Here is a 115,343-nt window from a genome sequence, read left to right on the forward strand (position 1 = left end):
ATGCTAAACTCACTCGCTTCGCTGGTTTCGACGGTGCTCAACCACCGGCTACTGCGGCAGAAAGACACAGCAGTCAAGTACATACGCTATTCTCTCCCCTCCTCCGCCAGCACTATCGTCAGTTTATTCGCTTCCGGTCGTACTTCTATCACCTGCCCGGGCTTGAAGCCGCATTCGGCGAGCCATTTGCCGGTGAGGCGGATGTGCGGGAGATCTACCCGGCGGGAAGGAATGCTCCGGGTGAAGAGGATGTTTTCCTGAACTTTGAGTTTACGGGAGGGATACATGGCATCGGGGGTTGAAGTACGCAGCAAAGGTAGCCTGCTCCGCCTGGAGCCAATTCGTAAACGGTTGCGTATTTCAGTAAAATAGGGGCCTTAGTTTACCCGTAATTTACTATACTTACCGCTCCAACCTGTATCCATTTTTCCCCTTAAGATTGCCTCTTTTATGACCGATATGCGAATCCACGAAGGCCGGAACGTCAAGCGTTTCCGTGAAATGCTGGGTATCAAGCAGGAAGCCCTCGCCGCAGAGCTGGGCACCGACTGGAACCAGAAGAAAATCTCCCTCCTCGAACAGCGCGAGCGCATCGACGCGCCCATTCTCGACCAGGTATCGAAGGCGCTGAAGATACCGGTGGAGGCAATACAGAAGTTTGATGAGGAGAAGGTGGTGAATATTATTTCGAATACCGCCTCCTTTGATAACTGTGAGCAGCCAGCATTCTTTAATTTCTACCCGACATTTAATCCGTTAGATAAGCTAGTGGAAGCGTATGAGGAGATAAGGAGGTTGAATGAGGCGTTGTTGAGGGAGAAGGATGAGAGAATAAAGATTCTTGAAACGAAAAGATAGTACAAATTTCAAACCACATCTTTCAAAATGGCTATATTAAACTACACCAATAGGCTAGAAAACTTAAGAAACAGAAAGTTCGATCCAAATCTTAATGAACTTTATACTTCCAAGTATTTCAATAGGTTGGGACTGCCGGATAACGTAAAGTATCTGTTAGAGATTACTCAACCGATTGACAAATTATCAAATGACAAATATTTGCTTGCTGCCGAACGAGTTCAAAATCACTTGGAAAGACGTCTAAATCTTCACTTTGAACGAGACTATCGCCATCAAGGGTCAATAACGACCAATACAAATATTAGAGTACACAGTGATATAGACCTACTTACTATTATAAGTAGATATCATTTTGTGCCAAATGGAGAACCTATCCTTTCTCCCTATACAGCTACAAATGCAAATGAAGATATCAAACTGCTACGAAAGCAAGCTACTCAAATATTGAAGTCGATTTATCAAGATGTGGATGACAGTGGGAAAAAAAGTATTTCTATTTTCAATAAGGATCTCCATAGAAAGGTTGATATCGTATTTTGTTTCTGGTACCACAGCAGTACCGCAACAGACAATGAAAAAGGAATCATGCTTTTCGACTTTGAAAATGAAACCAGAATTAAAGATTTTCCATTTGCTCATATTTCTGCTGTCAACACGAAAGGCAATTCGACATCAGATGGCTCAAAAAAGGGAATTAGAATGTTAAAGAATCTTAAAGCCGATGCAGATATTGAATTAAACAGTTTTCAGCTCACGTCAATAGTTCATGACATTTCAAATAATAACTTACCACATTCAGTGGGCACGGAGCTATATTTGGCTCAAAATATTTCATATCATCTAGAAAAAATCATTTCGGACTCACAATATAGAAAGGATATCCAGAGCCCGAACGGAAGAGAATATCCGTTGAAAAATGATGATTGCGTTGAACAACTCAAGAAATTGAGGAGTGAGTTAGATACGCTTATAATGGATAGCCAGCGAGAATTAAGTAAGGTTGAAGTACGAAATTTAATCCACTCAATATAAAATGAAAAAGCGTCTCTTTATTGGCTCTTCATCGGAAGAATTAGAGCTTGCTCATGCGGCAAAATTGCTTCTTGAACAGGATTTTGATGTTACAATTTGGAATGATACTGTCTGGGATAGCGCTGTTTTTCGAATCAATCAAAATTTTTTATCTGATTTGCTAAAAGCATCTTTGAAATTTGATTTCGGGATACTAATTGGGTCAAAAGACGACAAAGTTGAGTACAGGGGAACTTCTGCCCTTCAACCTAGAGATAATATACTATTTGAACTAGGTTTATTTTTAGGAAGGCTTGGTCCCAACAAATGTGCATTCCTAATAGAAAAGGATATAAAAGTATTATCAGATGTTCAAGGCATTACTTTGGCGAGGTTTGATAAGTCGAAGCCGGCCGAATTTAACCAAGCAGTAATTCGAATACGAGATGCTTTTAATTCGAGTTCAAATAATGATATCAATTTCTTTCCTTCTGCTACATTGGCAGCAGTATATTTCGAAAACTTAGTTGCGCCGACTTGTAAGTTTCTGATAAAGAACAAAGGATATAAACTTAATGGGATACAGTACGAAAAATTTAAGTTAAAAATAATTATACCTGATAAAATTGTAGTCGATCCCAACATTGCGTTTGAAAAAATAAAATCTAAGCTTTCTACAACAAAGATTGACATCGACTACTCAGGAAGGCCTCGAAGTATTCATCATGAGACAATAATTAAAGACAACATCATCGAGTTCATTGATTTTCCAACGATTATCACAGGGATAAATTTCGCAATATCAAACTTACTTCCTAGTGAATTCAATGATCTAACTTCTGATTATAACTTAATAGTAGAACGTGAATTAGAGAAATTCATTCTCACATTAAAGCAGCTTCTTTTACGAAATAATTTCGATGAAGATGTAGAGATAATAAGAGAAGGCACCTTTAACAAAAACGGTGCGAACGTTTAACACGGAAAAAGCCTGTAGCTATTTACTACAGGCTTTTTCCGTTACTTTTCATTCCCCTAAATCATCCACTTCCTCTCCGTCGTAAAACTAATCGTCAACCACATCGAATATTCCCCCTTAATCCTTTCATACAACTCCTGCCGGACGGCGTCGAGCTCAATCAAAGAGGTTTCCCCGGCCGACTGCGGCAGGAGAAAGTCGATCTCGACCGTGTAGCTGCGGCCGGTTTTGATGACGCGGACGATGTGGTCTTCGTAACCTTTTTCGGCGGCGAGGGCTTCGGCTGCGTCGTGGATGGCGTTTTCGATGTCGTCGTCGGGGGCAAACTGGAGTAGCTCGCGGATGTTTTTCCGGAAGGTCATCAGCGGTATCCGGATGAAAAACAGCGAGATCACCACGACCGTACCGGGATCGAGGTACGGAATGAGCCAGGCATACGCCGTACCCGCCAGTACGTAGCTCAACGAGAGCGCCGCCAATACGCCGAGGCTCAGCAGGGCGTCGAGCTGCCACTCCGTCGCTTCCACACGGAGGTACTCCGACCGGATTTCCCGGGCTTTGCGCCGAAACAATACCCAAATCCCGAGACAGACCACGATGGATGTAATGAGATACGGCAGGGCGACGTCCAACTCGACGGACTTTCCGCCGTTGAGAATATCAATCACCGACGTCGCCATCGAATACACGCATAAAAAAATCACGATAAACGACTCCACCGTTATCGTAAAGGGCTCAAACTGAGCGCGTCCGAAGGGCAGGCGGTCGTCGTCGGGCTTACGGACAAACTGCGTGATAAACAGCGATACCCCCGACAAACTAATGCCGACGAGGGAGAAGAGCGCATCGAAGATGATGGATTTGGAGTCGCCCACGATCCCGACCACAATTGCCCAGATCGTCAGCGCCGAGCCGACTCCGAGCGATAGCCGAAGCCATTTCTGTTCCTGTCGACGGTGTACCCGCAGGGTCATGACTTACACGTTTGCCCCTAAAATAGAACGCAGCCGCTTACGCCCTTCCCTTCCTCCAAAAAAAAGAGCAGGCCGCCCAAAACGGACGGCCTGCTCTACTGCAACCAAACCAAACTATTCTGCTACAAGCACCTTCACCGCACCGAGCGAAACCGCCGTTCCGTTCTCGGCCTTGAGCAGGAAGTAGCCCTTCCGGCCGCGCACGAGGTCGTCGACAGATACTTCCGTGCGGTCTTGTGAAATCGATACTTCTTTCTGTCCGATTTTTCCGCCTGTGAGGGAGTACAGCGTCAACGTAGCCGGGCCGCGGTAGTCGGGCGTATGGAGCGTCGCGGTAACATGGGCCGACGAGCGCGCCGGATTCGGGAAGACGTTCAGGGAACGGGCCTTGAAGCCATCACAGGATACCGTCACACCGACGGTCTTGCTGTAGTCAAACGTCCCGTCTTTGTCCACCATTTTCAGACGGTAGTAGTATGTTCCTTCCGGAATGTCCTTTTGGTAGAACGTGTAGGAATTGCCGGTACCGGCTGCGGGTAGTTTTCCTGCTACACCGAATTGACGGGCGTCTGCACTTTTTTCGATGAGGAAGTAGTCAAATTTCTCTTCTTTCGACGTCAGCCAGTTGAGCGTTACGCCGCAGTTTTCGACCGTAGCCTTGAAATAGGCCAGCGTGACAGGCAGCGGACTGCCGCAGTTTTTGCTGTTGAGGTTGACCGTAACTTTCCGCGTCACGCAGCCACCCGCCAGTACCACTGTGCACACATAGGCGCCATCGTTCGAGGCCTGGTAGCTCGGGAAATTGATCTCGCGGGAGGTACCGATGACCGCGCCGTTTTTCTCCCAGGTATAGGTGGCGTCGACCACATCTTCCACACTCAGCAGATACGGCTGGCCGACGCAGGGCTCGGCATTCGAGGATAGTTTCAGCGGAAGCAGCTGACCGATAGACACTTGCGTAACGGCCGTATTCCCACACTGATCCGTAATCCGGACGTCGTAATCAGTACCGGCCTCGAGGCCGTCGGCAGTATACGAAGACGGCACGTTTTCGCCTTTCACGACATAGGCCGATTCGGGTTCGGTCGTCTTCTTCATTTCGACCTTAAACGGCCCGAAACCGGAGAACTGGAAGATGGCCTTTCCGGCGCCGGTCGGCGAGCCGTCAGGATTTTCGCAGATTACGCCGAGTTTTTTGGTGACTACCGGCGCCGTTCCGGCAGGCTGGATGGTGACGGGCTTCGTCGCTACCAGGTTCGCGATGCCGCAATCCGTATAGTCAGCTACGCCGCGGACGGTGTAGTTGCCGGCCGGCAGGTTGATAAACGTACCGGTCAGGTTCGTGCTGATCACATTGTTGCCGGCGTCAAGAAGCTCAAAACGCACGGCGTTATATCCGTTGTAGTCCAGCGACGCCGAGATACTTCCGGTACCGCCGCAAAGCTGGGTCGTACTGGCCGACAGGGTGAATTTCAGCGGAGGCTGATCGGTTTCGTTAAGGGTAAACTGAGCCTGAGTCGGCGCGCAGCCCGCATTGGCCGGGGTCATCCGGAGGGTATAGGTACCGGGCGCGAGGGCAGGCAACTGGATGAAGCCATCCTGAATGCTGTTGGTGGTATAAACAACGTTGTTGCCGGCGTCGAGAATCTGAACCGTCGAGCCGTCGATACCGGCGTTATAACCGCGGACGTAAAGGTCCACCTTCGTCGTTCCTACGGTATTGACACACCACAAATAGCCGGCAGAGGGATAGACCTGCAGCCCATCCGACGGAACGGGCGTATAAATCGTTGCGCTATAGGTCAGTCCGCAGGCATCCGTAACCGTATAGGCATACTGTGACGCGTACGGCACATTGGAAAATATGCTGTTGAGCGTGCCGTTGTCGTTGACCGTATGCGTAATCGGGGATCCGCCCTGCGGCGTTACGACGGCCGTCAGCGGCCAGGTAAAGTTGCCATCTGCCCAGAGCAGCAGGTTGAGCTTCGTGATACCGGAGGGCGAGCAAGGCAGAATTACACCGTTGCTCACATACAGATTCCGGGTTGGAAGGTCAAAACACTCGGTAATTTCTTCTCCGCAGGGAGAAATCGTCCGGATGGCTACGCGTTGCAACGTCGCGGGAACGGTAAACTGCAGGTCAGAGTCCTGGGTAATGGTCTTCGAAAAGAGCGGCGTAGCTCCTGACGGGACAGCACATGCAGCGCCGGGCGCGATCGAGTAGATTTCGTACTTGTAGCCGGGATTAGCTTTGTAGTCAATCGGAAAACCATTGTCCGCGCGGGAAAGGTTGGCCTGGAAGGAGTTGGTCGTACAGGTTGTCCCTGTCTGGGAGAAGCTCAGGTGCCCCATCGGATAAAGGGGTGCCAGCTCCACGGTACGCGTCACGAAATTATTACAGGCGTCTTTCACCCGAACCTGATATGTTCCGAACTGGGTGGCGTTGAAGGTATTGGAAGACGAATAGCTGAACAGCGCGTCGTCGGCATTTGCTTCGTCCGAGAGCAGGAACGCGTATTTCAGGCCGCCGCTGCCGGGGTTTCCGCCGGTCGCAGAAGCTGTAATCGTACCGCCCTGAGCGCCGTTCTGGCACAGGTTGGAAACAGACGCATTGAGGGAAAGCGGCGTGTACTGATTCGGAATGGTGACGGAAACGTCAGCAGTTGCCGATCCGCACGTCACCCGAAACGTATAATCTCCCGGAGGAAGGCTCGTAAAGGTCGCCGAGCTCTGCGCCGTTGTCTGATAACCGCCTGAAGAGGGGCCTGTTACAATCTGATAGGTAGCGCCGGCGTTTCCGGTGACGTTGGAACTGATAGTAGCCGTTCCGTTAGACGGGCAGGTGGCCGGCGTAGCAGATGCCGACAGGTTTTGAATACTCGAGGGGCACTGGGCGAAGGAATTTACCGCCAGGAAAAGCAGGGCTAATACAACGAGATAATGTGGTTTGTGTCCCACAAACCGGTAGAAGACAGGCATAATTTTCATCGTTTGCAGGTTTCCCCGCCGTGAAAGGATAAATTCTCGAATTCCAGACTAATCAAAAGTCAATTCAAAGGTAAAAATCAAGTAGTCGCTAGTAATTATTTTTCGATAAGTGGAATAGAACGTCCGATTATCGTCCATTTTCCCCCGCCGAAGACGCAGAAACCGGCATAAATGCGCAGGTAGTATGCGTGCATACGGGTTTGAGGATACGTTGGGTTTTCAGTTTTCGGTTTGACTGTTTTCGGTTGTCCCTCGATGCCCATGCCCCATGCGCAATAGCCGGTGGTTGAGCCCCGTCGAAACCAGCGTGGCGAGAGCGGGAAGGATGAAAGAAATACGGCTGCCGGTGGTTTCGACGGGGCTCAATCACCGGGGGCGTCGTCGTCGTTGCGGTGTGTAACCCCATGCCCTCTGCTCCTGGCCCTTTGCGCAATAGCCGGTGGTTGAGCTACGTCGAAACCAGCGTGGCGAGAGCCGGAAGGATAAAAGAAATACGGCTGCCGGTGGTTTCGGCGGGGCTCAACCACCGGGGGCGGCGTCGTCGTTGCGGTGTGTAACCCCATGCCCTCTGCTCCTGGCCCTTTGCGCAATAGCCGGTGGTTGAGCTACGTCGAAACCAGCGTGGCGAGAGCGGGAAGGATGAAAGAAATACGGCTGCCGCTGGTTTCGACGTAGCTCAACCACCGGGGTGCGGTGCTCGTCTTCGCTGCTTCGCAAAAAGCCGGCGGCCCGGCGTTTCGAAATAAGGTCGAAACACCGGGCCGTCAACAGAACTCAAAACATTAAACTCAAAACTCCAAACTCCCAAAACCCTACTCCACCACCAGCTTTACCGCTCCAAAACCTTCCGCCTTCAGCAGGAAGTAGCCCTTCTGACCGCGGAGGAGGTCTTCGACGCTGACTTCCGTATTGTCCTGCTGAATAGAGATATTCTTCTGTCCGACTTTTCCGCCTGTAGCGGTATAAAGCGTCAGCGAGAGAGGTCCGCGGTAATCAGGGGTATGGAGCGTCGCAGTGATCCGGTCGGTACGCCGGGCGGGGTTCGGGAATACGTTGAGCGCTCCCGGTGCGAATCCGTCACACACGACGTTCAACCCTACCGTTTTGCTATATTCGAAGGTAGCGTCCTTGTCTACCATCTTCAGGCGGTAGTAATAGGTTCCGACCGGGAGATCCTTCTGGTAGAACACATAAGTCTGGCCGGAGCCAGTTGCCGGCAGTTTGCCGACGGTTCCGAATTGCCGTGCATCTGCACTTTTTTCGATGAGGAAGTAGTCAAATCCATCCTCCTTTGCCGTACGCCATTCCAGTGTCGCGCCGCAATTTTCGACCCGCGCCTTGAAGTACACCAGCGTAACCGGCAGAACCGCGCCGCATTGGGTACTGCTGAGGTTGACGGTAATCTTTCGGGTCACGCAGCCACCTGCCAGGACCACCGTGCAGATGTAGCTTCCATCGTTCGAGGCATTGTAGCTCGGGAATGTCACCTCGCGGGATGTAGCGATGACCGTTCCGTTCTTTTCCCAGGTGTAGGTGGCATCGACGACGTCCTCGACACCCAGCACATAGGGCTGACCCTGGCAGGGCTGATACTGGTTGGTCAGGTTGAGCGGCAGCAACGCACCGATCGATACCTGGGTAACAGCCGTGTTGCCGCATTGGTCGGTAATCCGGACGTCGTAGTCGGTTCCGGCATCGAGCCCATCAGCGGTGAAATCCGCCGGTACGTTCGTTCCTTTCACGACATAGGCCGTTTCCGGTTCCGTTGTCTTCTTCATCTCAACTTTAAACGGTCCGAAACCGGAGAACTGGAAGATGGCCTTGCCGGTCGACATCGGTGTACCATCTGCATTTTCGCAGATGACGCCAAGCTTTTTCGTCACTACCGGCGCCGTTCCGGCGGGTTGGATGGTCTGCTGTACTTGCCCGGTAAGGTTCGGAATACCGCAGGAAGCGTAGTTAGCCGTTGCCTGAACGGTGTAGGTACCCGCCGGCAGGTTAATAAACGTACCGGAAGTATTCGTGCTCACGGTAGCGCCGCTGCCGTCGAGCAGGGCATAGGTGATGGTTTGGGATCCGTTGTATATCAGCGTGGACGTAATCGATCCTGTTCCTCCGCACAGCTGCGTAGCAGTGGCAGAAAGAGTGAAATTCAACGGGGGACTATCTGTATCGCTGATCACAAAAGATGCGTCGAGCGGCGCGCAGGAACCGCTGCTTGGCACAATATGAATCGAGTAGGTACCGGGAGCCAGGGGAGGCAGGGCTATATAGCCGTCGTAGCTACCCGTTCCGGTATATACCACATTGCCGCCGGCGTCGCGTACTTCAATCGCGGCTCCACTTACGCCAGGGTTGTAACCCCGCAGGTAAAGCTCTACCTGCTTCAAACCGACTGTATTCACACAGCTGAGTGAACCGCTGGTTACATTAACAGCAAAACCGTCGCCGGCTGTGGGGGCTGTGACGGTGTCCGTGAATACCTGCCCGCAGGCGTCGGTCAGCGTATAGGTATACGACGCCGCCAGTGGCATATCCGGAAAGGCGTACAGCAATTCGTTGTTGTTTGCGACGACATGCGTCACCGGCGTTCCGCCCTGGGGCGTTACGGTAGCTGTGATCGGAAAAACATAATCCTGTTGTGCCCACATCAGAAAATTGGCAGTAACGTTACCGGAACCGTCGCAATTCATCGTGATTCCGAAGGTGGAATAAAAATTCCGCGGTGCAATGTCAAAACACTCAATGGTCTCTTCTCCGCAGGGTGATACCGTCCGGATCAAAATGCGCGGCGCTGTGGAAGAAAGGGTAAACTGAAGGTCAGATGCCTGGGTAATGGTTTTGGCAATGACTGGGGTACCTCCTGACGGAACGGCGCACGTAGCACCCGCGGCAAGTTCATATACCTCGTAGTAATAACCCGGCGAAGCAGTATAATCAATGGACACATTGTCATCGGCTCGGGTGAGGTAGGCACTGTACGTGGTAGTCGAGCAGGTATAACCGGTCTTGTTGAAACCGACATGCCCGGCAGGACTCAACGGCGCCAGCTCTACGGTCCTGGTTACGAAGTTGTTACAGGCGTCCTTTACACGAACCTGATACGTGCCGTAGGCAGTCGCCTGAAAAGTCGCGGAGGAGGAATAGGTAAACTGTGCGTCATCGGCATTGGGTTGATCAGATAACAAAAAAGCATACTGCAGACCGGTCGAACCCGGGTTGCCGCCGGTAGCCGACGCCGTGATGGTCCCGCCGGCCTGACCGTTCTGGCAGAGATTGGAAACGGCGGTCGACAACTGTAGCGGCGTATACTGATTGTCGATCGTAGCCGACACGTCCGTAGTAGCTGTTCCACAGGTAATCCGGAAGGTATACGCACCCGGAGGCAGGCTTGTAAACGTGGTTCCGCTTTGGGCGGTCGTCTGATACCCGCCGGACGCCGGCCCGGAGACGATCTGATACGTCGCACCCGCATTTCCCGATACATTCGAACTGATCGAAACCGTACCGTTTGACGGGCATGTTGCCGGTGTGGCAGACGTCGAAGCATTCTGAATCGATGCCGGGCACTGCGAAAGTGCAGAAAAAGCGGTTAACAGAAGGGGAAGAATCAGGGCATAATGCACCCTGGGTTTGCCGGAGACAAACCTTAGCAATAAACGTATCATACAGGTGGTTTTGTGAGGGTCACCCCTCGGCATAGAAAGGAATGTTAGTAACCAAACATCAATCAAACATACCTTTCTACTCTGCCTTCGCAACCCCGTATTTCGACGTTAGGCCTCCATCAGTCGACAAATAGACATAAACACACGATAATTGGTATTATAATTTCAGTAACAATACAGTATTTATAGTATATTAGTACTAGTTTATTATTCGATGAATACCTTATTTTTTAGTTCCAGAGACTTCATTTCCTCTACCAGCTGGCGAATAATCGCTGCCGCCGGCTCCATCGGCGCACGGAAAGGGTTCTGCCCTGCCCAGAGATTTGTAAACCGGCCGTCGTCGCGCCGTTGTGCTTCCTGTCGCAATGCCGTACTGAGGCTGTTTTGAAAGGGGTAGTCCGGAATCGGAATGCCCGACGCTTCGATCGTTTCCTGCATTTCATTGCGCAATCCGCGTGCCCAGCGACCGGAAAACGCCCGCGTCAGCACCGTATCCGTATCTACTGCTCGCTGCAATTGTTCCTTCCAGGCGGCAATTGCCCTGCTTTCGTGACTGCCTACAAACAGCGTACCTACCTGAACACCGGCCGCGCCCAGCAGCATCGCCGCACAGGCCGACTTCCCGGAAGATATCGCTCCTGCAGCCAGAACAGGCCGCTGAATCCGATCGGCTACGGTTGGCAGCAGCGCCATCAGCCCTACTTGCGGCAGCGGTTCTTCCTCCAGAAAACTACCGCGGTGCCCTCCTGCTTCAATTCCCTGAACAGTAATGACTTGGACGTCTTTTTCGTCCAGATACAATGCCTCTTTCAAACTGGTAGCAGTACCATTAAGAACCGCACCGTTTTCACGGAGACGGTTCAGCGCTTCGTCGTCCGGTACGCCGAACGTAAAACTGACAAACCGTATCTGCTCCCGAACCAGTACCTCGATCTGATCCGAGTAGGTATAATGCCGCGCCGGCAGCTCCGCCGATACTGCCAGGCCCAGGTCCCCGGCCAGGTCATCCAGAAACTCCCGCATGGCCTGTAGCTCCGGCATTTCCGGAATACGATGCGCAAAGAGATTCACGGCGAAGGGTTTGGATGTCAGCTTACGGGTCTGCCGGATGAGTTCTTCGGTTTTTTCGGGAGAAAGTCCCCCGACAGGCAGCGAACCCAACCCGCCGGCTTCGGCAACTGCCGCAACCATTTCCGGCGTGGTGACACCCAGCATCGGCGCCTGAACAATCGGATAGCGAACGCCGGCAAGGCGGAGAAATTCATGTGTCATGGCAGCGTATTATCGGTTTGGACGAATATAACGCTCTCCTCCTGTCCGGGGTTTGCTCTTTTTTAAACTAAAATTTTAGGTAAAATGATTTTCCCTTGTTTTATTTGTTTTACATTTATGAAAGAAATAAATCCTTTAAACCATGAAAGGTCTATATCTCGGTGAATTGGAGGAACTTATCCTCCTCGCCGTCTGCTGCCTGGGCACAGAGGCATATGGCGTGGCCATTGCGGACGTCCTGGCCGCGCAAACCGGTCGCGATGTACACATCAGCGCCGTCCATACCGTCCTCTACCGCCTGGAAGAAAAAGGATTTCTCCGGTCTGAGCTGGGCGGTGCGACTGCGCTCCGCGGCGGACGCCGCAAGCGTCTCTTCGACATTACAACCGCCGGCAAAAAGGCCCTCCGCGAAACCCGCGACATCCGAAATGCTTTCTGGAACCGCATACCTGCGCTTGTATGGGAAATCGCCTGACACCGCCCCGCTGGGCCAATGCCCTCCTCACTCTGTTTTTCAATCCCCGGGAAAGAGAAGAAATCGAAGGAGATTTGCTCGAACTCTTTGAGCGCAGGGCTGAAGAGCGAAACGTTACGTATGCACGTATCCGTTATGCGAGGGATGTTTTCTCGTTTTTGTCACCTTTCCGGCGGAAACGAACGATCGGGCCGTTGTATGAGCCCGAAAAAAAAGCGAAAACATCGCTGCTGCAAGCCCATTACTGGCATCTGGCGGTACGTTCGCTGCTCCGGCGAAAAGTGACGGCGTTCGTTCAGGTAAGCGGACTGGCCGTCGGCCTGGCTGCCGGACTGGTCCTGTTTCTGCTGGTGGATTACCTCTTCAGCTTCGACCGGTATCACCCAAATGCAGCCCGTATCGCCTGGGTTGTGACCGACGTAAAGCGCGAAAATACCGTCGAAACGGATGCGACGCCGCGGCCGTTGGGGGAGGCGCTCCGGCAGGATTATTCCCTGGTCGAAGATGCGGTTCGTCTCGAAACGTTGTTCGGAAAGGTACTTTCCGTCGGTGCCAACCGCTTCGAGGAATCCCGGAATATTTGCCTGACGGAGCCGTCGTACCTCCGGGTTTTTGACGTCCGGTGGCAGGCGGGAGATCGCATGCGCGCACTTTCCCGCCCGGCAGAGGTAGTCCTCAGCGAACGGTATGCAGCCAAGTATTTCGGGAAAACGAATCCGCTTGGTAAGACGATCCGTCTGGATGGTAAAACGGACCTGACCGTTACCGGCATTATCGGCAACCCACCCTCCAATACCCAGCTGCGTTTCGACGCACTGATATCGCTGGCTACGGTACCGGAACTTTCTCCCGACTGGAGCCGCCTCCGTTCGATGTGTTTTGTGCTGCTACGGGAAGGAGCCCGGATACAGGATCTTCAAGCAGCGTTTCCCCTGCTCGAAAAAAAATACCAGGCCGGGGACGGCACCTTCCGCTTCCGCGCACTGCCTCTTTCCGATCTGTGTCATGAGCGAAGCGGACCGGCGCCGAGGCCTTTGCTGTACGCTATCATGGCGATGGGCGTACTGCTGGTTGTGTCTGCCTGCCTCAATTTTGTAAACATTGCTACCGCACAGTCGCTCCGTCGCGGCCGGGAGATCGGTATCCGGAAGGCTTCCGGAAGTTCCAGGCGGCAACTGATTCTTCAGTTTATGACAGAAACGGTCTTACTGACTGCTATTGTAGCCGTTCTGGCTCTGTTTCTGGCCGAGGCCGTGCTACCGTTCCTGAACCGGGCGCTGCACATGCTGGGCGCTGACCTGTCGGTGAGCCATTTACTCCGCGCGCGCCCTTTTTCCTGGTTTATACTTCTCCTCGTCGGAATAACGTTGCTGGCGGGAGGATATCCGGCCTGGATTCAATCCGGCTTCAACGTATCCGACTCGCTGAAAAACAGGCTCACCTACCGGCAGGCAGGTCGGCTATCGGTCCGGAAAGCATTGGTTGTCACGCAGTTTTTTATCACGCTGTTTTTCCTGATCGGTATTCTGGCCGTGTGGCGGCAATTGAGTTTCATGCAGCAGTCGGATCTGGGCTTTCGGACGCAGTCCATCGCGCTGATTCCGGCTCCGTCCCGGCCGGAAACCCTCCAGCGTGAGCTGGCAGGCCTGCCCGGCGTAACGGGCGTCAGTTTATGTGATCAGGCGCCGGCATCCTTTCAACTGGAGCAGACACCGTTCACGTTCGGATCACGGACCAGCCCCGAAAAAGCGGGAACGCAATTGCGGGTGGGCGACCACAACTACCTCCCCGTCTTTGGCCTCCGGTTACGTGCCGGCAGGAATTTGACGTCGGGCGATAGCACGGAAGTACTGGTCAACGAGAGCTTCGTCCGCGCGCTGGGAATGACGGCCGACGGCGTTCTCCGCCAGCGAATGCGCGTAATGGGCTGGGAAAAACGCATTGTGGGCGTGGTCGCCGACTTCCGTTCGGCGCCCTTCCGCGAGCCGGTCCGTCCGCTGACGATTCTGAATGATACCCGCTTCGCCAAACAGGCGGCTGTGGCGTCCGGCAGAAATAGTATGCCTGAAATCGAGGCACATTGGCGCCACCTGTATCCGGAGGGTATTTTTCGCTCCACACCTGTTGAAGACCTCATCGCCGGATTCTATACCACCGAAAATGTACTCTTCGCCATAACACGCATACTCGGCCTGATTGCTTTGTTTACTTCCTGCCTGGGGTTATATGGGCTGGTGCGGTTTGTTGCGGAAGCGCGGAAGAAGGAAATAGGTGTCCGGAAAATTCTCGGTGCATCCACCGGGCAGGTATTGTGGCTTTTCGGAAAGGAATTTGGCCGGCTCACCCTCATCGGATTCGCCCTGGCGGCACCGCTGGCCGGCTGGCTGATGAATAAATGGCTGGAAGGCTACGCATACCGGATTCCCTTACAGGCTGGCCTCTTTGCTACTGCGCTGGGTATCGTCTGCGTGCTGGCGTTCCTGACCGTCGGTGGCGTCGCGTGGCGCACCGCGAAGAGGAATCCGGCTGAGGCGTTGAAGACGGAGTGAGGGGGTTGAGAGAGTTTAGAGTTTAGGGTTGGTGACGGGGGATGGCTATAGTTTAGCCCCTTATGCTTTATTATCAGCGCAGCAGTAGGCTCAGCCTACCAACTAAAAAATGCGTAGCGGATGCTACGCACGGCGGCAGGCGGATTCGGTAGTAGCTACCACGCAACAATACCTGACTCCAAACCCTCCACTATACGGACAGATTTAGTGGGAAAGAGCGGAAGCACGTCGCGGTAGGCTCAGCCTACCAACTAAAAAGTGCGTAGCGGATGCTACGCACGGCGGCAGGCGGATTCGGCAGTAGCTATCACGCAACAATGCCTGACTCCAAACCCTAAACTCTAAACCCTCAACTCCAAACCCTAAACTCCCTAAAACTCCCCTTCCGCCGACTCCTTCACCTTCTTTTTCGCCTGGCGGAGGCGGTAGTTAAACGTCAGGTTGATCTGGCGGAGACGGCCCTGGGAATTATTCTCTGTGTAGAAGTTGTCTCCCTGGGTGATGGTCCGGAAGCGGCGCGAGTTGAAGACGTCGAGGACGTTGAGCGTGATCGTTCCGTTGTTTTTGAGGACGTCTTTGCTGACGGCGATATCGAGCGTCGCAATCGCCTTCCGCTTTCCCTGCGGCGTCTGCTGAGGGGCTTCGTAGTTTCCTCTCAACTGGAAATCCGTCCCCTGCAAAATCGTAAAGCGGGACGTCGCACGCGCAAACCAGCTATAGGTATCGGCCTTGTAACCCGTATCGAGGTTGGCGCCGTCGGTAATGGCCCGGAAGAAGTTCAAACTTCCGTCCAGCTTCCACCATTTGAAAAAAGCATAGGAACTGGTGAATTCGGCACCGAATGAATTTTCGGTCGCGAGGTTTTCCGGTCGTGTACGGGCATTGCCGTTCTCATCCACCTGCCGGATCCGGACGATTTTCCCGTCGGTATGCCGGTAGTACACCGACGATGTAAACGATCCCTTCTCGAAATACTTGATATGCCCGAACTCAAACGCGTTCGTAAACTCAGGATTCAGATCGGGGTTCCCGCTCCAATAATTCCGGCTGTCGCTATAGGTCATGAACGGGCTGAGGTCGTTGTACTGCGGGCGGCGGACGCGGCGACTGTAGCTCAACTGCAACGCGTTTTGCCGGGGCAGGTCGTAAGTCACGTGTACGCTCGGGAACAGGTTGGCGTAATGCCGGGGATTCACATCGTTGGTCTGCTTGAGCGTAGTTGTTACGTTCGTCCATTCCGCCCGGAGACCTGCCTGAAAGGAAAAGCGGCTGACTTTGTTGCCAAGTATTCCATAGAGCGCGTGAATCTGCTCATCGTAAACGAAATTATTGGTCAGACCGGCAATCGGATCCCAGCCACCGGATTCGTTTTGCTGGGTAACAGCATAGTCGTTCGTCATCTTCCGGAAGCTGGTACGCCCGCCTAATTCAAGCTTTCCGTCTTTGGCAAACGGCCGGACGTAGTCTACCTGGCCGAGCCATTGCTTCTCCGTCTCATCGTTGAGCGAATGCTGGAGTATACCGGCAGCGGCCGGCGTACCGTCCGGCTTCGTGGTTTTCTGGGTGAAATATTGGTCGGAACTTTCCCAGTTATCCAGAAAACGAACATCAGCGGAAAGCTCATGCCCCTGTCGAGCAAAGGTCTTTTTATAGGTCAGCGCGTATTCGGAGTTAGGCTCCGTTTCGGTTTCGTCCTGGGTACGGTAGGTCGTGCCGGTGGGCTTCGACAGGTTAAACAGGTAATCCTGGTACCGGATATCCGAAAACCGCTTTCCCTTGCTGATCCGGTAGGTATAGGACGCCGTCAGGATGTTCTTTTCGTCGAAATAATAGTCCAGACCTGCCCGGGCATTGTTGTACATACCCTTGAGGTGGTTGGTGGAATGCTGCTGGGTAACAAACGTACTGTCGTTCCGGTACACTTCCTGGTACTGGTCGCTCCGTCCGGGAGTATTCCGGTACGACATGGAGTAGTTGACGAAGAAATTCAGGTTTTTCCGGCGGTAATTGACGTTGGCCGCCGCCCCGTAATTCGTCGGATACCCGGTGATGATGTCGAATGAACCGTTGAATCCTTCTTTTTTTTCCTTTTTGAGGACGATGTTGATGATACCGCCCATCCCCTCCGCTTCATACCGGGCCGAAGGGTTCGTGATGACTTCGATACGCTCCACGGCGCTTCCCTGCAATTGCTGCAAACCGCTGCCGCCTTTGATACTCACCAGCCCGGACGGCTTCCCGTCGATCAGGATACGTACCGCGCTGCTGCCACGGAGACTCACATTTCCCTCCACATCCACGGCTACAGACGGCACGTTGCTGAGAATGTCCGACGCCGTACCTCCGGCGTTCGCCAGGTCTTTTCCGACATGGAAGACTTTCTTGTCGAGCGTCATTTCCATCGAACTCTTTTCCGCCTGAACAACTACTTCATCCAGGTTATTGGCAGAAGGCTTCAGCGAAATCACACCCAGATCCACCGCCTGCTTCTGAACCTGTATTACGTTGGTTTTCAATGGCTGATAGCCCACAAACTCCAGCAATGCATAATACGATCCGGTAGCCGCCTTCAGCGTAAAGTTCCCCTTCTCGTCGGTTACGGCGCCGGTCACCAGCGATTGATCCGCCTGTCGGAACAGGCGCACGCTGGCAAAGGGCAGCACCGCGCCCGATTGGGCGTCGGTGACGTTACCGGTAATCCTAGATTGCGCGAGAGACACGCCGGCGGTCAGCAATACCGCACAGCAACTGGCAAGTAAAAAACGAATCATTTCAGACGATTTTGCAGGAATGGCCAACCAAACCCGCGGTTCAGAGGTAATACCTGCAAAATAACATGGAAAAACCCGGAAACCCGCTAGGGTAACCGGGTTTTGACAGGACGGGGCGGGACGGTCGTTCTTATATACCTATTCGTCAGTTATCCAGGAAAAAGTCGGCGTAAAAGTCCGGAATAGGGCTTTTGCGGATGGCGTTGACCAACGTTCCGACGTCATAGCTCAGTTTGATTATTTCCGGGCGAATACCGGCTTCAGTGATCTCCAGGATTGCATAACAGGCCTTCCGATCCGGCTCTTTGCTGCGGCCCACTGAACCGCAATTGACGAGTACAGTCTCCTGAAACGACTGGATATAAGACACATGCGTATGTCCCATTACCAGCATAGCGGCCTCCCGTTGCCGTAAAAATGCAAGAATATCCGCTTTCGGATCGCGTTCGTATACATAAGTATCGTTGCTCCAGGGACTGGCGTGTACGAGTAGTATACGCTTCGCCTTCTCCCCGATCCGGAATACAATTTCCAGCTGAAACGGCAACTGCGCCAGCCAGGCTTTGTTTTCGGTAGTGACGGTATGCTTACTCTGTGCGATAGCTTCGAACCGGCTACCGGTCTCGACGGCGTCATGATGTGACAGCGGAAAAACGGGGAGATCAAACGCGATCCGCTCGTCGTGATTTCCCAGCAAACACGGAATTTTCCGGTTCCGGAACAGCGATATTACTTCGTTTCCATACGGCGCGAAATCCACAAGGTCGCCGAGGCAGTATACCTGCTCAATCTTCCTGGCTTCGATATCGGCCAGCACCGCTTCCAGCGCCGGCAAATTGGCATGGACATCACTGATAATGGCAATCTGTATCACACAACCTGTTTTTATTCAATACGGACAATGGAATACGGCGTTTGGTTCAGCTGGCGTACTTTTCCGTTGACAGGAATCTGCGCCCTGTCCTCGTCGTGAATCACCATCAGATGCCGGGCGTCGGTGAAGGTCAGGTCTTCACCTTTATGGCGAAACCGCAGCGGCTGACCTGCGTCGTCCCGGACGGGCGTCAGCTTACCTGCCCTGAATTCTTCCAGCGTCGCCGTCCACAAAAACGACGCCAGGTCGCTGCCTTTTTCATAGGATGTCAGTATCCAGAACCGGTTACGGTGCGGATCAAATTCAATACTCGAAATCGCAAGCGGTTCAGGTAATCCGGGTTCTGAGACGTGTATGTCTGCTACGACCGACCAATCGTTCGCCAGCGCCAGGCTATCCCCGTAAAACCGGTATCCGACGCTTACTACCTTGATTTTGTGGGTAAAGTCGTCGTATTTCTTCCCTTCTTCGCGGATACCCCAGTAGAGCCTGTCCTTCGTAGCGGTAAGTCCTTCGGTTTTGAAATAGGGCACACCATCCGGAAACGCGGGGCCGGCCAGTACTTTCGAGAAAGCACTGCGAAGGCCGACCGATGTCTCGCCTCCATACATTTTCGCCTTCGCAGCTTCGCCCATTGGCCAGTATATCAGGCAGTTGTAATTATCCCAGGAAGTACTTCCAGGCCTGACGCGGTCGAAGCCCGTCGTCAGCAGCACGTGTTTGTTATCCGGCGTGCGGGCAAACTCTTCAAACTTGGTTGCCTTTTTCAGGACGGGATTGATCAGCGCCCCGCCCCGCCGGAGGGTATCGGGCCTTCCGTTTTCGAGCCGCCAGACGAATATGGACGACCGCTCTCCGGGAATATCCTTGTCGCTCGCCACCAGCACCGACTGCCCGTCAAACAAAATTGCGGAGCCTTCACATGTAACCGGACTTCCGTCGGCATTGGCGAGCCCGTTTTCAAAACAATCGAGTAGTCCTTCCTGAACAATCTGCGCACGGATCGTCCCCGAAGTCCGGGGCGAAGTCACCTTGCAGGCAGAAAAAATCAACAGAGGGAGAAAGGGCAGTAACTTTTTCATATTGGCACGATTTACCCCGCAAACATCGCCCATCTGGCTCCGAAAAGCTATGTTTTCGGGGTCAAGTGGTCCAAAAACGGGGTTTTTCCCCTGATTTGAACGGATGTCCGATCAGTGTATTCCTGCCCAACCGTTGCATAAGAATTCGCCGCTTCCGCTCGTTACAGATTGACAGCCTCCTCGTTTTGAGGTAGTTTCGAATCATTCACTTCCCGTTCACCGGCGCCGCCGCGCCGCATTCTGAATCATATATGGTACATCGCCCGTTGTTGCTCTTTTTAACGTTTGTTACTTCCCTTGTTTACGGACAATCGCCGCTTCAGGAAAAAATCGATCCGATCATCCGGCCGCTGATGGAGGAGTACGGCATTCCCGGTATGATCGTCGGCATTACGGTCGACGGAAAGCACCAGTTCTACACCTATGGCGTCGCTTCCAAAGAAACCGGGCAGCCGGTCTCTCCCAAAACGCTCTTCGAAGTAGGTTCGATCAGCAAAACCTTCACTGCTACACTCGCCGCGTTTGCGGAGACGACGAATCACCTGCGCCTGACCGATCCCGTCAGCAAATACCTCCCTGCGCTGAAAGGCACCGCTTTCGACCAGATATCGCTCATTCAGGCGGGTACGCATACCACCGGCGGACTGCCCCTCCAGGTTCCGGATGAGGTTCGCGATGAAACGCAGCTAACAGAATATCTCCGGAACTGGAAACCTGCCCATACGCCGGGAACCTTCCGGTCGTATTCCAACCCCGGAACAGGGGTATTCGGTCGCGCCGCCGCCGCTGCGCTCAAGCTGCCTTTTGACGACGCTATGGAGAAAAAACTACTTCCCCAGCTCGGCATGCGCCATACCTATGTACGCGTTCCGGAAACCGAAATGGAAAAGTATGCACAAGGGTATAACTCGAAAAACGAGCCGGTACGGGTGAATCCAGGCCCGTTCGCATCGGAAGCATATGGCATCAAAACAGACGCGGAAGATTTACTCCGCTACGTGGATATTCAGCTTTTTGTGACGCCTGTCAATGCCAAACTGACCCGCGCGATTACGAATACGCATGTCGGCTATGTATCGCTGGGAGGCATGACGCAGGACTTGATGTGGGAACAATACGCCTGGCGGGCCGATCTGCCGACATTGCTCGCAGGCAATTCCCCCACCGTCGCGCTCGAACAACACCCTGTAACGCAACAGAATCCGCCAATAGCCCCCGGGCCCAATGTCTGGATCAACAAAACCGGCTCCACCAACGGCTTTGGCGGGTATGTAGTCTTTATTCCGGCGTTGAAAACGGGCGTCGTCATCCTCGCCAACAAGAGCTATCCCAACCAGGCCCGCGTCGCAGCGGCGCATGCCATCTTCGCGCAGCTGAGTCCCTGAAAAGGAACAGGCCCGGATTCTCCCGAAAGAGAACCGGGCCCGTTACCCGAACAAAACCAGATACACTATTCTACAGAAAAGGCGTGGACATTGCCGGAAAAGTCAGAGACATAGACCTGCTTGCCTACGACAGCCGGTGTCGAAAATACCGGCGCGCCAAGATTGATTTTTTGAATAATATGTCCATCGGCCAGCGATACGGCGTAGAAATACCCGTCTGACGCGCCAAACAGTACTGTTTTGCCTGTCACAACCGGAGACGCCTCGACACTGGCTTCCTTCTTTTTGTTGTATGGGACGGTGTAAAAAAGCGGTGCGCCGGTGGCTGCCTGCCAGGTGATTTTACCCGTCGAAGCTTCAATCGCCACCAAACCGCCGTCGCTCGAACCCGTCAGCAGCAGGTTGTCAACCACGATCGGCGCGGACGCCGCATGGAAATGAACGGGTAGTTTGAACTGCCGGACAATTTCTCCTGTCTTCGGTGACAGCGCGTAATACGTTTCCGTCGAAAACAGGTGAAACAGCCCTCCCTGATACGTCGCCGATCCATCCCGGAAACGCAGGCTGTTGTCTTCGTGCTTCCAGAGGAGCTTGCCCGTTGCCGCGTCGTTTCCGTACAAACCACGCCAGTGCGCAGACGAAACGAGGACGCCGTCGCCCACCGTGAGCGTCGATGAAGTACCCTCGCCACCGTGCCAGCCGCCGCCTTTCCAGATTTCGGCGCCGTCGCTTGTTTTCAATGCCTTCAGGCCATTGCCCATGCCGGTGAATACCACGCCATTTTCCGAGCAGATACCGCTGACAAACGCCGGCAGGAATCCCATTGACGAGGCGCTTTTCCAGAGGAGTTTCCCGTCCGCGATATTCAAAGCATAGGTAATGCCATATGAATCCGTAGCGATGACGGCGTTTCCATCAACCGTCAGGCTGTTTTTCACAGAATTTTCCGTCTTGAACCGCCAGGCTTCACGGCCGGTTTGAAGATCAAACCCGACAATACCCTGTTTTTCCAGGTTCGAATCGTCGATTGTGGCTGTCACCAGGTATCCGTTCCGGACTACCGGCGATGTCATGAAGGTTTCGCCGCCTGCATGGGCAGTCCAGAGATGGCGCCATGCACCGGTCGGCTGGTTTGGCAGCGCATCGTGCGCGGCATTGCCCCGCAGTCCTTTCCATTCACCGGAAGATACCTGCTCGTTGTCGCTCTGAATAGAAAAGGTACTCCCGCGATTGACCTTCGCACCGTTTTTCAACGTGCCGCTGAGGCGGACGGAATAGTCTCCCGGCGCGAGCGCTGACGGCAAGGTTGCCTGCCAATTCCAAGAAGATTGTTGTTTCAGAACCACCTTCCCGGCTGGCTTACCGTTGCGTACAATTTCCGCCCGGAGCGAAGCATAAGGTGAATTCGTCTGGTAGGCGTTGACTGATAACAGATTCGCCGACCGGTTGGTCATACCCGGCATCGGAGAAACAAGCGTCAGTTGATCGGCGGCATAGCTATATCGGTTTTCCATCCTGATATTCCCCTGGGTATCAACGTCAAACACCTGAAAAACCGACGGCGAGTGATCAATGCCGCCTTTGTCAGGTGTGGAGGCGCAGATTGTCAGAACGTTCGTTCCCGGAATCGGGTACACGTGGTTGATATGCCAGTGCCCGTAAATAAAGGCTTTGGTATTGTAATCCAGGAAGTTGACGGAAGAGCCGTCCTTCGCTTTCAGTTCAAGTTTCTTTCCGTCTGACCAGAGGTCGTGGCTGAAAATAATCACCGGCTTTCCTTTCGGAATCACCGCCAGATCGGCCTTGATCCAGCGCACTACGTCTTCCGGAGTATACGACGGCCGGTGGTCTCCCGACAGCATCGGCGCAACTACAAAATGCACATTTCCCTTTTCAAATGAGTACATCACGGGTCCGAATAGCTCCTCATACAACCATTCGCCGCCGTAAGACCCTTTCAATAGGTCATGGTTACCGATGCCGTAGTAAACAGGCAGGCCCATGGTGGCAGTAGTGACGTTCTTCGCATGAAACCGCAACCCCGGCTCGTAGCAGATATCCCCCGTATGCATCAGAAAATCAGGGCGGTTATCCCGGTTATAGGCCTTGAGGTTGTCGATCCAGTCGCCATACTCCGCCGTTTCGGTATCGGCGATGTGCAAAAAGGAGATATTCTTTTTTCGGGGAATGGCTTTCAGACCGAATGAATAGTTCGTCACCCCCGGACGTACGGCCCGGAAAAACGAGTCGGCTGCGAAACCGTCCGGCACCGTAACCGTCAGAAAACGGGGCGTTTTTTCACTCGTCAACGAGTACCCGCCGTCCTGCGAGGTGAGGACTACCGAGCGGCCATCGGTGACGGCTACGCCTTTGAGCGGGCGGCCGTCGGCCAGTACTTTTCCGGAATAGACCGTCTGCCCTGAGGCCGAAAGCGCCATTCCCCAACACAACAGTAATCTGTAAATCAGCGACATAAGAAGTAAAGAGTAAATGGGAGAAGGAGCGGCCTTCTCCCATTCGGAGTTATTCCCAGCCCGACGGCTGGATCAGGTTCGGATTCAGCACCAGTTGCTGCAGCGGAATCGGTCTTGCGTAGTATTTCGGCTCGACAAACTGCCGCGGCTGGGACTTATCCTTCGTGAAAAGGATTTTCCCGGAAGTGCCGTTCGATAGATAAAAGGAGCCTTCGGTCAGATAATACTTTACCAGCTTCGCACGAATGGCTTCCGGAACCGACGCCAGGGGCTCTTCCTTGCCCTGCGCTTCGAGGATGGCGATGTCTTCCACACCGTCTCCGGTAACATCCAGCGCCCCGAGCGCCGGCACGTAAATACCCTGGCTGTTTTTCTCCAGCAGCTTGCCGGCTTTCCAGCGGAACAGGTCGTCATACCGGAAGCCCTCGCAGGCCAGCTCTACCCGCCGCTCCCGGCGGATTTCGAGGATCACGCCCTTGTTAGCGCCAGTGACACCGGGGTAAGCAACCGCCAGATAGGCATCCGGCGCGGCGTTGGCCGCGGCGAGATCCAGCTTCGGCATGCCTACACGGGTCCGGAGCAGGCCGACTGTCTTATCCAGATCGCTTTGCGTCAGGGTACCCAGCTCCGCTTTCGCCTCGGCATGAATGAGCAGTACTTCGCCGAAGCGGTAAATCGGGAGATCGGTGTAGTTGAGGTTCCAGCCTCCGCGAAGCGACGGATCGCGGGGATAGAATTTCACCTGCAGCAATCCACCGAAGCCGGGCTTGATGAGGTACGGTGCGTTGGTAGACGGCGTCGTCGAAAATCCCGGAGACATGATCGTTTCCGTCAGCCGCGGGTCCCGGTTTTTGAACATGTCGACGAAGGTCTTCGTCGCGTAGTTGGCCTGCGACGTGTATGGCGTTCCGTCAGCCATCAGAAACTCGTCAGCCAGTTGCCCGCTCAGCGCCCATTGCCAGTCGAGGACGGTATGGGTATTATTCGCGATACCGTTGCTCTGGCTGTTTTTCTGGAGGAAGATGACTTCCTTGTTCGCGTCGAGGTTGTTGCTGGTGAAAAGGCCGCGGTAGTCGGCCGAAAGCGCGAACCCGCCATCCGTCATGATAGTCAGAGAAGCCGATGCCGCCCGTTCGAGAAACGCCTGTGCAGTACCCTGCAGATTCAGTTCGGTGTGGTATTTCCGGTAGGTACCTTCGTGCAGGGCAGTACGGGCGAGGATCGTCAGCGCGGCCCAGCGGGTCACGCGGGTATTCGTTCCCGACGCCTGGATATTCGCAACGGCATATTCCAGGTCTTTCATCACCGAGTCTACGACTACCGTACGCGGATCTTTTGCCTTATACAGCAGCTTTTCATCACCGGTGCCGAGGACGGTCGAGTACCAGGGTACATCGCCGTACCGCTTCACCATGTCGTAGTAAAACAAGGCGCGGAAAAAACGGGCAATACCGGTGAAATGGCGAATCTGGGTGGGATCGCCTGTCGCCTGACCGACATTTTTCAGCATCAGGTTGATGCGGCGCAGGTCGCCCCAGTTGTTCCATCCGCCGACAGTCGCCGCCGTGATACCGCCACGGATCAGGTTATCCGTTTCGCTGGAGCCGGTATTGAGGGCGATGTTGTCGGAAAAAATATCCGAGTAATTCGCTCCGACAAAATTATAGAAGCCGTTGCTGTAGGTTTCCAGATCGCTCACCGACTTGAAGAACGTTTCTTCCGTGAGGGACGTCTTGGGGTCGCGCTGGAGGAAATCCTTGTCACAGGAAAACAATCCCGCGCCTGCCAGCATCAATAGGTAAAGTCTCCGTTTCATGTCAGAAATTGATGTTTAAACCCCAGGAATAGGTACGCTGGAAGGGATAAATGCTGCCGTCGAGCCCTTCGGGATCGAGGCGGGCTTTGAGATGTGAGACTTCAAACAGGTTTTCGCCGGAGAAATACACCCGGACGCGGTCCAAACCCACTTTCCGCGTCAGCGACGACGGCAGGGAATAGCCCAGCATCACGTTTTTCACGCGGAGGTATGCGGCGTTCTGCATGTACCGCGGGTTGGGAATCCCGAGTTCTTCCATGTTATCCTCGGCAGAATAGGCCTTGACGCGGGGGAAGTAGCCGTTCGGATTTTGAGGCGACCAATGGTCGAGGTTCAGCGTCGTCACGTTCGTCCACGGCTGCGAATAAATACCCCAGAAGTAGATCTGTGAAGCGCCGGGGTACCAGTCGCGCCGGCCGATGCCCTGCAGGAATACCCGGACGTCGAAGCCTTTCCAACCCGCAGAAAGATCGAAACTGTACGGCAGGCGGAGGCGGTTGTTCCCGATTTTGTGAAGATCTCCCGGATCGTCTACGGTCGACTTGCCGAAATTCACCGCGCCGTCGCCGTTCCGGTCTTTGAACTTGATATCGCCGACGTAGAACTGATAGCCCTGATCGTCGGTACCGACGGCTTTCTGATTGGCGTGATTTTTCAGCTCCTCTTCGTTCTGGAAGAAGCCCTCTACGTCGAGGCCCCAGATTTCGCCGATTTCCTGACCCACGTAATAGTTGCTCAGGGAGCGGGTGGGATTGTCGAACCGGGTGATCCAGGAACGGCTGTCGCCCAGGGCAAACGTCACGTTGTAGTAGAAGGGCGAATTTCCAAGGGTTCCGTTATCCCGCCAGCCGAGCTTCAGCTCCCAGCCTTTGGTTTTCAGGTCGCCGGCGTTGGTTTTAGGCGACGCTACGCCGAATACAGCAGGCAGCGTTTTTCCCGGAATGAGCATGTCTTTCGTAAACCGGGTGTATGCATCGAAGTTGATATTGAGGCGATTACGGAAAAAGGCCAGGTCAATACCACCGTTCACGGTCGATACTTTCTCCCAGGTAAGGCTGGAGGCAACAGCCGGCGGCTGATTAACCGTCAGCGGCGTTATGCCACCCAGCAGCTTCGACAGCGTCGTACTCGACATGATGGGAATGTAATCGTACTCGCCTACCGATGCCTGGTTCCCCAGCGCGCCATACGACGCCCGCAACTTCAGGAAATCCAGCTTCGCGCTTTGCTTGATACCTGCCAGAAAAGGCTCTTCGGAAACGACCCAGCCGGCGGAGGCCGATGGGAAGAAACCCCAGCGGTCATTTTTCGGGAAGCGGGATGAGCCGTCATATCGCCCGTTCAGCTCCACGAGGTACCGGTCTTTGAAGTTGTAGTTCAGCCGGTAAAAAAGTCCGCGGACAGCCCACTCGGTAATCGCTTCACTTTCCGTCATTGTCCCGGTACTGAGGTTGATACTCGGCAGGGTATTGGAAATCAGGGCATTCTTCCTAGCGGTGAAGGAATTGTAGTAGTTCGATTCCTGGTTGAACCCGGCGAGTACCTGCAGGTTATGCGCCCCGAATTTCTTGTAGACGTCGGTATAGACGTTCAGGACGTTGTACCGCGTTGCAATGTTGTTGTTCTGGGCATAGCTCGTCGTCGAACCGGTATACTGCACCGGGTTGACAGGTCCGGTACGGTAAGGCACCGGGATGTCAAAGGCGCGGGTGAGCGTCGATCCCCGGCGGAAGGTCATGTCCGCCCGCACGTCCCAGATACCCTTGATGACAGCGGCTTTTGCCGAAAACGTCGTCAGGAAGTCATTGAGCTGCATGTCTTTACGACCGCCCTGTTGCAGGCGCCCGAGCAGACTGCCCCCGGCCGAAGTCCAGCTGCCGTCCGGGTTTTTCGGGACATCGAGGGAAGCCGTACGGTTGACGTTCCAGAAAAAATCTCCGTCGAGAAATACCGGTGCATCGTAGTTACTGCTGGTCAGCAGCGTATTGTTGGAAAAGGTCAGCCAGGGCGTTACCTGCACATCCATTTTGCCGCGGACGTTGTAACGGTTGTAGACGTCGTTTCCATAGCGAAGCATCCCGTCCTGCCGGTAGTAATCACCGGAAAAGTAATAATTCAGTTTATCGGTTTTGCGCGACAGGCTGACGTTCGCATTGTACATCGGCGCCGAGTTGAAATAGGCTTCCTTCAGCCAATCCGTCGAACCGGTGTAAATCCAGGCGCTGTTCGGATTCGTAGGATCGGTCGTGACCGCAGGCAGGGAGGGATTTTTAGACCGCTCCCGTGCATATGCCTTCACGGCGTCGGGATAGAGGTTATAGAGGGGATAGGCCGCGTCGTGCTTGTACTCCATCACCATGAGCGGATCGGTGACGAGTTCCGGCAACTTGCCCACCGTACGAAAAGCCGTGTTGGCGTTGACCGATACGCTCAGCTTGTCGGATTTGGCAGATTTTGTGGTAATCAGCACCACTCCGAATGCCGCCCGCGCACCGTACACCGCCGCGGAAGAGGCATCTTTCAGCACCGTGACGCTCTCCACGTCGTTCGGGTTGAGGCGGGCCAGTTCATCGGCGCTGAACGGTACGTTGTCGACCAGCAACAGCGGCGAACCGCCGTTGATCGACGTAAACCCGCGGATGTTAAAGCTCGGCGCCGTACCTGCGCGCCCGCTGGGATTGGTGACGTTGAGGTTGGGAATAAGTCCCTGCAAACCGGCGCCGAGGTTGGTAATGGGCCGGCTTTCCAGCTGCTGGGCTGTTACCTGATCAACCGCGCCGGTCAGGTTCACTTTCTTTTGGGTACCGAATCCGACGACGACCACTTCGTTGAGACTACCATCTACCTGTTTCAGCCTGATTTTCAATTCAGAACGCGAATGGATCGTCACCTGCTGACTCGCAAAACCGACATACGAAATCTGCAGCACCGCGCCGACGCCCGGTACCTGAAGGGTAAAGCGCCCCTGGGCGTCGGTTGTGGTACCCTGCGTGGTTCCTTTGAGGGAAACGGTCGCTCCGTGAAGCGGCTCGCCGTTTTCGTCGGTCACCCGGCCCTGTGCGGGCCAGTCTTCCGCGAGTGTCGTCTGATACCCGAACTGATGCGCCCGGAGGGTCAGTACATCGGTTTCGGGCCGACTGACCGGGAGGGCGGACGTTTCCGCCTCCCGTATCTGGCTGACCGCCCGGTTCTTTTTCTGGGCAGCGGGCACGATGATGTAGTAATCGGTCCGCAGCTTCTCGAAGGTAAGGCCGTGGGGAGCCAGCAGGCCTTTCAGTGTTTCTTCGAGCGACTTGTCTTTCTGACCTTCGTTTCCTTCCGCCACTTCCTTTTCGACGAGGTCGTTCCGGTAGAGGAAAGTCACCCGGAATTTCTTTTCGATCCCTTTCAGCGCGTCCAGGAGCGTGTGTTTACGTCCCGGTATCGCCTTTATCCTGACCTGCTCCACCTTATGCGAGGAGGCCAGTAGCTGACCGTACATCTGAGGGGCAGGGCATAGCGCTGCCAGCACCAGGAAGCCCAGCGTCCGAATGTTGAACATGAGAATGGAAATGGTTTAGCAGTGTATACGTCAACTAGGGGTTGGCTTCGATGTGCAAGCGGTTTCCTTCTTGTGTGACAGAAAGCCCGAATACTTTTGAAAGGGCTTCCAACATGAGTTTTTTGTCGTTGGACGGGACCATACCGGAAAACCGTTCATCCAGGGGAACCCCTTTCCCCAAAGTAACGGTATATCCATACGTCGTCTCCAGAAGCGTGATCACGTCTTTCAGCGGGGCGCGGTCGAACGTGAGGAGATGATCCCTCCAGGAATCAAATACGGCGGTGTCTACCCGGCGCTGAAGGCGCGGCGCGGCCCCTGCACGGGTTTCCACCAGATCTCCCGGCTGAAGCGCCAGCGGCAGCGCCTCCGGGCGGGTCCGGAACCGGATCTTTCCGCTGTTGAGCACCACCCGGGTGAGCTCTTTCCGCGAGAAGACGTCAAATTCGGTCCCGACTACTTCTACACTCGACTGATCCGGCAAATGAACTGTAAACCGCTGGTGATCAACCGTATGCCGGACACTGAAAAAAGCTTCGCCCTCGACGGCCACTTCCCGTGGTTCGCCCTCCGGCCAGCGGCGGGCATAGGTCAGCGTGGTGTTTCCGTTGAGGCGCACAACCGAGCCGTCCGGCAGGGTTACGCGCTCCACCATGCCATAATCGCTGTGCACCGTGATGGTATCGTAATACCGGGCCTTCAGCCAGAAACCGGCGCCGGCAAGTAACAGAACGCCTGCACAGGCGGCAGCCAGCCGCCTCCAGCCGATCCGAACCGTCCGCCGGGAGAGCGTCCTTTCCCGGATGCCGGTCCAGATTCCGGGAGAAGACGCGGGGCTTTCGTCTTCCCAGGATCCGGCAAGGTCACGTTCCAGCTCCGCCTGGAGGGCATCGCGGCCTTCAGCAGTATCCAGCCATTGCAGCACGCGCGACGCTTCTTCCGGCGTGCACCCATCGGCGAGATATTTCTGAAGGAGCTGAATCATGCGGCTTACTTGCTTTTACTACCATTACACCGCCGGCATAGTGGAAGTATGATCGGAAAGCGAAAAAAAGTTGAGAAAATTTCTAATACCCTGAAAGACAGCCTACAACTGCCCGGCAAGCACGGCGAAAAACAGCGCGGACGGCACGGCAGCTTCCCGGTGCAGGTAGTGCCGGAGGAACTTGGAAGCGTGGTAGAACTGAAATTTGACAGTATTAACGGACAGATTCAGCCGGTCGGCTACTTCCTCATTCGTCAGCCCCTCCTCCACCCGCAGGCGGAATACTTCCCGGCGCTGCGGCGTCAGGTAACTGATACCCTGAGTCAGGATATCGAGGTACTCGCGCCATACCTGCTGGTTTTCGGTGGAATGATCCTCTTCGCTCCAGTTTTCGAGAGAAGCCAGGTGGTGCAGAATCCGGCGCTTCTGGCTCCGGAGGTCGTTAAGTACCTGATTTTTGAGGGCAACGGACAGAAAGGCTTTGATGGAATGTGACTCGTCCAGACGGTCCCGGAAAAGCCAGAGTTTAACAAAGACTTCCTGCAAAGCATCTTCTGCCAAATCTTCGTCCTTGAGGTACCGGACGGCAATCCGTAACAAATACCGGTGATACAGGCGGAAAGCGGTCTCGTAGGCATCGGTGTCCCCTTCCCGCAGACGACGCGTCAGCGCCCGGTCGGCAATCGCCTCTTCCGGCAAAGATCCGTTCGTTGAATTCGGGTACATGGTCGACATCGCTGGAAAAGCCGCAAAGTACGGGGAAAAAGAAAACCGGGCAGAACCTGCTTCTTTATCAAATTATTATCATCGAAGATACTAAAAATGGCACATTCCGGGGGGGTTATTCGCCGGGCGATACGGGCTGGAAACGCGGAACGGGCTGCGCAAACGTTTTCCTGATTCGTTCAAACGTTTGTGCAGATTTTTGTCTGTTCACGGCGCCGCTTATTTCCGGAGATCGCGCAATGTTTTTCCCGGTAACATTTCCCCTGATTTTGACAGGCTCACCCGCTGGGAAAGATAAATGCCGGTGTTCCCGCTGAAGCAATAAGCCGTAAAACAGGCCACCGCATAATACAACAGGTACTCTCCTCCGAAAAGCTCCGCCCCCATCAGCGTACAGGCGATCGGGGTATTCGTCGCCCCGGCAAATACTGCAATAAAGCCCAGCCCAGCAAAGAGGTCGACCGGCATACCGGTGAGTACCGCCAGGGTATGGCCGAGCGTCGCGCCGATAAAAAACAGAGGCGTTACTTCTCCCCCTTTGAAACCAGTACCCAGGGTAACCGCCGTAAACAGCAATTTCCAGAGCCAGCTCCAGGTATGGGCGCCGCCCTCGTGAAACGCCGAAACCAGCGTCACCGCCGCCGGGTCCGGGTTATGCACGCCTAAACCGAGGTAATCGGTCATGCCGGGCAGGGCCGCCATACCGATCACCACCAGACCGCCGGCTACCGGTACCCATTCCGGACGGGGTACCACCTTTGCCGCTATCCGTTTGATGCCGTGCGATAATTCCGAAAACAGCCGGCTCGCTATGCCGAAACAGACGCCGGCTCCGATGGACGTGGCGAGCAGGGTATAGAACGGCAGGTTTTGGTGGGAAGCAATATGATAGTGCGTATGATGAATTCCCCAGGCAGAACACGTAAAATCGGCAAAAACCGCCCCCATAAAGCAGGGCATCAGCGCCTTATGCCGGATCCGGCCGATGGTCAGTACTTCCAGGGCAAAGACCGCGCCCGTCACCGGCGTACCGAATACCGCGCCGAAACCGGCGGCGATACCCACCATCAGCAATACGCTCCGGTCTTCCTTGTCCAGACGAAGCCACCGGGCAAACCCCTCCGCGAAGCTTCCTCCGATTTGTACGGCGGTACCTTCCCGACCCGCCGAGCCTCCGAAAAGGTGCGTGATGAGCGTGGTACCCAGCACGAGCGGCGCCATGCGCAGCGGCACGCCTGCTCCGGGTTCATGGATTTCGTCGATGATGAGGTTGTTACCGGCGTCTGCCTGCTTTCCTCCCCAGCGGTAAAGGAAAAAAATACCGGCGCCCGCCAGCGGCAGCAGATACAACAGCCAGGGATGGGCAAAACGAACATCGGTCACCGCGTCGAGCGACCAGAGAAACAGCGCCACCGCCGAACCGGCGGCGACAGAGAGCGGGAGGACCAGCAACGTCCAGCGAAGGAGGTACCGGAATACGGGAAGCCAATTTTTCATCACCTACAGAAAGAAACGTTCGTAGGCGTCATCAGCCCGTTGCGGGCGGTTCAATAGGTGGAACACCATCACCTTTTCACAAAAATAGGTGATCATCCTGTACTCCGGCGTACTCTGCCGGGAAAACTCCGCCGCGGGCCCCTGGGCAATATCCCCGGGCGCTTTGGCTTTTTGCTTTGTACTAGTCCATCCGGCCCGCCGGAGGTACCTGCGCATACTGATGCCAGAAGCCAAAGATGGCGTTCCAGAGGTCAATATACTCCCGGCGACTACCCGGTTTGCTCATGAATGCATTGACGCCGGCGTCATATGCCAGGTCGATTACTTCTTTCTGACTGTAAAAAGAAAGCATCAAAACGGGCAATGCTTTCCACACTGTAGAATTCCGGAGGGTTTTCAATACCTCTACGCCGTTCATGTCGGGGAGGTGATAGTCCAGCAGAACCATCGATGGAGGTACAGGAAGGGTATCGAGCAGTTCAAGTGCCTGTTTTCCGTCTTTTGCAAAGAGAATATGGCAACTCTGGTTGCTTTTCTGATAACTCCAGTCAAGAAGAAAGCGATGATCAGGATCGTCCTCTACTACCAGAAAAAGGGGCTTTTTAGCGTTCGTATTCATTGCTCTACCAAGTTGGGGTAGTGCATGAAAAAACCGTTCCGTCAGAATTCCCAGGGCAGATGCGACACATTTAGCCAGAATTCTACCACAGAATGCCACATGCGGGTACGTTCTTCCGGGTCGGGCGGCGCGAGCAGAAAAGCATTGACATCCTCGGCATAGGTACGGACGGGGTAATCGGGGGACGACCCATACATCACCAGCGGAATTTTCCGGTACCGGGAAAGCCGGTAAGCGCTCAGGAAAGACTGCAATTCCGGCGTTTTCAATCCGTCGGCATCCAACAGAATCAGGTTGACGCCTTCGCGGCTGCCTTTCAGCCATTCGAGCGCCGAGGAAAGATCAGGGTAAAAATGGAGGTACGCCTGACGCAGCGCCCGGACAGACGCCTGCCGGAACCATTCCTGGTCGGCAGCATTGGCGGCAATCATGAATACATTCGACCGCATACAAGTCTCGAAAGTTGATGAAGTAGAGCGTCGTCATAGCGATTGGGTTCTGTCATATAAACGGGGTTAAAGCCTGCTCCGGATTCGACAGGGTTCAAAGTCTACCAACAAAAACGCCTTCCGGATAGTGATTCCGGAAGGCGTTGCAGGGTGTTTTTTCGGTCGACTCAGACGGGAGGTTCCCAGCCTTTTTCGTACGTACGACCCCAGAGCTTCATCGCTTCTTTGTCTTGGATATGGCCGTTTTTCGTATCCACGCCGAATGACTTGTTCGTTCGGTAAGAAATATTCGCCAGATGGCACAGGAGGGTGCTCTTGGCGCCTTCGTCGATCGGCGAATTTTGCTTGGCTTTTCCGCGAATAGCATCGAAGAAATTGACGACGTGGGTCGTTGTCATGTCTCCGCCACCCCCGAGCGCGGTACCCGCTTCGGATCCGGATCCCTTGCTGGTTTTGACTACTTTCCCTTCACGATTGAAGAGCTTGTAGCCGTCGCGGTCGACGTAGACGCTACCGGTGCTGCCGTAAATGAACGTACCGCGGGAACTGCCATAGGTTTCGACACCGCTGCGACTTTTCCCATCCCACTGAATAATTTTATTACCGGGGAAACGAAACGTTGCTTCCATGGTATCGTACATCGTCCACCCGTCGTTCGGAAAATGGCGCTTCGCTGCTTCCGTCGCGACATGCTCCGGATACTCTACCTGGAGCGCCCAGCGGGCCACATCGAGCTCATGGGTCGCGTTGTTACCGGATTCAGCCGTGCCATAGGTCCAGCCATACCAGTGCCAGTTGTAATCCCAGGTATCGTGCGTGTATTCCGTCCGGGGAGCCGGGCCCTGGAACAGGTCCCAGTCGAGGCCGTCGGGTACGGGCGCCTTTTTCGGCAGGGGTACCTCCCCGCGGGCAGTAGAATAAAACGCCAGCGCCTTGTACGGAGTACCGATTGCACCGTTGTGGATCTGGTGGATAATGTCGATCGTTTCGGGGGACGAACGCTGCTGGTTCCCCATCTGGATCACTTTTCCGTACTTTTTCTGAATCGCGATCAGGATTTCACCCTCCCGCGGGTTGTGGCTGCAGGGCTTTTCGACATAAACGTGCTTTCCAGCCTGCACGGCCATCCACGCACCGGGCGCGTGCCAGTGATCGGGCGTGGCGTTAAAAAGAGCATCTACCTCTTTGTCTTCCAGCACCTTACGAATGTCGTTTTCCAGCTTAGGCTTGTAGTCGATGTGCTTCGAGAACTTCTGAAGCGCCGATTCCCGCTGCTTCTTCATCACGTCACAGAGGTATACCAGCTGGACGTTGCTCTCTTTGCGGGCAATGGGTTCGTAATAGGCTGACAGGCGCCGGCCAAGCCCGGCAATCGCTACCTGGAGCCGGTCGTTCGAGCCCATAATCCTGGCATAGCTGGCCGTACTCATGCCGGCTCCCGCCAGGGAAAGCGTTCCCAGGGCCGCTTTACGGATAAAATCTCTGCGGTTGTTTTTCATAAAAACGCGGGTTTCCCACCCGGTAAATAAATCAGGACTTTTTTGAAGAGGACTGTGACGCGGTACAGATTCCCTTAAAGTATCCGACCGATTCAGCCAGACCGGCCAGGGGATCTTTCATGTCTTTTTCGTATTCCAGGCTGCAGCAACCGGCATATTTCACCTTCCGGAGCGCACGCACAAACGCCGTAATGTCGATGACGCCGCGGCTGAGCTCGCACGTTGTACCGTCCTTGGTCCCCGCCGTCACATTCTTCAGGTGAATATCGAAAATCCGGGAAGCGTACTTTTCCAGGTCGGCGACCGGATCATCGCCGTAGCGCTTATCGTGACCCATATCGAAACAGAGACCAATACGCGCATCCAGGTTTTTTACCAGGTTGTAGACTGTTATTGCATTCGGGTATAGCTTATCGCCGGGACCGTGGTTATGAATCGCATAACGGATGTCGTATTCCCTGACTTTTTTGTCGACATACGGCAGGTGTTCCGGGTTCGGAATACCGATCATGAGCTTTACGCCCACACGCTTCGCGTAAGCAAAGGCATTGTCGATCTCTTCCGTCGTTTTCATGTAGATCGGACCTACTGCGTATCCGGTCACGCCCGACTGCGCCAGCTTCGCATGAAAAGCGGCAATCTCGGCATCTGTAGAGGCGTAAGGAAGATGGAAGTCTTTGATACACAAGTAGTGTACATCGAGCTTCTTCATCATCGCGAGCGACTCGTCCAGCTTGAAATGAACGAAAGAATAGCCGGCAATGCCCAGCTTGAAAAGATCTTCGCCCTGCGGCGCGGCGGCGGCCGGAAGCCCTCCCGCCAGGGCCAGTCCGGCCAGCGATGTGTTTTTGAGAAATATCCGACGAGTAGTCATAGGTTCAGAGCGGAGGAACTGCCTCCTCCTGCTAAATAACCGAAGTCAGGGCGGATACCCGTTCTTTCCAGGAAAAAAGCAAAAAATCGGGCAGGGACCGGCTGCTTCTCGCCTCCAACTGCCTTTCCGGTCTCTTGCCGGGAAATCCGCCGGAATATCTATTTTTACCGCTGACCCACTGTCTTCTTCCAACTTACCTATTCCCAGTGATGACACGATTCTTTTCCGGTTTTCTCGGTCTCTGCCTCCTGCTGGCGGGTACTGTCGCCTCCGCCCAGCACACCGGTATCTCTTTTCAGGACGATTCCTTTGACGCCGCACTGGCGAAAGCCCGGCAGCAAAACAAGTCTGTCTTCGTTGAAATATACCTCAACGGATGCCCGCACTGCCAGGCAATTGAACCGCTGCTGAAGGATCCGAAGGTCGGCGAATTCTATAACGCCAATTTCGTTTCACTGCAGCTCGAGGCAAACTCTGACGCGTCCAAAAGGCTCCAGCAGCAGAAACAGCTGACGTACCCCGAATTTCCTCTTTTCCTGTTTTTTGAACGGGACGGCCGGCTGAAGCACCTCGCCACGCCACAGGAAAAGAAAACCCACGACGAGTTTGCGGAAGAACTTATCTCGACCGGAAGGGCGGCGCTCGACCCGCAGCAGGCCACTTCCCGGTATCCGGAACGGTTTGCGGCGGGCGACCGGCAGCTTGCCTTTCTCGTCCAATACGGCAAATACGCGAAGGCCGTACGCGACACCGCCGCGCAAAACCGGCTGGACCAGGCGTTCGGTCAGCAGCTCCAAACGCCGGAGCAGCGAACGGACGCGGTTGGTTTTTACATTCTCCGCCGCTTTGTCACCCGGTTTGACAATCCGCTTTCCACGTATTTTTTCTCCCATTTTACTGACTATCAGTCCCGTTTCCCGAAAGAAGAAGTAAAGGAAGCCGTCGAATCCATCGCGTTTCAATCACTGTTCGGCAGTGGCGCCAGGGCATGGCCCTCTGCCGCGATCGCGACCATGCGGGAAGGAATGGTGAAGGCGGGTATTCCGGCGCATGACGCTGCTTCCCGTACCCTGCTGAAGGAACTGGAAGCACTTTTTCGGGAAAAAAATACGCCGGAAGCGGTCGCCCGTTTCAACGCGTTCCGGGCGGGCGGAAAAACAGAAACGGAGGACTATGCCTACCTCATCCGCTACTTCAACGACCAGGCGCCGGATGGTCGTTACCTTTCTGCGGTACCGGCCTGGTCTGCTGCCGCGCTCGCCGGCGTCACGCCCCAGGCCGGACCGGCTGCGGCCGATCTGTACCACGCGCTGGGCGTTGCCTACAAGCGAAAAGGAGATGTGGAATCGGCAAAAAAAATGGCGGCTAAAGGAAAGGAGACAGCCGGCCGCCTGCATCAGGACACCCGGCGTTTTGACGCGCTGATGAAATAGCAACCTCCACAACTATCTGCTCTTCAGCGCCTTACATCACCGTTCAATAACATGCCGCACACGCGAAAACCGGCTTTCAGGAGGGTTGACCGGGAAGCCGTATTCCGGACATTGCACCGTGCAGACGGAACATATCCCTGCCGGTAAATTTCCTTCTTCAGCTCCTGAACAAAGTAGGAACCGTATCCCTGCCGCCGGAAAGGTTCCGGAACGTCCAAGTACAAATCAGCATAGGGGAAATTGTAATTGGTGAGAAAACCGCCGGTGGCGCGCTCTTCATTGCCCACCTGGAGGCAGTATCCGCCGTGGTCTGCGTCGTCGGACTGGCGCTGGCGGCCAAATTGTACCTCCGGCATAATCAACTTGCTTTCCCTGTCGTCGGCAAAGAGAATCGCCTCTGCCTCAATTCCCTTTCCGAATTCCAGCACCATAGCAGACAGCAACGTATCGTTTGTCTGGCATTCGAGGTACGGCACGCCGGTTACAGACAGCAATTCGCTAAATACACGGGAGGCCTGGTTCCGAAAGGGTGTTTTGAGGTAAAATTCGAAGACAGTATCCCGTGCGCCTCGCTCATCCCGCCCCCATACGGAACCGTAGCCGGCCGTTTCCCCGTCTATTTCCACCAGCCAGGTATCGGCCCAACCGTAGCGGTGGCATTTGTCGTGCACAAACTGAAAACAGCCTTGCTGGAGAAACAGCGCCCGCATAGGGACTACCGTCGACAGGCTTGTCCGGGTAATTTGAATTTTCATACCGTTCAGGATCAGGGGGAAAGTAAAAATTACGCCAAATGGGCAATCTGAGGCCGATTTTCTCCCGTAGATATGGCAGAAACGCAGAAACTCCTTCGCGAAATGATACAAGGTGGTCTTCGGACCATCCTTCCTTCAACCTTTATGAAAAAGAGCCCGGATGACGGGCTCTTTTTCGTTATGCCATTTTCTGGTATTTGTTGCGGTATTCGACCGGTGAAAGGCCGGTTGTCTTCTTGAAAATCGCGCGGAATGCTTTGATATCGGTATATCCGACGTCGTACATCACTTCATGAATATTCTTGCGGGAAATTTCAAAGCCCTTTTTGGCGGCCTCGACTTTCACCCGCTGGATGTATTCCGAAACCGTGTTGTTTGTCGCTTTTTTGAAACGGCGCTCGAAGCTACGCCGGCCGAGGGAAAACTGGTCTGCCAGTTGATCAACAGTCAGTCTGTCCTGAAAATGTGCTTCGATAAAGTCCTGTGCCTTGCGGATGGCGTCGTCCTCGTGCTCTTTCTGGCCCTGAAAAATGATAAAGGGCGACTGGCTCTCCCGTTCGATCTCAATCGCGAAAACCTTGGAACATAAAATAGCCATGTCCCGGCCGGCGTATTTCTCGATCAGGTACAGGATCAGGTTGAGGTAGGAATAGGCGCCGCCGCTGGAGTAGAGGCGACTTTCGTCTGTAATGACCTTATCGGCAATGAGTTGCACTTCCGGAAACATCCTGCGGAAGTCGCGCGCGGCCATCCAGTGAGTGGCGCATTTCCGGCCATTGAGCAGTCCGGTAGAAGCGAGCAGAAAAGCGCCCAGGCACAGACTTGCTACTTCGGCGCCGGCTTCGTACTGCTGTGCGATCCAGGGGATAAAGGGCCGGTTGACCTCCAGGGCACGGTTCATGTCGCCGTCTACCGCCGGAATGACCACCAGGTCCGTGGAATCGACATCTTCCAGCACCTGATCGGTATGAATGGTATACAGACCTCCGCTGATACGGGTGTCTTTCGTCATCCCGACCAGCTTCACCTGGAAAAGCGGCTTCTGCCCGTTGGCCAGGCAAAATTGGTTGACCTGGGTGAACAATTGCCTCGGCCCCTCGATGCTTCCCAGAATCGCTCCCTCGGGAACGAGAATGGTGATTCTTTTCATAGGTAATAGAGTTATCCCTAAAAATAACCAGAAACCCGGATACGCCCAAAAGGATTGACTATCCGGGCATTTCGTCGTGATTAACCAGGAGGAGGTTCAATAACATATCTGTCTGACGTTGTTTCCGGGTGCGATGATCAGATACAACTGCTGTCGGAAATCGGACAGGGCGTTTTGCAAACGCCTCTCTTTCAAACTCTTCCCATTTTTGGATGACCTGATCCAGTTCGGGGAGAGATTCCTCATCCCAGGATTCGATTTGTTTCCGCAGGAAGTCAAAGACAGCTCGGACGGCCTCGTCCGAGCGGCGGTAAAACGCCCCGTAATGAGGCTGCAGACGCTCCAGATCATTTTTTACTTCGACCAGCCTGAGCCGCAACGGCGCAAAGCGCCGGAAGTCACGAAAATGCCGGGCGATTCGCTCCGCTATTGTCTCTTCGAGATACCGGCGGTAAGAAGCCCTCAACAGCGTCGTCTTCTCTTCTTCAAACAAGGGCCATGTAACCCTGAAAAAAGGAATCTGCTTGATTTCCGGCCAGAAATGGTCCTCCCTGTAACGCAACAAGTCCGCGAAATACCCCATTTCCCATTCAGATTCGCGCTCATCCGAACCGGCGATGAAGACTTTCGTCTGCTGCTGACGTTCTTTCCAGCCCGTTTCGAAAAGCTCAAACTGACTGTCTGACAAAATCTGCCGGTAGATTTCATACTCGTAATCCAACAATTCCCACGTAGAAAAAGGGACTACCCTGAATCGAATATTCGCGTCGTTTTCAAACAAAAACTTCGCCTGCGTGAAGGTGAGAGCCAGTTCGGGCTGCCTTTCCTGGTAGCCTTTGATCTGGCTGATGCGTTCTTCTTCTGTCATCATTCAAATGGGATTAGGTTGACTAGCCGGTACAGTCGTTTCGGTTTTTTGTTTAAAGAACTCTTTGACGTCAGCAAGGAAAACGGTAAGGCACCAATCCGTCCGTTTTTCTGTCGGCGTGCGCCGGTCTTCCATTTCCACATGCCAACCCGAGATAGACGTATGGCTTTTTTCACGAAGAAAAGCCTCGTATCTACAGGCTATTTCGATCAATTCCGCCATCGCATTGCTGTGCAGAGAATCATACCTGCGGCGCATAAAGTCGTAAGCCGCCTTTGTCACTTCGTCCGCCTGGGCGTAAAAAAGACTATGCGGAGGCAGAAGCTTTTCTACATCCAATCTCAATTCCTCTGCTTCAAAAAGAAGAGGTGAAAAGCGGGAATTGTACCGAAAATGTTCTGTAACGAGATCTGCCCGCCGCCGCTGCTCCCACTTTCGGTATTCCGCCCGCAGATATGTGCCTTTCGCCTGATCTCGTGGCAAACAAAGCAGTAATTGTTCGTGAAATGCTACTCCTTTTAATTCCGGCCAGAAATGATCCAGCAGGTATCGGCGCATGGGTCCGTAATGGTTAGCCAAATTCGCCGCCTGTTCGCCGTCTGATTCCCGGATTCGATCGATCGCCAGGCTGCGTTTGGCCTTCCATCCGGCTTCAAACAATTCAAACTGCCCTGGCGTCAAAATCCGGCTATAGATTTCGTATTCATAATCGAAATGTTCCCAAACGGAAAACCGTGCTTCTTCAAACCGGTTTTCCGAATCGTTTTCGACTAAAAAAGCGGCTTGTTCGAACGTAAGAGCCAATTCCGGCAGTCGTTCCTGATAGCCCCTGATCTCTCTTTTCAACTCGTCATCAGACATGGGTTCGGTGGTGGATGTGACGTAAGATACGCCTTTGTCGCAATTTCCTCCTCTTATTGCCGGATTTGCCCCTTACCGTGTATCCTGATTCCCAGTAGTTTTGTTTCAACAAAAGACCTCAGCCATGTACGATTTTTTACTGGACGACGACATTCTCCTGCTGGGCCGGACGGTGCCCGATTTCCCGACCGGTATTGAAGCCGCGTTTAACGCCCTGATGGATGCGCTGCCGAATCCGCTGCAACGCTCGTACTACGGGGTTTCAACGATGGACGCTACCGGCAAGGTGCTCTATTTCGCCGCTGCCGAAGCGTTCGGCACCGACGAAGCGGAAGGGTATGACACACGAGTCATCCCCGCCGGAACCTACCTCGCCCGGAATATCAGCGGCTGGCGTACCCAAACCGGCTGCATCAAGGACTACTTCGGCGAAATGATGCAGGAACCCGCATACGATAGGCAATCTCCCGCCATCGAATGGTATCAGAACGACGAGGAGCTGGTTTTACTCCTCCGGAAAAAATAACGCTTTCAAAACAACCTATCTCTTTTATGAAACGGATTAATCTCTATTACTGGCTCGTAACCGGCCTGTTCGCGCTCCTGATGGCCTTCGGTTCTATTCCGGATATTCTGGTGATGCCGGAAGCCAAAGAAGTCTTCCGCCATCTTGGCTATCCCGAATACCTCATCGCTTTCCTTGGCGTAGCTAAAATGCTGGGCATCATCGCGATCCTGGTTCCCGGTTTTCCGCGGCTCAAGGAATGGGCCTACGCAGGATTGTTCTTTGATCTCACCGGCGCAATCTACTCGGCCATTGCCGTCGGCGACCCCGTCAGCGGTTGGGGCATCATCGTGGTACTGGGTTACGGACTCCTGTTTGCTTCCTATGCCCTCTACCGCAAACGGAGGCAGGTATGATTGAAGTCTTCAAAACCGACGTGCGGGAACGGTGTCAGGCGGAGCAGGTCATCCGCCTGCTCATCCGCCACTTTCCCGGGCATAAGGTCAATTTTGACCTGGAAGACTGTGACCGCGTCCTGCGCATGGAAGGGAGTACCTTTTCGGTTTCCCGGGTGAAAAACCTGGTGCGTCGCCAGGGCTTCCTCTGTCAGGTATTAACCTGGTAATCAATCGTTTTTATGGAAAAAGTAGTGCTTCAGAAAACGATCCTGATCGGAGCGTCACCGGAGCGGATCTGGGAAATTCTGGTCCTCGACGCCTATACCCGCGTCTGGCTGGCGGAATTCCGGGAAGGCTCCTTTGCTGAATCGAACTGGGAGCCGGGAAGCCACATCCGGTTTGAAGACGGCAACGGGAACGGAATGATCGGCTTTATCCGTGAAATGATACCGGGCCGCGTGCTTACTTTTGAATACACAGGTCTGTTAAACGCCGGTCTGGAGGACCTTACCAGCGCTGAAGCGCTCGCGGTCCGGAATACCCGTGAATCCTACCGGCTGACAGCAGAAGGAGACGCGACGCGCCTGACGATTGCGATGGACCTGCCGGACCAATATTTCTCCCTTTTCAATTCCCTCTGGGACAACGCTCTGACCAAAATCAAGGCACTGGCAGAGGACTAACCTTCGAACCTCATATTCCGATGCGAAAACTAAGCGTGTTTATGATGACGACCCTCGACGGCTACTTCCAGGGTCCGCACGGGGAACTGCCCTTCCACGGCGGCGACGCCGAATCCGACGAGTTTGCCGTTCAGCAGCAGGACGATGCCAATACCCTCCTGTTTGGCCGCAGGACGTATGAGATGATGGCCGCTTACTGGCCCACTTCTATGGCAGCCGCGAACAGCCCCGAACTGGCGGCGACGATGAACCGGTCTGCCAAAATTGTCTTTTCGGATACCTTGCCCGAAGCCTCCTGGGAAAATACCCTCCTGATACGCGGCAGCGCCGCCGAAGCGATCCGCGCGCTGAAGCAGCAGCCAGGCGGTAACCTGGTCATTCTCGGGAGTTCGGCACTGACGGCCTCTTTGCTGAACGAAGGCCTCGTGGATACGCTCGATATGATGGTTCACCCGATTCTGCTCGGATCGGGAAATCCCGTTTTTGAGAAAGTGACCGGTCTGCCGCTCCGGCTGATTCATTCGCGGCCGTTCCGCTCGGGCAAGATTTTGCTCACCTATGAGCCGAAATAACTCCGGACCACCGCCATCCGGTGGTTCTTTTTGTATCTTACCGGCGCACTTATCGGTTCAAAAACATGACCTATCAGACGCCGGAAGGAGACCAGATCTCCGGCAATTCCCCCCTTCAGATTCTGGAAGCGCTTCGCGACCTGGCTCCTCAAACCGAAGGTATCGAACTTGAGGATTTCCTCACTATCCTGCTGAAATCCGTACGCGAACGGTACGCGACTGAAATCGCCGACCTCGAACCCTCGCAGGTATTGTACGACCTGATTTCCATTGGATACCTGACGCCGATTGAGGATTAGCGGAGCCATAGGCCGTAGGCGATAAGCTGCAGGCAGCGGGAAGTTAGTTCGCCAACTGCCTTTTGCTTAAAGCCTACAGCTTATTGCTTACAGCCTTTTCCGTAAAATTCCCCCGCCAAAACGGGAAATATCCCCTGTTGCCCTTCGGTGCACGGAGTTAGCTTTGTTACAGGAAGTCCGCCGCTTCTTTTCACTCCGGATATCTGCCGGTTTATTCCAACCCGCCGACCGATTCCCTTTTTTCCGCCGGGCGCTCTGCCCGGTCCTCTTTTGCCATGACAAATGATCTATCCCTGGCGGCGGTTCTGGTTGCGCTTGTATTGGTCGGAACCGCGGTCTGCGTTCGTTTTCGGAAGAACAGCTATCAACAGGAACTTCGTCAGATCAGCCATGAAATTCACCGGGAAGAACGGCAGGCCATCGCCCGGGAGCTTCAGGACAACATCGGCCAGCTACTCTCGGCCGCCCGTATCAGCATTCTGCACCGGACGGCTACGCCGGTACCCGGGCAGCCTGATCCGGGCGAGCTTGTCGGCCAGGCTATTCACGAAATCCGGGCCATTACCCGGGGTTTGATTTCTCCGGAAGACCGGACGCTGGAAGAGATGCTGTACCGCGAGCTGGTGCGGGCAGGCCGCCATTTGCCGCCGCTGCAGGAACTCGCGGTAGAAGGCTCTCCGTTTCCGCTTGATCCGGAACGCTCGCTGGTACTGTTCCGCGTGGCACAGCAGCTGCTTTTTCAGGCCTGTGCAGCGGGCGTATCTCCTGCGATCCGGTTGACGTATCAGGAGGAGCGTATATCCCTGACGTTCGGAGGGTTTCCCCAACATACAACCGGCGCAGAATGGGAAGTCATTCTGCGCCGGATCAGGCTATTGGAGGGGGAGATTATTTCCCGGCCAATGCCGGACGGGACCGATACGATAACCGTCGTATGCACCCGATAGCTACTATGCTTTCTTTGTATTGGGGAGAAAGACTGTCAAAAGCCCCAGCAAAGGCAGGAAGGAACAGACCTGGTAGACATATTCCAGGCTGGTTGCATCGGCCAAGCGGCCGAGTACCGCCGATCCGATGCCGCCCATTCCGAACGAAAAGCCGAAAAATAACCCGGCGATCATACCTACCTTACCAGGGACCAGTTCCTGGGCATATACCAGAATCGCTGAAAAAGCGGAGGACAATGTAAGGCCGATAATAACCGTCAGCACAGCCGTCCAGAACAGGTTGACGTGCGGCAGCAGCAACGTAAACGGCGCCGCGCCGAGAATGGATACCCAGATGACATACCGGCGGCCGATCCGGTCTCCAACCGGGCCGCCGATGAACGTACCCACCGCTACCGAAAACAGGAAAAGGAACAGGTACAGCTGCGAATCCTGAACAGAGACGTGGAATTTATCCATCAGGTAAAACGTGTAGTAGCTGCTCATGCTGGCCATGTAGAAGTACTTCGAAAACACGAGTACCAGCAGAATACCGATCGAAAAAATAACCCGGCTTTTTGTAAAACCTGACGTCTGCTCCTGACCGCCGTCCTTCCGGGTAGCGATGACACGGTTCTGCTTATACCAGTTGCCCAGTACCCACAATACACCGATAGCCAGCAAGGCTACCACCGAAAACCAGCTGACGCTGGATTGCCCGTGTTTGACGATGATCATCGCCGCCAGCAACGGGCCTAGCGCACTGCCGGCATTACCGCCAACCTGAAAGAGCGACTGCGCCATACCCCGCTTGCCGCCGGAAGCCAGAAATGCCACACGCGAAGCCTCAGGGTGAAAAATCGCCGAACCGATCCCCACCAGCGCCACACTGAGCAGCAGTGTCGAAAACTGGCTGGCGACCGACAGGCTGAGCAGGCCGATCAGCGTAAAGCCCATACCGGTAGCGAGGGAATACGGCATCGGTCGCTTATCGGTAAACAAGCCGACGAACGGTTGAAGCAGCGACGCCGTAATCTGAAACGTCAGCGTAATCAGCCCCACCTGCCCGAAACTCAAGTGAAAAGAATCTTTGATAATGGGATAAATCGACGGAATGAGCGATTGAATCGTGTCATTCAGCAAATGGGAAAAACTGATGGCAAACAGGATAGGGAAAGCGGTCTGCCCGGCAACGGAGACGGCTGCGGCCTTTTTCATACGATCATCTGATGTTTATGGCAAAAAAAAATAGAATTGGTTGATTGACAGGTGGTTTTTAATGATCAACGATCTGGCGCGCCCAGTACCAGGCCTGTTCTGCATCCTGCTCTTCGATGGCGGCGAGGAGGTTCTCATGCAAGGTCTGGGTCGCTACGAACGAATCGGTGTTTTCGAACTGAGCAAGGAACGATTCCTTCAATTGCTCGGCAAAAGCCTTGTATAAATCAGCCAGGATATCGTTTCCGGATGCCTGGGCAATGTGGGTATGAAAACGGATGTCGGCATCGATACATGCCAGCCATTCACCCGCGTGGGCGAGGCGCTTCCGCTCAGCCAGATCGGCCCGCATCTTGACCAGGTCCGATGCGCTCCGGTTTTGTGCCGCTTTCTCGGCGACCTTATGCTCGAGCATCAGGCGGACCTCCAGCAGGTGCTGGGGCTCTACCCGCCGTAACCGTTGCGTCAACGGCTCCGAATCCGGCATTTTGGGCGATACAAACGTTCCAAGCCCCTGCCGTACCTGTATCCAACCCGCGTTCGAAAGTATCCGGACGGCCTCCCGGACGGTCGACCGGCTCACGCCAAACTGCTGCATCAACTCCGGCTCTGTCGGAAGTTTCTCGCCTGCCCGTATGTTTCCCAGTGAAATCTGCTGCTGCAACCGGCGCGATAATTCCTCCGGCAAACTTACCCGCTTAATCATCCTATCATCTGATGTTTCGACAAAAGTAGCAGAAACATCCAATCCGGCAACGAGGGTTGTCTTATAATCGTATTAAAAAAGCCGGCTCTATCAGGCCGGCTTTTCACAAGCAACAACGTATTGAGGAAAAATTGGCGGAGAGGTTCCCTATTTCGAAACCGGGCGCCCCGCCAGAGCACCCGGTCCGTCTTTCATCAGGTTGAAGTACCGGCAGGTCGGACACCCGCCTTTAGTCAGGTATGCGAAAGCGCGGCGGAGGTTAACAGGTTTCTCCCGTCCATTTTTGAAAAAAGCCGGCTTCAGAGACGCCGGCTTTTGAAACAAACAAACAACTTCAGGTTTTCAGAAACGACCGGAGCAGGTCGGCGGACTTCAGCAGTCCCTCCCGGCTTCCGTATTTCATACGCCTGACACCCATTTCCCCCAGCCATTTCTGCCATACGCCGGTCAGCATATCCATCTCACCGAGGTACTCCCTTTTCGCACGCATCTCGGCAACATAGACAGAAAGAGGAGGAAGGGGCTTTTTAATCTGCAAAAGGCCTTCGTCTCTCGCAGCAAGGGCTTTCCGCCAGTCCGGCATCTTTCTCAGGCGGTCCAGCACGCTGGAATCCGTACACCGGTGTCCTTCGCACAGCACATTTGAGTTCTTTTCGAAATCAAAATAACCATCGGTGAGGATGATCCAGGTATTGGTATAGCCTGTTTCCAGATCGCTCGGCAGGTTATTGTTGGCGTACAACCACAGATCACTTCCTGTAAAATCGGCGGGCTTGCGCCGACCGGCCAGGGCTGCCGCATACAGACGAGCTACTTTCGCGGGCAGGTCTCTTTTCAGTGCTTCCAGCCGGCTGCGCTTTTGGGCAAAGGGCACCTTGCCCATGTCCAGGTACAGTTCGTCGAGGCCGGGAAGCACGCTCATGGATTTTTGCGGGGCGACCGCTATCCGAAACCGGTCCTTTGAATTGATAATCAGGTTATTTCGCACTTTCTGCTCGAACGTTTCGAAGACGATCCGGATTAGCTCCTGATCCCGTTTAGCCTGTTCCGGTTGCAGAATCCGGTCCGACAAATCCAGCAAAACCACGTAGTTGGCAGGCAGATTTCCCGCCAGGGCGCCGCCTTTTCCGATCAGGAAAAGGCAGGCAAGGAGGATCAGCTTTTTCATCAAGCGGCGACGGCGTTGGGTTCGGGCGTGTTCGTTTCGAGGTGATTCCGGTAGAAGGTGCGGATCACCGTGTCACATTCAGCCTGCAGCTCCGCGTTGTGCAGGCGGTTGTTGACATACCCCAGCCAGCCGTCGTAGAAGTCTGTGATGTATTTTTCAAGCTCGGCCCGGCTGAAGAAGAGCGTCTGCCGGTCGTCCTTGAGCCGGACGATGTCGAGTTCCAGGGTCTTGAGCGTTCCTTCCAGCGTGATGACCTTCTTGCGGATATCTGCCAGCACCAGGCGGATATCTCCCTTCCGGTTTTGCCGGTGGCGTATTTCCAAGCCGGTGATACGGCGGACGTCTTTCTTGCCATATTCCTGCATAAAGGCATGCAGTAATCCGCTCCAGACCATACTGGCCGCGAAGCCCATCGCAAGCACGAGGTAAAAGACCGGCGAAGTCCACCACGCTTCCTCGCCCGCATTCGCCAGGCCCATCAGTACTTTTAATTCAAACGACTTATGCTCGATGAAATAGGCCAGCAAACCGTCGGTACCCAGGATCAGCGCCAGCAACAGGCCTACTCCGGCGGCTTTCTGCCTGCCCTCAAACTCCCAGGCAATGTGCAGCATGGCGCCAAACGCGAACAGCAGAATAGGTCCGGCCCAGTGAAAATCGAGCACTGTAAACGCCTCCCGGGCAAATACCGCCGAGAGAATACCGGCGGTATTTCCGCCGCTTTCGTTTGCCTTTTGCAATTCAGCCGCCAGATCGCGGAAAAATGCCGAGTAAAAACTCGAAACGTAGAAGAGATAAATGAAGACTCCCAGCAGAATCGTCATGGCAGCGTACAGATTCCGCTTAAACCGATCGAGGTGGTAATACCGGTTATTGCCTTCCGATTCATCCCGGCGGATCTGGAGAATTTCCTCGTCCAGTTGCAGGAGTTCCTGTTCCAGACGCGGTACGTCGGTGTCGGTCAGCTGCCGCATTTCGGTCCGGACCTCTTCGGCATTTTTCTGCCGTTCGATGATCCGTCCTTCCAGCTCGGCCTTTTGCTTCTGGCGCTGTTCTTCGTTGGCGTCCACGTCGATGATGTAGCCGCGACGAATCTGGTTCAGTAAATTTTCGAGTGCCAGCGCGTTGCCGCGGTGATGCTCGGCTTTTTCATATCCGTAAGACTGAAGGTTGACACGGCGGACAAGCGTATCGTTTTTGGGTTCTTCCGGAGTAACCGGCTCCGGAGTGGTGCGGGGAATAACAAAGAGTGACATAAGCTGATAGTTGTTTGTGTTTCAGTCAGATATGTCTGTGTATCGCCCGCGGTTATCGGAAAGTCAGGTGTCTGTTGTCGATTTTTTTCAAAATAAATTTTATATTCTGACAGTCAGCTACTTAACCACCTTTACTTCTTTCGGCGCCTTGATTTCGCTGCGGATTTTTCCGTCGGCGCCGCGGGTATGTCTCACCCGGATAAGTCCGTACGGCGTCGGAAATGTCCCTTCTGCGAACGTCAGGTCGCCCAGGTGCGGCTCGATTTTGACCTTCCGGCAGCCTGGTTCCAGTACCTGAATTCCGAGCACGTGCTCGGTCAGCCAGGGTGTCGGTCCGGCGGCCCACCCGTGCGACAGACTATGCCGGAACCCGACGTAGCAGTACGCGCCGTAGTCGCCGTGTATATCCTTTTGCCCCGCTGCCGGCAACTCATCAATCCGCGACGCGCCCGGCAGCCAATCGAGGTTAAAGTCTTCCCAGAACGTAGTAGCACCGAGGTTCAGCATCGCTCCCCAGAAAGTACGGATATCCCGCAGCGCGCCGTCGTAGTCGCCGGCTTTGGCCTTCGCCTGCAGCATGTAATACCCATAAAACGTCGAATATCCCTTTGCACCCCCTTCTGAAAGCAGGGTATTGGCTTTTTCGGGGGACAGTAATCCGGTCAGTCCCATCAAGGCGGCGGCCTGCTTGGAGCCGTTCGGATCCGGGACATAGGTCGACAGATCGGCAACAGCCTCAAGCGATTGCTTCATGGCTTCCGTTTCCCCGAGAATACGGCAGAGATCCGCTCCTGCCCGCAACGACCAGATCAGCATGGCCTGTAAACCAGCGTCTACGCCCTTCTGATTTTCGCTGGATGGCCAGTCGAGAAACCGGTGGCCATCCAGTTTCTCCTTGTGATCCGAACCGATTTTGGTACGCAAATGCGCCAGCAGCTTGACCAGGTAGTCCTTTTGCTGACGCAGGTAGGCCAGGTCCCCATTATGGTAGTACCAGTCGCGGTGAATGATGATCCACCACATCGAGTACGTACTGATCCCGTTCATCCATTGCGGCAAAGGCGTAATATCCCGGACGAGGTCGAGGCTCTTAGGCACTACTTCGTTGTGGCCGAATACCGCGCTGATAGCCGAGGTTTCGGGATGCATGTCTCCCACCCAGACCAGCCGGTCGCGCTTGATACCGTCCCACAGGTAATCCTGCATATTCAGGTGAACAGTATATGCCCCGGTCATCCAGATACGGTTCAGCAATTCGTCGCTGCACCGAAAGGAGCCCTGGTATGCCAGATCCCGGAAGATAAACGCGGCCCGGATTTCCTTGACCTGCCACTCGGCATCGGGCTCCACGAGGTCTACCCTCACAAAACGGAAGCCGGTATTGCCGATTTCGAGCTTGCCAAGCCAGGGAACGAGTACCTCTTCGTCGCGAATAGCATGGTCGTTGGTAGCGGTCTGTTTCGGGCCAATTGAGCTCATCGCCTCCGCCGCCGATTCGCCGAAGCGTATCCGGACGCGGACCGGCTTGCCCGAGGGCGACATGCCTGAAACGATCTGTAACCCGCCATGCAATTCTTTCCCGAAATCCAGCAAAACAGAAGCCTGTTCACCTTTTTCGTTTTTCCAGACAGACATATTCCGGTTGGCCAGGTCGGCCTGCCCGTTGCCTTCTCCCAGCAAACGGGACGCATTTTTCACCGAACCGGATTGCCAGACAATCCGCACCGGAGACAGGTAACGTGTAATGGTCGGTACCGGTTGAGAAACCCGGTTTTCAAAAACAGGCGGTAGCTGGGCGGCCGCTTCACCGGCCAGCAGGCTCAGGGCCAGGAGGTATTTTTTTGTCACTTCGAAGAAGAAAAGGTAGATGCAGGATAGTACAGTACCCGGACAGGACCGAGTAATCCGGAAGGCTCATACGTACTTTCCGGTTTGTAAGGATTGACGTTGGACCAGGTCCGCCGCTGCGCTTCCGGCAGGCGGCTGTCGCCGATGAGGCGGTTGACCCAGGTATTGGCGACCTCGATTTCCGCTTCGTTTACGCCTTTTTTAACGGCCCGGCTGATATCCAGCTCCCAGGGAGCCGTCCATACCGTTCCGAGCGTGACGCCGTTGATTTTCACACTCGCCAGCGCCCGGACTTCCCCAAGATGGAGAAAGGCTTTTCCTTTGGAAGGATCGGCCGTGAATCGAATCCGGTAGACCGCCTTTCCGGAATAATCCCGGATACGGGGATCGGTATGTTTACTCCAGTCGGTGAGTGTCGGGAAAGACACGGGCCTCTCCGGCCCGCGCGCCGCGGGATCAAACGTGACGGACCAGGGGCCGGAAAGTTCATTTGCAGCCGTCGGTTCCGGAAAATTCCGCTGGCCGGCTTTCGGCGATCCCTTTTTCCGGAATACCAGAAAACCGCTTTGGTAGGCGTCCAGCCGGAGCGGAATCGTCGTCGTTTCATCGGAAGAAGTGTACTCCGGCAGTGGGCGCGTCGTGCCGGTGACGGCGTCCCACCATTCCGGCTGCCGCCCGCTGACGCGCACCGTCACCGGCGCTGAAACCGGCTGATCGGACTGATTGGTAATGAAATAAATATCTTCCGTTGCTGAATGGCGGTGCGTATACAGCAGCGCCTTGTCTCCGAGCCCCGCGTCGGGAAGTACCTTCAGTGTCTTCAGAATATCAGCCAGGTCTCCGGAACGGAATACGCGGCCTGCACCGTACCGCTCGCCTGACCAGACCTTCGCGGCAAGATCTTTGACTTTTTTGTCAGCCTGCGGGTATCCCTCCAGACTCGGCGACCGCTCCGGCGCAGGCCCGAGCAACGTACCTCCGGCCTGTACGAGGGTGGCAAGCCGTTCGAGTACTTCCGGGCGCATGGTTTTCAGGGGCGGCAGGACCAGTACATGGTAGGAAGTGCCGTCCGGTAAGGTCCATTTGCCGTTTTCGACCGTCAGACGGGTCAGGATAACTTCTGCGTTGATATAGTCGTAGGAGTATCCTGCGGGTATTTCGGGTTGACGGGTACCGGTCATTTTCGGGGCGTCTTCCCCGATGAAATAGGCGACGTCGTTGACGGACTTACCCTGCTGCAAGAGGAAATTGCATCGCCGCAGGTAGTCGACAAAAGCCTTGCTCTGATAAAACCAGGTATTATGCCGGTTGAACTCCGTTCCGAAGCCGGCATTGACACCGGGTAAGGCAGCCGTCGGCTGCGTAATCATAACGTGAAGAAGGGTATGGTTGACGCCTTCGGTAAACGACCAGTCGCCCCGCTTCTTCAACAGCGCCGGATACCGGACAAAGGCCTTTCCACCCGCCGTAAACGACTCTGCCGCAACCTTGCTTTTGCCGTAAATATGAGCTGCTGACGCGGCAGCACGGTTTTCGATACTGCCGAGGTCTCCTTCGTTCCAGAATTCACCTCCGACTTCGTCCGACTGCCCGCCGTATTGCAGAAACTCTCCGGGAAAGCCCCAATGACCGTAATTTTCAAGCCATAGCTTCATGCCTTTGGTGTGGCTGAGGTTTCTCAGGCCACCCACATATTCATAGGCGACGCGGTCGGCAACCAGGCGGCGAACATCCCATAGAAAGCGATCCGACCGGTCGGCGGATCCCACAATTCTTCCCGAAAAAACAGGCAGCCACGGAAGCGGATCATACCCATACCGCTGTTGGAAAGCCTCCGCCATTCCGTCCGTCCAGTTTTGGGAGCCGGTTTCGTAGCTGTCGGCAACGACATACCGGAGCGCTTTCCGGTCAGCCGGAGCCAGGCTGTCGTAAACCGCCCCGATGAAAGAATCAAAATGGTGCCGCAGGTTTTTCCGGTTCATTTTGTCTACCTCCAGGCCTTTGCCTTCCGGCGACGCGGGGCTGTTCGTCCGGCCCGTAGACCGTGTTCCAAACCAGACGATGGTCCATTTTCCTGCCGGAGCGGCCCAGCGCAGGGAGCCGTCGGCCTCCAGCGGGAGGTTGATCATCCTGGCCGGGTCGAGTACCTGGCCCTCTCCTTTCGGTTCGGGCTGGGTAACCCATTGGTATTCATTCCAGAGCGGGAGCGGCGTCTGGAACATCTTGGCCAGTTGTTTTTCTTCGAAGCGTTCGAGCCGGGCTTCGGGTGAAATCCGGCATTCGGCGAGTCCGCCTTTCCCCCGGATATGCCGGATAAGGAGGCGAAACGCGCTCCCGCTGACATCGGGGATTGCCAGTACAACCGGCGCATACGGCCGGAAGCCGACGCCGTCGTCAGGGTTACTGCGGTCGAAGTCAAACTCGCGCAACGTCCGGAACGAACCGTCTGCTTCCTTTACCTGTAAAATGCCGGTAAAACGCACCGGAACAGGGGCAGGTACCAATGTCAGACTTCTCGCTGTAAATGCCTGTTTATAAGCCAGATCGAGCACAAGATCCTCCTTCTGACCGGCCGGAAAGAAGGAAGCCGTTTCAGGATTTCCATCCGTCAGCGCCGGAAGATCTTCCCATCCCGAAGAGGCTGTAAGGGTAGCCTCCGGGAGTACCTGCCCATGGGCAGTCGGAAAGGCTACGGCGGCTACCGGGCGTATTGCGCCTGCCGGGCGGGGGAATACTACTTCCCGGGGACCGGCCACTTCCTGCTCATCACAAGCCAGGTACTGCATGCTTTCTGTCGGCAGTACCCACGGACCACCGCTCTGGCTCCAGCCGGGGCTATTGAATAAGCCGATGGTAATACCCTTTCGGTTAGCCGTTTGGATAGCGGTTTTAGTAATCTTCCACCATTCCGGCGAGAAAAGTTTGACTTTTCCGTAGGGTACTTCGCGCGGGTCGTAACCGATGTTACCGATAAATGCACGGCCTATGCCGACGGCGGCCATTGCTTCCACGTCCTTCCGAACGCCGTCTTCCGAAATATTATCACTCATCCAGTACCAGTACACGCTGGGTTTCGTGGAATCGGGAGGCGTACGGAATCCCTTTTCGAGCAATTGGGCAGAAGCCGACAGGGAGCAAATCGTCAGCAGAAAAGAAATCAGTTTCATAGAGGTGTCAGGAGGTCTTGCTGTGCGTTTATGTCGCCCGCCGGCTGGCAGTCCGTGATTACGCGGCAATTTTCGTACTTTTCCGGGTATACGTCCGTTGATTCCTTCTTTTGAAGACAGAGTCGTCCTCCTCTGAACCAATGAAAAAGTATTTATTCTGCCTGCTGGCCGGGCTGTCGACCGGCGTAATGGCGCAGGAGCGCACTTCCAACTGGAAAGGCTTCGAACGCATCGATTTTCCGTTCCAAAATACGCAGGCGTTTCTGGTGAAACCGTACCGGGCTGTCCCGGGCAACCCCTGGGTATGGCGCGCGCACTTCCCGGCGTGGCATACGGAGATGGACAGCATACTCCTCAGCCGCGGTTTTCATGTTGCTTACGTCAATACCAACGACCAGTTCGGCCATCCCAAAGCCATGCAGGTATGGGATGATTTTTATGCATATCTCGTCGGGGACAAGCACCTCGCACCGAAAGTAGCCCTCGAAGGCGTCAGCCGCGGCGGGTTGTATGTCTATGGCTGGGCCAAGCGCAATCCGGACAAGGTGAGTTGCATCTACGCCGAAGCCCCGGTATGCGACCCCAAAAGCTGGCCGGGCGGCAAGGGCAAAAGCCCCGGCTCGGCGCAGGACTGGGCATTATGGAAGAAATTGTATGGCTTGACTGACGAAGAAGCGGCTACTTTCCCGGATATTCCGCTGAACGACCTGAACGGGTTGGCGGCGTTTAAAGTGCCGGTAATACACGTCGTCAGTTTGCAGGATAAACTCGTTCCGAACGACGAAAATACCTTTCCCTTTCTGAACAATTACATGAAAGCCGGCGGCCCTGCCTCGGCTTATCCGATGAGTCGGGGGGCGCAGACCCTGGAAGGGCATCATTTTCCGATTGAACATCCCGAACAGTTCGCCGACTTCCTTTACGATCATTCCGTGCCGGTCGCGCAACCGCTCAAACGGCAAGCCTACATCGAGCCGAACGCCGGTCTCGGCCGTAGTCTGGAAAAATTCGCGGCGACGAAGAAAGGTACCGTCGCCTTCCTCGGCGGCTCGATTACGCATAATCCCGGCTGGCGGACGAAGGTCATCCAATACCTCAAAGAGCGGTTTCCGGAGACGCAGTTTACCATTATCTCCGCCGGTATCCCTTCCCTTGGAAGTACGCCGCACGCCTTCCGGTTTCAAACCGATGTATTGAAAAAAGGAACGCCGGATCTTCTTTTTCTGGAATCAGCGGTGAATGACCGCGTCAACGGGTTCAGTACCGATGCCCAGAAAAAAGCACTGGAAGGTATTCTCCGGCAACTCTATTCCGCTAATCCGCAGGCAGATGCGGTACTGATGGCATTCGCCGATCCGGAAAAAAACGAAGATTTTGCCAAAGGGCAGACCCCGCCGGAAGTACTGATCCACCAGGAGCTTGCCCGGTATTACGGCATTCCATTCCTGAACCTGGCCCGGGAAGTGTACGACCGGATTCACGCCGGGGAGTTTTCGTGGCAGTATGACTTCAAAGACCTCCACCCGTCGCCGTTCGGGCAGGAAATCTATTTTCAGACGATGAAAGAGCTGCTTCGCCTGCCGGCAAAGGCTGCGCTGCGTACGCTACCGGCGCTGCGGAGCCCGTATGCCTACAGCGCCGGGCGGTATCGTTCGTTAACCGAAGCCATAAAAACGAAAGGTTTCGAGCGGATCGAGTCCTGGAAACCGACCGATAAAACCGGCACGCGGGAAGGGTTCGTCGATGTGCCGATGCTCGTGGCAACACAGGCGGGCGCGTCCTTTGAATTTCCGTTTACCGGCCGGGCAGTCGGAATCGCGGTCATTTCCGGCCCCGATGCCGGTATTCTTTCTTATCGCATCGACGGCGGAAAACCCCGGCGACTGGACCTCTTCACACAATGGAGTACCCAGCTTCACCTGCCGTGGTATCTGATGCTTGGCGACGACCTGAAGCCCGGCAAACATACCCTGCACGTGGAACTGCTCCCGCAGGAAGACGCCGGCCGCAAAGGAAATGCCTGCCGCATTGTCCACTTTCTGGTTAACGAGTAAGGCGGACGAGCAGCGTTTCGTCGAGGGTTTCGTGCCGGGTTTCCTTGTTGATAAACGACACACCCAGTTCGCTGATGTGGTAATGGGGGAAGCGTTCGAGCACACGGACATCGTACCCCTCCGCTGTCAGCGCGGTGGCTTTTTCAGGCCGGAGGAAGACATATGCCGTGTCTGCCACCGGAAACGTAAGGTAGCGCACCGGTTTTTCGGCATAAAATTCCAGGGCATAGTTGGCCGCGTCGCCGGGAATGACAGATATCTCCGGAATATCACCCTGCTGGTTGACGTAGTCGGCAACCCGGTTACCGGATTGGTACCCCACAATCGCCGGGTAGAGCAGCAGGCTGTATACCCCGTTCATCACCAGCGACGCCAGCAGGCTTACCCGTACCGCGTTGGTAATGCTGACGGGCGGAAACAGCCCTATCGCCCCGACCGCCAGTATCCCGACCAGCAGGAACGCCACCCACCCGAACGAAATGGAAATCAGGTAGATACCAAGTAATCCTGCCAAAAACAAGAGCCCTGAAATACCATACTGAACGGCGATCATCCAGCGCTTATGCTCCGCCGCCGCGACGACCTGCGCCGTGAGAATACACATCATCGGGTACAGCACATTCAGGTAATGCGGCAATTGAAATTTCGATGCTGAAAACAGGAGGAGAGAGAAGAGCACGCCGCCGGTCAGTACCCAGTCGTCGGCTTTTTTTCTATTCTTAAACCTTTCATACAACGCGTAGTAGAACAGGACCGACCACGGCAGAAATGCCCACAGCAACGTATGGAGATAGAAAAACGGATCGCCGGCGCCTTTGATCGGGCCTGAATTGGTAAACCGTCCGAACTGGCTGTCCCAGAAAAAAAACCGCAGACCGGAAACGCCCGTCTGCCCGAAAACAACTTTTTCCGGATGAAGATCAAACTGTACGTACAGGCAGTACAATTCCGGTAGAAAAAACACGCAGGTGAGCGCGACAGCCAGCCACCAGCGCGGGTGAAAGAGACCCTTCCAGTCTCCCCGGACGAGGGCGTCGATGACAATACCGCTACCGATGATGATCAGGATGAATATACCCTTCGTCATGACCGCCATTCCCGCAAAAAAAGCTCCCCAAACCGCGTGAGCCAGGCTTTTCTCCCGGTACAACCGGTAAAAATGGTACAGGGAGGCGATACAGAAACCGGTGAGATAGGGCTCCGCCCGTACGTCGACGTTCGAAATCAGCAAATGCTCGACCGCCAGGTACATCAGCAGGGCCAGCTGCGCCACATACACCGAATACCGGAACCGGGCCAGCCGGTAGGTATACCAGCCGCCAAGTACCCAGCAAAGCAGCGCCGGCAGCTTGTAAGCGAACGATGCATAGCCGAAGAGCTTGTAGCTCAGCGCAGTAAGCCAGAAAGGCAGGTGGGGTTTATCGAGCCAGTCACGGCCTTCAAGTGTCAGGTTGATCCAATCTCCGCTGTGCGCCATATTTTTGGCGATGGTCGCATAAAGCGTGCCGTCTGTTTCGAGCACAGGGGAAAGCAACCCGGAAAAATTGATCAGCACGCCCAGTAGGACGAGGCCGCTGAAGACGGAATCTTGGGCTTTCCGGAGACCGGACGCCGGGAGAGCTATATTCATTCAAGACAGGTCCGGCGTCTCCCCGGAATCGGGGGTTAACGCCGGTTACAAAGTTCCTCAACCAGAACTCTTCCCGCTGTCAAGAAATTGTTAAGTTTTAAACAAAAGACTTCTTCGCGCGGCTGTATTTCTTGTTGAAAACGCCGTCTTTCAGGTATCCGGTTATCGCCGTTTTGACGGTATTGATACGGGTCTGGTAGTTGACAGCGCCTATTGTGCACAGATTGGCGAAGGCTTTGTCCCAGTTTCCGTTGGTATTGAGGGCGTTGGCAATGCGGTCGTTGGTCCCCCGGCCCTGATGCCGGATGTCACAGATCAGCTGGCAAACGCTGGCAGGCGCTTTGTCGAGGTCGAAGCGCGTGTCGTATTCCACCAGATTATCGCGGAAATGGTCGATAGCCGTCTCCACCTGCAACCGCCGATGCGCCGGGTCATTGGCCGCCCAGTGCACGAGCCGCGCCGAGCAGATCAGTTCCTGGTTTTCGACTTCGTTGAGGCTCGGATTAAGGTAATCCATCAACGCCTGGGTAGAGTCGTCGTTTTCGAGCTGCTTCAGCGTGCCGTTGCTATTCCGGTAATAGATCCTGTCATTTTTGAGGACGAGCTTCGGAAAGTACGTCGCGCCGTTGGGCAGGGCAAGCAACTTTTTGAAAAACCGGACGAAGTCTCCGTTCGGTACATGCGCCGCATACTGCATGAAGCTGAAGGTGAATTTGGCCCTGTCGTACGTATTCAGGCACTGAAACGAGCCCTGGCTTTCGGCTTTCGCTGTCGGATGAATGAAATAGGCCCAGAAACCAAATTCCTTCACATAGGGAGACGGCTCATAGGCCTGCCCGGCGGGGATAATGGTATTGTAAATACCGATGTTCTCCTTGTAAAGTGTTTGATAGCCAACTATAAACCGGCTTTCTTTCGAGTTATTCAGTTTGGCGTAGTAGGCGGTGCGACCGTTCGCCAGTACGGAACTGGAGAGTGTAAAATCGTAAGGCATAGGTATCTGCGGTGTAAACAAGGCAAAGTTATAGGAAATCGCTTTTTCCGTCCGGGAAATGAGTATACGGCGCGACGGTGCCCAAAACCGGCAGATCAGGTGTATTTTTGCAACATGACTACGTTCGAAGACCTGAATCTGAACAAGCAGCTGCTCAACGCGCTCAACGATCTCGGCTATACCCAACCAACGCCTATCCAGGAAAAAGTATTTTCCGTCGTGATGTCGGGCCGGGACGTCTGCGGGATCGCCCAGACGGGCACCGGTAAAACGCTGGCCTACCTCCTGCCCTGCCTGCGTCAGTACCAGTATTCGAAGGAGAAACTGCCGCAGATTTTGGTGCTGGTGCCCACGCGCGAGCTTGTGATGCAGGTCGTTGATACGGTGAAAGAACTGTCCGCCTATCTCAACCTCATTGTTCAGGGCGTTTACGGTGGCGCCAACATGCGCACGCAGGTGGCGGAACTGCAACAGGGCGTCGACGTCCTCGTCGCTACGCCCGGCCGCCTGATCGATATCCTGATGGCCGGCGCGCTGAAGATGAAAAACGTGAAGAAGCTGGTCATCGACGAAGTAGACGAAATGCTCAACCTGGGCTTCCGGCCGCAGCTGGAGCGCCTGCTCGAACTTCTTCCCCAGAAACGGCAGAACCTGCTCTTTTCGGCTACGCTGACGGACGACGTGAGCGGGCTCATGGACGAGTACTTCACCAATCCCGTCCGGGTAGAAGCGGCGCCGGCGGGGTCTCCGGTAGCGACGATCGACCAGTCCCTGTACCACGTACCGAATTTTCATACCAAAATCAACCTGCTGAAACTACTGCTGGCCGACCGGGACGTATTCTCAAAGGCGCTGCTGTTTACGGCGACGAAGCAGCAGGCCGACGACGTCTTCGACAAACTGGAAGTACTGTTTCCGGATGAAGCGGGGGTCATCCATTCCAACAAAGCACAAAATAACCGCTTTCTGACGGTACAGCGGTTTGAAGACGGTACCCACCGGATTCTGATCGCTACTGACCTCGTTGCCAGAGGGATAGACGTCGCCGGCGTTTCGCACGTCATCAACCTCGACGTGCCGGAAACACCGGAAAACTACGTCCACCGCATCGGACGGACCGGTCGGGCTGACCGCCGCGGCATTGCCCTGACCCTGGTTTCTCCGCTCGAAGAAGAACGCATCGCGCCCATTGAAGCCCTGATGCAGTATACCATTCCGGTGCAGGAGCTGCCGGAAGACCTCGAACTATCCACTGAACTGACGAAAGACGAAAAGCCCAGGACAACCCTGAAGCTTCCGACGGTACGTATGGACCGGAAAGAAACCGACGGCACCGCTTTTCACGATAAAATCGACAAGAACAAAAAAGTCAACGTCCGCCGGGATCACGCGAAGGAAAAGATGAAGAAATACGGCAGACCGATCCGGAAAACACGCCGAAACAATTGATCGCCCCTGCTGACATAGGGTTGTCAGCAGGGCGTTTCATTTTCGCCGGAAAAACAACCGATCGTTATGGAAACCTTCACACTCCTCGGACCTGTCATCCGGACCACCAATCAAAACGGACAGGCGGCGCACGACATTCCGGCTCTCTGGCAGCGTTTCTTCGCCGAAAACCTGGCAGCCGCTATTCCCGGACGCGTCGACAACGCGATCTACTGCCTTTACACAGACTATGAAACCGACCATACCGGCCCGTACACGACCCTTCTCGGTTGCCGGGTCGAAGCCGGTACGCAGGCGCCGGCAGGTATGGAAACGCGCACAGTACCTGCCGGGCAGTACCATGAGATCGTTGCAAAAGGAAACCTGGACAGCGGGATTATCTACGATGCGTGGGTGACTATCTGGCAATCAGACCTGCCGCGGGCCTTCACGGCCGACTTTGAAGTTTACGGCGAAAGAGCGGCTGACCCTGCTGACGCGGAAGTTTCTATCTTTGTTGCCGTCCGGTAACACCTCATGCGCGAAATGGATCGCTATTTTCTGGAACAGGAAGAACCCGTCCGGAGCTGCATGCTCTTCCTGCGGGAATACATCCTGGGCAAAGACCCCGCCATTACCGAGGCGTGGAAGTACCGTATGCCGTTTTTTTGTTTTCGGGGGAAGATGTTCTGCTACCTCTGGACGGACCGGAAAACTTCCCTGCCCTACATCGGCGTGGTTGAAGGAAAACGCGTCGACCATCCGGGCCTGCTGCTTGAAAAGCGGGCCCGGATGCGGATTTTTCCCGTTGACCCGCGGAAAGATCTCGTCGTGGAGGACCTGGACATATTGTTCGACAAAATACTCGCCCTGTATCGCCCATGACCCGGATTCTCCTGCTCTGGCTTTTCACCGCTGCCGCTGTTTCGGCCCAAAAAACCGACGCCCGGCTTCAGAAAGAAATTGATAAACTGACAACCGGCTTTCACGGTACCATCGGTGTATATGTCAAGGACCTGAAAACCGGGCAAACGGCCTCGGTACTCGCCGATACTGTCTTCCCGACTGCCAGTATCGTCAAAGTACCCATTCTGCTGGGCGTCATGGACAAAATAGAAAAAGGGCAGCTCGGATATCACCAGAATGTGGTACTGACCGATTCGCTGCGGTACCCGGGAAGCGACGAGGCCGATCTCGTCAACGCGATGAAAACCGGCGAAAAAATCGAAATCAGCCGCCTTATTCTCCTGATGCTCAGCACGAGCGACAATACGGCAAGTTTGTGGTTGCAGGGCCTGGCCGGCGGCGGGCTCCGGATCAATGCCATTCTCGACAGCCTCGGGTACGCGCAGACGCGGGTGAACAGCCGTACGCCCGGCCGACAGCATATCCGCAACCGCATCGGCTGGGGGCAGACGACCCCAAGGGAAATGGCGACGCTCTTCGAGCAGATCGCAGCCGGAAAGGTATTCAGTCGCTCGGCAAGCGAAAAAATGCTCCGCCTGCTGGGCCGGCAGTACTGGGATCAGTATGCACTCTCGCAGATACCGCCGGACGTATTTGCGGCCGACAAACACGGCTGCGTCAATAAAAGCCGCAGTGAAGTAGTCTATGTAGCGGGAGATCACCCATATGTCTTCGCCGTCTTTACCCAAAACAACCAGGATGAAAGCTGGGAACCCTCCAACGAAGCATGGACCGTCACCCGAAAACTATCTGCCCTGCTCTGGAAGTACTATCACCCCAAATCGACCTGGGTACCTGATACCAAAAACTGGTGACGGGCCTGGTATTCCCGCACATACTCGTGGTACTGAGCCCGGGTACGTTCTGCTGATTCGCGGGCGAAGTGAAGCAGTGACTTTTCCTGCTTTTTCTCACCAAATGCAATAAGTTCGTCGGTAATACTGGACCCGTTACGGCCCCCGCTACGGAGAATACCCGAAGCGGCGAGGCGCGCCATCGAACCGATAATATCCTGCAACCTGCGGAAATTGCCCTTGCAGGCCCGGAGATCCATCCGGTCCTGGGAGGGTTGCAGCTCTTTCATCACATAGTCTGTGCCGCCGACGCGCAGCGGGCGGAGCAGCGCCGGAGATTTATGCTGAACGTATTCCTGGACGGCGGTAATCCGCCCGGCCGGATCTGCCCAGACCGGCTGTGGTACCGTTGTCAGGTTTTCGAGGGAAGATAAAACGGCTTCTTTCAGGTCAACCAGCCGGAACCTGCCTTCTTCCCGCACCAGCACCACATACCGTTTCAATCCCACGCTTCCGGTACCGGCGAGCCGCCAGGCTACGTCGAGTACTTCCATAGAACGGAGGGTATGATCCTGATTCAAAGCCGTTTGTATGTCAGATCGAAGCGGTTTTCGCTGATCTTTTTTGAGACGAAACGTGCGCGTTTCGTCGGTGCGCAGGCGCTCCCGGCTCCTCCGTACCCGCTCCCGTACAAAGCGGCTCTCTTTCCGGTCGCGTACCTGGCGGATAAAATCCCGGAGCAAACCCGTAGCCGTTTCCTTTTCGATGACCCAGGGCTTGCCCTGCCGGAGTACCGCCATATAGGTATCGACGGTAAACCGGCTGAGCCTGTTGGCTTCGGACGGCGGCAGGGAAAGCGCTTCCGCCCCGAGGTAAATACTGGTCAGCAGCCGCGCCAGCTCCCAGGAAGCGGGTGCGAGCCGCGCCTCGTCGAAATCATTCAGATCAAAATAAACAATATCATCGCTGCCGCGGTAGGTACCGAAGTTCTCGAGGTGGAGGTCTCCCGTGATCCAGCAGCGGGTAGGGTCATCCCAATCCGCATACCGGCGGAGGTCTTCGTAAAAAAGCCGGCAGGTACCGCGGAAGAACCGAAAGGGATCTTCCGTCAGCGCGGCATATTTGCGGGTTACCCATCGGGGGTCCCGGTGTTGGTTATAGGCCAGAATCCGGTCAAGTACCATAATTGATGACTTTTTTGTTGGACGAAAACCCACCCATCCGGCTTAATTCACAGCTTCAGCCGGATACCCCGGCGAACCAGCACGGACGTCATCCAGACAACCAGCAGCGAGAACAACAACGATTTCAGCAAACCGGCAAAACCCGTTACGAGTACCTCCGGCAACGATAGCCCGGAGAGCTCTGCCCCGGCATACAGCACATAGGGAATCAGGTAGCAGGTGAGCGAGTAGGTCCCGGCGGGACGGATGAGGTTGAACCATTGTTCTTTCCCCCGCTCTTCGACCAGTACGTACAGCAGCGCATAAACCAGCAACGCGATCCCGCAGCAGAGGAATACCCAGGTAGGCGTAGCCCATATTTTCGAGATGATGAAATACTGCCGGCAGAAAATTCCTGCCGCCAGAAAGGCCACGCCGGCCGCAATCGTCAGCCAGACAAATGAACGGGGCTGCCGCCGCCAAACGAGCGTCGTCATGACACCCGTCATTACAAATGCATGAAACGCGCCGTTGCCGAGAATCCAGTCTTTCGGACCGCCGGGGCGTAATGCGGTCAGCCAACCGGCATGCCCCGCCACCGGAAACAGGCAGAATAACAGCCAGGCGAGCGCGAGCAGCCATACGTTTCCCCGGAAAAGAAGGTACAAAAGTGCCACCGTACCATAGCTCCAGCCGATCAGACCGAGAATACCCCACCATTGCGCTCGGAAAGGGACCGGTTCATTGTCCGTTCCGGCTCTGAACAGAAACAACAGCACGAGGAGCAGGACGATACCGCCGATCTCCAGACTGCGCGTCAGTTTGCGGGACAGTTGCTTCGGCCAGGCGTTCCAGACCAGGAAGAAGCCGATCACCATCAGGATCTGGTACCACGGCCGGCTCAGGCCGGTGCGTTCTTCGCTCAGGTCGGGCAGGTTGACCGTAAACACGCCCATCACAATCAGGGCGACGGACCGTACCAGGATATGCCAGGCAATCGACAGCGGCGGGTCTGATTTCTGTAAGCGCGACTCCAGCGCGAAGGGAATGGACAGCCCGACGATCACCAGAAAACACGGAAAAATAACATCCGAAAAGCCCAGAAAATCAACGTCTGCTTTGGAGTGTTCAAGCCAAAGCGGGATATCCTGCAACGACCAGAGATCATTGACAAAAACCATCAGAAACATAGTGACGGCCCGGAAGACGTCGATTGAAGCAACACGCTGTGGAATCATGGGGCGGGAAAGAGGGTACGGAAACAGTTGGAGGCAGTATTGGGCGAATCGGCCTTTTTACGGCCATAGTATTCATCGAGAAAATTGCCGGCGTCGGACCAGACGGTCTGCATCATTCCCTGAAAATGCGTTCGCATTTCCGGCGTAGCATTGGCGCGGAAACGAGCCATGTCTTCCGACTGCCGGACGGCATTACCCGGATTTCGCCAGGGGCAGGTAATGACATCGAGGCCTTTCATCGCAAACAGCACCGGCGTCGGGTCGGGGCGCTCGTAATGCCAGTCGCAGATCATGACATCTTTGGGGATCAGGTCGATCGCCCGGTGGGTCTGGTTCATGCTGGCTTCCCACATACCCAATCCGGTAGTCTTCCCGTCGAGCAGGCGGTCGCCCCAAATCCATAATTTCCTGTTTTTCAGCGACAAATGATTCCGAATAAGGGCTACCTCGCCGGCGAATAGCTCCGCCTTGTCGCGACCGCCGCAGCGGGGGCATTTGTCGTCGCCGAGGTAAAAGACTTCGTCCATTCCGGCGTGAAAATCAGAGGCTTCGAATGCATCGCAGATTTCGTCCACCAACTCAAACACGACCTTGTGCACGCCGGGGTGAAGCGGGCAATAGCTCTTGCAGTAAAGACCGTCGGCATTGGGCCAGGCGTATTTCGCAGGCATCATCACGTGCGGCGTCTCGTCAAATTCGGGGTATTTCGCGAGTAAGTTGTTGGTTTTGGAGGCCCAGGATTGGTGACCGAGCAGGTTGATCTGCGGCACGACGCGAATCCCCGCTTCCCGGCAGGTCCGTACCAGTTTACGCACCTCCGACCGGGAAAGCGCAAGGCTGTCACGCAGCTCCGGATGGCTTTCGAACCGGTAGTTGAAGTCGACACGGAGGACAAGGGTATTGATCTTTCTCGGGGCAAGTTCTGAACGGATAAACTGTACAAATTCATCCAGTCGGGCAGGTACCGGTGCGGCGATGCAAAAACCACGAACGGGATACAACGTATCAGGAGGAGTACCAACGCGGGCGTAGCTGCCCGTGGCCGGGAATATCAGCAGGAAAAAGAAAAGGCGGTAGAGAGGTTTCATAGCAAACAGAGTAGAAAAAAAGCCATGCTGTTTACAGATGAAACAACATGGCTCACTCTTAACGTAGTAACCGCCATTACCCATTAAGAGTTGTTGGATAACGACGGAATGAGCCGGTTTAGTTCCTGATCAGTCGGGTATTTCTTCATAGACGACCCGGTTCCATTCGGGGTGGCGTTTGAGGTAAGATACGACCATCGGGCAGATCGGTACGAGCTTCAGCTGCCGGTCTTCGATATACCGCAGCGTTTTCTCGATAATGGCCGTTGCCGCGCCCTTTCCTTTCAGTCCTTCCGACACTTCCGTATGCAGCAGGTAGATGCGGTGGGGCGTTTGCTTGTACGTGATGCGGGCGAGTTCACTTCCCACAGGCATTTCGAATTGTCTCAGATCGGTGTTGTTGATCAGCGCCAGGGCGGCATACGTTTCTTCCATAGTTGCACAGATAGGTTTTGACTTGGGCCTTTCCGCTCCGGTTCCTACCTTCAGGGACCGGTTGGCAGACAAATTTTCCCGGTTGGCAGAACAGACTTTCCAGCCGGGAGCATAGAGCTGAACTTCGGTTCAACGTTACTTAAAACAGACCGAAGATGAAACAGTTGCTTGCGTTTTTCCTCCTTGTGCCCTCCCTCCTCGCCGCGCAACCGCCTTCCGACCGCGCCCGGCATTTTCTCGATTCTCTCCGCCGTGCCCAGGATATTCCGGGACTTTCGGTGGCCGTTGGCTGGAAAGGGGCCGTCCGCTATGCCGAAGGTTTCGGAATGGCCGATGCCGAGAATCAGGTTCCGGTGACGCCTTCTTCCCGTTTCCGGGTAGGCTCCGTCTCCAAGTCCATTACGTCCATCGCCCTCGGGCAGCTTATTCAGTCGGGAAAACTAAATCCCGAAGCGCTGCTGCACATCGAAGGCATGCAGGCCGGCATACAGCCTTTTACCGTACGCCAGCTGGCTACCCATACGGCGGGGATCCGGCACTACGGCCCACGCGACGGACTGGATTGCCCCAGGCACTTCGACCGGGTGAAAGACGGACTGGTGATTTTTCTTTCCGATAGCCTCCTTTTTGAACCGGGAACCGCCTTCAACTATTCGTCTTACGGTTATAATCTCCTCAGCTATGTCATGGAGGAAGCTGCCGGCAAGCCGTTTCTGACCTGCCTGCAGGAAAGCGTGTTCGATCCGCTGGGAATGCGGCAGACCTGCGCCGACCGGGTCGACAGCGTCATCACCGGCCGGGTGCGGTTTTACGAACACGACAAACAGCGGCGCCTCGTCAACGCGCCCCTGGTCGACAACAGCTATAAATGGGCCGGCGGCGGGTTGCTCTCCAGTCCCTCTGACCTGGTCACGATGTGCCTGGGAATCAGCAACATCCTTCGCAGCGATACCCAGCAGCTTCTTTTCACGCCGCAACTGCTGAAAAACGGCAAAAACACCGGCTATGCGTACGGATGGCGCATCGGGAAGGATACCGGAGGCCGCGCCATCCGGCACCACGGCGGCGTAAGCGAGGGCGGGCGTACATTTCTCCTCGTATACCCGGAACATGACCTCGTGCTGGCTGTAGCCGCTAATATGAGCGGCGTTTCGATCAACCTGCCGGAAATGGAAACGCTGGCTTCTTTCTTCCTTTCTAAATGAGAAAACCAGTCGTCATTCTGCTCCATGCTGGATACTGGCTTTTGTACGCCTTCCTGATCACTTTTTTGTATTTTATTTCCAGGGGTACCTCACAGGGGTTGTTTGACGAAGACTGGGCATTTCTGACATCGCTTTGTTTTTTAACCGGTCCCGTCAGTTTTTATGCATTCTACGCCTGGCTGGTGCCGGATTACCTCACGCGCCGGCGGACCGCGGCGTTCCTGGCGCTGGGCCTCGGTGTCTGCGCAATCGCTTCGCTGCTTACGACTTCCGTACTTTCCGGGGTTGTTTACAGCCTTGCTTCCATTTTTCCGGAGATGGAAGGGCAGGCAACGCTCCTGTTTGCCTTCGGCGTTCTCGCCGCCGTAAATGGCCTGCTGGGGACGATGCTGAGGGGTTTTGTAACCTGGTACGGCGAAATTCACCTCAAGGAAGCGCTCGCCGCCAGAAGCCTCGAAGCCGAACTGGCCCTGCTCAAGGCCCGGATGAATCCCCATTTTCTCTTCAATACGCTGCACAGCATTGATATTCTCATCGAGCACGACCCGCCAACGGCTTCCCGATACCTCCACGAATTATCGGACCTGCTCCGGTTTGTGCTCTATGAAACGCAGGAAGAGACGATTCCGCTGGCCCGGGAGCTGGAATACATCGGACGGTTTGTCGCCCTGCAGAAAATACGGACATCAAACGAGCATTTCGTCCGCATAGAAATCGAAGGCGACCCGGGCGGCCTATCCGTAGCCCCCGTTCTGTTCATTCCGTATATTGAAAATGCATTTAAATATGCGCCGGATAAGCGGGTGACGGATGGCATCCGGATTCTCTTCCGCATTGAAGGACGCACGGTTCATTTCCGGTGCGTGAATCAGCTTGCGGAAGGCCATCGCCCGGCAACGACCATTCGCCCGGCCGCCGGAATCGGGCAGGCCCTTCTCCGCCAGCGGCTGGACCTGCTCTATCCTGAGCGCTATCAACTTGATATTCAGGAAGAACATCAAACCTATTCGGTAGACCTGACCCTCTATGACCTGCCTGCTCGTTGAAGACGAACCCCTCGCGCGGCTGCGGCTGAGCGACTACATACGCAAAGTACCTTTTCTGATTCCGGAAGGAGTATTTGAATCAACCGAGGACGCGCTGCCGGCGCTGCTCAACCGCAAACCGGACCTCCTTTTTCTGGATATTGAGATGGACGGGCTCTCGGGCCTGGAGCTGCTGGCGGCACTTCCATACCGCCCTGCCGTTATCCTGACTACTGCATATGACCAATACGCCCTGCGCGGGTTTGAGCTCGGCGTAGCGGATTACCTTTTGAAACCGTACACCTTCGAGCGTTTTCTGCAGGCCGTACTGCGGGTGAAAGAAGCTGTGGCTGCCTCCAGGGAGTACTTTTTTGTGAAAACGGAGTATCGTTTGCAGAAGGTCGACTTTTCGGAGATACTCTTTATTGAAGGCATGCGGGATTACCGCCGTCTGCATCTCACCGCATCGAAAATCATGACGCTCGAGACCTTCGGCGATCTCGAACGCCAGCTACCTGCCGGGCGGTTTTGCCGCGTCCACAAGTCCTATCTCGTCGCGCTCGATCGGGTAGAAAGTATTGAACGGGACCGGATCCGAATCGGCGCCGAATATATCCCCGTCTCAGATACTTATCGCGAGGATTTTTACCGGAAAATCGGCCGGCCAGCCAAATAAAGCAGCAGTTTTCTGATTAAACTTAATATAAATTTATGGTTAGTAATAATTTAATAATTCAAATCATTATTAAGTCTCGACAGGACCGTTTAACTTGGAGGCAGTTTTGACAAACAGCCTGATTTTCTGAACGTTTTATCCTCACATATCGACTGGTGCAGCCGTCTTCGGCAGGGAGACCGGGAAACGTTTGACGCGTTGTACCGGTACTACTGGCGACGGCTGTACGATTCTGCCTACAAACGGGTACAGGACCGGCACGAATGCGAGGAAATGATCCAGGATCTCTTTGTCGATCTCTGGGGAAGGCGCGAGTCGCTCGAAGTCACTACTTCCGCCGAAGTGTATCTTTTTACCGCCCTTCGGTATAAAATCTACAACTACATCCGGGCGCAACTGGTCCGGAAAGCCCACGTCGATCACCTGCTGCGCTGGTCGCCCGAAGCCGGCAGCCCCGTCGAAGATCAGGTATACTACGAAGACCTCGCCCGGGCTGTCGAAGCGAGCGTGGCGCGCCTGCCCGAGAAATACCGGCGGGTATATGTGCTGAGCCGCCAGGAAAACCGGACCTACCGGGAGATCGCCGAACTACTCAACCTCCCCCCCGATACCGTCGAAAAACAGATGAGCCGCGCCCTGCAGCTCATGCGGGTACACCTGCATGACTACCTGGTTTCTGCCCTGCTCGTCGCCGGTAGCCTGCCGCTCCAGGGTACTGATTTACAGTAGTCTGCAAAAAATTTCAGATTTTTTCCGGAGAAAATGGCGGAAGGTATATCCCCTGCGTGACTTACAGGCTGAATGATCTATCCAACGTACTTTTCATGACACGGGATCGACTGCGTTACCTGCTCGACCAGGCCCGCGCCGGCCGGCTGACTACCGAAGAAACCTCCGAGCTGGAAGGCTGGTACGGCGGCTTCGACGCGGCGCCCGATTTTACCGAAGGCCTTTCCGACGATGCCCGCCGCCAGCTGGAAAGCCGTATGCTCGATGCTATTCACGGAAAAATCGACGAACCCCGCGTTCTTCCGCTCCGGCAGCGCAGCTGGTTCCGGTATGCAGCGGTGATTGCGGTTGTCGTGTTACTCGCCGGCGGCTGGTTCCTGTACCGGCCGGCGTCAGTACCTGCCGCGGAGGCGACCGAAATGGTGTACACAACCGGCTTCGGTCAAACGAAAACGATTGTGCTGCCGGACCGGTCCGAAGTAATACTGAACGGAAATTCACGGCTCACGTATGCGCCCGACTGGAAGAAAGAGCGGAAGGTATGGCTTTCGGGAGAGGCCTTTTTCAAGGTCGTCCATACGCATAACCATCAGAAATTCAGTGTCATAACGGCAGATGATTTTCAGGTAGACGTACTCGGGACGCAGTTTGTCGTCAGCAAGCGCAAAAGCGGTACCCGCGTCGTCCTTAGCGAGGGGAAAGTCCAGTGCCTCCTGAAGGAACGCGCCCGGGAAGACTCTGTTGTGATGCGCCCGGGAGACCTCGTCGAGTTTGACCGCAATCCTTCCCGCTATACCCTTAAAAAAGTAGACCCTTCCCTGTACCTCGCCTGGAAGGATCAGAAGCTGATATTCCGGAATACTTCGCTCAAAGAAATTACCCAGGTACTGGAAGACACGTACGGGTTTACCGTACGGATCGACGATGCGTCTCTGTTGCAACGGCGTATTTCGGGTTCGGTGCCGACCACCAATGTAGAATTGCTTCTGGAAGGTATTTCAGAGGCGTGCCAGGTAAAAATCCGTCAGGAAGACCGCCGCATCTATCTTTCTGACCAGCGCTGATTGCCCTTTTTTCTGAATCTGATTGCGTACGGAGCTCGGCCGGGCCTCCCCAGGAGTGTTGTTTACCATTGTCAACCGTCCCGACTACATGAAAAAACGCCTTACTCTTTTTCTACCCCTCCTTCTATGCGCCGGGCAGGTTCAGGCGCAGGCGGAACAAGCCGTCGCCTCCGTCTCCGGACGGCAATCCGGCGCGCGTTTCAGCCTGGAAAAAACCCTGCAGGAACTCGAAAAACACTACCGGGTTTCCATTCTCTACAATCCTGAGCTCGTCAACCGACGGAAAATCGCTGAATTCCGGCGCCAGGCCACGCTTGATGCAACGCTCGAGCAATTGCTTCGCCCGATCGGCCTTTCCTTCAAGAAAATCAACGAAGGGTTTTATATTATTTCGGACGAGAAGAAAGGCGTTTCGCCTGAAATTTCACCTCTGAGAATCAAACAGTTACCACCTGAATCGCCGGAAATACCGGTACATCCGGCGGCATTGCCCGGAGCAGCTTCCCTGGCGACGGCCTTTCCCGAAACAGCCGCTTTTCAGGTCAAAGGAAAGGTCACAGATGCCGTCACGCAGGAACCTCTGCCGGGTATCAATGTCGTCGTGAAGGGTACTTCCCTCGGTACCAATACCGGTGCAGATGGTACGTACACGCTCGCCAATGTTCCGGAAAACGGTACGCTTGTGTTTTCGTCGGTAGGTTATGAACCCCGCGAAGAGGCCATCCGCAACCGGAGCCGCATCGATATCAGCCTGAAGCAGTCGTCGAAAGAACTGGATCAGGTAGTCGTGGTGGGCTACTCCCAGCAAAAACGCGCGACGCTGACGGGATCCGTCGCCCAGATCAATTCCGACCAGCTCAAGCAGGCGCCGCCGCTCAATATTTCCAATGTACTGGCGGGACGGTTGCCGGGGGTAATCGTCACACAACCGTACGGGCAGCCGGGCGCAGACAATGCGACGATCAACGTACGCGGTATCAGCACAACGGGGAATAACCAGCCGCTCGTTATCGTCGACGGTGTTGAGCGCAGTTTCACCACCATGGACCCCAACGAAATCGAAAGCATCAGCGTCCTGAAAGACGCCTCAGCAGCAGCGGTTTACGGGGCGCGGGCAGCCAACGGCGTTATTCTCATTACGACGAAACGCGGGAAATCCGGCAAGCCGGTCATTACCTACGAAACCAACTTCTCGCTCAACCAGAATACCCGGTACCCGAAGTTCCTGAACGGTCCGGACTATATGCGCTGGTACAAACGGGCGGAAGAGCTTGATAATGAGTACCTCCGGTCACAGGGAAAAACGCCTTTTGCGCTTACCTATACCGATGCTGAAATCGACGCCGTCGCGAATGGTACAGACAAATCCGGATTCTACGGAAATACCGACTGGTCGGGTATCATGGTCAACAATACCAGCGTCAGTCAGTACCACAACCTGTCGGTCAACGGCGGTTCCGAAAAAATCCGGTATTTCAGCACGCTCGGCTACTGGAACCAGGACGGGGTGCTGAACAACACCAGCTACAAGCGGTACAATGTGCGGACCAATATCGATGCGCAGATCAGCGAGTACCTGTCGACCCGCCTGGACCTCAGCGTCCGGATGGAAGACCGCCTCAACCCGTCGCTCGGGCCTGTTGACCAGAACTACCAGAACCCGTACATCCTCGCCCAGCGCATGCAGCCGAACCTGCCGATGTTCGGGCCGAACGGCCTGAAAGTAGGCGCCAACTCGGATGCCGGCGTCGGCAACCCCCTCGTGGCGGTTGACGATATCGGAAACAAAAAAGCGCAGACGACGACCTTTAACGGAAACATTACCCTGATCCTCAAGGTCCCGGGTGTCAAAGGGTTACAGGCGAAACTCCTCGCCGGATACGACAAAGGATTCACCGATTCCAAGACCTGGGTACAACCCGCGACGCTGGCCATCCGTACCCGGAATGCCAACGGCTGGGCCTGGACGACGGCCCGCATGAGCGCGTACAACGTCAACGCACTGTACAATGACTTCGCGGGAAGTGCCCGGACAACGTTCCAGCCGTCGATTACCTACGACAATGCTTTTGCGAAACATACCGTCAGCGGCTTGCTGCTGTACGAGTACTCCGGCTATACCACCAACGGCTACGGCGCGCAGGCACGGAATTTCGTGATCGACGACCTGAAGGATATCAACTTCGGCAGTAAGGCGACGGACGATCTCCGCGCGGCGTATGGTTCGAGTTCGCAAACGAAAAGGGCCGGGTATGTCGGGCGTCTGCACTACGGATATGACGATAAGTACCTCGTTGAATTTGCTGCCCGTTATGACGGATCGGTTCTTTTTCCGGAGTCTACCCGCTGGGGATTTTTCCCCTCCGTGTCCGCGGGTTGGGTGATGAGCCGTGAGAATTTCTTCCAGGGATTGAATTCTCCTGTCAACTTCCTGAAATTCAGAGGTTCAGCCGGAAAAATGGGGAACGACCGCATCGATGCCTTCCAATACCTGAATACGTTCCAGCTCCGGACGACGCCCGTTGTCGCCATTGGCAACCAGCTCGTTTCGACCCTGTACAGCAATGCGCCGGCTAATCCGTTGATTACCTGGGAAGAAGCCCATATGTACAACGGCGGCTTTGAAGTCGGACTGTGGAACAACGCCCTGACCCTGGAGGTCGACTATTTCTACAAACTGACGAAGAATATCCTGACCGGTCAGGGCGGTGTTTTCGCGCCGTCAGTCGGCGGAAACTTTGCTTCAACGGTCAATGCCGGTAAGGTAGACAACCGCGGCATAGACCTCCAACTGAGCTTCGCCCGGTCAAAAGGAAAACTCAATTACAAAGTCATCGGAAACTTCACCTTCGCGAAAAACCGTGTGCTGCGGCTGAATGAGTCGGTCAACGCGCCCGCGGATCAGCGCCGGGTAGGCAAACCGGTCGGAGCGAAGTTCGGATTTATGGTCGACGGACTTTATCAAACCCAGGAAGAAGTCGACGCCGGGCCGAGCTTCCCCTATGGCCCCGGAGCGCCGGGATATGTCCGGTACCGGGATCTGAACGGGGATGGTAAAATCTCCTTTGAGCAGGATGTCACGATGATCGGAAAGAGCAATACCCCGGAAATCATGTACGGGCTGAACCTGCAGGCGTCTTACGGGCGATTCGATTTTTCGGCCCTGCTGCAAGGCGCGGCCCGGTCGAACGTGGCGCTCGCAGGGGTGTATAATTCAGGCGTCCAGGGAAACACCGTATACACACAAACGTTCGCCGGAAACGGCAACAGTCCTTACTTCCTGGTGGAGCAGGCCTGGCGTCCCGACAATCCGGATGCGAAGTATCCGCGCCTGACGGCCAACAAGGCCGGCCTGACCAATCAAAACGGGTACCAGAACTCTTTCTTTATCCGCGACGGCAGCTACCTGCGTCTGAAATCGTTGCAGGTCGGGTATAACCTCGGCAAGCCGTTCCTCGGTAAGCTGGGTATTCAGCAGTGGCGCTTTTACGTCGCGGGCTCCAACCTGCTGACGTTCGACAACATCAAATATGCCGATCCGGAGACGCCGAGCGTCGTTCAGGCCGGCTTTTATCCCCAGCAACGCGTCATGTCCGTCGGTACCAATATCACTTTCTGATTGCATGAAAAAGAAACTCATCTCCCTCACCTGTACCGCCGTTTCGCTGGCGATGCTTTGGCTGACACAGGCCTGCAAGCTGGAGGTTACCCCGCTCGACCGGTACACGGACGTCACCGTCTGGGGCAACGAAAACAACGCCCGGCTGTACCTTCTCGACCAGTATGCGCTGCTGCGGACGTTTGCCTTCGGGCAGTTTCCGGTCGGGTACAGCAACGCCACGGACGGCTTGACTGACCTCGTCAAATTCACGTCTACCCTGAGCGGAAACGGAACGGTGAATATGATAGCCTTCAACCCGTCGAGTATCACGGCGGCCAACCCGACGTTTTCGTATTGGGCGGAAGGCTACCAGCGCATTTTTGCGATCAATAACTTCCTCGCCGGAACAGAGAAGTATAAAACCTTTTCGGATAGTACGGCAAAGAAGAGCTATGAAGCCGAAGCCCGTTTCCTCCGCGCCTATGTCTATCACTGGCTGGTACGGTTGCATGGCAGCGTGATTTTGCTGGAAAAGCCCGTTTCCACCAACAACAATCCGCGGGCATCGGAGGATGAATGCTGGAACTTCATCGCACGTGACCTCGCCTTCGCGGCGCAATACCTGCCTGAAACAAGGGGTACTGCGGATGTCGGCCGCGCGACAAAAGGAGCCGCCTACGCCCTTCTGGCCCGTACCTGGCTCTACGCGGCCTCCGTTGCCGAGTACGACCGGAAGCAGTACAATGCCGATCCGCTGACGGGCGTACCGGTTTCCAAAAAAGAAACCTACTATAAAAATGCGACAGCAGCAGCCGAAGCCGTCATGGCGCTGGAAACGAAGGGTATTTATCAGTTGTTGCCGCGGTATTCCGACGTATTCTACACGAAGAACAACAGGGAAATGCTGCTGACCTTCAACTTCATCCGCCCCACGCTCACGCATGCAATGGACCGGGACTATGCCCCTCCGGGAGATACCCCGGCCTATGGCTCCATGGGCGTACCAACGGCGGAGCTGGCCGACGCCTTCGAAATGGCGGATGGAAAAGCGTTCTCCTGGACAAACGCCGCAATGGCCGCCGCGCCGTTCCGCGGACGGGAGCCGCGGTTTTACGCTACGATCCTCTTCAACGGCTCCGTCTGGAAGGGGCGGACGCTGAATACCGCTACCGGAAACGAAGGATATGTGGACTACGGCTCGCAAAGCGAACCCAAAAAGACCGTGACCGGCTACTACATCCGAAAGTACATCGATTCGACGAATACCGACGCCCTGCGGAATGCGAGCGACCTGCAGTCGACCGACATCCGTTACGCCGAAGTACTCCTCATCTATGCCGAAGCGCAGGCGAAAAACGGGCAGTTTGCTGCCGCCCGGGACGCGATCAATAAAGTACGTAAGCGCGCCGGGCTTCCCGGTGTAACAGCGAACGACGAAGCCGGACTGATGGCGGCCGTCGAACACGAGCGTATCGTAGAGCTGGCGTTTGAAGGCCACCGCTTCTGGGACCTGCGCCGCTGGCGGAAGGCACATGTGGTCCTCAACAACATGCGGGTGCACGGGCATCGTCCGGTAGCAGATGGAAAGGGCGGCTTTACCTATGAGCTCGTCGATGCCGACAAGCAAAACCGGTACTTCGCACCCATCACGTATTACATCCCGCTGCCGTCGACCGAAATCGTCAATAACCCCTCACTCACACAAATCCAGGGCTGGTAAACGATGAAAAAGCTACTCCCCTTACTCCTGCCGGCTGTATTGTTGGCTTGCGACAAGCCGGATGTCCGGCTCCGGAACGATGACGCTACGCTATCGGCCCTGTGGGTGAACGTACCCGGGGCAGATGAAAATGCGGCCCGGTACAACGGCGTCTTCAGCGCCGGCCGGGATACGGTCACGGTGACGGTACCCCGTGCCACGACCAACGGCATAGACATCAGTCTCAAACGCCTGAAACTGAGAGGGTCCATACCGTCAGACGCTGTTTCCGTACCCGCGATGAGCGTCATGGATATGAGTCAGCCTTTTTCGCTGGACGTTGTTTCGGGACGACAAACCCGGAAAACCTACCGGATCATCGTCCGGCAGCAGTAATCATCAGGGGAGGCCGTGATGGCCTCCCCAACCGCTGAACCTATGAAATACCTTTTGCTATGGCTGGGCCTGTCGCTTCCGGCACTCGCTCAGGAACCTTACCGGGCGCCGGCGCTGAGTGATCCGAAATCGTGGACGATGGTCGTGCTGCCCGATCCGCAGAACTATGTCAAATTCGCTGAAAATCAGCCGTTGTTTGACCTGATGACGGTATGGATCCGGCAAAACGCCGCCAAACTCAATATCGGTCTGGTATTGTGCACCGGCGATCTGGTGGACCAGAACCTCAACCCGCATCCTGACGGCACGCACGGCAACCAGACCGGTACGCAGCAATGGGAAGCCGTGTCGAAGTCGTTTGCGCACCTCGACGGGCAGGTACCTTATATCCTCTGTACCGGAAACCATGACTACGGTATTAAAAATGCGGAAAACCGCTATTCCCAGTTCCAGCGCTGGTTTCCGCCGGAGCGCAATCCGCTGACAAACAGCCTATTGAAGGCAATGACGGCCAACGCGCAGGGGATCCCGACGCTGGAAAATGCCTGCTATTCCTTCACGGATCCCCACGGGCAGAAACGGCTGATCTTTTCACTCGAATTTTTACCGAGAAAAGAAGTGGTTGACTGGGCCGGAAAACTCGCCGCCGACCCCGGGTACGCCGACCATACCGGCATCGTCCTGACGCACAGCTACCTGCGTTCGTCTCTGAAAAACAACGAGCCGATTGACGCGGAATCGTATCCGCTCGGCACGCAGACGGTGGGTCGTGAACTCTGGAAAACCCTGCTGGCTCCGTCGCGCAATCTGCAACTCCTCATCTGCGGCCATGTCGCTGATTCAGAAGGGCATGAAGGCCATGTCGGATACCGGGAAGACCGGAATGCGGCAGGGAAAACTGTCGCCCAGATGCTCTTCAACGCCCAGCGCGAAGGCGGCGGCTGGCACGGCAACGGCGGAGACGGCTGGCTGCGCCTGCTGGAATTCCTGCCGGACGGGCATACGATCGTCGTCCGGACGTTTTCTCCGCTCTTCGCCGCCTCGCCGGCGACGCAGCACCTGGCCTGGCGCATGGCCCCTATCGACTCGTTTCGCATCGATTTAAGCAAGTGATATGCATTACCTCCTGAGTTTGGTTACGTTCTGGTTTCTGTCGCCGTTTGCCGGTGATCCTCCGAAAAAAAGTACAACCGCGCCGCCCGACAGCAGCCGGTTTACGCACATGACCCTGGCGGATGGGTTCGACGAACCCATGCAACTCGCTGTTTTGCCGGACAACAGCGTCCTGGTAGCAGAGCGAAAGGGCGCCGTGCGGATGTATGACTCGGCTGAAAAGCGGCTGAAGACCATCGCACATTTCAACGTGTACAGCGGTATCGAGGATGGCCTGCTGGGCGTGGCCGCCGACCCGCAATTCGCCCAAAATCACTGGGTGTATTTTTATTACGGCCTGGCTGGGAACCGGAACGTCAGCCAGCTCGTCCGGATGGAACTGAGGGGCACCGAGCTGATTGCTTCGTCGAAAAAAATCCTGCTGGAGATACCCACCCAGCGCACGTACTGCTGTCACTCAGCAGGTTACATTACATTCGGAGCCGACGGACTCCTGTACCTTTCGGTAGGAGATAATACCAACGCCGAAGAAATCGAGGGGCATAATCCGACAGACGAGCGGCCGGGTCGCTCCCTGGCCGACGGGCAGGGCACCTCTGCCAACAGCAATGACTATCGGGGAAAAATCCTGCGCATCCGGCCCCTGCCGGACGGTACCTATGCCATTCCCGAGGGTAACCTTTTCCCGAAAGACGGCTCCAAAGGCAAGCCGGAAATCTATGTCATGGGTTGCCGGAACCCGTTCCGGGTATCTGTCGACCCGAAAAACGGCTATGTCTACTGGGGCGACGTCGGGCCGGATACCCAGGTCCCGGCCGAGGAAGGTACTATGAGCTACGACGAGATCAACCAGGCGCGAAAACCGGGATTTTTCGGCTATCCGTACTTCCTGGGCGCGAACGAGGCTTTTCCGAAATATGATTTCGCAACGAAGAAGGAAGGCCCGAAACAGGATCCGGCACATCCCGTAAACCTGTCGCCCAATAACACCGGTGTCCGGGAATTGCCGCCGGCCCAACCGGCTTTCATCTGGTACGGGAAGGGGCCATCGAAACGCTGGCCGCTGGTCGGCAAAGGTGGGGCCAGCGCGATGGCCGGGCCGGTTTATTACAGCGATCGTTTCAAAAATGCCGCTTACCGTCTGCCGGAATATTACAACGGTAAGCTATTTATCTACGAGTGGATTCGTCATTGGATGATGGTGGTGACACTCGATGAAGAGGGTAATTACGTTTCGATGGAGCCTTTCCTGCCGCAGCTCAAGGTGGTAGCGCCGATCGACATGCAGTTTGCGTCCGACGGGGCGATCTACCTCCTCGCCTATGGTACCAACTGGTTTGCCCGGAATACTGACGCCGGCCTGATTCGGGTGGAGTACACGGAAGGCAACCGGAATCCGATCGCAGATATACGGGTCGACAAGCGGTACGGCGGCCTGCCGATGACGGTACAACTCTCTGCTGCTCAGTCGAAAGACTATGACGGTGACTCGTTATCCTATGAATGGAAGATCGGTAGTATCCGGAAAAAGGGCATGTCTGTCAAGCACACGTTTACGCAACCCGGCGCCCACCCGATCTCGCTGACCGTCTCGGATCCGCACGGTGGCAAAAGTACTTCTTCGATTCAGGTGAAAGCCGGGAACACACCCCCGCAGGTCGCAATTCGTACTGCCGCCAACCGTACCTTCTACCAGGACGGCGGGAAGCTGGATTACGAAGTAATTATCCGCGACGCGGAAGACAAAAAAATCGACCCCACCCGCACACAGGTTTCCTTCCACTACCTGCCGTTTGGAAAAGACATGGCCAGCGTATTGTCGGCCGGGGAATCGGCGGCGCACGCCGGCGGACAGAAGCGGTTTCTCTCGCTCGACTGCAAATCCTGCCACGCCGTAAATGCCAAATCCATCGGTCCGAACCTGACAGAAATTGCACGCCGCTACCACGAAAAAGGCGCGCGTGAGCCGCTGATCGACAAGATCATACAGGGCGGAAGCGGTAATTGGGGAAGTTATCCCATGCCGCCGCACCCGACCCTCCCCCGGCAGGAAGCAGGCGAGATTGTCGACTACATCCTTGCGCTTGCCGAAAAACCCGTCTCCCTTCCGCTGAAGGGTTCGGTGGCCCTCGACCGCCACCAGGGCAAAGAAGGCGCCTATCTGCTTCAGGCCACATACAAAGACGGCGGTGCGCGGGGAATCGAAGCGCTGACGTCGTCCGAAAGGATTATCCTCCGGGACCCGCAGTTTGAAATGGAAGACTATGCCGAAGGGAATGTCGGCGTTACCATCGCGACCAAAAACACCGGATTTGTTTCCTACATCCGCGGGCTGACCGACGGCCGGTATGTACGCTTCAACGGTTTTGACCTGACCGGTATCCGCTCGATTACCTTCCGCGTGCTCGAACAGGGAGCGGGCGGTACCATCGAAATCCGTACAGGCAGCAAAACCGGTCCGGTGATCGGTACGGCGATTGTCGCCGCCGGCCACGCCGACACCTGGAAAGAACACTCCGCCACGCTCACCCCTACTACCGGCACCCACGATCTCTACTTCCTCTTCCGCAACCCGGACCATGTGAATCAGCAGTTGTTTTATGTGGATTGGGGGAGGGTGGGGAAATGAGGAGTCTGTTTTCGGTTTTCTGTTTCCGGTTTTCAGTTGGGGATCCGACGAAGCCTGTGGAAACAGAAAACTGAAAACCCCTAAACTGAAAACCGTTTTTCTATGTCTCAAAAAATCGCCATGCTCGGCTCCGGGTTCATCGCCCGGTTTTATGCCGACTCCATTCAGGGAATCCGCAGTCAGGACAAGATTGTCTCCGTATACTCCCGCCGGGAAGAAAGTGCCCGGAAATTTGCCGATGACTATGCTGTGGCTCACTCGACGACGTCTATGCTCGAAGCCATTCAGCATCCGGAGGCAGACGTAGTCGTCATCGCCCTGCCCAACAACCTCCACGAAGAGGCGGTACTCGCCGCGGCAGCCGCCGGCAAGGGGGTACTTTGCACAAAACCCCTCGGCCGCAACGCCGAAGAGGCCCTTCGTATGCTCCAAGCAGTGGAGGCGGCCGGCGTCTTTCACGGATACCTCGAAGACCTCGTTTACACGCCAAAATTCCTGAAATCACTTTCCAGCGTGCAGGAAGGCCACATCGGGCAGATTCTCTGGGCTCGCTCGCGCGAGACGCACCCCGGCCCGCACAGCGACTGGTTCTGGAACCAGGACGAGTCGGGCGGCGGCGCGATCCTTGATCTGGGCTGCCATTGCATCGAAATCACACGCAGTTATATCGGGAAAGACATCCGGCCGGTCGAAGTCATGTGCTGGGCCGATACGCAGGTAAAACCGATCACAGCCGAGGACCACGCCGTAGGCCTCGTGAGGTACGAAACCGGCGCGGTAGCGCAGTTTGAAGTGAGCTGGACGTTCCGCGGCGGCCTCGACCTCCGTGACGAAGTCATGGGCACCGAGGGTACCATCTGGGTCAATAACTTCCTCCGGACCGGTCTGGAAATGTTTGTCTCCGGAAAAGGCGGAAACTACGTCGCCGAAAAATCGGAAAGCAACAGCGGCTGGATCTTCCCCGTGGGCGACGAAGTACATGACCTCGGCTACAATACCATGTTTGCCGATATGTTTTTTTCGATGGAAACCGGTACCGAAGGTCGTGAGACGTTTTACGACGGCTATGTCGTAAACGCCATCATGGACGCGGCGATGAAATCCGCCAAAACCAAGCTCTGGGAACCGATAGAGCTGCCGCTCTGGCGTGGGAAAGAAGGCGTCACAAAGATCTCTGCCCTGCAGGAATACGACGAAGAACACTACCTCATCAAGCAGGAAACCATCCACGATGGTCGAACAAAGGTCATCGTCAAGGAAAAACAAAGCGGCAAAATCAGCGAGCGGGTACTATGAATCCACGGAGAACCTTTCTCAAAAATGTCTCCCTGGCTGGAATGAGTCTGGGCCTCGGGGCCTGGGCTTCTCCGCCGGAGACCCGGCGTATCGGCATTATCGGCCTGGATACGTCGCACAGCGAAGTCTTTACCCGTTTAATCCATGAATCATCCGGCGCATACCGCGTTGTGGCGGCCTATGCGCAGGGCAGTAAAGATATTCCGTCGGCGCTGCAATTACGCCCGGGCGTAACACAGGCGGTGCAGAAGATGGGCGTTGAGCTCGTCGGCTCCATCGCCGAACTGCTCGACAAAGTAGATTGTGTATTACTGGAAACGAACGACGGTCGCCCGCACCTCGAACAGGTACTCCCGGTCCTGAAGGCCGGGAAACGCGTCTTCGTCGACAAACCCCTCGCCGCCAGTCTTGCCGACGCCGAGCGGATTTTCCAGGCGGCGGAAGACGCCAAAACACCGCTTTTTACCACGTCGGCCCTCCGCTTTGACGCCAACGTGCAAAAGGTCGCCAACGGATCGATCGGCGCCGTGACCGGCGCCGATGTCTACGCCCCCGCCACGCTCGATCCGCATCACCTGGACCTGGCCTGGTATGCCATTCACGGGGTAGAGATGCTCTGCACGGTAATGGGTACGGGCTGCAGGCGTGTGTCGCGTGTGTACGAGGCGGGTACGGATCTCGTCACGGCCGTGTGGGAAGACGGGCGGATCGGTACCGTCCGCGGCATCCGGAAAGGAGCCACGAATATTGCCGGTACGGCTTTCGGCGAAAAAGGCATTGCACCGCTGGGGCCGTTTTCGTCTTATCAGCCGCTGATCGATCAGATTCTACGCTTTTTTGATACCGGCGTACCGCCTGTTACCCCGCAGCAAACCCTGGAAATTTTCCGTTTTCTGGACGCCGCCGACCGGAGTCGCCGGAAGAACGGAAAAACCATCGTTCTCTGACACCGCACCACCAACGTGAACAAACTCTTTCTTCTTGCCGGACTGCTGATCACCTTCAGCAGTCCGGCCCAGCAGGTCATTGCCCACCGGGGCGCCTGGAAAAACTCGGCTCAGAACTCCCTGGCTTCGCTGCGCGAGGCTATCCGGCTGGGCTGTTACGGCAGCGAATTCGATGTGCACCTCTCGGCCGATTCCGTGCCCGTGATCAGTCATGACCACGAGATCGGTGGACTTTCCATCGAAAAAAGCACCGTCGCCGAACTCTCCCGCGTGCGCCTGGCCAACGGCGAGTCTGTACCGACCCTCGAAGCCTACCTGCGGGAAGGGTTACGTCAGCGAAAAACGAAGCTCATCCTCGAAATCAAGGTATCCCGGATCAGTCCGGAACGTTCGCTGCTGCTGACGAAATACTGTGTGCGTCTCGTCCGAAAACTGAAAGCCCGGAAACAGGTGGAGTACATCAGCTTCGGGCTGCCGGTTTGCCGTAAAATCCGCGAACTGGACCCCAAAGCACCGGTTTACTACCTCAACGGAGACATTGCTCCGGGAAGCCTTCCCGGGGGTATTCAGGCCGACTATCCCTATCCCGCCTGGGAGAAGAACCCCGGCTGGCTGCCGGAAGCGCATGCCCGGAAACAGAAGGCCAACGTCTGGACGGTTAACGATTCAGAACGGATGCATGCATTCATCGATCGCCGCATCGACTTTATCACCACAGACGAACCCGAACGTCTCCTCCAACTTCTCCGCCCATGAATTACCGGCTGGCCCTGATGATCTTCCTGCAGTTTTTTACCTGGGGCACGTGGTACGGGCAGATCACCAAATACCTCGCCGTGCGGCTCGACGCCAGCGGCCAGCAGCAGGGAGCTGTTTTTGCGACCTTCAGCCTGGCGATGCTGGTGGCTCCTTTTTTTGTGGGGTTCGTGTCCGACCGGTACTTTTCGGCCCAGAGGGTACTGGCTGTTCTCGCGCTGGCAGGGTCGGCGCTGCTTTTTTTACTGCCGGGCATAAGCGATCCGGCTGTCTTTTTCGGGTACATGCTCGTGTACTGCCTGACGTTTACCCCAACGCTGGCGCTCACGACGCGCATCGCCATGTACCACCTGGCCGCTCCCGAGCGGCAGTATCCGGGCGTCCGCATCTGGGGGACGGTGGCCTGGATACTGGTCAGCAACCTGATCGGTTACCTGCACGCCGGAACCAGCCCGGTGCTTTTTCAGATCGGGGGTACGGCGTCGCTGCTGCTGGGTCTTTTTGCATGGACATTGCCGGATACGCCTCCGGCAACTTCGGCGCCTGTGAGCTGGCGGCATCTGGCTGGCGTAGATGCGTTTGCCTTGCTCAGTAAACCGGGATACGGACTTTTCTTCGCCGCTTCTGTCCTGATTTGCCTACCCTTGTCTTTCTATTATGCGATGGCGAACCCAGCCCTGACCGACGGCGGTCTGCCAAACGTAGAAAGCACCATGTCACTCGGTCAGGTATCGGAAGCGGGATTTCTGCTCCTCCTCCCGCTCGCCTACCGGAAGCTGGGTGTGAAGGGCACGCTTGTCATCGCCCTGGTTGCGTGGACGGTTCGCTTCCTCTGTTTTGCGTCCGGAAATGTGGCGTTGTTTTATCCGGGGATACTGTTGCATGGCATCTGTTACGATTTCTTTTTTGTGACGGGTCAATTGTATACCGACCGGCAGGCCGGTCCTGCTATCAAAACCCAGGCGCAGAGCCTGCTGACGTTTGCGACCTATGGCGTGGGAATGGGATTAGGATCACTGCTTTCCGGCCGGATGAAGGACGTTTTTACCGCCGGCGGGACTACCCAATGGGCGTACTTCTGGCTCGTTCCTGCCGGGGTATCGGCTGTTATTCTCTGCTTTTTCCTTTTCACCCGTTTTCCGGAAAGTCATGAATAGATTGTTGCTGCTCGTTTTGTTTTTCGCGGGACAGGTTGCCCGTTCCCAGACACTTACCCTCTCGCACGACCGTCTTCTTGATAAAATCAAAGGCGGCTGGGCCGGGCAGACCATCGGGGTGACCTATGGCTGGCCGACAGAGTTCGTACACATGGGTACGTTTATCCCTGATTATCAACCCATTCATTGGGATAAGGGGTATGTCTCCCGGGCCATGACGGAGTTTCCGGGTTTGTTTGACGACCTCTATATGGATCTGACGTTTGTGGAAACGTTCCGGCGACTCGGCCTGGAAGCGCCTGCCGACTCGTTTGCCGTCGCCTATGCCCGGAAAGACTACGAGCTCTGGCATGCCAATCAGGCCGGCCGGTACAATGTCCGGCAGGGGTTACGGCCGCCGGCTTCCGGCCACTGGCTGAACAATCCGCATGCGGATGACATTGATTTTCAGATAGAAGCGGATTTTGCAGGATTGATGAGCCCCGGTATGCCGCGGGCTGCAGCGGCGGTATGCGATAAAATCGGGCGGATCATGAATTCGGGCGACGGCTATTACGGCGGATTATATGTCGCGACGCTGTACGCGCTGGCCTTCACCGACCGGCCCATCCCGGCGCTGGTACGCGAAGCGCTGAAAGCCATTCCACGCCAAAGCACTTTTTACCAGTGCATTTCAGATGCAATCCGCTGGCACGACCGCTTTCCGAACGACTGGAAACGCGCCTGGTTTGAGCTCCAGCGCCGCTGGGCCGAAGATACCGGCTGCCCCGACGGCGTTTTTCATCCGCTTGACATCGACGCGAAGATGAATGCGGCCTATGTCGTCCTCGGGTTATTGTATGGAAAGGGAGACATAGGCCGTACCCTCGATATTTCCACCCGGATGGGGCAGGATTCGGACTGTAATCCCTCCACCGCCGCCGGTATACTTGGTACGCTGATCGGCTACAGCCATATTCCGGAACGCTGGCTCGCGCCCGTACAGGAAGCCGAACACCGCGTATTCAGCCATACCTCGCTTTGCCTCCGCGATGCCTACGACCTGAGCTACCGCCAGGCCCTGGAGCATATTCGCCTGAACGGGGGTATTGTCTCTGAAAAAACCGTCCGGATTCCGTGGAAACCACCCGTACCGGCGCCACTGGAGGTGAATTTTGCCGGTCATATCCCGCTTCGGAAGAACTGGCTGGGTGTCGGTATTGAAAAAGAATACACGTTTGAAACCGGAAAAGGTATCGGATTTGTCCTCCGCGGCTATGTCCGGAAAAAACAGAACGGTATTGCGGATCGCCCGGTCCGCGCCGCGCTGTACGTAGACGGAACAAAGGTTGAAGAAGCGGTTTTTCCGACAGGCGTCAACGACCGGCGAACGGAACTATTCTGGCGATACCAGCTGGATGACAAACCGCATACTGTGCGCATCGTCGTACTCAATCCGGATCCGGGGTACGATCTGTATGCGAGCGAATGTTTGCTCTACGGGAAAACCGGACTCAATTCGGTCCGGTAAAGCAACAATTCCGGCCGCTGTTGAGTACTTTTCCGAAAAAAAAACATGACACTGGCCGAAACCCGCTTTCACGAAATAGCTGCCCAACTACCGGAGGCTGTAAAAGGCAAAATGTTCGGCGCGCTCTGCCTCAAGGCGCCAAACGGAAAGGCTGCGCTGATGGTCTGGCACGGGTTTATGATTTTCAAACTCGATAAACCGGCGCTGAACGAAACCCTCAGCCTCGATGGCGCACAACTCTTCACACCAATGGAAGGGCGCCCGATGAACGGCTGGGTACAACTGGACGCCTCTCACGCCGACCGCTGGGAATCGCTTGCCGGAGAAGCCTTCGCCTATGTCCGGACGCTGGAAAAGTAACCCGTTCGTGTGCGGGCTACCTGACAACGTGGATATAGATAGCGACTGAAACTCAGTCTGGAAGCAGATGAACGCAATTCATCCGCCTGGGTTTGGTATCTTTCCTGTTGTTGCGGTTCTTTTGGGTTTGATCCTTCATCCGTATGAAACCTGCCCTGCTCCTCCCGGCTTTTCTGGCTACGCTGTCTCTTTATGGCCAGCGCCCCATCGATACACTGATAAAAGCCGAGCAGCATTTTGCCGGGGCTGCCGCCAAAGACGGCCTGAAAGCTGCTTTTCTTGCCGCCCTGTCCGACGAATCGCTGGTATACCGCGGTACCCGTTTTGTTCCGGGAAAAGCTTTTTACGAAAAAGTACCGGATACTTCACCTTTTCTGCTGTCCTGGAAGCCTGCCTATGCCGAAATTTCCGCTGCCGGGGATCTTGGCTTCACGACCGGACCTTTCGATATCCGCAATCCGGCAGGCGGTGAACCAACCGGCTACGGTCATTTCGTTTCCATCTGGCAAAAAGAGGCAGATGGTACCTGGAAAAACCGGATGGACCTCGGGATTTCGCATCCCCGGCCAACGGAAGATGAACACCTGACAACTTATCAACCCGAAACCGTACCGGGCACGCTTGCCGAACTGGCAGAGGCCGAACGGCGCTTCGTTGCGACCGCGCAAAACGACCTCGCCGGAGCGTTGAAGGCAGTATTCACCGATCACAGTCGCCTGCTGGTGGACGGAGCGCTCCCTTATTCCGGTCCTGCTGCACAAGCCTATGCCCGGACAATATCCGGCGGGCGACCCTACGAAACACTCCGGACGGTCCTTTCCCTCTCCGGTGATTTGGGGTACTCGTACGGCTACTCTCCTTCCGAAAAGGGCGGATACCTCCGTGTCTGGCGACGGCTGCGCGACGGCTGGAAACTCGCGCTTCAGGTTACCGCGCCGGGGCAATAAAAAAGCCGGCCTTGCGGGGCCGGCTTTTCCTCTACTTTTTATCCCACCACAAAGGCTCGGAGAGCGGTACTTCTGCGGGGACATTGTTCCCGTTTTTGGAGATTTCACCGCTGGGATAGGCTACCCGTCGGATAAAGGTCGTCAACGCAGCGTTCTCCGGTAGCTTGAAGCCTTTATACTTGTAGTCGAACCGCCGGGCGTCGTTCCACGCCTCCGGGTTGAGGTAGGTCGCGACATATTTTTCCTTGAAAATCAGGTCGAGCGTCAGCGCAGACTCACCTACGCTGACGGATGCATTGGCTACGTATGCGTCGCGGGCAGCGGTCGCCACGCCGAATTTATCCATGTTCGCGCGGATACCTGCCAGGTACGCCGCATAGGCTTTGGTCTTATCTCCGGCACGGAAAGCCGCTTCGGCTTCGATGAACTTCAATTCGGCGAAGGTGACGAGAAACAGGGGAGATTCATCGCCGGTCCACGTTGAATTAAGCGAGATGTAGCACTCATCCTTGATCGTATTGGCCGCGCCGACATTACCTCTGCCGTTCACGGTGCCGACATAGTTGTCATTCACCGTCTTATCCGTAATCTTCTCGATGCGTGGGTCGAAGACACCATAGGTTTTACCGCTCAGCTGGTCCACCAACTGGCTTGATAACCAGCCGTCCAGCAACAGGGAAGCATTGTTCCGCGCCACCTGCGCCCAGGGATTCCGGGTCTGGAAAGAAGCCATCTGCGCGTCGTCGGCATTGGAAGTATAGGAGCTGCCAAGAGCCGCGAGTACGTCGGCCGGTTTATACGATGCCGTTTTCGATACGCGGTTCAGCAGGCGAGCTTTAAGGGCATAGGCCGTCTTGATCCAGGCCGCGGTTTTTCCTCCGTGGATCAGGTCGTTCGAGGCATTGAGTTTCACCTTTGAATCCGTTTTCGCCAGCTCGGTAATCGCTTCGTTGAGCAGGCTTGTCGCTGCGGCATAGAGGTCCGTGGCCTTGTCGTACTTCGGCGTCAGAATGGTTCCCAGAAAAGCCTCTGCATAGGGTGCGTCTCCAAAAAGATCAGAAATCAGCATCAGGTGATAGGCCATCATGACATCGGCGGCGCCGACGTATTCGGAAGCTCCCTGTTCGGTTGCTTTCCTCTTCAGGTCGTAGATATCCGCCATGCCGAGGTAAATCGCGTCCCAGGTACTGGTGTAATCCGTGACCTGGTAGGTATCGGTGGATCCCGCTGTGCTCGAATTGGCCAGGTATTGTACAAAATAGGACGTGATATTCGACACCCGCTGGGAGTTCAATGCTGTTTTTTGGGTTGAAGTCGATAGCATCGCCGACAGCGGCGGATTCGAAATCAGGTTTGGATTTTCGTTCAGATCGAAGTACTTCTTGCAACCTGCGAGGCTCGTGAGCAGCAGGCCTGACAACAGAATATAGCGTATCTTTTTCATGCGAAAGAAGGATTAAAAACCAACGTTTACGGTAAACAGGACGCTCCGCAGCGCCGGATAGGTGAAGCCCGAGAAGCCATCGACATTGCTGCCGCTGCTCATTGTACTCGCCTCAGGATCGTATCCGGAGTACCCTGTCCAGAGTACCAGGTTGTTGCCGGTGACACTGAGACGGGCATTCTTCACGAACGATCCCTTCAACAGAGCCGCCGGCAATGAATACGCCAGGCCGACCGACCGCAGGCGTACCCACGAGGCGTCCTCGATGAAATTCTCGGACGCTCCGCGGTGCACGTTCCGGTAAAAGCCGTTTCCGTAGTTCACACCATCGGGTCCGACGCCCTGGCCCAGCCAGACGGCTTTGGTATTCCGGGACCCGTCGGCCAGCACGCCGTCAAATACCTTGACATCGTTGCGGTCTTCGGTGTATTTCGCGATTCCGAAAGCAGAAAAGAAGTTACCCATCTGGTTGTACCGCTTCTGGCCGACGCGGGCGTCAAACAGCGCCGTCAGCGAAAAGTTTTTGTATCGCAACGTGTTGTTCAACCCGGCGAGCCACTTCGGTTGGGTATTGCCAAGCAGTTTCTGGGCGGAGCTGATGACGGGGAAGCCGTTGGCTCCGATGACGACGGCCCGGTTTTTGTCGAGTACACCCGGTATTTCTTCCGATGCCGTTGGGTAGTACCGCTGATAAGCCCGGCCATAGAGGTTACCGTAGGCCATACCGGGTACGAGTTTCATCGTCACGGTCGAGTTGGCATAGCCGTATTCGGAAGCATAGTTGATCTCCGTCAGGCCCTCTCGGATGCTGAGTACCTTGTTTCGGTTGGCGGAGAAATTCAGGCTGACATCCCAGGAAAAATCTCTTGACTGAATGGGCGTACCCCGCAGCACCAGTTCCACACCCCGGTTGCGCATCTGCCCGGAGTTAATGGCGGCCTGGACATAGCCCGTCGTGGAGCTGACATTCACCTGAATAATCTGGTCTTTGCTGACGGAGTTGTAGAAGGTAAAGTCAAGGCCGAGCCGTTTTTTGAGGAAGCTCAGTTCTACTCCGGCCTCCCAGGTATCGGTAAATTCAGGGCGCAGGTCGGGGTTGCCGAGCAATGAGCCGCGTGTGAAGCCCGTCATTCCCGACGGCAAACTCTGGTAGGCCGCATAGCCGTTGGCCGTGGAATAGGGCGCGGCATCCTTCCCGATTTTCGCGTAAGACGCCCGCAGTTTCCCCATCGTAATGAACTGAGGCAGGTTCAGGTGCTGGGAGAAAAGGTACCCGAGACTTGCCGAGGGATAAAAGAAAGAGTTATTCGGCGATTGCAGCGACGAGGTAATATCGTTCCGGCCCGTCAGCGTCAGGAAGAGATAATCCTTGTAATCGAGCGTCAGTTCGCCGAACAGACCCATCAACCGGTAGTCTTCACCACCCTGGCTGGCGACGATGGTCTTCGCGTTGCGGAGGTCGAAATAGTTGTATACCGTCAGCTCTGTCCCGTCGATGCCGAAGCTTCGCACTTTCCGGTCGTAGAGGTCGTGCCCCAGGCGCAGAGTAGTATTGAGTGACTGGCCGAACTTATGCGTCGCGGCGGCGGAGAAGGTGGAAGTAATCGCCCGGAAGTTGGCGTGGTGCTGCTTCACGAAACCCAATCCGTTGTCTTCAAACGGAATTTCGTTGGCAATACCCATCGGTCCCGGCGCCGTAAAAAGGCGGTCTTCCGAGTAGGTATCCAGACCGGCGCGGTAGTTGAATGTCAGCCAGCTCAGCGGCGTATAGGTAAATCCGGCGCCGCCAATGAAGCGGTTGACGTTGTCCTTGAAACGATTCGTCATAGCCGCGTAGATCGGGTTGCCGTTGTCCACCGAATAGGCGTTCATGGACCCGTCGGCTTTCTGGTAATCGCGGACATCGTAGCGGGGAGACCAGTAGCTCAGCAACTCGCTGTACCGGTTGGCGTTATAGCGGTCGCCCCCGGAATTGACGAAACTCAGGTTCACGGAAGTTGAAAACTGGTCGCTGATTTTCGCCTGGGTATTCAGGCGGAGCGTGAGTTTCTTGTAGTTCGTAAACGGAATAATTCCCTCCTGCGAAAGGTGTGAAACCGAGGACAGGTACGTAATCCGGTCTGAACCACCTGAAAAGGAGATGTTATTCTGAAATTGAGAACCCGTCTGGTACGCGTCCTTGAACTGATTGTAGAGCTTTTTCGGGTGAGTAGGGTCAATTTTGACCGCCTCTTCTACCGTCGGACCGAACGAAGGCCAGAAGCTTTTCGGGTCGTACACGCCCATCCAGCCGATGGTATATTTATCCTGCACTTCAGGCAGTTTATTCGGGGAATCGAAGCCATAGCTGCCGGTATAATTCACGCGCATAGCGCCGGCTTTGCCTGATTTCGTGGTGATAACAACTACCCCATTCGCGCCGCGGAGACCGTACAGCGCCGTGGCCGCGCCGCCTTTGAGGATATTGATGGTTTCGATGTCGTCGGGGTTGATATCGGCCGCCCGGTTGGTCATGCCCCGGCTGGCAGTTTCGTCGCCGCCCTGGGTGGAAGTTGAGTTGTCGAGCAGGACGCCGTCAACCACAAACAGCGGCTGGTTATCCCGGCCTACGTCAATCGAGTTGATTCCGCGGATGAGAATGCGGGCGCCCTGACCGGGCGCACCTCCGGTACCGGAGATGGTTACCCCGGCTACTTTTCCCTGAAGGGCGTTGACCATGTTGGTCTGCCGGTTCTGCATGAGTTCGTCGGAACTGACGCTCTGGGCGGCATAACCGAGCGCTTTTTTCTCCCGGCTGATGCCGAGCGCGGTGACGACTACTTCGTTGAGCGCGGTGTTGTAGGGTTTGAGCCGGACGTCGATAACGGTACGTCCGCTCACCGGTACTTCCTGTGTCGTAAAACCGACGGAACTGAACACCAGAACGGGGTTCCCGGAGCTGGTCAACGCGAAGGAGTACTGCCCTTTCCCGTCGGTCACCGTACCCTGGGACGTTCCTTTGACGTAGACGTTTACTCCGGGAACGGGCGAGGCATCCGCCTCCGAAGTAACGGTACCGCTGACCTGAACGCGTTGAGCGACGGCAGCACTACCAAACAGCAAGAGTATCAGGTAAGTGTGTAAAGTTTTACGCATTTTTCGATGGGTGAAGTGAATAAAAGTAATTACCTACTGCAAGGTGAGGGATTTTTGGTAGGAAGAAAAGGGTACGTTACCGAAAAGTTTCGGGATAATGCCAGGTTTATGGCAGGCGGGGAAGATCCCCGGGCCGACGCCCGGGGTTACCGGAGTTTGACCCCTTCAGGGTCAGCCCGGCACAACGAAAAAAGACTCCGTCTCCGGAGCCTTTCTTCAGGTAGTTTTAAGCAGATGGGGATAGATAATTCCTGTACACAGGTATTCCTCAAAATACGATCCCATACCTCAGCGAAACCGCTCTTCCCGCCAAATTATACCCGCGTTTTTCGTAGTAATTTTCGTCGGTAATGTTAGTGATAGCGAACGTGACGGAGTGGTTTTTCCGGAAACGCCAGGAAGCCGATGCATCCGCCGCCGCATAAGGAGCATACTCGATTTCAGGGCTTTCTACATCGGTATAGTCGATATCCTTCCGGACGCCTGTCCACCGGGCAGATAGCCGTACCCGGAACTGCTTCAGGTCGTCGTATTCTACTCCGATTTGTCCGTTGCTACGGGCGACGTTCATGACGTCCCGTACAACTACCGACCGGTCCGTCCCGACAATATCCTCCGTCGCCCGGAACATAACCGTCGCATTGGCAAACACGCGCAGGGAGTATTTATACTGTGTTTTTGCGCCGAAATCATATGCTCCTTCGGCTTCAAGGCCGCGGATACGTGAACCGGCGGCGTTGACGAACGTCGTCCGGGAAACGATCACATCGCCGTTTGCAAGCGGTTCATTCACCTGTTGCACGACCTTCGCAATACGGTTGGTGACTTCGGTTGAAAAGTACGTAATTCCGCCGGAGAGGCCATTTTTGGCGTTCCGATAGCCGAGCGCTGCATCCCAGCTGACACTGCTTTCGTTTTTCAGGTCAGGGTTTCCACTGGTTATGGCGATCTTGCCGGCAGTTGTCCGCGCTTCCACATAACCTGCTACACTATACGCGTCTGTTGTGACAAAGGCGCGGCCCACCGTTCCGCTTACCCGGAAGTATTTCGGGAGCTGGTATACCAGGCCGAGGTTCGGACTCCAGAAGGCATTTGCTTTTTTCCCCGGCTTATACGCGCTGAGCAGCGGCGTTTCCCTGACATCGAACGTACTATTGTCATACCGTAACCCCGGCTGAACCGTCAGCCGGTTAAACGTCAGCATGGCCTGCGCGTATACGGCCGAGGAAATCAGGGCATAGTCGGGCTGCGTTGGCGCACGCTCTGTCGTGGCATCTGACCAGCGGCGGCCTTTCGTCGAGGCATCCAGGTAATCGTATCCGAAAACGACCGAATGTGCTCCGATCGTCCATATATCCTTGATTTGCAGACCCGTCCAGGCGTTGGCAGTACGGTTTGAGCGATAGGGCGCAATGGCTTTTCCGCCGGAATTCAAGGTATAATTGGCATTGGATTCGTCTGCGGTGAAAACACGGAGCGTCGGCCGGTGATATGCGCCGATTTTCCCCGAAACAGCCAGTTCCAGGGCATTCCGCTGGACGTCTTTGCTGCTGGCGTCGGTAGTACCGGAGGAAATTTCTCCGGGTGATTGCACGTTTTTCGCTTCAAAACGATCGCCGCGCACATCCATCCGCCATCCCTCCGTCAGTTGATAGCCCAGGCGGAGACCACCGGAATAGTAATGCAGCTGGGTATTGGGACGTACCTGCCCGTCGCCCTGCCGGTCGTCCACCTCGGCTGACGGCTTGTTCGTGTAGTTTTTCACCGCTGTACCAAAGCCGAAGAGGTTGCGAAGCAGGTTATCCCCCCCGATCCGGAAATCTGCCGAACGCTCGACATAACCGAAAGACAGGTCATAATCCAGCCGCTTTGTGAGGTTTCCGCCCGACGATAGACCAGCCTGAAGCGTACGAAAACTACCGTAATCGAGGTAGGCGGAGCCACCGGGCTCACCTGTCGACCGCCGTGTAATCACATTTATCACACCGCCCATCGCCTGGGAACCGTATAGTGCCGAAGCCGTGCCTTTGAGTACTTCCACGCGTTCGACCCCCGTCAGCATGAGCGTAGCCAGGTTCGTCGCGCCCGCCGGGCGACCGTCCACCAGCAGCAACGTACGCTGATTTAACCCGGAAAACTGCGGCCGGAAGCCACGGATACCAATTCCCGCCGAAAGATTGGGATACTGGATGATATTGACGGCGGCCGTTTTTTTGAGAAGATCCGGGAGGTCTGCCGCCGGTACCAGCGCGATGTCCTGTCTCGAAATAGTCACTAATTTTTGGGGGATTTTGTCGAGACGGGTTTCCGACCGGGTAGCGGAAACCACCACCGGATCAAGTACGCGAACCGAATCCGCCGGCGTCGCCGCCAGCGTGAGCATCAAAAGGGAAGTATACATCAAAGAGAAGAAAAGGATTCAAACAAAGTCACCAGGCCCACCAGTATCGAAAACAGGCCGAGCCCGATACGGATGCCGTTGAGCGACGGCATGTGGGTCCATTTCCGGAAAGAAACGGCCAGAAAACATCCGTAGAGCGTCATCGCAAGCAAAATGGCGGCGCTCTGAAAGACAATTACCCAGACGGCCGTCGCCGTATCTTCTGCCGCCAGCGTCAGCGCGGCCGTGCAGGCGGCGCCTGTCCCGGCCAGCCCGTGGATCATGCCGACGCCGAACGAACGGCCCGCGAGGGGTTTTGCGGGTGTATTACGGCGGAGGATGGCATTCGCGCCGAGGGCGATCATCAGCGGCCCGACGACCCACTCCGCATACGCGCTGACATTTTCCGACAGCTGCGATTTCAGTAACAAAATCAGGCAGGCAAATACAATCAGCGTAAAGGCATGGCCCAGCGCCCACTGAGAAGACCGCCAGATGACTTTCCTTACCTGGCTTCGGTCTTTTTCGTCCGATAAAACGGAGACAGCCGCCAGGTGATCCGGCTCAAAAGAATGCTGGACGCCCAGCGCCAGCGAATCAATCAGTAAAGGGTAAAGCATACTCCCGTGCTTTTAAACCCACGGGCAAAGGCAAGACGGACACAGCCTGCAAAAGGCTCTGCAACCAGCTTCCCCACCTTTTTTCCCGAAGGCGATGAACGAATACCGGAAAGGCAGGTCTTCTGGCTTACCCCTCTCTTCACAGCCTTCCCGCGGGTGAGCGCAGTGGCGTCGGGGTGAAGAGTTTTCGGTTTGGGGTTTTCTGTTTTCAGTTGGCGGGACAACATTAACCGTAAACTGGCAACAGAAAACCGAAAACTGAACAAGGTTTACAGCAGCGGGTACTGCTCCGGTTTTTCACCGGATTCCCTATTAAATCCTTTGGGAAAAGGATACCGTTTCCGGCCGCGATATTACGCCAATTCGACCGGAATCCGGTATATTCGTCGGCTAAAACGTTCTTTCTTTATTTCTTCCAACAGGAAAAGGTTCTGCTTAACAGCGGATTAATAGGGAATCGTGTGTGAATCACGAGCTGTCGTGCAACTGTAAGTAACCGGAGGACGGAAGCCATGCTTTCCCCTCACATCCGGATCGGCGTTATCTCCACTGTTCTTTCGGGAATGGGAAGGAGGATTCGGGTGGTACAAGTCAGGAGACCTGCCTTTTTCGGTGCGGACGATGCCTTCACGGGTGAGGCAAGTCAGGGTTGGCTTTCAGGATGTTCCGCTCCGGAACACCCCTGTTTCTCCTTTTCTTTCCCGCCGCTGCGGCATCGTGAAATATAGCTGGGGCTTGTTTTTCATTCCCAAAAACAATCTTTTATGCTATTCACGTCTACCTGTCGCTCACGATTTGGCGTCAGTTTGTTCTTTTTATGGTTTTCTGCTTGTTCTGTTTTTGCCCAGACCGGCCGTCTCAAAGGCATTGTGCGCTCGGCGCAGGGCGGGTTTATTGCCGGAGCGGCGATCCGTATCGAGGGTAGTACCCGCGGCGCTTCTACCGGCGACGACGGCCGGTTCGAATTCCGGAAACTCCCCGCCGGGCCCTATTCCCTGCGTATCAGCGCGATAGGGTATCAACCTGTCACACAGGCGGTTACAATACGATCGGACGAGGTAACAACAGTCCGGGTCTCCCTGTTACATGAAATCCGCGAGCTGTCAGAAGTGACCGTATCCTCTCAGCGTATCACGCCGTTTGTTTCGCTTAACAAGCTCGACGTACCGGCCCGTGATCTTCCGGTGACGACCAGCGCCGTCACCCAGCTCACCCTCGCTCAGCGCGGAAGCGATGATCTCGGCGACGCGCTTAAGAATACCACCGGCGTTCGTTCAAACAATACCTATGGTGGATTTCAACATTTTACGATTCGGGGCTTTAACAATTTTGTGTTACTGGTCGACGGAGTACGGGACGAACGTCATAACATTTCCACCAGCGCGCCAAACACCAACCTGGCCAATGTCGAACGCATCGAAGTACTGAAAGGCCCGGCCTCGGTTCTTTTCGGGCATTCTGCGCTGGGAGGCGTGATCAATATTGTCCGGAAAAAACCTACTGCTGACTTTCAGGGTGATTTCTCCGCCAGCTACGGCAGCTACCAGACCCGGCGCCTGCGGGCCGGAGCAGGCGGAGCGCTGACCAATACGCTGCGGTACCGCGTCGATTTGGGGACCTCCGACGCCGACGGCTTCCGGCAGGCCGGCGCGCAGACCAACAATGCCTATGCTGCGCTGGAGTTTACACCGACAACGAAAGACTATTTCTTACTGACCGTCGGCGCCAACGACGATCACTACCGTACCGATACGGGGCTGCCCGTACTTCCCGACGGCACGCTCGTGCCGGGAATGAGCCGGAATACCCGGTACAACGACCCTGCGGACTTTCTCAAGCATAAACGTACCGACTATCAGCTGCGCTACGTACGTGAGCTGGGTCCGAACCTGCATCTGTCCGATCAGCTCTCTTATTCCTCGGATAATATCGACTACCTGTCGACCGAGCAGCTCACCTTCAACGCCCGGAAAGACTCGCTCACGCGTTCTTCCCCCCTGTATTTCAACCACTTGACCAAGCCGTTGCAGAACCAGCTGGAGCTGACATACGACCTGTCGTCCGGAAAAATCAAACAAAAACTCCTCGTCGGTTACTCCTTCAGCCTGCTCGACCGGAAAACCTACAGCGCCACCCTGACCGGTCCGGGCAAAGGCGCGAAAATACCGGTTGCTAATCCCATTCTGAATCAGGGCTACCTCGGCTATACTCCTACCCTTTACCGGGCAAGCGACGAAACCGTGCATGGATTTTACCTGCAGGACTGGCTTAGCCTCACAGAAAAGTGGAAGGCGCTGGTAGGGTTGCGTTATGATTCCTTCGCGGGAACATATTATACGGATAAAGTCGATGCCAACCGGAACGTGACCGAAAAAGGCGCGAAAACCACGATCCGGACCGGCGCGCTTACGTATCGCGCAGGGCTTGTGTATCAGCCTGTCACGCCACTTTCCGTCTACGCATCGTACGCTACCTACTTCAAGCCCTCGCGGCGGATTGCTCCGAACGGCGAGACCTTCGACCCCGAAACCGGCTTCCAGGGCGAAGCCGGAGCGCGGCTCGAACTGTCATCCCGCTGGACCGCTACCCTTGCCGCGTACTACATGCGGAAAGACAACCAGGTGGAAAGCCTGGCCGGCGGTGTTTACAAACGCATCGGTTCGGCAGAGTCCAAAGGCGGAGAGGTGGAGTTGCATGGAAATCCCCTTACGGGATTGGAAATAACAGCCGGGTATACCTATACGCGTGCAAAATACCTGCCGTTTTCGGGGAGTGAGGTGAATCCCGTCGCCGGAAACCGCATGGTACTCGCGCCGGAGCATATGGCGAATGCCTGGGTCCATTACGAGCGCCGCGGCGGCCTGCTTTCCGGGTGGAGCGTCGGCGCCGGATTGAATGCCCAGAGCGATACCTATGCCAACAGCGCCAATACCTATGTGCTCCCGGCCTATGCGACGGCGGATGTGTCGCTCGGATACCGGATCGGGAAAATCGGCCTCCAGCTCAATGTGAACAACGTTTTCGACAAGGCTTATTTCACCAACGTCATCATTACCAACCAGTTTTATCCGGGAATGCCGCGCAATTACCTCCTGACGATGCGGTATTCCTTCTGATCCGATGCTGAAAAAAGCCATCCTGCTGACGCACCGGTACCTCGGCGTTGTGCTGTGCCTCCTGTTCGTGATCTGGTTTCTGTCGGGATTTGTCATGATGTACGTGCCCTTCCCGACGATGAAGCACCAGGAACGACTCGGGAAACTGCCGGAAGCCGATTTCCGGAATTGCCGGGTTACCCTGCGGGAGGCCTGGCAACAAACCGGCTGGAAATCGTCTCTAAAAACTGCCCGCCTCGGCATGATGCTCGGCCGGCCGGTTTACCGCCTTGTTTCGCAGAACAACGAACACGCACTGATCCGGGCAGATACCCCGGAGCGCATCGGCGCCATCGATATGCCGACTGCCACCCGATTGGCGCAGGAATTTCATCCGGCAACGATCAGGCACATCGAAGAACTGACGCAGATCGACCAATGGATGGCCGGGCATAAATACCAGGGTTATCTGCCGCATGTTTACCGGTTTGAGATGACAGACGGCATGTATGTGTACGTAGCCGTTCACTCGGGAGAGGTAGTACAGTATGTCACGCAGCGGCAGCGCATACTGGCCTGGCTGGGCCCGATTCCACACTGGATTTATCCGACGATACTCATCCGCAACCGCCCTATCTGGAGTCAGGTAGTCATCTGGGTATCCATAGCCGGGTCAGTGATGTCGCTTTCGGGTATCCTCATGGGGATTATCCGGGTGAAACGCCGCCGGAAGGCACCTATACTCGCCATCAGTCCCTACAAAAAACGCTGGTTTCGCTGGCACCACTATACGGGGTTTGTGTTCGGGCTGTTTGTCTTTACCTGGGTACTGAGCGGGTTGTTTTCGATGAGCCCGTTTGGCTGGGCGCCGTCCACCAAACTTACCGCGAAAGAAGCGGAGGCCTGGAGCGGCGGATCACCGGAGACGGCGGACTGGAAACTTCCTCCCTCCTCCATCGGCTCGTTACCCGGATTTCGGTTGAAGGAAATACACTTCCAGGTAGTCCACGGCCGGCCGTATTACCTCGCCTGGGAAGACGAACACCGGACACGACTGCTGCCGGCTGACTCCCTGACAACCGGCAGCATACAGGTACTTCCAACCCGCCCCGAACAGCAGGCGCTCGCCCGGCTGCGCCCGGACGCAACCATCCGCGAAGCCGCGCTCCTGACAGCCTATGACGATTATTACTATTCGAAACGGGGAGAGAAGCGCCTGCCGGTTCTTCGTGTTACCTTCGCCGACCCGGATGAAACCGCCTACTACGTCGACCTCCATACCGGCCAGGTAGTCCTCCGCCACCAGTCGGCCACGCGTCTGGAACGGTGGCTGTACCACGGACTGCATAGTTTCGACTTCCGGTGGCTGGTCTACCGCCGGCCGCTTTGGGACATCGTGGTAGGCGTGCTGATGACGGGCGGACTGGCGGTGAGCGTCACCGGACTGGTACTCGGATACCGCTGGCTTCGCCGGAAAACCAAAAACAGCTTGACATGATCGCACATTTTCTGCTCGCGGCGCCTTCCAGCGGTTCAGGAAAAACAACCCTGACCCTGGGCTTGCTGCGCGCTTTCCGGAACAGGGGGTATTCGGTCCAGCCGTTCAAATGTGGCCCGGATTACATCGATACACTGCACCAATCGGCGGCCGCCGGCCGGGCATCCCTCAACCTGGACCTGTTTTTGTCGTCGGAAGAACACGTGAGCCACCTCTATACCACCGCCGACGCCGATATTGCCATTACAGAAGGCGTCATGGGCCTTTTTGACGGAGCAGACCGGATGAAGGCCAGCAGCGCCGCCATCGCGGAACTACTCGACATCCCTATTATCCTGATTGTCAATGCAAAAGCAATGGCCTATTCCGCGGCGGCGCTCCTGTTTGGATTCAAAAACTTCCGGCCTGGCCTTCGGATTGCGGGAGTCATTTTTAATCAGGTCAACACCCCGACACACTACCGCATTCTCGCCGAAGCGGCGGAAGATGCCGGAATCGAGGCGCTCGGCTACCTGCCAACCCGCCCGGAATTTGCCATACCGTCCCGGCACCTCGGTTTGCGGGTGTATGGGGAAACGGACTATGAAGCGATCATAAACGGTATCGCGCAAGCGCTTCCGGAGACAGTAGACCTCGATCGGCTGCTTTCCCTTACTACCTGTCAACCGTTCCGGCAGGTTACTTCCCGTCCTCAGCAACGCGGGAATTACCACATCGCCATTGCGCGTGACGAGGCCTTTTGCTTCCGCTATGAACAGAATATCCGGATGCTGGAGTCGTTCGGAAATATTCACTGGTTCAGCCCTTTACACGATACTTCTCTTCCGGAAGCCGACCTGCTCTACCTGCCCGGCGGGTATCCGGAGCTGGCGGCAGAAGCCCTGAGTACCAATACGTTCATGCGGCAGGCAATTGCCGACTACTGCCTCGACGGCGGGCGCTGCTATGCTGAATGCGGCGGACTGATGTACCTCGGCGAATCCCTGACCGATCCGGAAGGCCGTACTTTTCCCATGGCCGGTGTATTCCCGCTTCAAACTGCCATGCACAAACTCACGCTCGGCTACCGGGAGGTACGCTGGGAAGACCATGCATTCCGGGGTCACGAATTTCATTACTCCGCAGCTTCGGAAACGGATGAAATCGCCTCGGTAGCGGAAGTACTGAGCGCGAAAGGAATACCCGTCCCAACGCCTTTTTACCGGAAACAACATACCATTGCTTCCTACATCCATTTATACTGGGGAGAAGACCCGACGCTTCTGACCCGCCTGTTCTCTTTTCAGCCATGAATACACGCATTATTCTCACCGGAGGACCGGGAGCGGGCAAAACGACCGCCCTTGCCGAGCTGGCCCGACGCGGTCACCTGATCCGGCCCGAAGCCGGGCGGGATATTATCCGCGAAGAAGTCCGGAATGGAGGCGACGCCCTGCCCTGGAAAGACGCGACGGCCTATGCTGCCCGCATGCTGGACGTTTCCAAACAGGATTATCAGACCGGCGATTCGCCCTTTCCCGTGTTTTTTGACCGGGGTATCCCTGACGCCGTCGGGTACCTGCGCCTGATCGGGCAGGAAACGGCGCAGGCTGCAGAGCTGCGGGAAAACTATCCCTATCACCCGACGGTATTCCTCTTTCCGCCCTGGGAAGCTATTTATGAAAACGATACCGAGCGGACGCAGGATTTTGCCGAAGCTGTCCGCACCTGCGATATAATCTCGGATCTCTACCAGAAATGGGGCTATTCCTGCATCGAAATACCCAAAGTCCCTGTGACAGAGCGGGTTGACTTATTACTGGAACTGCTCCGAAAGCAGGGTAAGGACACTGATACCGGATTTACTATCCTGTTTTTTCTGGAAGGAAGCAACGTGGATATTCTTGAAATCAAGCGAAATAATCCTAAGTCAACCGATAAAAAAGACATCTACCAGTGGCTGTTTTTTGATCGGGAATCCGGCGTGTTACGACCGCTTTCTTTTGTTTCGATGGAAGCCGGACCGGAGCAGGTACGTGTCTTCAGCGAAGGAGTGCTTCGGTTCGGAAATCAGACAGGCAGCTGGGAAAGCGACGGCCGAAGCCTTCCGCTGCATGTACCCGGGCTTCCGCGACTCTCCATTTCGCTGAGAACCCAGTTGAAAGCCTTTCTCCTTTCCTGACTATGGCCGAACACAAACGTCAGCGCGTCATCCGCCCCGACGGCAAGGCCGTCAACCTCGTCCAGCGACGGGGGCACCTGTCCTATTGCTACAATGCCTGCTGCTGCGGGCGAACGGACCGCGGCTATGCGCCCGTTCCCGTCGATATCTATAAAAACGAATGGCTGAACCGCAAGCTGCGCAACCGCATCCACCTGACGAAAGGGGGCTGTTTGGGACCGTGTACGCTGGCCAACGTCGCCACGTTGCTGTTCGACGGGCATTCGGTCTGGTTCCATTCCGTCAACAGCGAATGGCACGTCCGGGCGATTTACGATTACATAGAACAGATGCTGGAAGCCGACCGCTTCCTGGCGCCACCGGCGGAGCTCGCCGAATATGTTTTTCAGTTTTATACGTGGAAAGGCCCCGAATCTGTAGCGCTACCGGGAGAAACGGCAACAGCAGACGGAAGTCTTGTCTTCCTCACCCATGCTGATACCGACCTGCTGGCGCTGGCGCGGGTGATGCAGGAATTGCCGGAGGAGTTTCCGGTGGTCCGCGGTATCAACCTCATGTCGGTCAAAACCGACGCGCACATGGCGCAGCTGCTGGACCGTGAAATCGCCGCAGCGCAGATCATTGTCGTCCGCATTCACGGAAGGCCCGGTAGTATTCCGGGTTTCAGCGAGCTGGTTTCCCGCGCGCGGGAAACCGGTCAGCACCTGATTGTGGTGAGTGGAACGGGAGAGCTGAACCCGGAATTTGCGGCGGTCTCGACCGTATCTCCGGCCGTTCAGCAGGATGTATTGGCTTATTTGCAGGCGGGGGGATATGTAAACCTCACGTCGCTGCTGTATTACCTGTCTGATCACCTGCTGCTGTCGGGTTTCGGAGCGGAGCCGCCGGTGCTTCTGCCCGAGCACGGTATCTACCACCCGGAATTGCCTGAAAACGCGGATCCGGACGACTGGGTCCGTCGCCATGATCCTCACGCACCGACTATTGCCATCGTTTTTTACCGTTCGCACTGGCTCAGCGGCAATACCTTGTTTATCGATGCGCTGGTGCGGGCGCTGGAAGACCGGGGCGTCAATGCGCTGCCGGTGTATACGACGTCGCTCAAATCCGTCGATCCCGATACCGGCCTCCCGTCTGCTTTCAGTTGCTGGAAGACGCCGGTCGACGGGCTGATTACCACCGTATCCTATGCCCTCGGTGACGCAGACGAGGCCTCTTCCGCACTCAGGGCGCTTGATGTGCCTGTTTTTCAAGCGATTACGAGCGGTATGGGCCGGGTATCGTGGGAGTTATCGTCCCGTGGATTGACCCCTCTGGATACGGCCATGAACGTCGCCATTCCGGAATTTGACGGACGAATTATCACCGTTCCGCTGTCTTTCAAGGAAAAAGAAGGAAGCGCCGCGCGGTATGAACCCGTCGGAGACCGGGTCGAACGTATTGCCGGAATTGCCACACGATTTGCCCGTCTGAAACACCTGCCGAATAAACGGAAGAAAATCGCTTTTGTCTTCACCAATTCAAGCAGCAAAGCCTCACAGGTCGGAAATGCCGTCGGGCTGGATGCACCGGAATCGTTACGGCATATTTTGATCGCGATGCAGGCGGAAGGCTATGGTATTTCGGCTCTTCCGGAGACGGGTACGGAGCTGATACACGCCTTGCTCGATCGCTGTTCATACGACGAGACTTTTCTGACGGATGAACAGCTCCGCCAGGCTATTGCCCGGATCCCGCAGGCTACATACGAGCAGTGGTTTGCCGATCTGCCTGAGGCGATCCGGAAAAAAATGCTGCGGCAATGGGGCCCGCCTCCCGGAGAAACGTATGTCGCAGATGGCGCCATTTCGGTCGCGGGTATCGACCTGGGCAATGTCGTAGTCCTGCTCCAGCCGCCGCGGGGCTATGGCATGGACCCGGACGCGATCTACCACCAGCCGGATCTGCCGCCGACACACCACTACTATGCCGTCTACCGCTGGCTGCGGGATACGTGGGGGGCAGACGCCATCGTGCATGTCGGCAAGCACGGAACGCTGGAATGGCTGCCGGGAAAAGGAACTGGTCTTTCCGAAAATTGCTTTCCGGATGCCTTACTGGGGGATATGCCGCTTTTCTATCCGTTTATCATCAACGATCCGGGGGAGGGTTCTCAGGCCAAACGGCGCGCACATGCCGTTGTAGTAGACCACCTGACTCCGCCGATGACCTCTGCCGATACCTATGGCGAACTGGCCGAGCTGACGCGGCTGGTAGACGAATACTACCAGGTCGAACTTCTCGATCCCGCCAAATTGCCCCTGCTGCAACGCCAGATATGGGACCTCATCCGGCAAACCAACCTGGATACTGACCTGGCGGCGCTGCTCAGCCGGGATCACGGTGATCACAAACACGACTGGGACGAAGAAATGACCCCGGAAGGCGTACCGGTATCGCTCAGTGAAATGGGCGGCAAGGACGTCGCCCACCTCATCGAGGACCTCGACGGATACCTCTGCGAACTTGGAGCCGCCCAGATACGCAACGGTTTGCACATCCTGGGGCAAATGCCGGAGGGAGACGAACTAACCGATATGTTACAGGCGCTGACGCGGTTGCCGGGCCTGCACACGCCGGGCCTGCCCGATGCCGTCGGCAGTCTTTTTGGGCTTATCTGGGGGAATGAAGCCACCGGAGAGCGGTTACAACACGTCGACGCGCGGCTGACAACGCTGGCGGGCCGGCCAGTCGTCACGGTGGCCGACGCCCGGGAAATAACAGACGAACTCGGTCATCACCTGCTTGAGCTATTGCAGCGGCGCCGGTATGACCTTAGCGGGATCCGCGATGTGATACACGAAACGTTCGGCTTTTCAGTTCCGGAAAACCACCCCCTGGTCTCCGTCCTGACGAGCATCTGCAAGCAATTAGTACCCGGTCTTGGTCAGACCTATGACGAAATTCATCACCTGCTTCATGGATTATCAGGCGGTTATGTCCCTCCCGGACCGAGCGGAGCGCCCACCCGCGGGATGGCTCACCTGCTGCCGACAGGCCGGAATTTTTACGCCGTAGACCCCCGGGCGCTGCCGTCCGCGGCGGCATGGGAAGTCGGTCGCCAACTCGCCGACGAAGTACTCCGGCGGCACCTCCGCGAAACCGGCGCCTATCCGGAACGCGTGGGCATCAGCATCTGGGGTACCAGCGCGATGCGGACGCATGGCGACGACGTCGCGGAAATACTCGCGCTGCTCGGCGTAAGGCCGGTATGGCAGGCAGAAAGCCGCCGGCTCACCGGCGTGGAAGTCATCCCTCGGGAAGAACTGGGCCGGCCGAGAGTCGACGTTACGGTTCGCATCAGCGGGTTTTTCCGGGATGCTTTCCCGCACCTGATTCAGTTGATGGACGAGGCCTTCCGGGTAGTCATGCAGCTCGACGAGCCGGATAATTTCGTCCGGCAACATTACCTCGCTGACCTGTTGACATCGTCGGACGTACCCGTCGAAGAAGCCGAGGAAAAAGCTGCCTACCGTATTTTCGGCTCTGCGCCGGGAACCTACGGCGCGGGTATTCTGCCATTGATTCAGGAAAAAAACTGGAAAACAGAAGCCGATTTCACACAGGCATACGTCAACTGGGGCGGCTATGCCTATTCCGGTAACGCCCAGGGCGTAGATGCGCGACCGGAATTCCGGCAGCAATTGGCCGGCATACAGGTAGCGGTGCATAACCAGGACAACCGGGAGCATGATATCTTCGACAGCGACGACTACCTCCAGTTTCACGGCGGAATGATCGCCAGTATCCGTAGCCTGACCGGGCAGCAGCCCAAACACTACTTTGGTGATTCCCAGAACCCGGCGCGGCCCGTGGTGAGGGACTTGAAAGAAGAAGCACTGCGGGTGTTCCGGTCGCGTGTGGTGAACCCCAAGTGGCTCGCCGGTATCCAAAAACACGGGTACAAAGGCGGATTGGAACTGACGGCTACAGTCGACTACCTCTTCGGCTACGATGCCACAGCCGGTATTCTGGAAGACTGGATGTACGAAAAAGTAGCCGAAACCTATGCGCTCGACCCGGACATGCAGCAGTTTTTGCAGGAAAACAATCCCTGGGCTCTGCAGGCCATCTCCGAGCGATTGCTGGAAGCCGCAGGCCGGGATCTCTGGAAAGAGCCGGACGCTGCTACCCTCGAAGCCCTGCAGCAACTGCAACTGAGTAACGAGGGAATGCTGGAGATACGGGGAGAATAAAAGTCAGCGCGGGCTTCGCCCGCGGTCTTGCTCTGGAATTTCCGAAAAACCGCGTTGAGTACCCGGCAACAGGTTTACATACTGCCGGCCGGAACCTTTTCCGACGGCGAGTTTGAACGACCGCAACAGTCACAAACCGATTCAGCATGCGTCACAGACATGGCTGGATCACGGCCGGAGTATCCAGCGCAAAGCGTTCGTCAGAAGTACTTTGTAAGAAGCGTTTTCAAACAGGTTCGGGTCATGCCCCATGAAGATATAGAGGTTTTTTCCCTTGATCTGCTCGTTGGTCCAGACGACAGGGTGGTCTCCCATTTTCCGGTCGGAAGCGGGCTGATACGTCGATTCGTCTACCGCAGCCAGTACCCGGACGTTTGGCCTCGGGCTTCTGTCGTAGGTGTACCATTCTTCTTTCACAACGCTGAACCGGGCAGGAACGCCTTTCATAACCGGGTGCGTAGCGTCTTCCACGACGACTTCCGCCGCCACAAACGTCGGGATATACGATGTAAACCGGATACCGCCCATGAATTCCTGAAACCAGGGCCAGACAGTATGCCCGTTGAAATCGCCGAGCAGCGTCGCATGATGAACGCCGATCCAGCCGCCCCTGCCGCTTTCCATATAGTCCTTGAACGCCTGTTTCGCCGTTTCCGGCCATCCGTACGGCGGGTAGTTCAGCTGGAAGACGAGGGCATATTTCGCGAGGGACTCTTGGGTAAAGGAAGCCGTATTTTCCACATAATCAATGGAAAAGTGCTCCGTTGCCGCCAGGCGGTCGAGCCATATCCGCGCGGTATCAACATATGGCTGATGCTGTTCGCCGCGCTCTGCCAGAACGAGTATCCGGGGGTACTGGGCGAAGGCAGGCAGACCGATTGCCAGCAGGCATATCCAAAGCAAGTGTTTCATGGGTTGCCAAAGTTAGGGACGAAGCCCGTATCTTCAACCGCATTCTCCGTTCTCTAAATCCTGATGAAAAAAACACTGATTTTCGGCCTTTTACTGCTGGCGTCTTACCTGGCTGACGCGCAAAAACCGCTTCGTCTGGCAGTAGCCGGCGTTTCGCACGGACACGTTCCCTGGATTCTCAACCGGAAAGACAAAAAGGATATCGAGCTGGTCGGTGTCGCCGAGCCTGATAAGGAACTTTCTGCCCGGTATGCAGCCCGTTACAAGCTCGACCCGAAGCTGTTTCATACCGACCTCGGAAGGATGCTGGACGAAGTAAAGCCGGAAGCTGTCGTCGCCTTCGGCTCAATCTACCAGCACCTGGCCGTGGTAGAGGCCTGCGCTCCGCGGGGCATCCACGTCATGGTCGAAAAACCGCTCTCCTACCGCCTTGATCATGCCAAACGTATGGTGGAACTGGCCGAGAAAAACCATATCTATTTGCTGACGAACTACGAAACTTCCTGGTATCCGTCGATTGAAAAGGCCTTTCAACTCGTAGCAGATAGCAATTTTGTCGGAAAACTGCGAAAGGTAGTCGTACATACCGGACACGAAGGGCCGAAAGAAATCGGCGTCGGCAAAGAGTTTTTCGACTGGCTGACCGACCCCGTCCAGAACGGCGGCGGCGCCCTGATCGATTTCGGCTGCTACGGCGCCAATCTGATGACGTATTTCACGAAAGGCGAAAAGCCGCTTTCGGTGACGGCGATTACCCGTCAGTTCAAGCCGGAAATATATCCGAAGGTAGACGACGAGGCGACGATCATCGTCGAGTATCCGTCCTCTCAATGCATTATCCAGGCGTCGTGGAACTGGCCTTTCGGGCGAAAAGACATGGAAGTCTACGGCGACAAAGGCTATATCATCACCGATAACAACACCGATTACCGTCTCCGCAACCGGACCCACCCGGAGCGCAGGACGAAGGTTTCAAAAGAGGCGCTCGGGGTGTATGACGACCCGTTTGCCTACTTCCATGACGTCATCCGCGGAAAAATCGAACTGCGGCCCTATGACTTATATTCGCCCATTAATAACCTGACCGCCGTTCAGATTCTGGATGCCGCCCGCCAGTCGGCCAAAACCGGAAAAACCGTGACGCTGTAATCGCATGAGTCAAACTTCTTCTTCCCAATGGCTGGGCCATCCCCGCGGACTTTTCATCCTTTTTCTGACCGAACTCTGGGAACGTTTCAGTTTCTACGGCATGCGGGCCATTCTGGTGCTGTACCTGACCGCGCCCATGACCGGCCTGAACCCCGGTCTGGGCTGGAGCAATGCCGAAGCCCTCACGTTTTACGGTTGGTATGGTTTCAGCGTGTACATGGCCAGTCTTCCGGGGGGGTACCTCGCTGACAAATGGCTGGGGCAGAAAAAGACGGTCATGATCGGGGCCATTCTCCTGACGGTCGGCCACGGTATTCTGGCCATTCAGGCGATGTGGGCGTTTTACCTGGGGATATTCTTCATCGTATCAGGCGTAGGCCTGCTCAAGCCGAATATTTCGACGATGGTGGGCGGGTTATATGGCCTGCACGATACCCGCCGCGACAAAGGATTTACAATCTTCTACATCGGCATCAACATCGGCGCGGCAATTGCGCCACTGCTGGTAGGCTGGGTAGCCTATCGATACGGCTGGCACTATGGCTTCGGCCTGGCGGGTGTCGGGATGGCGCTGGGTTTTCTCGGGTACCTGCAAGGCCAGAAATACCTGCAATCTGTCGGTAACTTCCTCGGCACCAGCGAAGACGCTTCCGACCGGGAAAAATTACACAAGCCGCTGACGCCCGTCGAAAAAGACCGGGTACTCGTGCTCGTTCTTTCCTTCCTGATTGTCATTATTTTCTGGGGAGCATACGAGCAGGCCGGCGGTCTGATGAACCTGTATGCCGAGCAGAAAACCGACCGGCATTTACTTGGTATGGAGATACCGGCGTCCTGGTTTCAGTCGCTGCCAGGCATTTTCGTAATTTCACTGGGAACGATCGTCGCCGCCTGGTGGAGCCGCCGCGCCAAAAAAGGAAAGGAATCGTCTTCCCTCGCTAAACTGGCGATCGGGACGATGATTACCGGCTCCGGATTCTTCTTTATGACAGCAGCGTCGCTCCAATATGCGGCAGACGGCAAAGCGGCTATGTACTGGCTGGTACTGGCTTACCTCTTCCACGTGATCGGGGAGCTGTCGTCTTCGCCGGTGTCGCTGTCGTTTATCACGAAACTCGCGCCGGCCAAGTACGCCTCCATGATGATGGGCTTGTATTGGGCGGCTACCGGAATGGGCGAAAAACTCGCCGGAACGCTGGGCGCGTGGTCGCAAACCTGGGGAGAATTCGAAACCTTCACGGGCATCGCGGTTTTCTGCGTCCTTTTCGGAGGGTTGATCCTCCTGCTGCTCAAACCGCTGAAACGGCTTACGCACGGAGCCGACGATGATTACGAATAGCCATGGAAACGGAACAATTGAAAGAACTCGCCCGGCAGCTGAGCTGCCCCGAAGGTGAGAACGGCCTGAAAACGGCCGAGCAGATGAACTTCTCCAACGGTGGCATGACCCGCTTCACCATCCGGACGCTTAACCCGCAACCGGGCGAAACGGTACTGGAAATCGGCCCGGGAAACGGCGAACATGTCCATGAACTGAGCGACGTGCAGTACCAGGGGGCGGATATTTCAGGACTGATGGTCGCCGAGGCTCGCCGCATCAACCACGCGCGGGTAGCAGCCGGAACGGCTGCCTTCGATCTGGTTCCGGCCGATCGCCTGCCTTATCCGGACCATTCGTTCGACCGCATTTTCACGGTTAATACCCTGTATTTCTGGCAACAACCGGAAGCCTACGCGAATGAGATTTACCGGGTTTTACGGCCGGGAGGCACCTTTTGCCTCGCGTTTGCCCTGCGCTCGTTCATGGAAAAACTACCCTTCGTCACCTACGGCTTCCGCCTCTATGACGAGCAGGCGGCACTCGCCGTGCTCGGGTCTTTTTCCCGGAAAGAAGTAGTCTTTCAAACCGAAGAAATCGTCGGCAATACCGGGCAGTCGGTCATCCGTGATTACGCGGTCATCGTCGCTCATAAATAACGATCATGATTTATCCATTTGCGGCGTTGGTCGGACAGGAACGGCTTGTCCGGGCGCTTCTTCTCTGTGCTGTTCATCCGGGTATCGGCGGGGTGCTGATCCAGGGAGACAAGGGAACGGCCAAAAGTACCGCTGCCCGCGGCCTGGCTGAAATCCTGCCTCCGGTACGCCGGGCGGTCGGCTCTCCGCTGAATTTGTCGCCGGAGGAAACGGATGGTACTTCCGGAGCGGAACTCGTTCCGGCTCCTTTTGTTACCCTTCCCCTCGGCGCTTCGGAAGACCGGGTCATCGGGCAGCTGGACCTCGAAACCGTACTCACCGAACGCCGCAGGACATTGCAACCGGGCCTGCTGGCGGCGGCGCATCAGGGGATTCTATACATTGATGAAGTAAACCTGCTGCCGGATCACCTGGTGGACGTCCTGCTGGACGTCGCCGCTTCCGGTGTGAATACCATCCAGCGCGACGGACTATCCGTCAGCCACCCCTCCCGGTTTTTTCTGATCGGAACAATGAACCCTGAGGAAGGATCGCTCCGGCCTCAGTTTCTGGACCGTTTTGGCTTGATGGTCCACGTGCATGCACCGGATGATCCGGTTGTCCGCGCCGAAGTCATCCGCCGTCGTATTGCCTTTGAGCGGGAACCGGCGGTATTCCGTCAGGCCTGGCAGGAAACCGAAGATATGCTCAAAACCCGCATACTCGCGGCACGCGCCCTGCTCCGGCATGTCCGTCTGTCCGACGAGCTGCTGCTGCACATCAGTCAGCTTTGCCGCGACGCCGGTGTGCAAAGCCTCCGGGCGGATATCGTTTTATACAAGACGGCCCTCGCCTGGGCAGCGCTCGAGCAACGCAACGAAGTAACGGAATCGGATATACAACAAGCGTCTGAACTCGTCCTGGCGCACCGGCGGAAAAACCGGCAACCAGACCGGCCTTCGGGCGGGTCACCGGAACCGCCGCAGATCGATCCTCCTGCCGGCGGTTCGGAGAAGCAAGAGGAAGTTTTCGGCATTCTCCCGACCGGAGCAGCACCGGTGATTGAAGTACGGGATACCGGGCTGGCCGGGCTGGCGGGTCGTCGCAGCCAAACCCCTGACCGCTCGCGGGGGCCCGTTGTCCGGACGACGCCGTCGCCCTTCCCCACAGAATTAGCCCTGGAAGCCAGCATCCGCCAGGCGCTGCTGCGTGATCCGGATAACGCCGGCCTCACCCGGCAGGACCTTCAACAGGCCGAACGGAGCGGAAAAACCGGTCATTTTCTGTTGTTTGTCGTGGACGCCTCCGGCTCCATGGCTGCCAACCGGCGCATGGAAGCGGTGAAAGGTACGATCCTGTCTCTCCTGACCGACGCCTACCAGAAACGGGATACGGTAGGACTGATTACCTTCCGTGGCGCCGAAGCCCAGGTAGTACTGGCGCCCACGCAGCGTACCGAACACGCGGAAGAAGCGCTGCGGTCGCTCCCAACGGGCGGGCGTACGCCGCTCGCGCATGCGCTGCTCCTCGCAGAAGAACTCGTACGGTTCGGGCCGGAAAACCCGCTGCTGGTCATCGTCAGTGACGGTAAGGCCAATGTACCCCTGCCGGGCGGCGGTGATCCCATCCGTCAGGCACTCACCATCGCCGGACGCCTCGCGGGTACGCCCGCCATCGTTCTGAATACGGAAATCGGGTTTCTTCCTTCCGGTCAGGCCGCCCGCCTGGCTGAGGCACTGCAGGCACCCTGTTTATCTCCGGAAGCTTTTTCCTCCGAAAATATCCTTCGTCTTCTTACCTCCTACCGAAAGAAATGATGAAACCGATGATGTTGGTCGGGACGGCGTCGGACGTGGGCAAAAGTGTCATTACAGCCGCCTTTTGCCGTATTTTCCGGCAAGACGGCTATCATCCTGCGCCGTTCAAGGCCCAGAATATGTCGCTCAACAGCTACGCCACGCCCGAGGGCCTTGAGATCGGGCGGGCACAGGCCGTACAGGCTGAGGCGGCTGGTATTCCCTGCCATACCGACATGAACCCTGTTTTGCTGAAGCCGACAAGCGACAAGGCCTCCCAAATCGTACTCAACGGCAAACCGGTCGGTACGCAATCGGCGTGGGAGTATTTCATGGCGGACGATCGCCAGGCGCTATTCACCGCCGTCACCGAAGCGTATGACCGGCTTGCGGCCCGCTATTCGCCCATCGTGATGGAAGGCGCGGGAAGTATTTCCGAGCTCAATCTCCGTCACCGCGACATTACCAATCTCCGCATGGCTATCCATGCCGGCGCAGCTACATACCTCATCGGCGATATCGACCGGGGCGGGCTGTTTGGCAGTGTCTATGGTACCATTGCGCTGCTGACACCTGAGGAAAGAACCTGTATCCAGGGTATTATTGTCAATAAATTCCGCGGAGATGCCCGGTTGTTCGAAGACGGCAAACGCATGCTTGCGGAGCTGACCGGCGTCCCGGTAGTCGGCGTACTGCCCTACTACCGCGATATTTACATCGAGGAAGAAGACTCCGTAGCACTCGACTGGAAGCGGCGCTCAGCCCTGGACGGCAAAGTGAATGTCGCTGTCGTACTTCTTCACCGCATGTCCAATTTTACCGACTTCAACCGACTGGAACGGGACCCCCGGGTAAATCTCTACTATGCCGCGACGCCCCGGGAGCTCGAAGCCGCCGATGTGGTGATTCTTCCGGGAAGTAAAAACACAGTCGAAGACCTGATTTCGCTTCGCCAGCGGGGCATGGCAGCCGCCATTCTCTCCGCCCGGAAAAACGGAAAAACCGTGATCGGAATCTGCGGCGGCTATCAGATGATGGGAGAATCGGTCGAAGATCCGGAAGGGGTGGAAAGTACCGTTCCATTCGTTCCCGGCCTGGGTCTTCTGCCCGTGCGGACGGTACTGACTCCGCATAAAACGACGAATCAGCGAACCTTTACCTTTCAGGGAGCAACGTGCTCGGGATATGAAATTCACATGGGTGTGACCAGCGGCGGCGGCCAACCGGTAGCAATACTGGCGGACGGTACTCCGGACGGATGCCGCGCAGACAATACCTGCTGGGGTACCTATCTTCATGGTATCCTCGACAACGATGCTGTCGTCAATGCAGTCCTCGAACCGCATACGGCTGCACGGGCGGCCCCTTTTTCCTATCCTGACTGGAAAGAAGAACAATACGACAAACTGGCCGACTGGCTCCGCAGCCACATCGACCTCGACTATATCTATGGAACGCTGAGATAGTGTTCTGATTCTGACTATGTTACACGGACACGGAGACGACGGATACCGCTATCCGCAACCCATACGGGCCGATTTCAGCACCAACGTCTGGTATGGCGGCGAGCCGGAAGGCCTGAAAGAACACCTCTTCGCCAACTGGGCGCGGGTAAACCGGTATCCGGAGGTAACCGCCGAGCGGCTCGCCGATCAGATCGCTGCTCAAAAGGGCTTGCGGGCCGGGCAGGTACTCGTTCACAACGGTACCGCGGAGAGCATTTACCTGCTCGCGCAGGCCTTCGCAGGCGTTGTTACGACGATTGTCTATCCGTCATTCTCTGAATACGAAGACGCCTGCCGGCTGCACGGTCATACCCTCCGGTTTGTCGCCTGGGAATACCTGGATCGGCTCGAAGCCGGCAGTACCCTGCTTTTCATTTGCCACCCGAATAATCCAACAGGGCAGACCTTTCCTTCGCTCGTATCCCTTCTTTCCCGGTTTCCGGAGACGATTTTTGTGGTGGATGAAGCTTTTATCGACTTCACGGATCAGGTATCTTCCCTGATTCCGCTGATCGGCCGGTATCCTAACCTGCTCATTCTCCGATCATTGACCAAAACCTATGCCATTCCGGGATTACGCCTGGGATATGTCGCCGGAAGTGAGGCAGTACTCGACCGGGTCCGGGCCGTGCGGCCTCCGTGGACGGTCAACGCCCTCGCGCTGGAGACCGGTTATTACCTGCTTGATAAGCCGGCTCCCTTTGAACTGACTTCCTATCTCCGGGAAAGGGATGATTTCCGGCAACAACTGCAAAGGATATCCTCGCTTGTCGTCCACCCGACGGATACCCATTTTTTCCTTTGTGAAACAACAAAAGCTACGGCGGCTGACCTCAAGTCCTGGCTCGTGGAGCGCCACGGCCTGCTGATCCGCGACGCAGGAAATTTCCGGGGGTTGTCGCCGCGGCATTTCCGGCTCGCCACACTCGATCCGACCCGAAACCAATGGCTTCTTAACGCGCTGACTGAATGGGAGTTATCCTGAGCTTGCTGATCGGGTACGGCCTGGATTTGCTTCTGGGTGATCCGGACAACTGGCCGCATCCGGTGCGGGTATTCGGAACCGCCATTGCCCGGGGAGAGACTATCCTGAATACCGGTGCAAACCGGTTCGGGAAGGGCCTTTTGCTGGCATCGATCCTTGTTCCGGCCGTATTTCTCTTTTTTTGGGCGACGAACCGCTTGCTCGAACATATTCATCCATGGCTGGCGATAGCCGCTAACGGTATCTGGGTATGGTATGGGCTGGCAAACCGGAGCCTGATTGACGAGGGGCGGAACGTGGGGAGGGCGCTGGAAGAACGCGGTTTGGAAGCAGGCCGAAAACAGTTGTCACGCATTGTCGGCCGGGATACTTCCCGTCTGACTCCGCATCAGATCCGAACCGCTGTTCTCGAAACCATGTCCGAAAACCTCAGCGACGGCGTCGTAGCGCCGCTTTTCTACCTCGCGTTTGCGGGCGTTCCGGGGATGATGGCCTATAAAATGATCAATACGCTCGATTCCATGATTGGCTACCGAAGCGAGCGGTACGAACAGTTCGGGAAGGCCGCCGCCCGTCTGGACGACCTTGCTAACCTCCTACCCGCACGACTGACAGCCTTTTTGATGGTGCTGGTGACGGGAAGCCGCCGGGCGATCCGCTTTGTCTTCCGATACGGCCGTGCCCACAAAAGCCCGAATGCCGGGTATCCGGAAGCCGCGCTGGCAGGAATACTTGACTGTCGTTTCGGCGGACCGAATGTGTACCACGGCGTCGCGGTATCTAAACCTTACATCGGGATAAACGACCGGGAGTTGACGCAGGAAGACCTCAGCACGGCGATTTCCGTCAACCACCGGGTATGTTTCGTTTGTATTTTACTGATTATCAGCATATGGTTACCCGGATTATTCTGACCGGAGGCCCCGGAGCGGGCAAAACAACATTATTGGAAACGCTGGCCGGGTTGGGTTATGCCTGTTCGGAGGAAGTATCGCGGCGGCTGATCCGGGAAGAAGTAGCAGTGAAATCCGACTGTTTACCCTGGAAAAACCTGGCCTGCTTCGCCGGAAAATGCCTGGGTGAAATGGAAAAAGACCATCATCGGGCAACTGGCCTTACTTTTTTTGACCGTGGCATACCGGATATCGTCGCATACCTCGTGGCCGGCGGGCAGCCGGTAGCTGCCGCCTGCCGCGAGGCCCTGGCGCGGTGCGAATACCACCCGGAGGTGTGGATAGCACCACCCTGGGAAGCTATCTATCAGCAAGATGACGAACGCTGGCAGACGTTTCCGGAAGCAGTACGTTTGTATGAACACATTTCAGAAACATATCTGTCACTCGGATTCCGGCTCCGGGAATTACCGCTTTCATCGCCGGAAGAACGGGCCGGAATAATCCTTCAGGCGCTCGGTATTACCGCAATCCCCGCCGCCGGATCGCGCAATCGCCCCGATTCTTGATTAGCTTTGCAACCAGCCAGGGTCACATTTTGTGTGAAAACGGGAATGCCGGTGGGAATCCGGAACAGTCTCCGCTGCTGTGAGAACCCGGTTTTCAGTTTACCGTTGACGGTTTACGGTGCGCACCGTTTTCCAAACTGAAAACGAAAAACTGAAAACCGAAAACTCCTCACCACTCGCCACTGCGTCTCCACGCGGGAAGGCGGTGAGGAGGGAGCAAAGTCAGAAGACCTGCCCCGGCTGATTCACCTGATGGCTTTCGGAAGAAAAGCCGGTAGAAACCATGATCCATTTTTTGACTACCTGCCGTTTCGGCAAATGGTGGGGCTGTATCCCGCTCCTCCTTGTTTCCTTTTTTCTTTCTGCCCAGAGCAGCACCCGACCGGAGCAGGTTCGCATCCGATATGCGAAAGGGTTTTCGGTCCGCTATGCGGGTACGTACAAAATCGTTCACATATTAAGTCCGTTTGGAAAATCGACGGATACGGCCCGGTACCTGCTGATTCCGCGGGGAAAGCCGCGCCCAAAGGGTTTTGCCGGTTACGAGGTCGTCGAGACGCCGGTCCGGAGCCTGGTGGCCATGTCTTCGATGCATATCGGACTGCTCGGTTTTCTGGGGGCGGAAGACGTGCTGACGGGACTGGGTAACCTGAAGTACGTTTCTTCTCCGAAAGTCATTGCCCGGATTGAAGCAGGAAAAGTAAAGGAAGTCGGTAAGGACCAGACGCTTAACGAGGAATTGGTCGTAGCGATGCACCCCGACCTGGTGATGGCCGTTGGAACGCCCAACGCGCGCCTCGACCGGTATGAAACGCTCCGGCGGGCCGGCATTCCGGTGTTGGTCAACTCGGAATGGGTCGAAACCACACCCCTTGCGCGGGCAGAGTGGGTAAAGCTCGTCGCCGTTTTGCTGAACCGCGAGACG

The 115,343-nt window shown here is 55.8% G+C and carries 89 protein-coding genes and 4 riboswitches (1 of these 93 cut by a window edge); of the genes, 50 read left to right on the forward strand and 39 right to left on the reverse strand.

Annotated elements, in window-relative coordinates; all coding sequences use genetic code 11:
- Positions 1-86 precede the first annotated feature (86 nt).
- Positions 87-287: a SymE family type I addiction module toxin gene (locus tag BLR09_RS01830; protein ID WP_093196922.1), complete on the reverse strand. Its 201-nt coding sequence runs from the start codon at positions 285-287 to the stop codon at positions 87-89.
- Between the two features lie 172 nt (positions 288-459).
- Between BLR09_RS01830 and BLR09_RS01835 the strand changes: the two genes are divergently transcribed.
- Genes BLR09_RS01835 through cap12 form a run of 3 tightly spaced genes read left to right on the forward strand, consistent with a single transcriptional unit; the run spans position 460 to position 2,851 of the window.
- Positions 460-858, forward strand: coding sequence for a helix-turn-helix domain-containing protein (locus BLR09_RS01835; RefSeq protein WP_317039189.1), 399 nt, complete (start codon positions 460-462; stop codon positions 856-858).
- A 27-nt stretch (positions 859-885) separates the two neighbouring features.
- Positions 886-1,893 (forward strand): nucleotidyltransferase-like protein, encoded by a 1,008-nt coding sequence (locus BLR09_RS01840; RefSeq protein WP_093196928.1) that lies wholly within the window; start codon positions 886-888, stop codon positions 1,891-1,893.
- 1 nt (position 1,894) lies between these two features.
- Positions 1,895-2,851 (forward strand): CBASS system CD-NTase-associated NAD(+) hydrolase Cap12, encoded by a 957-nt coding sequence (gene cap12, locus BLR09_RS01845; RefSeq protein WP_093196931.1) that lies wholly within the window; start codon positions 1,895-1,897, stop codon positions 2,849-2,851.
- A 56-nt stretch (positions 2,852-2,907) separates the two neighbouring features.
- Here cap12 and BLR09_RS01850 read toward each other — a convergent pair whose 3' ends face one another.
- The 4 genes from BLR09_RS01850 to BLR09_RS01865 all read right to left on the reverse strand — a co-directional run bounded on the left by BLR09_RS01850 (position 2,908) and on the right by BLR09_RS01865 (position 11,756).
- Positions 2,908-3,825, reverse strand: a complete 918-nt coding sequence (locus BLR09_RS01850) for a cation diffusion facilitator family transporter (protein ID WP_093196933.1) — start codon at positions 3,823-3,825, stop codon at positions 2,908-2,910.
- Positions 3,826-3,939: 114 nt separating this feature from the next.
- Positions 3,940-6,804, reverse strand: coding sequence for a hypothetical protein (locus BLR09_RS01855; protein WP_218126569.1), 2,865 nt, complete (start codon positions 6,802-6,804; stop codon positions 3,940-3,942).
- A gap of 821 nt (positions 6,805-7,625) precedes the next feature.
- Positions 7,626-10,481: an immunoglobulin domain-containing protein gene (locus BLR09_RS01860; protein ID WP_143010992.1), complete on the reverse strand. Its 2,856-nt coding sequence runs from the start codon at positions 10,479-10,481 to the stop codon at positions 7,626-7,628.
- A gap of 207 nt (positions 10,482-10,688) precedes the next feature.
- Positions 10,689-11,756 carry an NAD(P)H-dependent flavin oxidoreductase gene (locus tag BLR09_RS01865; RefSeq protein ID WP_093196941.1) on the reverse strand — a complete coding sequence of 356 codons (1,068 nt, stop codon included), beginning with the start codon at positions 11,754-11,756 and terminating at the stop codon, positions 10,689-10,691.
- A gap of 142 nt (positions 11,757-11,898) precedes the next feature.
- Here BLR09_RS01865 and BLR09_RS01870 point away from each other — a divergent pair, with 142 nt between their 5' ends.
- Both BLR09_RS01870 and BLR09_RS01875 read left to right on the forward strand, forming a co-directional pair.
- A complete protein-coding gene (locus BLR09_RS01870; RefSeq protein WP_093196945.1) occupies positions 11,899-12,231 on the forward strand; it encodes a PadR family transcriptional regulator in 333 nt (110 codons plus the stop codon).
- Positions 12,216-14,780 carry an ABC transporter permease gene (locus BLR09_RS01875; RefSeq protein WP_093196950.1) on the forward strand — a complete coding sequence of 855 codons (2,565 nt, stop codon included), beginning with the start codon at positions 12,216-12,218 and terminating at the stop codon, positions 14,778-14,780. Before BLR09_RS01870 ends, BLR09_RS01875 begins: the two co-directional genes overlap by 16 nt.
- Positions 14,781-15,151: 371 nt before the next feature.
- Here the strand turns inward: BLR09_RS01875 and BLR09_RS01880 are convergent, their stop codons facing one another.
- From BLR09_RS01880 to BLR09_RS01890, 3 genes are all read right to left on the reverse strand, one after another.
- Positions 15,152-17,551, reverse strand: a complete 2,400-nt coding sequence (locus BLR09_RS01880; RefSeq protein ID WP_093196954.1) for a TonB-dependent receptor — start codon at positions 17,549-17,551, stop codon at positions 15,152-15,154.
- Between the two features lie 145 nt (positions 17,552-17,696).
- The gene (locus BLR09_RS01885) at positions 17,697-18,425 is read right to left on the reverse strand and encodes a metallophosphoesterase family protein (RefSeq protein ID WP_093196958.1); all 729 of its coding nucleotides are present in this window, start codon (positions 18,423-18,425) and stop codon (positions 17,697-17,699) included.
- An 11-nt stretch (positions 18,426-18,436) separates the two neighbouring features.
- Positions 18,437-19,507: a hypothetical protein gene (locus BLR09_RS01890; RefSeq protein ID WP_143010993.1), complete on the reverse strand. Its 1,071-nt coding sequence runs from the start codon at positions 19,505-19,507 to the stop codon at positions 18,437-18,439.
- Between the two features lie 251 nt (positions 19,508-19,758).
- Here BLR09_RS01890 and ampC point away from each other — a divergent pair, with 251 nt between their 5' ends.
- The gene (gene ampC, locus BLR09_RS01895; protein ID WP_093196965.1) at positions 19,759-20,892 is read left to right on the forward strand and encodes a class C beta-lactamase; all 1,134 of its coding nucleotides are present in this window, start codon (positions 19,759-19,761) and stop codon (positions 20,890-20,892) included.
- Between the two features lie 65 nt (positions 20,893-20,957).
- On the opposite strand, the gene BLR09_RS01900 is transcribed toward ampC, so the two are convergent.
- From BLR09_RS01900 to BLR09_RS01945, 10 genes are all read right to left on the reverse strand, one after another.
- The gene (locus tag BLR09_RS01900) at positions 20,958-23,366 is read right to left on the reverse strand and encodes an outer membrane protein assembly factor BamB family protein (protein ID WP_093196968.1); all 2,409 of its coding nucleotides are present in this window, start codon (positions 23,364-23,366) and stop codon (positions 20,958-20,960) included.
- Between the two features lie 49 nt (positions 23,367-23,415).
- A complete protein-coding gene (locus tag BLR09_RS01905) occupies positions 23,416-25,182 on the reverse strand; it encodes a RagB/SusD family nutrient uptake outer membrane protein (RefSeq protein ID WP_093196972.1) in 1,767 nt (588 codons plus the stop codon).
- Position 25,183: 1 nt separating this feature from the next.
- Positions 25,184-28,723 carry a SusC/RagA family TonB-linked outer membrane protein gene (locus tag BLR09_RS01910; RefSeq protein ID WP_176785409.1) on the reverse strand — a complete coding sequence of 1,180 codons (3,540 nt, stop codon included), beginning with the start codon at positions 28,721-28,723 and terminating at the stop codon, positions 25,184-25,186.
- Between the two features lie 34 nt (positions 28,724-28,757).
- Positions 28,758-29,708, reverse strand: coding sequence for a FecR family protein (locus tag BLR09_RS01915; protein ID WP_093196976.1), 951 nt, complete (start codon positions 29,706-29,708; stop codon positions 28,758-28,760).
- A 102-nt stretch (positions 29,709-29,810) separates the two neighbouring features.
- Positions 29,811-30,434 (reverse strand): RNA polymerase sigma-70 factor, encoded by a 624-nt coding sequence (locus BLR09_RS01920; protein WP_176785410.1) that lies wholly within the window; start codon positions 30,432-30,434, stop codon positions 29,811-29,813.
- Between the two features lie 219 nt (positions 30,435-30,653).
- Complete coding sequence (locus tag BLR09_RS01925) at positions 30,654-31,931, reverse strand: voltage-gated chloride channel family protein (protein WP_093196981.1); 1,278 nt, start codon at positions 31,929-31,931, stop codon at positions 30,654-30,656.
- Between the two features lie 15 nt (positions 31,932-31,946).
- A riboswitch (Fluoride riboswitch) is annotated at positions 31,947-32,013 on the reverse strand.
- 99 nt (positions 32,014-32,112) lie between these two features.
- Entirely contained in the window at positions 32,113-32,550 is a 438-nt protein-coding gene (locus BLR09_RS25420; RefSeq protein ID WP_176785411.1) for a response regulator, read from the reverse strand.
- A 41-nt stretch (positions 32,551-32,591) separates the two neighbouring features.
- Entirely contained in the window at positions 32,592-32,999 is a 408-nt protein-coding gene (locus tag BLR09_RS25425; RefSeq protein WP_176785412.1) for a response regulator, read from the reverse strand.
- A 167-nt stretch (positions 33,000-33,166) separates the two neighbouring features.
- The gene (locus BLR09_RS01940) at positions 33,167-34,498 is read right to left on the reverse strand and encodes a Gfo/Idh/MocA family protein (RefSeq protein WP_093196989.1); all 1,332 of its coding nucleotides are present in this window, start codon (positions 34,496-34,498) and stop codon (positions 33,167-33,169) included.
- A gap of 31 nt (positions 34,499-34,529) precedes the next feature.
- Entirely contained in the window at positions 34,530-35,372 is an 843-nt protein-coding gene (locus BLR09_RS01945) for a sugar phosphate isomerase/epimerase family protein (protein ID WP_093196992.1), read from the reverse strand.
- Positions 35,373-35,581: 209 nt separating this feature from the next.
- Here BLR09_RS01945 and BLR09_RS01950 point away from each other — a divergent pair, with 209 nt between their 5' ends.
- Complete coding sequence (locus tag BLR09_RS01950) at positions 35,582-36,805, forward strand: thioredoxin family protein (protein WP_093196995.1); 1,224 nt, start codon at positions 35,582-35,584, stop codon at positions 36,803-36,805.
- Positions 36,806-36,828: 23 nt separating this feature from the next.
- Here BLR09_RS01950 and BLR09_RS01955 read toward each other — a convergent pair whose 3' ends face one another.
- The 4 genes from BLR09_RS01955 to BLR09_RS01970 form a co-directional block, all read right to left on the reverse strand.
- A complete protein-coding gene (locus BLR09_RS01955; protein WP_093196997.1) occupies positions 36,829-37,560 on the reverse strand; it encodes a GNAT family N-acetyltransferase in 732 nt (243 codons plus the stop codon).
- Between the two features lie 178 nt (positions 37,561-37,738).
- On the reverse strand, positions 37,739-38,710 hold the full coding sequence (locus BLR09_RS01960; RefSeq protein WP_093197000.1) for a GlxA family transcriptional regulator: 972 nt from the start codon (positions 38,708-38,710) through the stop codon (positions 37,739-37,741).
- Between the two features lie 58 nt (positions 38,711-38,768).
- Positions 38,769-39,581: a hypothetical protein gene (locus BLR09_RS01965; protein WP_093197003.1), complete on the reverse strand. Its 813-nt coding sequence runs from the start codon at positions 39,579-39,581 to the stop codon at positions 38,769-38,771.
- Complete coding sequence (locus BLR09_RS01970) at positions 39,582-40,439, reverse strand: hypothetical protein (RefSeq protein ID WP_093197005.1); 858 nt, start codon at positions 40,437-40,439, stop codon at positions 39,582-39,584.
- A 124-nt stretch (positions 40,440-40,563) separates the two neighbouring features.
- On the opposite strand from BLR09_RS01970, the gene BLR09_RS01975 reads away from it, so the two are divergent.
- The 7 genes from BLR09_RS01975 (at position 40,564) to BLR09_RS02005 (ending at position 43,843) form a co-directional block, all read left to right on the forward strand.
- Entirely contained in the window at positions 40,564-40,965 is a 402-nt protein-coding gene (locus BLR09_RS01975) for a hypothetical protein (protein ID WP_093197008.1), read from the forward strand.
- A gap of 26 nt (positions 40,966-40,991) precedes the next feature.
- On the forward strand, positions 40,992-41,360 hold the full coding sequence (locus BLR09_RS01980; protein WP_093197011.1) for a DoxX family protein: 369 nt from the start codon (positions 40,992-40,994) through the stop codon (positions 41,358-41,360).
- Positions 41,357-41,569 (forward strand): hypothetical protein, encoded by a 213-nt coding sequence (locus tag BLR09_RS01985; RefSeq protein ID WP_093197014.1) that lies wholly within the window; start codon positions 41,357-41,359, stop codon positions 41,567-41,569. Before BLR09_RS01980 ends, BLR09_RS01985 begins: the two co-directional genes overlap by 4 nt.
- A 12-nt stretch (positions 41,570-41,581) precedes the next feature.
- The gene (locus tag BLR09_RS01990; RefSeq protein ID WP_093197018.1) at positions 41,582-42,025 is read left to right on the forward strand and encodes an SRPBCC family protein; all 444 of its coding nucleotides are present in this window, start codon (positions 41,582-41,584) and stop codon (positions 42,023-42,025) included.
- A gap of 20 nt (positions 42,026-42,045) precedes the next feature.
- Positions 42,046-42,597 carry a dihydrofolate reductase family protein gene (locus tag BLR09_RS01995; protein WP_093197021.1) on the forward strand — a complete coding sequence of 184 codons (552 nt, stop codon included), beginning with the start codon at positions 42,046-42,048 and terminating at the stop codon, positions 42,595-42,597.
- A 65-nt stretch (positions 42,598-42,662) separates the two neighbouring features.
- Positions 42,663-42,896, forward strand: a complete 234-nt coding sequence (locus BLR09_RS02000; protein WP_093197024.1) for a hypothetical protein — start codon at positions 42,663-42,665, stop codon at positions 42,894-42,896.
- A 275-nt stretch (positions 42,897-43,171) separates the two neighbouring features.
- Positions 43,172-43,843 carry a sensor histidine kinase gene (locus BLR09_RS02005; protein WP_093197027.1) on the forward strand — a complete coding sequence of 224 codons (672 nt, stop codon included), beginning with the start codon at positions 43,172-43,174 and terminating at the stop codon, positions 43,841-43,843.
- A gap of 3 nt (positions 43,844-43,846) precedes the next feature.
- Here BLR09_RS02005 and BLR09_RS02010 read toward each other — a convergent pair whose 3' ends face one another.
- From BLR09_RS02010 to BLR09_RS02035, 6 genes are all read right to left on the reverse strand, one after another.
- Entirely contained in the window at positions 43,847-45,040 is a 1,194-nt protein-coding gene (locus BLR09_RS02010; RefSeq protein WP_093197029.1) for an MFS transporter, read from the reverse strand.
- A 58-nt stretch (positions 45,041-45,098) separates the two neighbouring features.
- Positions 45,099-45,746 carry a FadR/GntR family transcriptional regulator gene (locus BLR09_RS02015; protein ID WP_093197032.1) on the reverse strand — a complete coding sequence of 216 codons (648 nt, stop codon included), beginning with the start codon at positions 45,744-45,746 and terminating at the stop codon, positions 45,099-45,101.
- Positions 45,747-46,080: 334 nt separating this feature from the next.
- Positions 46,081-46,914: a hypothetical protein gene (locus BLR09_RS02020; protein ID WP_093197035.1), complete on the reverse strand. Its 834-nt coding sequence runs from the start codon at positions 46,912-46,914 to the stop codon at positions 46,081-46,083.
- Positions 46,914-48,170, reverse strand: a complete 1,257-nt coding sequence (locus tag BLR09_RS02025) for a hypothetical protein (RefSeq protein WP_093197038.1) — start codon at positions 48,168-48,170, stop codon at positions 46,914-46,916. Before BLR09_RS02025 ends, BLR09_RS02020 begins: the two co-directional genes overlap by 1 nt.
- Before the next feature lie 117 nt (positions 48,171-48,287).
- Positions 48,288-50,018: an alpha-L-rhamnosidase-related protein gene (locus BLR09_RS02030; protein ID WP_245689854.1), complete on the reverse strand. Its 1,731-nt coding sequence runs from the start codon at positions 50,016-50,018 to the stop codon at positions 48,288-48,290.
- The gene (locus tag BLR09_RS02035) at positions 50,015-53,185 is read right to left on the reverse strand and encodes a glycosyl hydrolase (protein ID WP_093197042.1); all 3,171 of its coding nucleotides are present in this window, start codon (positions 53,183-53,185) and stop codon (positions 50,015-50,017) included. Before BLR09_RS02035 ends, BLR09_RS02030 begins: the two co-directional genes overlap by 4 nt.
- A 140-nt stretch (positions 53,186-53,325) precedes the next feature.
- Here BLR09_RS02035 and BLR09_RS02040 point away from each other — a divergent pair, with 140 nt between their 5' ends.
- A complete protein-coding gene (locus tag BLR09_RS02040) occupies positions 53,326-55,239 on the forward strand; it encodes an SGNH/GDSL hydrolase family protein (protein WP_093197046.1) in 1,914 nt (637 codons plus the stop codon).
- Here the strand turns inward: BLR09_RS02040 and BLR09_RS02045 are convergent.
- Positions 55,229-56,869: an ArnT family glycosyltransferase gene (locus BLR09_RS02045; RefSeq protein WP_093197050.1), complete on the reverse strand. Its 1,641-nt coding sequence runs from the start codon at positions 56,867-56,869 to the stop codon at positions 55,229-55,231. The two genes, BLR09_RS02040 and BLR09_RS02045, sit on opposite strands and share 11 nt — an antisense overlap.
- Positions 56,870-56,966: 97 nt before the next feature.
- Positions 56,967-57,863, reverse strand: coding sequence for a hypothetical protein (locus BLR09_RS02050; RefSeq protein WP_093197053.1), 897 nt, complete (start codon positions 57,861-57,863; stop codon positions 56,967-56,969).
- 114 nt (positions 57,864-57,977) lie between these two features.
- Between BLR09_RS02050 and BLR09_RS02055 the strand changes: the two genes are divergently transcribed.
- From BLR09_RS02055 to BLR09_RS02070, 4 genes are all read left to right on the forward strand, one after another.
- Complete coding sequence (locus tag BLR09_RS02055; RefSeq protein ID WP_093197055.1) at positions 57,978-59,312, forward strand: DEAD/DEAH box helicase; 1,335 nt, start codon at positions 57,978-57,980, stop codon at positions 59,310-59,312.
- Between the two features lie 66 nt (positions 59,313-59,378).
- Complete coding sequence (locus BLR09_RS02060; RefSeq protein WP_093197058.1) at positions 59,379-59,822, forward strand: GyrI-like domain-containing protein; 444 nt, start codon at positions 59,379-59,381, stop codon at positions 59,820-59,822.
- Positions 59,823-59,837: 15 nt separating this feature from the next.
- Positions 59,838-60,176, forward strand: a complete 339-nt coding sequence (locus tag BLR09_RS02065) for a DUF1801 domain-containing protein (protein ID WP_245689855.1) — start codon at positions 59,838-59,840, stop codon at positions 60,174-60,176.
- Positions 60,173-61,072 carry a serine hydrolase gene (locus BLR09_RS02070; RefSeq protein ID WP_093197064.1) on the forward strand — a complete coding sequence of 300 codons (900 nt, stop codon included), beginning with the start codon at positions 60,173-60,175 and terminating at the stop codon, positions 61,070-61,072. The genes BLR09_RS02065 and BLR09_RS02070 overlap by 4 nt, the downstream gene beginning before the upstream one ends.
- Here BLR09_RS02070 and BLR09_RS02075 read toward each other — a convergent pair.
- From BLR09_RS02075 to BLR09_RS02090, 4 genes are all read right to left on the reverse strand, one after another.
- Positions 61,030-62,235: a DUF2252 family protein gene (locus BLR09_RS02075; protein WP_093197067.1), complete on the reverse strand. Its 1,206-nt coding sequence runs from the start codon at positions 62,233-62,235 to the stop codon at positions 61,030-61,032. The genes BLR09_RS02070 and BLR09_RS02075 overlap by 43 nt on opposite strands.
- A 47-nt stretch (positions 62,236-62,282) precedes the next feature.
- On the reverse strand, positions 62,283-63,452 hold the full coding sequence (locus BLR09_RS02080; RefSeq protein ID WP_093197069.1) for a DUF5009 domain-containing protein: 1,170 nt from the start codon (positions 63,450-63,452) through the stop codon (positions 62,283-62,285).
- Entirely contained in the window at positions 63,449-64,540 is a 1,092-nt protein-coding gene (locus BLR09_RS02085) for a family 20 glycosylhydrolase (RefSeq protein ID WP_093197072.1), read from the reverse strand. Before BLR09_RS02085 ends, BLR09_RS02080 begins: the two co-directional genes overlap by 4 nt.
- Before the next feature lie 129 nt (positions 64,541-64,669).
- Positions 64,670-64,975: a GNAT family N-acetyltransferase gene (locus BLR09_RS02090; protein WP_093197074.1), complete on the reverse strand. Its 306-nt coding sequence runs from the start codon at positions 64,973-64,975 to the stop codon at positions 64,670-64,672.
- 155 nt (positions 64,976-65,130) lie between these two features.
- On the opposite strand from BLR09_RS02090, the gene BLR09_RS02095 reads away from it, so the two are divergent.
- The 17 genes from BLR09_RS02095 (at position 65,131) to BLR09_RS02175 (ending at position 86,085) form a co-directional block, all read left to right on the forward strand.
- Positions 65,131-66,180 carry a serine hydrolase domain-containing protein gene (locus BLR09_RS02095; RefSeq protein WP_093197077.1) on the forward strand — a complete coding sequence of 350 codons (1,050 nt, stop codon included), beginning with the start codon at positions 65,131-65,133 and terminating at the stop codon, positions 66,178-66,180.
- The gene (locus BLR09_RS02100) at positions 66,177-67,226 is read left to right on the forward strand and encodes a sensor histidine kinase (protein ID WP_093197080.1); all 1,050 of its coding nucleotides are present in this window, start codon (positions 66,177-66,179) and stop codon (positions 67,224-67,226) included. Before BLR09_RS02095 ends, BLR09_RS02100 begins: the two co-directional genes overlap by 4 nt.
- The gene (locus BLR09_RS02105) at positions 67,207-67,881 is read left to right on the forward strand and encodes a LytR/AlgR family response regulator transcription factor (protein ID WP_093197082.1); all 675 of its coding nucleotides are present in this window, start codon (positions 67,207-67,209) and stop codon (positions 67,879-67,881) included. The genes BLR09_RS02100 and BLR09_RS02105 overlap by 20 nt, the downstream gene beginning before the upstream one ends.
- A gap of 198 nt (positions 67,882-68,079) precedes the next feature.
- The gene (locus BLR09_RS02110) at positions 68,080-68,610 is read left to right on the forward strand and encodes an RNA polymerase sigma-70 factor (RefSeq protein WP_176785413.1); all 531 of its coding nucleotides are present in this window, start codon (positions 68,080-68,082) and stop codon (positions 68,608-68,610) included.
- A 95-nt stretch (positions 68,611-68,705) separates the two neighbouring features.
- Entirely contained in the window at positions 68,706-69,674 is a 969-nt protein-coding gene (locus BLR09_RS02115; RefSeq protein ID WP_093197087.1) for a FecR family protein, read from the forward strand.
- Positions 69,675-69,762: 88 nt separating this feature from the next.
- Positions 69,763-73,293 carry a SusC/RagA family TonB-linked outer membrane protein gene (locus BLR09_RS02120; RefSeq protein WP_143010994.1) on the forward strand — a complete coding sequence of 1,177 codons (3,531 nt, stop codon included), beginning with the start codon at positions 69,763-69,765 and terminating at the stop codon, positions 73,291-73,293.
- 4 nt (positions 73,294-73,297) lie between these two features.
- Positions 73,298-74,995, forward strand: coding sequence for a RagB/SusD family nutrient uptake outer membrane protein (locus BLR09_RS02125; protein WP_176785414.1), 1,698 nt, complete (start codon positions 73,298-73,300; stop codon positions 74,993-74,995).
- Between the two features lie 3 nt (positions 74,996-74,998).
- Positions 74,999-75,370: a DUF5018 domain-containing protein gene (locus BLR09_RS02130; RefSeq protein WP_093197095.1), complete on the forward strand. Its 372-nt coding sequence runs from the start codon at positions 74,999-75,001 to the stop codon at positions 75,368-75,370.
- Between the two features lie 42 nt (positions 75,371-75,412).
- Positions 75,413-76,483, forward strand: a complete 1,071-nt coding sequence (locus tag BLR09_RS02135; protein WP_093197097.1) for a metallophosphoesterase — start codon at positions 75,413-75,415, stop codon at positions 76,481-76,483.
- 1 nt (position 76,484) lies between these two features.
- Positions 76,485-79,112 carry a PQQ-dependent sugar dehydrogenase gene (locus tag BLR09_RS02140; protein ID WP_093197100.1) on the forward strand — a complete coding sequence of 876 codons (2,628 nt, stop codon included), beginning with the start codon at positions 76,485-76,487 and terminating at the stop codon, positions 79,110-79,112.
- A gap of 102 nt (positions 79,113-79,214) precedes the next feature.
- Positions 79,215-80,408, forward strand: coding sequence for a Gfo/Idh/MocA family protein (locus tag BLR09_RS02145; protein WP_093197102.1), 1,194 nt, complete (start codon positions 79,215-79,217; stop codon positions 80,406-80,408).
- Positions 80,405-81,355 (forward strand): Gfo/Idh/MocA family protein, encoded by a 951-nt coding sequence (locus BLR09_RS02150; RefSeq protein ID WP_093197105.1) that lies wholly within the window; start codon positions 80,405-80,407, stop codon positions 81,353-81,355. The genes BLR09_RS02145 and BLR09_RS02150 overlap by 4 nt, the downstream gene beginning before the upstream one ends.
- Before the next feature lie 15 nt (positions 81,356-81,370).
- The gene (locus tag BLR09_RS02155) at positions 81,371-82,111 is read left to right on the forward strand and encodes a glycerophosphodiester phosphodiesterase (protein ID WP_093197107.1); all 741 of its coding nucleotides are present in this window, start codon (positions 81,371-81,373) and stop codon (positions 82,109-82,111) included.
- The gene (locus BLR09_RS02160; RefSeq protein WP_093197110.1) at positions 82,108-83,268 is read left to right on the forward strand and encodes an MFS transporter; all 1,161 of its coding nucleotides are present in this window, start codon (positions 82,108-82,110) and stop codon (positions 83,266-83,268) included. Before BLR09_RS02155 ends, BLR09_RS02160 begins: the two co-directional genes overlap by 4 nt.
- Positions 83,261-84,778, forward strand: coding sequence for an ADP-ribosylglycohydrolase family protein (locus BLR09_RS02165; RefSeq protein ID WP_093197111.1), 1,518 nt, complete (start codon positions 83,261-83,263; stop codon positions 84,776-84,778). Before BLR09_RS02160 ends, BLR09_RS02165 begins: the two co-directional genes overlap by 8 nt.
- Positions 84,779-84,823: 45 nt before the next feature.
- Positions 84,824-85,138, forward strand: coding sequence for a hypothetical protein (locus BLR09_RS02170; protein WP_093197114.1), 315 nt, complete (start codon positions 84,824-84,826; stop codon positions 85,136-85,138).
- Between the two features lie 143 nt (positions 85,139-85,281).
- Positions 85,282-86,085 carry a nuclear transport factor 2 family protein gene (locus BLR09_RS02175; RefSeq protein ID WP_093197116.1) on the forward strand — a complete coding sequence of 268 codons (804 nt, stop codon included), beginning with the start codon at positions 85,282-85,284 and terminating at the stop codon, positions 86,083-86,085.
- A gap of 31 nt (positions 86,086-86,116) precedes the next feature.
- Here BLR09_RS02175 and BLR09_RS02180 read toward each other — a convergent pair whose 3' ends face one another.
- From BLR09_RS02180 to BLR09_RS02195, 4 genes are all read right to left on the reverse strand, one after another.
- Positions 86,117-87,529 (reverse strand): SusD/RagB family nutrient-binding outer membrane lipoprotein, encoded by a 1,413-nt coding sequence (locus BLR09_RS02180; RefSeq protein ID WP_093197119.1) that lies wholly within the window; start codon positions 87,527-87,529, stop codon positions 86,117-86,119.
- Positions 87,530-87,541: 12 nt separating this feature from the next.
- Positions 87,542-90,664 carry a SusC/RagA family TonB-linked outer membrane protein gene (locus BLR09_RS02185; protein WP_093197121.1) on the reverse strand — a complete coding sequence of 1,041 codons (3,123 nt, stop codon included), beginning with the start codon at positions 90,662-90,664 and terminating at the stop codon, positions 87,542-87,544.
- Between the two features lie 268 nt (positions 90,665-90,932).
- Positions 90,933-93,065, reverse strand: a complete 2,133-nt coding sequence (locus BLR09_RS02190) for a TonB-dependent receptor (RefSeq protein ID WP_093197124.1) — start codon at positions 93,063-93,065, stop codon at positions 90,933-90,935.
- The gene (locus tag BLR09_RS02195) at positions 93,065-93,664 is read right to left on the reverse strand and encodes a HupE/UreJ family protein (RefSeq protein ID WP_093197126.1); all 600 of its coding nucleotides are present in this window, start codon (positions 93,662-93,664) and stop codon (positions 93,065-93,067) included. Before BLR09_RS02195 ends, BLR09_RS02190 begins: the two co-directional genes overlap by 1 nt.
- Before the next feature lie 95 nt (positions 93,665-93,759).
- A riboswitch (cobalamin riboswitch) is annotated at positions 93,760-94,019 on the reverse strand.
- A 54-nt stretch (positions 94,020-94,073) separates the two neighbouring features.
- A riboswitch (cobalamin riboswitch) is annotated at positions 94,074-94,286 on the forward strand.
- A gap of 142 nt (positions 94,287-94,428) precedes the next feature.
- Here BLR09_RS02195 and BLR09_RS02200 point away from each other — a divergent pair.
- Genes BLR09_RS02200 through cobN form a run of 5 tightly spaced genes read left to right on the forward strand, consistent with a single transcriptional unit; the run spans position 94,429 to position 104,653 of the window.
- Positions 94,429-96,780, forward strand: a complete 2,352-nt coding sequence (locus BLR09_RS02200) for a TonB-dependent receptor (protein ID WP_093197128.1) — start codon at positions 94,429-94,431, stop codon at positions 96,778-96,780.
- Between the two features lie 4 nt (positions 96,781-96,784).
- Positions 96,785-98,257: a PepSY domain-containing protein gene (locus BLR09_RS02205; RefSeq protein WP_093197131.1), complete on the forward strand. Its 1,473-nt coding sequence runs from the start codon at positions 96,785-96,787 to the stop codon at positions 98,255-98,257.
- Positions 98,254-99,549: a cobyrinic acid a,c-diamide synthase CobB gene (locus BLR09_RS02210; RefSeq protein ID WP_093197133.1), complete on the forward strand. Its 1,296-nt coding sequence runs from the start codon at positions 98,254-98,256 to the stop codon at positions 99,547-99,549. Before BLR09_RS02205 ends, BLR09_RS02210 begins: the two co-directional genes overlap by 4 nt.
- Positions 99,546-100,418 carry an AAA family ATPase gene (locus tag BLR09_RS02215; protein WP_093197137.1) on the forward strand — a complete coding sequence of 291 codons (873 nt, stop codon included), beginning with the start codon at positions 99,546-99,548 and terminating at the stop codon, positions 100,416-100,418. The genes BLR09_RS02210 and BLR09_RS02215 overlap by 4 nt, the downstream gene beginning before the upstream one ends.
- Positions 100,419-100,420: 2 nt before the next feature.
- Positions 100,421-104,653 carry a cobaltochelatase subunit CobN gene (cobN, locus tag BLR09_RS02220; RefSeq protein WP_093197140.1) on the forward strand — a complete coding sequence of 1,411 codons (4,233 nt, stop codon included), beginning with the start codon at positions 100,421-100,423 and terminating at the stop codon, positions 104,651-104,653.
- 168 nt (positions 104,654-104,821) lie between these two features.
- Here cobN and BLR09_RS02225 read toward each other — a convergent pair whose 3' ends face one another.
- Positions 104,822-105,565: a ThuA domain-containing protein gene (locus BLR09_RS02225; protein WP_093197143.1), complete on the reverse strand. Its 744-nt coding sequence runs from the start codon at positions 105,563-105,565 to the stop codon at positions 104,822-104,824.
- Positions 105,566-105,628: 63 nt separating this feature from the next.
- On the opposite strand from BLR09_RS02225, the gene BLR09_RS02230 reads away from it, so the two are divergent.
- From BLR09_RS02230 to BLR09_RS02270, 9 genes are all read left to right on the forward strand, one after another.
- Positions 105,629-106,714, forward strand: a complete 1,086-nt coding sequence (locus BLR09_RS02230) for a Gfo/Idh/MocA family protein (RefSeq protein WP_093197146.1) — start codon at positions 105,629-105,631, stop codon at positions 106,712-106,714.
- 4 nt (positions 106,715-106,718) lie between these two features.
- Positions 106,719-108,053 carry a peptide MFS transporter gene (locus tag BLR09_RS02235; protein WP_093197148.1) on the forward strand — a complete coding sequence of 445 codons (1,335 nt, stop codon included), beginning with the start codon at positions 106,719-106,721 and terminating at the stop codon, positions 108,051-108,053.
- 2 nt (positions 108,054-108,055) lie between these two features.
- On the forward strand, positions 108,056-108,691 hold the full coding sequence (locus BLR09_RS02240) for a class I SAM-dependent methyltransferase (RefSeq protein WP_093197151.1): 636 nt from the start codon (positions 108,056-108,058) through the stop codon (positions 108,689-108,691).
- Between the two features lie 5 nt (positions 108,692-108,696).
- Complete coding sequence (locus BLR09_RS02245; protein WP_093197154.1) at positions 108,697-110,487, forward strand: magnesium chelatase subunit D family protein; 1,791 nt, start codon at positions 108,697-108,699, stop codon at positions 110,485-110,487.
- The gene (locus BLR09_RS02250; protein WP_218126571.1) at positions 110,484-111,932 is read left to right on the forward strand and encodes a cobyric acid synthase; all 1,449 of its coding nucleotides are present in this window, start codon (positions 110,484-110,486) and stop codon (positions 111,930-111,932) included. Before BLR09_RS02245 ends, BLR09_RS02250 begins: the two co-directional genes overlap by 4 nt.
- A 16-nt stretch (positions 111,933-111,948) precedes the next feature.
- Positions 111,949-112,956, forward strand: coding sequence for a threonine-phosphate decarboxylase (locus BLR09_RS02255; protein ID WP_093197156.1), 1,008 nt, complete (start codon positions 111,949-111,951; stop codon positions 112,954-112,956).
- Complete coding sequence (cbiB, locus tag BLR09_RS02260; protein WP_093197158.1) at positions 112,941-113,870, forward strand: adenosylcobinamide-phosphate synthase CbiB; 930 nt, start codon at positions 112,941-112,943, stop codon at positions 113,868-113,870. The genes BLR09_RS02255 and cbiB overlap by 16 nt, the downstream gene beginning before the upstream one ends.
- Entirely contained in the window at positions 113,849-114,418 is a 570-nt protein-coding gene (locus tag BLR09_RS02265; RefSeq protein ID WP_218126572.1) for an AAA family ATPase, read from the forward strand. Before cbiB ends, BLR09_RS02265 begins: the two co-directional genes overlap by 22 nt.
- A gap of 2 nt (positions 114,419-114,420) precedes the next feature.
- Positions 114,421-114,671, forward strand: a riboswitch (cobalamin riboswitch).
- A 30-nt stretch (positions 114,672-114,701) separates the two neighbouring features.
- Positions 114,702-115,343, forward strand: the 5' portion of a protein-coding gene (locus BLR09_RS02270; protein ID WP_093197164.1) for an ABC transporter substrate-binding protein. Its footprint extends 513 nt past the window's final position; 642 of the gene's 1,155 nt are visible here — the first part of the coding sequence; the start codon lies at positions 114,702-114,704; its stop codon lies beyond the right edge, outside the window.

It is taken from the genome of Siphonobacter aquaeclarae, from assembly GCF_900103285.1.
Lineage (GTDB): Bacteria > Bacteroidota > Bacteroidia > Cytophagales > Spirosomataceae > Siphonobacter > Siphonobacter aquaeclarae.

Coding starts and splice junctions, on each gene's coding strand:
- BLR09_RS02150 (WP_093197105.1), top strand. CDS start 80,405: ATGAATCCACGGAGAACCTTTCTCAAAAATGTCTCCCTGGCTGGAATG.
- BLR09_RS01850 (WP_093196933.1), bottom strand. CDS start 3,825: ATGACCCTGCGGGTACACCGTCGACAGGAACAGAAATGGCTTCGGCTA.
- BLR09_RS02060 (WP_093197058.1), top strand. CDS start 59,379: ATGGAAACCTTCACACTCCTCGGACCTGTCATCCGGACCACCAATCAA.
- BLR09_RS02240 (WP_093197151.1), top strand. CDS start 108,056: ATGGAAACGGAACAATTGAAAGAACTCGCCCGGCAGCTGAGCTGCCCC.
- BLR09_RS01910 (WP_176785409.1), bottom strand. CDS start 28,723: ATGTTCAACATTCGGACGCTGGGCTTCCTGGTGCTGGCAGCGCTATGC.
- BLR09_RS02145 (WP_093197102.1), top strand. CDS start 79,215: ATGTCTCAAAAAATCGCCATGCTCGGCTCCGGGTTCATCGCCCGGTTT.
- BLR09_RS02195 (WP_093197126.1), bottom strand. CDS start 93,664: ATGCTTTACCCTTTACTGATTGATTCGCTGGCGCTGGGCGTCCAGCAT.
- BLR09_RS01835 (WP_317039189.1), top strand. CDS start 460: ATGCGAATCCACGAAGGCCGGAACGTCAAGCGTTTCCGTGAAATGCTG.
- BLR09_RS02125 (WP_176785414.1), top strand. CDS start 73,298: ATGAAAAAGAAACTCATCTCCCTCACCTGTACCGCCGTTTCGCTGGCG.
- BLR09_RS02175 (WP_093197116.1), top strand. CDS start 85,282: ATGAAACCTGCCCTGCTCCTCCCGGCTTTTCTGGCTACGCTGTCTCTT.
- BLR09_RS02185 (WP_093197121.1), bottom strand. CDS start 90,664: ATGCGTAAAACTTTACACACTTACCTGATACTCTTGCTGTTTGGTAGT.
- BLR09_RS01925 (WP_093196981.1), bottom strand. CDS start 31,931: ATGAAAAATTGGCTTCCCGTATTCCGGTACCTCCTTCGCTGGACGTTG.
- BLR09_RS25425 (WP_176785412.1), bottom strand. CDS start 32,999: ATGCGGTCGAATGTATTCATGATTGCCGCCAATGCTGCCGACCAGGAA.
- cap12 (WP_093196931.1), top strand. CDS start 1,895: ATGAAAAAGCGTCTCTTTATTGGCTCTTCATCGGAAGAATTAGAGCTT.
- BLR09_RS01860 (WP_143010992.1), bottom strand. CDS start 10,481: ATGATACGTTTATTGCTAAGGTTTGTCTCCGGCAAACCCAGGGTGCAT.
- BLR09_RS01985 (WP_093197014.1), top strand. CDS start 41,357: ATGATTGAAGTCTTCAAAACCGACGTGCGGGAACGGTGTCAGGCGGAG.
- BLR09_RS02055 (WP_093197055.1), top strand. CDS start 57,978: ATGACTACGTTCGAAGACCTGAATCTGAACAAGCAGCTGCTCAACGCG.
- BLR09_RS02085 (WP_093197072.1), bottom strand. CDS start 64,540: ATGAAACCTCTCTACCGCCTTTTCTTTTTCCTGCTGATATTCCCGGCC.
- BLR09_RS02130 (WP_093197095.1), top strand. CDS start 74,999: ATGAAAAAGCTACTCCCCTTACTCCTGCCGGCTGTATTGTTGGCTTGC.
- BLR09_RS02045 (WP_093197050.1), bottom strand. CDS start 56,869: ATGAATATAGCTCTCCCGGCGTCCGGTCTCCGGAAAGCCCAAGATTCC.
- BLR09_RS02105 (WP_093197082.1), top strand. CDS start 67,207: ATGACCTGCCTGCTCGTTGAAGACGAACCCCTCGCGCGGCTGCGGCTG.
- BLR09_RS02080 (WP_093197069.1), bottom strand. CDS start 63,452: ATGATTCCACAGCGTGTTGCTTCAATCGACGTCTTCCGGGCCGTCACT.
- BLR09_RS01965 (WP_093197003.1), bottom strand. CDS start 39,581: ATGATGACAGAAGAAGAACGCATCAGCCAGATCAAAGGCTACCAGGAA.
- BLR09_RS02200 (WP_093197128.1), top strand. CDS start 94,429: ATGCTATTCACGTCTACCTGTCGCTCACGATTTGGCGTCAGTTTGTTC.
- BLR09_RS02205 (WP_093197131.1), top strand. CDS start 96,785: ATGCTGAAAAAAGCCATCCTGCTGACGCACCGGTACCTCGGCGTTGTG.
- BLR09_RS02025 (WP_093197038.1), bottom strand. CDS start 48,170: ATGTCACTCTTTGTTATTCCCCGCACCACTCCGGAGCCGGTTACTCCG.
- BLR09_RS02065 (WP_245689855.1), top strand. CDS start 59,838: ATGGATCGCTATTTTCTGGAACAGGAAGAACCCGTCCGGAGCTGCATG.
- BLR09_RS02005 (WP_093197027.1), top strand. CDS start 43,172: ATGACAAATGATCTATCCCTGGCGGCGGTTCTGGTTGCGCTTGTATTG.
- BLR09_RS02140 (WP_093197100.1), top strand. CDS start 76,485: ATGCATTACCTCCTGAGTTTGGTTACGTTCTGGTTTCTGTCGCCGTTT.
- BLR09_RS02095 (WP_093197077.1), top strand. CDS start 65,131: ATGAAACAGTTGCTTGCGTTTTTCCTCCTTGTGCCCTCCCTCCTCGCC.
- BLR09_RS02245 (WP_093197154.1), top strand. CDS start 108,697: ATGATTTATCCATTTGCGGCGTTGGTCGGACAGGAACGGCTTGTCCGG.
- BLR09_RS02000 (WP_093197024.1), top strand. CDS start 42,663: ATGACCTATCAGACGCCGGAAGGAGACCAGATCTCCGGCAATTCCCCC.
- BLR09_RS02255 (WP_093197156.1), top strand. CDS start 111,949: ATGTTACACGGACACGGAGACGACGGATACCGCTATCCGCAACCCATA.
- BLR09_RS02225 (WP_093197143.1), bottom strand. CDS start 105,565: ATGAAACACTTGCTTTGGATATGCCTGCTGGCAATCGGTCTGCCTGCC.
- BLR09_RS01950 (WP_093196995.1), top strand. CDS start 35,582: ATGACACGATTCTTTTCCGGTTTTCTCGGTCTCTGCCTCCTGCTGGCG.
- BLR09_RS01840 (WP_093196928.1), top strand. CDS start 886: ATGGCTATATTAAACTACACCAATAGGCTAGAAAACTTAAGAAACAGA.
- BLR09_RS01995 (WP_093197021.1), top strand. CDS start 42,046: ATGCGAAAACTAAGCGTGTTTATGATGACGACCCTCGACGGCTACTTC.
- BLR09_RS01870 (WP_093196945.1), top strand. CDS start 11,899: ATGAAAGGTCTATATCTCGGTGAATTGGAGGAACTTATCCTCCTCGCC.
- BLR09_RS02180 (WP_093197119.1), bottom strand. CDS start 87,529: ATGAAAAAGATACGCTATATTCTGTTGTCAGGCCTGCTGCTCACGAGC.
- BLR09_RS01875 (WP_093196950.1), top strand. CDS start 12,216: ATGGGAAATCGCCTGACACCGCCCCGCTGGGCCAATGCCCTCCTCACT.
- BLR09_RS02170 (WP_093197114.1), top strand. CDS start 84,824: ATGACACTGGCCGAAACCCGCTTTCACGAAATAGCTGCCCAACTACCG.
- BLR09_RS02165 (WP_093197111.1), top strand. CDS start 83,261: ATGAATAGATTGTTGCTGCTCGTTTTGTTTTTCGCGGGACAGGTTGCC.
- BLR09_RS02010 (WP_093197029.1), bottom strand. CDS start 45,040: ATGAAAAAGGCCGCAGCCGTCTCCGTTGCCGGGCAGACCGCTTTCCCT.
- BLR09_RS01855 (WP_218126569.1), bottom strand. CDS start 6,804: ATGCCTGTCTTCTACCGGTTTGTGGGACACAAACCACATTATCTCGTT.
- BLR09_RS25420 (WP_176785411.1), bottom strand. CDS start 32,550: ATGAATACGAACGCTAAAAAGCCCCTTTTTCTGGTAGTAGAGGACGAT.
- BLR09_RS02100 (WP_093197080.1), top strand. CDS start 66,177: ATGAGAAAACCAGTCGTCATTCTGCTCCATGCTGGATACTGGCTTTTG.
- BLR09_RS01830 (WP_093196922.1), bottom strand. CDS start 287: ATGTATCCCTCCCGTAAACTCAAAGTTCAGGAAAACATCCTCTTCACC.
- BLR09_RS02120 (WP_143010994.1), top strand. CDS start 69,763: ATGAAAAAACGCCTTACTCTTTTTCTACCCCTCCTTCTATGCGCCGGG.
- BLR09_RS02050 (WP_093197053.1), bottom strand. CDS start 57,863: ATGCCTTACGATTTTACACTCTCCAGTTCCGTACTGGCGAACGGTCGC.
- BLR09_RS02040 (WP_093197046.1), top strand. CDS start 53,326: ATGAAAAAGTATTTATTCTGCCTGCTGGCCGGGCTGTCGACCGGCGTA.
- BLR09_RS01900 (WP_093196968.1), bottom strand. CDS start 23,366: ATGTCGCTGATTTACAGATTACTGTTGTGTTGGGGAATGGCGCTTTCG.
- BLR09_RS02210 (WP_093197133.1), top strand. CDS start 98,254: ATGATCGCACATTTTCTGCTCGCGGCGCCTTCCAGCGGTTCAGGAAAA.
- BLR09_RS02135 (WP_093197097.1), top strand. CDS start 75,413: ATGAAATACCTTTTGCTATGGCTGGGCCTGTCGCTTCCGGCACTCGCT.
- BLR09_RS01865 (WP_093196941.1), bottom strand. CDS start 11,756: ATGACACATGAATTTCTCCGCCTTGCCGGCGTTCGCTATCCGATTGTT.
- BLR09_RS01905 (WP_093196972.1), bottom strand. CDS start 25,182: ATGAAACGGAGACTTTACCTATTGATGCTGGCAGGCGCGGGATTGTTT.
- BLR09_RS02115 (WP_093197087.1), top strand. CDS start 68,706: ATGACACGGGATCGACTGCGTTACCTGCTCGACCAGGCCCGCGCCGGC.
- BLR09_RS02230 (WP_093197146.1), top strand. CDS start 105,629: ATGAAAAAAACACTGATTTTCGGCCTTTTACTGCTGGCGTCTTACCTG.
- BLR09_RS01990 (WP_093197018.1), top strand. CDS start 41,582: ATGGAAAAAGTAGTGCTTCAGAAAACGATCCTGATCGGAGCGTCACCG.
- BLR09_RS02215 (WP_093197137.1), top strand. CDS start 99,546: ATGAATACACGCATTATTCTCACCGGAGGACCGGGAGCGGGCAAAACG.
- ampC (WP_093196965.1), top strand. CDS start 19,759: ATGGTACATCGCCCGTTGTTGCTCTTTTTAACGTTTGTTACTTCCCTT.
- BLR09_RS02070 (WP_093197064.1), top strand. CDS start 60,173: ATGACCCGGATTCTCCTGCTCTGGCTTTTCACCGCTGCCGCTGTTTCG.
- BLR09_RS02190 (WP_093197124.1), bottom strand. CDS start 93,065: ATGTATACTTCCCTTTTGATGCTCACGCTGGCGGCGACGCCGGCGGAT.
- BLR09_RS02020 (WP_093197035.1), bottom strand. CDS start 46,914: ATGAAAAAGCTGATCCTCCTTGCCTGCCTTTTCCTGATCGGAAAAGGC.
- BLR09_RS01915 (WP_093196976.1), bottom strand. CDS start 29,708: ATGATTCAGCTCCTTCAGAAATATCTCGCCGATGGGTGCACGCCGGAA.
- BLR09_RS02035 (WP_093197042.1), bottom strand. CDS start 53,185: ATGAAACTGATTTCTTTTCTGCTGACGATTTGCTCCCTGTCGGCTTCT.
- BLR09_RS02015 (WP_093197032.1), bottom strand. CDS start 45,746: ATGATTAAGCGGGTAAGTTTGCCGGAGGAATTATCGCGCCGGTTGCAG.
- BLR09_RS01980 (WP_093197011.1), top strand. CDS start 40,992: ATGAAACGGATTAATCTCTATTACTGGCTCGTAACCGGCCTGTTCGCG.
- BLR09_RS02160 (WP_093197110.1), top strand. CDS start 82,108: ATGAATTACCGGCTGGCCCTGATGATCTTCCTGCAGTTTTTTACCTGG.
- BLR09_RS02250 (WP_218126571.1), top strand. CDS start 110,484: ATGATGAAACCGATGATGTTGGTCGGGACGGCGTCGGACGTGGGCAAA.
- BLR09_RS01955 (WP_093196997.1), bottom strand. CDS start 37,560: ATGAAAATTCAAATTACCCGGACAAGCCTGTCGACGGTAGTCCCTATG.
- BLR09_RS01960 (WP_093197000.1), bottom strand. CDS start 38,710: ATGAAAAGAATCACCATTCTCGTTCCCGAGGGAGCGATTCTGGGAAGC.
- cobN (WP_093197140.1), top strand. CDS start 100,421: ATGGCCGAACACAAACGTCAGCGCGTCATCCGCCCCGACGGCAAGGCC.
- BLR09_RS01945 (WP_093196992.1), bottom strand. CDS start 35,372: ATGACTACTCGTCGGATATTTCTCAAAAACACATCGCTGGCCGGACTG.
- cbiB (WP_093197158.1), top strand. CDS start 112,941: ATGGGAGTTATCCTGAGCTTGCTGATCGGGTACGGCCTGGATTTGCTT.
- BLR09_RS01880 (WP_093196954.1), bottom strand. CDS start 17,551: ATGATTCGTTTTTTACTTGCCAGTTGCTGTGCGGTATTGCTGACCGCC.
- BLR09_RS01970 (WP_093197005.1), bottom strand. CDS start 40,439: ATGTCTGATGACGAGTTGAAAAGAGAGATCAGGGGCTATCAGGAACGA.
- BLR09_RS01940 (WP_093196989.1), bottom strand. CDS start 34,498: ATGAAAAACAACCGCAGAGATTTTATCCGTAAAGCGGCCCTGGGAACG.
- BLR09_RS02075 (WP_093197067.1), bottom strand. CDS start 62,235: ATGGTACTTGACCGGATTCTGGCCTATAACCAACACCGGGACCCCCGA.
- BLR09_RS02265 (WP_218126572.1), top strand. CDS start 113,849: ATGGTTACCCGGATTATTCTGACCGGAGGCCCCGGAGCGGGCAAAACA.
- BLR09_RS01975 (WP_093197008.1), top strand. CDS start 40,564: ATGTACGATTTTTTACTGGACGACGACATTCTCCTGCTGGGCCGGACG.
- BLR09_RS01890 (WP_143010993.1), bottom strand. CDS start 19,507: ATGAAAAAGTTACTGCCCTTTCTCCCTCTGTTGATTTTTTCTGCCTGC.
- BLR09_RS02235 (WP_093197148.1), top strand. CDS start 106,719: ATGAGTCAAACTTCTTCTTCCCAATGGCTGGGCCATCCCCGCGGACTT.
- BLR09_RS01920 (WP_176785410.1), bottom strand. CDS start 30,434: ATGTACCCGAATTCAACGAACGGATCTTTGCCGGAAGAGGCGATTGCC.
- BLR09_RS02090 (WP_093197074.1), bottom strand. CDS start 64,975: ATGGAAGAAACGTATGCCGCCCTGGCGCTGATCAACAACACCGATCTG.